At 62.9% G+C, this 91,399-nt stretch carries 92 protein-coding genes and 1 pseudogene (1 of these 93 only partly in view); 56 read left to right on the forward strand and 37 right to left on the reverse strand.

The annotated features are described in order from the left end of the window. A protein-coding gene (epsC, locus tag HAQ05_RS07220) for a serine O-acetyltransferase EpsC (RefSeq protein ID WP_338050143.1) crosses the window boundary here: on the forward strand, positions 1-173 show its final stretch. 772 nt of this gene lie to the left of the window's left edge; 173 of the gene's 945 nt are visible here — the last part of the coding sequence; the start codon falls outside the window, past its left edge; it ends in the stop codon at positions 171-173. A 147-nt stretch (positions 174-320) separates the two neighbouring features. Here the strand turns inward: epsC and HAQ05_RS07225 are convergent, their stop codons facing one another. Continuing rightward, positions 321-1,265, reverse strand: a complete 945-nt coding sequence (locus HAQ05_RS07225; protein ID WP_190418892.1) for an aliphatic sulfonate ABC transporter substrate-binding protein — start codon at positions 1,263-1,265, stop codon at positions 321-323. A gap of 379 nt (positions 1,266-1,644) precedes the next feature. On the opposite strand from HAQ05_RS07225, the gene HAQ05_RS07230 reads away from it, so the two are divergent. From HAQ05_RS07230 to HAQ05_RS07265, 8 genes are all read left to right on the forward strand, one after another. Beyond that, a complete protein-coding gene (locus HAQ05_RS07230) occupies positions 1,645-2,961 on the forward strand; it encodes an OprD family outer membrane porin (protein WP_190418894.1) in 1,317 nt (438 codons plus the stop codon). Between the two features lie 164 nt (positions 2,962-3,125). Beyond that, complete coding sequence (locus HAQ05_RS07235) at positions 3,126-3,764, forward strand: peroxiredoxin (protein ID WP_190418896.1); 639 nt, start codon at positions 3,126-3,128, stop codon at positions 3,762-3,764. 423 nt (positions 3,765-4,187) lie between these two features. After that, a complete protein-coding gene (gene ssuE, locus HAQ05_RS07240; protein ID WP_190419060.1) occupies positions 4,188-4,781 on the forward strand; it encodes an NADPH-dependent FMN reductase in 594 nt (197 codons plus the stop codon). 43 nt (positions 4,782-4,824) lie between these two features. Continuing rightward, positions 4,825-5,790, forward strand: coding sequence for a sulfonate ABC transporter substrate-binding protein (locus HAQ05_RS07245; RefSeq protein ID WP_190418898.1), 966 nt, complete (start codon positions 4,825-4,827; stop codon positions 5,788-5,790). Positions 5,791-5,836: 46 nt separating this feature from the next. After that, positions 5,837-6,985: an FMNH2-dependent alkanesulfonate monooxygenase gene (gene ssuD / locus HAQ05_RS07250; RefSeq protein WP_190418900.1), complete on the forward strand. Its 1,149-nt coding sequence runs from the start codon at positions 5,837-5,839 to the stop codon at positions 6,983-6,985. 10 nt (positions 6,986-6,995) lie between these two features. Further along, positions 6,996-7,790: an aliphatic sulfonate ABC transporter permease SsuC gene (gene ssuC / locus HAQ05_RS07255; protein ID WP_190418902.1), complete on the forward strand. Its 795-nt coding sequence runs from the start codon at positions 6,996-6,998 to the stop codon at positions 7,788-7,790. Next, the gene (gene ssuB / locus HAQ05_RS07260) at positions 7,787-8,596 is read left to right on the forward strand and encodes an aliphatic sulfonates ABC transporter ATP-binding protein (RefSeq protein ID WP_190418904.1); all 810 of its coding nucleotides are present in this window, start codon (positions 7,787-7,789) and stop codon (positions 8,594-8,596) included. The genes ssuC and ssuB overlap by 4 nt, the downstream gene beginning before the upstream one ends. Before the next feature lie 26 nt (positions 8,597-8,622). Beyond that, on the forward strand, positions 8,623-8,838 hold the full coding sequence (locus HAQ05_RS07265; RefSeq protein WP_190418906.1) for a TOBE domain-containing protein: 216 nt from the start codon (positions 8,623-8,625) through the stop codon (positions 8,836-8,838). 142 nt (positions 8,839-8,980) lie between these two features. Here HAQ05_RS07265 and HAQ05_RS28565 read toward each other — a convergent pair. Further along, positions 8,981-9,523 (reverse strand): annotated as a pseudogene (locus tag HAQ05_RS28565) (TetR/AcrR family transcriptional regulator). An 8-nt stretch (positions 9,524-9,531) separates the two neighbouring features. Further along, positions 9,532-10,908 (reverse strand): glutamine synthetase family protein, encoded by a 1,377-nt coding sequence (locus HAQ05_RS07270; RefSeq protein WP_190418908.1) that lies wholly within the window; start codon positions 10,906-10,908, stop codon positions 9,532-9,534. Between the two features lie 688 nt (positions 10,909-11,596). Here HAQ05_RS07270 and HAQ05_RS07275 point away from each other — a divergent pair. The 8 genes from HAQ05_RS07275 to bipL all read left to right on the forward strand — a co-directional run bounded on the left by HAQ05_RS07275 (position 11,597) and on the right by bipL (position 20,840). Continuing rightward, positions 11,597-12,955, forward strand: coding sequence for a glutamine synthetase family protein (locus HAQ05_RS07275; protein WP_190418910.1), 1,359 nt, complete (start codon positions 11,597-11,599; stop codon positions 12,953-12,955). Between the two features lie 42 nt (positions 12,956-12,997). Next, the gene (locus tag HAQ05_RS07280) at positions 12,998-14,362 is read left to right on the forward strand and encodes an aspartate aminotransferase family protein (protein ID WP_190418912.1); all 1,365 of its coding nucleotides are present in this window, start codon (positions 12,998-13,000) and stop codon (positions 14,360-14,362) included. A gap of 130 nt (positions 14,363-14,492) precedes the next feature. After that, positions 14,493-15,590: a polyamine ABC transporter substrate-binding protein gene (locus HAQ05_RS07285; RefSeq protein ID WP_190418914.1), complete on the forward strand. Its 1,098-nt coding sequence runs from the start codon at positions 14,493-14,495 to the stop codon at positions 15,588-15,590. A 208-nt stretch (positions 15,591-15,798) separates the two neighbouring features. Continuing rightward, positions 15,799-16,842, forward strand: coding sequence for a polyamine ABC transporter substrate-binding protein (locus HAQ05_RS07290; RefSeq protein WP_238936482.1), 1,044 nt, complete (start codon positions 15,799-15,801; stop codon positions 16,840-16,842). Between the two features lie 57 nt (positions 16,843-16,899). After that, entirely contained in the window at positions 16,900-18,042 is a 1,143-nt protein-coding gene (gene potA / locus HAQ05_RS07295) for a polyamine ABC transporter ATP-binding protein (RefSeq protein ID WP_190418918.1), read from the forward strand. A gap of 23 nt (positions 18,043-18,065) precedes the next feature. Then, a complete protein-coding gene (locus tag HAQ05_RS07300) occupies positions 18,066-18,947 on the forward strand; it encodes an ABC transporter permease subunit (RefSeq protein WP_190419061.1) in 882 nt (293 codons plus the stop codon). Then, positions 18,944-19,837, forward strand: coding sequence for an ABC transporter permease subunit (locus tag HAQ05_RS07305; protein WP_190418920.1), 894 nt, complete (start codon positions 18,944-18,946; stop codon positions 19,835-19,837). The genes HAQ05_RS07300 and HAQ05_RS07305 overlap by 4 nt, the downstream gene beginning before the upstream one ends. 67 nt (positions 19,838-19,904) lie before the next feature. Beyond that, positions 19,905-20,840: a phospholipase BipL gene (bipL, locus tag HAQ05_RS07310; RefSeq protein WP_190418922.1), complete on the forward strand. Its 936-nt coding sequence runs from the start codon at positions 19,905-19,907 to the stop codon at positions 20,838-20,840. Positions 20,841-20,859: 19 nt separating this feature from the next. Here the strand turns inward: bipL and HAQ05_RS07315 are convergent, their stop codons facing one another. After that, positions 20,860-21,600, reverse strand: a complete 741-nt coding sequence (locus HAQ05_RS07315; RefSeq protein WP_190418924.1) for a DUF2059 domain-containing protein — start codon at positions 21,598-21,600, stop codon at positions 20,860-20,862. Between the two features lie 123 nt (positions 21,601-21,723). On the opposite strand from HAQ05_RS07315, the gene HAQ05_RS07320 reads away from it, so the two are divergent. Both HAQ05_RS07320 and HAQ05_RS07325 read left to right on the forward strand, forming a co-directional pair. Continuing rightward, positions 21,724-22,359 (forward strand): 2OG-Fe(II) oxygenase, encoded by a 636-nt coding sequence (locus HAQ05_RS07320; RefSeq protein WP_190418926.1) that lies wholly within the window; start codon positions 21,724-21,726, stop codon positions 22,357-22,359. After that, positions 22,359-22,850 carry a 2-thiouracil desulfurase family protein gene (locus HAQ05_RS07325; RefSeq protein WP_190418928.1) on the forward strand — a complete coding sequence of 164 codons (492 nt, stop codon included), beginning with the start codon at positions 22,359-22,361 and terminating at the stop codon, positions 22,848-22,850. Before HAQ05_RS07320 ends, HAQ05_RS07325 begins: the two co-directional genes overlap by 1 nt. 79 nt (positions 22,851-22,929) lie before the next feature. Here the strand turns inward: HAQ05_RS07325 and serA are convergent, their stop codons facing one another. Further along, positions 22,930-24,159, reverse strand: a complete 1,230-nt coding sequence (gene serA, locus HAQ05_RS07330; protein ID WP_190418930.1) for a phosphoglycerate dehydrogenase — start codon at positions 24,157-24,159, stop codon at positions 22,930-22,932. A gap of 196 nt (positions 24,160-24,355) precedes the next feature. Here serA and HAQ05_RS07335 point away from each other — a divergent pair, with 196 nt between their 5' ends. The 3 genes from HAQ05_RS07335 to HAQ05_RS07345 all read left to right on the forward strand — a co-directional run bounded on the left by HAQ05_RS07335 (position 24,356) and on the right by HAQ05_RS07345 (position 27,007). Then, complete coding sequence (locus HAQ05_RS07335) at positions 24,356-25,027, forward strand: fumarylacetoacetate hydrolase family protein (protein ID WP_190418932.1); 672 nt, start codon at positions 24,356-24,358, stop codon at positions 25,025-25,027. A gap of 88 nt (positions 25,028-25,115) precedes the next feature. Further along, a complete protein-coding gene (locus HAQ05_RS07340; protein ID WP_190418934.1) occupies positions 25,116-26,036 on the forward strand; it encodes an SdiA-regulated domain-containing protein in 921 nt (306 codons plus the stop codon). Positions 26,037-26,104: 68 nt separating this feature from the next. Then, the gene (locus HAQ05_RS07345) at positions 26,105-27,007 is read left to right on the forward strand and encodes an SdiA-regulated domain-containing protein (RefSeq protein WP_190418936.1); all 903 of its coding nucleotides are present in this window, start codon (positions 26,105-26,107) and stop codon (positions 27,005-27,007) included. Here HAQ05_RS07345 and rpiA read toward each other — a convergent pair. Next, positions 26,985-27,659 carry a ribose-5-phosphate isomerase RpiA gene (gene rpiA / locus HAQ05_RS07350; protein ID WP_190418938.1) on the reverse strand — a complete coding sequence of 225 codons (675 nt, stop codon included), beginning with the start codon at positions 27,657-27,659 and terminating at the stop codon, positions 26,985-26,987. The two genes, HAQ05_RS07345 and rpiA, sit on opposite strands and share 23 nt — an antisense overlap. Positions 27,660-27,789: 130 nt before the next feature. On the opposite strand from rpiA, the gene ilvA reads away from it, so the two are divergent. The 4 genes from ilvA (at position 27,790) to ptsP (ending at position 32,698) form a co-directional block, all read left to right on the forward strand. Continuing rightward, the gene (ilvA, locus tag HAQ05_RS07355; protein WP_190418940.1) at positions 27,790-29,304 is read left to right on the forward strand and encodes a threonine ammonia-lyase, biosynthetic; all 1,515 of its coding nucleotides are present in this window, start codon (positions 27,790-27,792) and stop codon (positions 29,302-29,304) included. Between the two features lie 15 nt (positions 29,305-29,319). After that, positions 29,320-29,766, forward strand: coding sequence for a DUF2269 family protein (locus HAQ05_RS07360; RefSeq protein WP_190418942.1), 447 nt, complete (start codon positions 29,320-29,322; stop codon positions 29,764-29,766). A 147-nt stretch (positions 29,767-29,913) separates the two neighbouring features. Further along, positions 29,914-30,393 carry an RNA pyrophosphohydrolase gene (locus HAQ05_RS07365; protein WP_190418944.1) on the forward strand — a complete coding sequence of 160 codons (480 nt, stop codon included), beginning with the start codon at positions 29,914-29,916 and terminating at the stop codon, positions 30,391-30,393. A gap of 22 nt (positions 30,394-30,415) precedes the next feature. After that, entirely contained in the window at positions 30,416-32,698 is a 2,283-nt protein-coding gene (ptsP, locus tag HAQ05_RS07370; protein WP_190418946.1) for a phosphoenolpyruvate--protein phosphotransferase, read from the forward strand. Here the strand turns inward: ptsP and HAQ05_RS07375 are convergent. Continuing rightward, on the reverse strand, positions 32,670-33,431 hold the full coding sequence (locus HAQ05_RS07375) for an NRDE family protein (protein WP_190418948.1): 762 nt from the start codon (positions 33,429-33,431) through the stop codon (positions 32,670-32,672). The genes ptsP and HAQ05_RS07375 overlap by 29 nt on opposite strands. Positions 33,432-33,654: 223 nt before the next feature. On the opposite strand from HAQ05_RS07375, the gene lgt reads away from it, so the two are divergent. From lgt to HAQ05_RS29395, 3 genes are all read left to right on the forward strand, one after another. Next, entirely contained in the window at positions 33,655-34,464 is an 810-nt protein-coding gene (gene lgt / locus HAQ05_RS07380; RefSeq protein WP_190418950.1) for a prolipoprotein diacylglyceryl transferase, read from the forward strand. A 42-nt stretch (positions 34,465-34,506) separates the two neighbouring features. Next, positions 34,507-35,478: a thymidylate synthase gene (locus HAQ05_RS07385; protein WP_190418952.1), complete on the forward strand. Its 972-nt coding sequence runs from the start codon at positions 34,507-34,509 to the stop codon at positions 35,476-35,478. A 413-nt stretch (positions 35,479-35,891) separates the two neighbouring features. Then, a complete protein-coding gene (locus HAQ05_RS29395) occupies positions 35,892-36,083 on the forward strand; it encodes a DUF6124 family protein (protein WP_420825756.1) in 192 nt (63 codons plus the stop codon). Positions 36,084-36,176: 93 nt separating this feature from the next. Here HAQ05_RS29395 and cadR read toward each other — a convergent pair whose 3' ends face one another. Further along, entirely contained in the window at positions 36,177-36,626 is a 450-nt protein-coding gene (cadR, locus tag HAQ05_RS07390) for a Cd(II)/Pb(II)-responsive transcriptional regulator (protein WP_190418954.1), read from the reverse strand. 34 nt (positions 36,627-36,660) lie between these two features. Beyond that, positions 36,661-37,035 (reverse strand): hypothetical protein, encoded by a 375-nt coding sequence (locus HAQ05_RS28570; protein ID WP_238936480.1) that lies wholly within the window; start codon positions 37,033-37,035, stop codon positions 36,661-36,663. Here HAQ05_RS28570 and HAQ05_RS07395 point away from each other — a divergent pair. Then, on the forward strand, positions 37,012-39,108 hold the full coding sequence (locus HAQ05_RS07395) for a heavy metal translocating P-type ATPase (RefSeq protein WP_420825751.1): 2,097 nt from the start codon (positions 37,012-37,014) through the stop codon (positions 39,106-39,108). The genes HAQ05_RS28570 and HAQ05_RS07395 overlap by 24 nt on opposite strands. Here the strand turns inward: HAQ05_RS07395 and HAQ05_RS07400 are convergent. After that, the gene (locus tag HAQ05_RS07400; protein WP_190418958.1) at positions 39,105-40,478 is read right to left on the reverse strand and encodes a GTPase/DUF3482 domain-containing protein; all 1,374 of its coding nucleotides are present in this window, start codon (positions 40,476-40,478) and stop codon (positions 39,105-39,107) included. The two genes, HAQ05_RS07395 and HAQ05_RS07400, sit on opposite strands and share 4 nt — an antisense overlap. After that, on the reverse strand, positions 40,471-41,853 hold the full coding sequence (locus tag HAQ05_RS07405) for a DUF2868 domain-containing protein (protein WP_190418960.1): 1,383 nt from the start codon (positions 41,851-41,853) through the stop codon (positions 40,471-40,473). The genes HAQ05_RS07400 and HAQ05_RS07405 overlap by 8 nt, the downstream gene beginning before the upstream one ends. Positions 41,854-41,909: 56 nt before the next feature. Here HAQ05_RS07405 and HAQ05_RS07410 point away from each other — a divergent pair, with 56 nt between their 5' ends. Both HAQ05_RS07410 and HAQ05_RS07415 read left to right on the forward strand, forming a co-directional pair. Continuing rightward, positions 41,910-42,425: a dihydrofolate reductase gene (locus HAQ05_RS07410; protein WP_190418962.1), complete on the forward strand. Its 516-nt coding sequence runs from the start codon at positions 41,910-41,912 to the stop codon at positions 42,423-42,425. Between the two features lie 99 nt (positions 42,426-42,524). Beyond that, positions 42,525-43,580, forward strand: a complete 1,056-nt coding sequence (locus HAQ05_RS07415) for an HAD family hydrolase (protein ID WP_420825752.1) — start codon at positions 42,525-42,527, stop codon at positions 43,578-43,580. 43 nt (positions 43,581-43,623) lie between these two features. On the opposite strand, the gene ilvD is transcribed toward HAQ05_RS07415, so the two are convergent. Together ilvD and HAQ05_RS07425 are read right to left on the reverse strand one after the other, a co-directional pair. After that, complete coding sequence (gene ilvD / locus HAQ05_RS07420; protein WP_190418964.1) at positions 43,624-45,462, reverse strand: dihydroxy-acid dehydratase; 1,839 nt, start codon at positions 45,460-45,462, stop codon at positions 43,624-43,626. 211 nt (positions 45,463-45,673) lie between these two features. Further along, on the reverse strand, positions 45,674-46,828 hold the full coding sequence (locus HAQ05_RS07425) for an MFS transporter (protein ID WP_190418966.1): 1,155 nt from the start codon (positions 46,826-46,828) through the stop codon (positions 45,674-45,676). A gap of 372 nt (positions 46,829-47,200) precedes the next feature. Between HAQ05_RS07425 and mgtE the strand changes: the two genes are divergently transcribed. Beyond that, complete coding sequence (gene mgtE, locus HAQ05_RS07430) at positions 47,201-48,544, forward strand: magnesium transporter (RefSeq protein WP_238934986.1); 1,344 nt, start codon at positions 47,201-47,203, stop codon at positions 48,542-48,544. Here mgtE and HAQ05_RS07435 read toward each other — a convergent pair whose 3' ends face one another. Further along, entirely contained in the window at positions 48,545-49,741 is a 1,197-nt protein-coding gene (locus tag HAQ05_RS07435) for a class I SAM-dependent rRNA methyltransferase (RefSeq protein ID WP_190418968.1), read from the reverse strand. A gap of 192 nt (positions 49,742-49,933) precedes the next feature. On the opposite strand from HAQ05_RS07435, the gene HAQ05_RS07440 reads away from it, so the two are divergent. From HAQ05_RS07440 to HAQ05_RS07455, 4 genes are all read left to right on the forward strand, one after another. Beyond that, the gene (locus HAQ05_RS07440; protein WP_190418970.1) at positions 49,934-50,347 is read left to right on the forward strand and encodes a hypothetical protein; all 414 of its coding nucleotides are present in this window, start codon (positions 49,934-49,936) and stop codon (positions 50,345-50,347) included. Between the two features lie 169 nt (positions 50,348-50,516). Then, on the forward strand, positions 50,517-51,335 hold the full coding sequence (locus tag HAQ05_RS07445) for an HDOD domain-containing protein (RefSeq protein ID WP_420825757.1): 819 nt from the start codon (positions 50,517-50,519) through the stop codon (positions 51,333-51,335). 3 nt (positions 51,336-51,338) lie between these two features. Continuing rightward, positions 51,339-52,151 (forward strand): bifunctional DNA-formamidopyrimidine glycosylase/DNA-(apurinic or apyrimidinic site) lyase, encoded by an 813-nt coding sequence (gene mutM / locus HAQ05_RS07450; RefSeq protein WP_190418975.1) that lies wholly within the window; start codon positions 51,339-51,341, stop codon positions 52,149-52,151. Between the two features lie 98 nt (positions 52,152-52,249). Beyond that, positions 52,250-52,594, forward strand: a complete 345-nt coding sequence (locus tag HAQ05_RS07455; RefSeq protein WP_190418977.1) for a multidrug transporter — start codon at positions 52,250-52,252, stop codon at positions 52,592-52,594. 159 nt (positions 52,595-52,753) lie between these two features. Here the strand turns inward: HAQ05_RS07455 and HAQ05_RS07460 are convergent, their stop codons facing one another. Together HAQ05_RS07460 and coaD are read right to left on the reverse strand one after the other, a co-directional pair. Further along, the gene (locus HAQ05_RS07460; protein ID WP_190418979.1) at positions 52,754-53,005 is read right to left on the reverse strand and encodes a YfhL family 4Fe-4S dicluster ferredoxin; all 252 of its coding nucleotides are present in this window, start codon (positions 53,003-53,005) and stop codon (positions 52,754-52,756) included. A gap of 89 nt (positions 53,006-53,094) precedes the next feature. Then, positions 53,095-53,574, reverse strand: coding sequence for a pantetheine-phosphate adenylyltransferase (gene coaD, locus HAQ05_RS07465; RefSeq protein ID WP_190418981.1), 480 nt, complete (start codon positions 53,572-53,574; stop codon positions 53,095-53,097). A 153-nt stretch (positions 53,575-53,727) separates the two neighbouring features. On the opposite strand from coaD, the gene HAQ05_RS07470 reads away from it, so the two are divergent. Next, on the forward strand, positions 53,728-54,387 hold the full coding sequence (locus HAQ05_RS07470) for a TetR/AcrR family transcriptional regulator (protein WP_190418983.1): 660 nt from the start codon (positions 53,728-53,730) through the stop codon (positions 54,385-54,387). Between the two features lie 58 nt (positions 54,388-54,445). Continuing rightward, entirely contained in the window at positions 54,446-55,300 is an 855-nt protein-coding gene (locus HAQ05_RS07475; RefSeq protein WP_190418985.1) for a sulfurtransferase, read from the forward strand. Here HAQ05_RS07475 and HAQ05_RS07480 read toward each other — a convergent pair. The 4 genes from HAQ05_RS07480 to HAQ05_RS07495 are packed head-to-tail and all read right to left on the reverse strand — an operon-like array spanning position 55,273 to position 59,651. Next, on the reverse strand, positions 55,273-56,280 hold the full coding sequence (locus HAQ05_RS07480; protein ID WP_338050144.1) for a hydrolase: 1,008 nt from the start codon (positions 56,278-56,280) through the stop codon (positions 55,273-55,275). The two genes, HAQ05_RS07475 and HAQ05_RS07480, sit on opposite strands and share 28 nt — an antisense overlap. Before the next feature lie 5 nt (positions 56,281-56,285). Further along, positions 56,286-56,873: a 16S rRNA (guanine(966)-N(2))-methyltransferase RsmD gene (gene rsmD / locus HAQ05_RS07485; protein WP_190418988.1), complete on the reverse strand. Its 588-nt coding sequence runs from the start codon at positions 56,871-56,873 to the stop codon at positions 56,286-56,288. Beyond that, the gene (locus tag HAQ05_RS07490; protein ID WP_190418990.1) at positions 56,873-58,303 is read right to left on the reverse strand and encodes a M16 family metallopeptidase; all 1,431 of its coding nucleotides are present in this window, start codon (positions 58,301-58,303) and stop codon (positions 56,873-56,875) included. The genes rsmD and HAQ05_RS07490 overlap by 1 nt, the downstream gene beginning before the upstream one ends. Further along, entirely contained in the window at positions 58,296-59,651 is a 1,356-nt protein-coding gene (locus tag HAQ05_RS07495; protein ID WP_190418992.1) for a M16 family metallopeptidase, read from the reverse strand. The genes HAQ05_RS07490 and HAQ05_RS07495 overlap by 8 nt, the downstream gene beginning before the upstream one ends. Positions 59,652-59,872: 221 nt before the next feature. Between HAQ05_RS07495 and ftsY the strand changes: the two genes are divergently transcribed. The 4 genes from ftsY to rpoH all read left to right on the forward strand — a co-directional run bounded on the left by ftsY (position 59,873) and on the right by rpoH (position 63,846). Beyond that, a complete protein-coding gene (gene ftsY, locus HAQ05_RS07500; protein ID WP_190418994.1) occupies positions 59,873-61,183 on the forward strand; it encodes a signal recognition particle-docking protein FtsY in 1,311 nt (436 codons plus the stop codon). Next, a complete protein-coding gene (gene ftsE / locus HAQ05_RS07505; RefSeq protein ID WP_190418996.1) occupies positions 61,180-61,851 on the forward strand; it encodes a cell division ATP-binding protein FtsE in 672 nt (223 codons plus the stop codon). The genes ftsY and ftsE overlap by 4 nt, the downstream gene beginning before the upstream one ends. Continuing rightward, a complete protein-coding gene (gene ftsX, locus HAQ05_RS07510) occupies positions 61,848-62,879 on the forward strand; it encodes a permease-like cell division protein FtsX (RefSeq protein WP_190418998.1) in 1,032 nt (343 codons plus the stop codon). Before ftsE ends, ftsX begins: the two co-directional genes overlap by 4 nt. 112 nt (positions 62,880-62,991) lie before the next feature. After that, positions 62,992-63,846 (forward strand): RNA polymerase sigma factor RpoH, encoded by an 855-nt coding sequence (rpoH, locus tag HAQ05_RS07515; protein WP_190419000.1) that lies wholly within the window; start codon positions 62,992-62,994, stop codon positions 63,844-63,846. 76 nt (positions 63,847-63,922) lie between these two features. Here rpoH and mtgA read toward each other — a convergent pair whose 3' ends face one another. After that, a complete protein-coding gene (mtgA, locus tag HAQ05_RS07520) occupies positions 63,923-64,642 on the reverse strand; it encodes a monofunctional biosynthetic peptidoglycan transglycosylase (protein ID WP_190419002.1) in 720 nt (239 codons plus the stop codon). Positions 64,643-64,715: 73 nt separating this feature from the next. Here mtgA and HAQ05_RS07525 point away from each other — a divergent pair, with 73 nt between their 5' ends. From HAQ05_RS07525 to trmB, 4 genes are all read left to right on the forward strand, one after another. Continuing rightward, positions 64,716-65,090, forward strand: a complete 375-nt coding sequence (locus HAQ05_RS07525; protein WP_190419004.1) for a DUF423 domain-containing protein — start codon at positions 64,716-64,718, stop codon at positions 65,088-65,090. 115 nt (positions 65,091-65,205) lie between these two features. After that, positions 65,206-65,406: a sulfur carrier protein ThiS gene (gene thiS / locus HAQ05_RS07530; protein WP_190419066.1), complete on the forward strand. Its 201-nt coding sequence runs from the start codon at positions 65,206-65,208 to the stop codon at positions 65,404-65,406. A 56-nt stretch (positions 65,407-65,462) separates the two neighbouring features. Beyond that, on the forward strand, positions 65,463-66,257 hold the full coding sequence (locus HAQ05_RS07535; RefSeq protein WP_190419006.1) for a thiazole synthase: 795 nt from the start codon (positions 65,463-65,465) through the stop codon (positions 66,255-66,257). Positions 66,258-66,266: 9 nt separating this feature from the next. Beyond that, positions 66,267-66,992: a tRNA (guanosine(46)-N7)-methyltransferase TrmB gene (gene trmB / locus HAQ05_RS07540; protein ID WP_190419008.1), complete on the forward strand. Its 726-nt coding sequence runs from the start codon at positions 66,267-66,269 to the stop codon at positions 66,990-66,992. Positions 66,993-67,053: 61 nt separating this feature from the next. On the opposite strand, the gene HAQ05_RS07545 is transcribed toward trmB, so the two are convergent. The 8 genes from HAQ05_RS07545 to HAQ05_RS07580 form a co-directional block, all read right to left on the reverse strand. Then, positions 67,054-67,377 carry a DUF3392 family protein gene (locus HAQ05_RS07545; RefSeq protein ID WP_190419010.1) on the reverse strand — a complete coding sequence of 108 codons (324 nt, stop codon included), beginning with the start codon at positions 67,375-67,377 and terminating at the stop codon, positions 67,054-67,056. A gap of 9 nt (positions 67,378-67,386) precedes the next feature. Beyond that, positions 67,387-68,550, reverse strand: a complete 1,164-nt coding sequence (gene hemW / locus HAQ05_RS07550) for a radical SAM family heme chaperone HemW (RefSeq protein ID WP_190419012.1) — start codon at positions 68,548-68,550, stop codon at positions 67,387-67,389. Then, complete coding sequence (gene rdgB, locus HAQ05_RS07555; RefSeq protein ID WP_190419014.1) at positions 68,547-69,140, reverse strand: RdgB/HAM1 family non-canonical purine NTP pyrophosphatase; 594 nt, start codon at positions 69,138-69,140, stop codon at positions 68,547-68,549. Before rdgB ends, hemW begins: the two co-directional genes overlap by 4 nt. Positions 69,141-69,166: 26 nt before the next feature. Continuing rightward, positions 69,167-69,787 (reverse strand): methionine biosynthesis protein MetW, encoded by a 621-nt coding sequence (metW, locus tag HAQ05_RS07560; RefSeq protein WP_190419016.1) that lies wholly within the window; start codon positions 69,785-69,787, stop codon positions 69,167-69,169. Between the two features lie 7 nt (positions 69,788-69,794). Then, positions 69,795-70,934: a homoserine O-succinyltransferase MetX gene (gene metX / locus HAQ05_RS07565; protein WP_190419018.1), complete on the reverse strand. Its 1,140-nt coding sequence runs from the start codon at positions 70,932-70,934 to the stop codon at positions 69,795-69,797. Between the two features lie 248 nt (positions 70,935-71,182). Further along, positions 71,183-71,773 (reverse strand): YggT family protein, encoded by a 591-nt coding sequence (locus tag HAQ05_RS07570; RefSeq protein WP_190419020.1) that lies wholly within the window; start codon positions 71,771-71,773, stop codon positions 71,183-71,185. Between the two features lie 10 nt (positions 71,774-71,783). After that, positions 71,784-72,602 carry a pyrroline-5-carboxylate reductase gene (proC, locus tag HAQ05_RS07575; protein ID WP_190419022.1) on the reverse strand — a complete coding sequence of 273 codons (819 nt, stop codon included), beginning with the start codon at positions 72,600-72,602 and terminating at the stop codon, positions 71,784-71,786. A 31-nt stretch (positions 72,603-72,633) separates the two neighbouring features. After that, a complete protein-coding gene (locus HAQ05_RS07580; protein WP_190419024.1) occupies positions 72,634-73,323 on the reverse strand; it encodes a YggS family pyridoxal phosphate-dependent enzyme in 690 nt (229 codons plus the stop codon). A gap of 63 nt (positions 73,324-73,386) precedes the next feature. Between HAQ05_RS07580 and HAQ05_RS07585 the strand changes: the two genes are divergently transcribed. Then, complete coding sequence (locus tag HAQ05_RS07585; RefSeq protein WP_190419026.1) at positions 73,387-74,421, forward strand: type IV pilus twitching motility protein PilT; 1,035 nt, start codon at positions 73,387-73,389, stop codon at positions 74,419-74,421. Positions 74,422-74,463: 42 nt separating this feature from the next. On the opposite strand, the gene HAQ05_RS07590 is transcribed toward HAQ05_RS07585, so the two are convergent. Then, entirely contained in the window at positions 74,464-75,186 is a 723-nt protein-coding gene (locus HAQ05_RS07590) for a C40 family peptidase (protein WP_190419028.1), read from the reverse strand. Positions 75,187-75,435: 249 nt separating this feature from the next. On the opposite strand from HAQ05_RS07590, the gene HAQ05_RS07595 reads away from it, so the two are divergent. After that, on the forward strand, positions 75,436-75,852 hold the full coding sequence (locus tag HAQ05_RS07595) for an NINE protein (RefSeq protein WP_190419030.1): 417 nt from the start codon (positions 75,436-75,438) through the stop codon (positions 75,850-75,852). Between the two features lie 63 nt (positions 75,853-75,915). On the opposite strand, the gene HAQ05_RS07600 is transcribed toward HAQ05_RS07595, so the two are convergent. The 7 genes from HAQ05_RS07600 to gshB all read right to left on the reverse strand — a co-directional run bounded on the left by HAQ05_RS07600 (position 75,916) and on the right by gshB (position 81,856). Beyond that, a complete protein-coding gene (locus tag HAQ05_RS07600; protein WP_190419032.1) occupies positions 75,916-77,187 on the reverse strand; it encodes a dihydroorotase in 1,272 nt (423 codons plus the stop codon). Further along, the gene (locus HAQ05_RS07605) at positions 77,184-78,188 is read right to left on the reverse strand and encodes an aspartate carbamoyltransferase catalytic subunit (RefSeq protein ID WP_190419034.1); all 1,005 of its coding nucleotides are present in this window, start codon (positions 78,186-78,188) and stop codon (positions 77,184-77,186) included. The genes HAQ05_RS07600 and HAQ05_RS07605 overlap by 4 nt, the downstream gene beginning before the upstream one ends. A gap of 10 nt (positions 78,189-78,198) precedes the next feature. Further along, positions 78,199-78,711 (reverse strand): bifunctional pyr operon transcriptional regulator/uracil phosphoribosyltransferase PyrR, encoded by a 513-nt coding sequence (gene pyrR / locus HAQ05_RS07610; protein ID WP_190419036.1) that lies wholly within the window; start codon positions 78,709-78,711, stop codon positions 78,199-78,201. A gap of 39 nt (positions 78,712-78,750) precedes the next feature. Further along, complete coding sequence (gene ruvX / locus HAQ05_RS07615; protein ID WP_190419038.1) at positions 78,751-79,185, reverse strand: Holliday junction resolvase RuvX; 435 nt, start codon at positions 79,183-79,185, stop codon at positions 78,751-78,753. Continuing rightward, positions 79,185-79,754 (reverse strand): YqgE/AlgH family protein, encoded by a 570-nt coding sequence (locus HAQ05_RS07620; protein WP_190419040.1) that lies wholly within the window; start codon positions 79,752-79,754, stop codon positions 79,185-79,187. The genes ruvX and HAQ05_RS07620 overlap by 1 nt, the downstream gene beginning before the upstream one ends. 67 nt (positions 79,755-79,821) lie before the next feature. Further along, positions 79,822-80,724: an energy transducer TonB gene (locus tag HAQ05_RS07625; protein ID WP_190419042.1), complete on the reverse strand. Its 903-nt coding sequence runs from the start codon at positions 80,722-80,724 to the stop codon at positions 79,822-79,824. A 181-nt stretch (positions 80,725-80,905) separates the two neighbouring features. Continuing rightward, positions 80,906-81,856, reverse strand: coding sequence for a glutathione synthase (gene gshB, locus HAQ05_RS07630; RefSeq protein WP_190419044.1), 951 nt, complete (start codon positions 81,854-81,856; stop codon positions 80,906-80,908). 172 nt (positions 81,857-82,028) lie between these two features. On the opposite strand from gshB, the gene HAQ05_RS07635 reads away from it, so the two are divergent. The 7 genes from HAQ05_RS07635 to trhA form a co-directional block, all read left to right on the forward strand. After that, positions 82,029-82,475, forward strand: a complete 447-nt coding sequence (locus tag HAQ05_RS07635; RefSeq protein WP_190419045.1) for a response regulator — start codon at positions 82,029-82,031, stop codon at positions 82,473-82,475. Positions 82,476-82,514: 39 nt separating this feature from the next. Next, entirely contained in the window at positions 82,515-82,880 is a 366-nt protein-coding gene (pilH, locus tag HAQ05_RS07640; RefSeq protein ID WP_190419046.1) for a twitching motility response regulator PilH, read from the forward strand. Positions 82,881-82,890: 10 nt separating this feature from the next. Continuing rightward, the gene (locus tag HAQ05_RS07645; RefSeq protein WP_190419047.1) at positions 82,891-83,430 is read left to right on the forward strand and encodes a chemotaxis protein CheW; all 540 of its coding nucleotides are present in this window, start codon (positions 82,891-82,893) and stop codon (positions 83,428-83,430) included. Between the two features lie 27 nt (positions 83,431-83,457). After that, a complete protein-coding gene (locus HAQ05_RS07650; protein WP_190419048.1) occupies positions 83,458-85,521 on the forward strand; it encodes a methyl-accepting chemotaxis protein in 2,064 nt (687 codons plus the stop codon). Further along, positions 85,518-90,464: a hybrid sensor histidine kinase/response regulator gene (locus tag HAQ05_RS07655; protein WP_190419049.1), complete on the forward strand. Its 4,947-nt coding sequence runs from the start codon at positions 85,518-85,520 to the stop codon at positions 90,462-90,464. The genes HAQ05_RS07650 and HAQ05_RS07655 overlap by 4 nt, the downstream gene beginning before the upstream one ends. Further along, on the forward strand, positions 90,457-90,942 hold the full coding sequence (locus tag HAQ05_RS07660; RefSeq protein ID WP_190419050.1) for a chemotaxis protein CheW: 486 nt from the start codon (positions 90,457-90,459) through the stop codon (positions 90,940-90,942). Before HAQ05_RS07655 ends, HAQ05_RS07660 begins: the two co-directional genes overlap by 8 nt. A 134-nt stretch (positions 90,943-91,076) precedes the next feature. Beyond that, positions 91,077-91,399 (forward strand): PAQR family membrane homeostasis protein TrhA (gene trhA / locus HAQ05_RS07665; protein ID WP_190419051.1); only part of this gene is annotated, 323 nt, incomplete at its 3' end.

The following is a 91,399-nucleotide window of genomic DNA, read 5'->3' on the forward strand; positions in this document are numbered from 1 at the left end:
ACCCTATCGTTGAAGACGACGTGGTGATCTACGCCGGGGCGACGATTCTGGGGCGGGTCACCATCGGCCAGGGTTCGACGATTGGCGGCAATGTGTGGCTTACCCGCAGCGTACCGCCGGGGAGCAACATCACCCAAGCCAACCTGCAACTGGACGATGGTACCCAGAAATAGCCCCCAGCCTGCGGCGAGGCGCACCGGGCCGAAGGCCGCCAAGGCTACGGCCCGGTGGGATGCAGCAAGGCGCAGGTGATCAACCACATCCTTGGCCGGTATAGGCGGCCCATGCAGTGCTGGCGCTCACGCTGAACGTGCGCCGGGTCAAGGTTGCCAGGTCGCCACGGCTTTGGCATCCACCGGCTTGGGCAACAGCTTGGCGCTTACAAAGGCATCGGCAATGGCCTGCTGCTCGCCCAATTGGTCGAGCGTCACGGGCTGCACGTCGTAGGTACGGTGCGCGTTGGCCGCCTCTACCGTGGCCGGGGGCAAGTTGCCCCACAGCGGCCCAAGCACCTTGGCCGCATCCGCCGGGTTGGCCTTGGCCCAACGGCCAACCTTTTGCAGTTCGTTGAACACCACCTTCAACACGTCACCGTGGCTGTTGGCGTATTGCGTGCTGGTGAGGTAATAGCGTTTGTATTGCGCAAGGCCACGGGCCTCATCGAGGGTGCGCACGGGTAACTGTTGTTGCACGCTGGTCAAAAAGGGCTCCCAGGTTACCCAAGCGTCCACCTTGCCGTTCTCGAAGGCGGCGCGCCCGTCGGCCGGTGTAAGGTAAGCGGGGCTGACGTCATCGATGGTCAGGCCGCCTTTTTTCAGCGCCGCCAACAGCAGGTAGTGGCTGCCTGCCGCCTTGGTCACCGCGATCTTCTTGCCTTTCAGGTCCGCCAGCCGTTGGATGGCGGAATCTTCATGTACCACCACCGCCTGCGCGTCTGGCGAGGCCGATTCCTGAGCAAAATACGCCAGTTGCGCACCCGCAGCCTGGGCAAACAGCGGCACGGTGTCTGCCACGTCGGCCGACACATCGACGTTCCCCAGGTTCAAGGCTTCCAGCATCGGCAGCCCGCTGGCGAACTCATGCCAAGACACCGTGACCCCTTGCGGGGCAAGGGCTTTTTCCAACGTACCTTGGCTTTTGAGCAGGGTCGCGAGGGTTGAAGACTTTTGGTAGCCAATTCGTAAAGGCTCGCCGGCATAAGCCGATACAGCGGCGATACCGAACACCGCAGCCGCGGCGAGCAGGGTAAGCGAACGCAAGCGCATAGCATGACCTTAAAGGGGGTTGCCTGCCGGGCGGGCAGGTTGTCGAGGTTAAAAATTTAAACGATATAACCACGCTCCGGTAAAGAACTTATTGTAATAAGCTTAGCGCCCAGCGGTGGATGACAACGTTTTTAGGATATGGTTTCTTATGCGCAAATGTTCTTAACACAATTGCAACAAAGGTTTAGTAGTTTCTAAAGAATTCTTTACTCTCTGCCAGGCCCCGCACAGGTACGACAACCCAAGGGCGGCCCAGCGAAGATGAGCTTGACTAACCGGTCACGCTTTGGCGCTAATGGCGCCGAGCTATCACAGCAAACGGGCGTATAGACCCGGTCACCCGCAACACAAAAATTAGAAAGCAAGAGGAGCACTACCAGTGAACAAGTCTACCCTGGCACTCGCGGTTGCCATGGGCGTACTGGCCCAGCAAGCCAGCGCCGCCGGTTTCATCGAGGACAGCAAAGCGTCTATCAGTTCCCGTACTTTGTATTTCGATAACGATGCCCGCGAAGGCGGTGCTGACCAGCGCCAGACCGTTACCGGGCTGAAATTCGATTTCTTGTCCGGTTATACCCAAGGCACCGTAGGCTTCGGCCTCGATGTTCAAGGTATGGTAGGTATCAACTTGGGGGGTGGTATCGATAACCATTCGACCACTACCGCCAACACCGTCACCCCGGTTGACAGCGACGGCACACCGGTCAGTGATTGGAGCCGCCTGGGCGGCAATGCCAAGATCAAGTACTCCAAGACCGAGTTGAAAGTGGGTAATGCCCTGGCACCTAACCTGCCGATCCTGGTGTCCAACGATGGCCGCCTGCTCCCCGCGAGCTACCAGGGCGCGATCGTCACGTCCAAGGAAATCGACAACGTTACCTTTACTGCTGGGCAACTGAACCGTGAAATCGGCCGCGCCTCGAGCAACTGGGCAGGCATCGCGGCCGGTGGGCGTAAAGGCTCTAACGCGTTCCGTTTCGGCGGCGCCGACTGGAAAGTCACCAAAGACCTGACGCTGCAGTACTACTACGCCGAGTTGGAAGACTACTACCGGCAGAACTTCCTGGGTTTGGTGCACGTATTCCAGATCGCCCCGGACCAAGCCTTCAAGACCGACCTGCGTTACTTCAACAGCAAGTCCGATGGCAAGAACGGCGATGCCGACTACTCCTACAAGAATGGTTACTATAAAGACGGTGGCGAGGTAGACAATAACACCTGGTCGGCGGCGTTCACCTACACCCTCGGTGGTCACTCGTTGACTTTGGGCCACCAGCGTGTAAGCGACGACGGCGGTATGGCGTTCCTCAACAACGGCAGCGTTGTCGATGGTCGGGGCCGTGGCGAAGGTGAAGGCGGTACTAGCGTGTACCTGTACACCGATATCATGTACAACAACTTCACCAAGGCCGGGGAAAACTCGACCTTTGGTATCTACTCCTACGACTTCGCCAAACTGGGCGTTCCAGGGTTGAAGGCGACCTACACCTACGTCAGCGGCCGCGATGTTCGCAACACCAGCGGCAACGGCAGCTATGACGAATGGGAAGCCGACTACCGCGTGGACTACACCCTGCAGAGCGGCCCGCTCAAGGGGCTGGGCTTCTCGGCTCGCCACGCGACGTTCCGCAGCGAAGGCGTAGAGAACTTCGACCAGAACCGCTTCTACGTCAACTACACCTACGCCCTGTGGTAGTAGTGGGTTGAGCCATGGACGCCCCGCTTCGGCGGGGTTTCTTTTGCTTATGTTTTTATATTCCATATAGTTATTTAGGAATTGTTATTTATTCTTTTTAAACTTGGCTATTCTGAAGCAGAGTAAAACCCAACCACCGCGTTCCAACCAAAGGACATCGCACCATGGGACTCAAACTCGGCGATATAGCCCCGGACTTCGAGCAAGCTTCAAGCGAAGGCACCATTCGCTTCCACGAATGGCTCGGCGACAGCTGGGGTGTGCTGTTCTCTCACCCGGCGGATTTCACCCCGGTGTGCACCACCGAGCTGGGCTACACCGCCAAGCTCAAGGACGAGTTCGCCCAGCGCAACGTCAAGGCCATCGCGTTGTCAGTAGACCCGGTCGAATCCCATGTGAAATGGATCGAGGACATCAACGACACGCAAAATACCCAGGTGAACTTCCCGATCCTGGCCGACGCCGACCGCAAGGTGTCGGACCTTTACGACCTGATCCACCCCAATGCCAGCGACACCCTTACCGTGCGCTCGCTGTTCGTGATAGACCCGAACAAAAAAGTGCGCCTGACGATCACTTACCCGGCCAGCACCGGGCGTAACTTTAACGAGATTTTACGGGTGATCGATTCGCTGCAACTTACCGACAGCCATAAGGTGGCCACGCCGGCCAACTGGCAACAGGGTGACGACGTGGTGATCGTGCCATCGCTCAAAGACGAAGAGGAAATCCGCCAGCGCTTTCCCAAGGGCTACCGCGCCGTGCGCCCCTACCTTCGGCTGACCCCGCAGCCGAACCGCTGAACTGATTTGCAGGGACTTTTGGGCCGCACATGCGGCCCTTTTTTTTGCTGCGCTTGGGGCCTGCCTCAGTGGCCGCAAGGCCGACACCAGCGCGCTGCGCATTACCCAGACCACGCTCATCGGCCTGAGCATGCTCACGCGCGCAGTGCACCAGGTATCTGGGCGGGCAGGCGCATCACTGTGGGGCTCTCCCGGGTGCAGTTCTTGCGGCTGATCAACAGCGTGGTTCTGCTCAGCGGGGTGATGCTGATCATCCGGTTTTTTCGTAAGCCTTGCCGCCCAGGTGTGGCCCGCGCGCGCGCAGGGCAATAGCGCGCATAGATAATAAAAGAATAAATAAATGAACAAATATGATTTAAGGATATAAAAATCCACTGCTAAGGTAGGCGCCATTGCACAATGAATACACGCGAGGCGGTATCGATGTTGGTCGTAGCGTTGGGGGGCAGCCCCAGTACCCGTTCCCGTTCCGGGGTCTTGCTTGAGCGTGCGAAGCTTGCCTTGCAAGGGAAGGGGGTGGAGGTGGTCACCTTTCAGGTGCGTGACTTCGACCCGCAGGATTTGCTCCACGCCCGCTTCAACAGCCCGGCGGTGTGCCATTTCTTGGAAACCGTGGCCAATGCCGACGGCCTTGTGGTAGCCACCCCTGTCTATAAAGCAGCCTACAGCGGTGCGCTGAAAACGATGATCGACTTGCTGCCTGAACGTGCCCTGGCGCACAAGGTGGTGTTGCCCATCGCCACAGGCGGCAGTATCGCCCACATGCTCGCCGTGGACTACGCCCTCAAGCCGGTGCTGGCGGCGCTCAAGGCGCAGGAAATGCTTCAAGGCATCTTTGCCGACGACAGCCAGATCGCTTATGGCGAGGGCAGCGCCGCACCGCAGTTGGCGCCGTCGTTGGAACACCGCTTGGGCGCGGCGCTGGAAGAATTCCACAGCGCCTTGGCCCGCCGGCCACAGCCGGTGGAGCCGGGGCTGCTCACCGACCGCTTGCTCAGCGCACGTTGGAGTATCTGAGCATTACCCTAAACCCCCTTTAACCGGTTCAAGGAGAGCGCGTATGCGCACCCGTTTGTTACGTCGAGGCCTTGCTGCACTGCTTACCGCAGCGGTCACGTTTGGCGTTGCAAGCCTGGCCCAGGCCGAAACCCTGCGCATCGGCTATCAGAAATACGGCACATTGGTGTTGCTCAAGGCTCATGGCACGCTGGAAAAACGCCTGGCCGAGCAGGGCGTGCAGGTGCAATGGACTGAGTTCCCCGGTGGCCCGCAATTGCTTGAGGGGCTTAACGTAGGCTCGATCGACTTTGGCGTAACCGGTGAAACCCCGCCGGTGTTCGCCCAAGCGGCCGGCGCGGATTTGCTCTACGTGGCCGTCGAGCCGCCGGCGCCCACCAGTGAAGCCCTGCTGGTGCCTAAAGACTCCCCGATCAAGACCCTGGCGGACCTCAAGGGCAAAAAGATTGCCCTGAACAAAGGCTCTAACGTGCACTACTTGCTGGTACGGGCGCTGGAAAAAGCCGGCATCGCCTACAGCGACATCCAGCCCGTTTACCTGGCGCCGAGCGACGCCCGCGCCGCATTCGAGCGCGGCAGCGTCGACGCTTGGGCGATTTGGGACCCTTACCAAGCGGCCGCCGAGCAGCAACTGCAAGCTCGCACGTTGCAAGACGGCACCGGGCTGGTGGACAACAACCAGTTCTACTTGGCCACCCGCGGCTATGCCACCGCCCACCCGAAGGTGATCGACGCGGTGATCGACGAAGTGCGTTCAGTAGGCGATTGGGCCAAACAAAACCCGCAAAAGGTGGCGGATGAAGTCGCGCCATTGTTGGGCCTGCCCGCGCCGATCACCTTGACCTCGGTTAAGCGCCAAGGTTTCGGTGCGCAGTTGATTAGCCCGGCCGTGGTCGATGCGCAGCAAAAAATCGCCGATACCTTTTACCAACTGAAACTGATACCCAAGCCCTTGTCGATCAAGGATGTGATCTGGAACCCGCCGGCCAACCTGGCGGCCGCCCATTGACGGGCCGGGCTTGGGCCTGGCTGAGAACCTTTGAGGAGACTACTCCATGAGCCTGAATATGTTCTGGTTTTTGCCCACCCACGGTGATGGGCACTACCTCGGTACCGCCGAAGGCGCCCGTGCGGTCGACCACGGCTATTTGGCCCAAATCGCCCAAGCGGCGGATCGCCTTGGTTACGGCGGGGTGCTGATCCCGACCGGGCGTTCTTGCGAAGATTCGTGGCTGGTTGCCGCGTCGTTGATCCCGGTGACGCAACGGCTGAAGTTCCTGGTGGCGCTGCGCCCCGGGATCATTTCACCTACCGTGGCAGCCCGCCAAGCAGCTACCTTGGACCGGTTGTCCAACGGCCGTGCGCTGTTCAACCTGGTGACTGGCGGCGACCCGGCCGAGCTCGAAGGCGATGGCCTGTTCCTCACCCACGAAGAGCGCTATGAAGCTTCAGTAGAATTCACCCGCATCTGGCGCAGGGTGCTCGAAGGTAACGTGGTCGACTACGACGGTAAGCACATTCAGGTCAAAGGCGCCAAGTTGCTCTACCCGCCGATCCAGCAACCGCGCCCGCCGTTGTACTTCGGTGGCTCGTCCGAGGCCGCCCAGGACCTGGCCGCCGAACAGGTCGACCTGTACCTGACTTGGGGCGAGCCGCCCGCCGCGGTGGCGGAAAAGATCGCCCAAGTGCGCGAGAAGGCCGCCAAGCAAGGCCGCACGCTGCGCTTTGGCATTCGCCTGCACGTGATCGTGCGCGAAACCAACGAAGAAGCCTGGCGCGCCGCGGACCGGTTGATTGAAAACCTAGACGACGAAACCATTGCCCGCGCCCAGGCGTCGTTCGCCAAGTTCGATTCGGTAGGCCAGCAGCGCATGGCCGCGTTGCACAAGGGCAAGCGTGACAACCTGGAGGTGAGCCCGAACCTTTGGGCGGGTGTGGGCTTGGTGCGCGGCGGCGCAGGTACCGCGCTGGTAGGCGATGGCCCCACCGTAGCGGCGCGGGTCAAGGAATACGCGGATCTGGGCATCGATACTTTTGTGCTTTCCGGTTACCCGCATTTGGAAGAAGCTTACCGGGTCGCTGAATTGCTGTTCCCGCACCTGGATGTGGCCCTTCCACAACAGCCCCAGGGTGCCGGTTACATCAGCCCGTTCGGTGAAATCGTTGCCAATCACATCCTGCCCAAGGCGGCGTCACAAAGCTGAGGGGCCGCAGATGAACGCATCGAATAAATGGGCATGGGCTGAACGTTTGGCCCCGTGGCTATTGCCCGTGTTGTTGTTAGCCACCTGGCAGGGCGCGGTCAGCAGTGGGCTGCTCTCCACCCGCATCTTGCCCGCACCCAGCGCCGTGATCGAAGCCGGTGTGCAGTTGGTGCGCAGCGGTGAGATCTGGACGCACTTGGCAATCAGTGGCTGGCGAGCCGGTGTCGGCTTCGTGATCGGCGGCGGTATCGGCTTGGTACTCGGGTTGGTTTCGGGGTTGTCACGTTGGGGTGAGCGCCTGCTCGACAGCTCGGTGCAGATGATCCGCAACGTGCCACACTTGGCGTTGATCCCGTTGGTGATCCTGTGGTTCGGTATCGACGAGTCGGCGAAGATTTTCCTGGTCGCCCTCGGCACGTTGTTTCCGATTTATCTCAACACTTACCACGGTATCCGCAACGTCGACCCGGCCTTGGTGGAAATGGCCCGCAGCTATGGCCTGCGCGGCTTCTCATTGTTCTGGCAGGTGATCCTGCCCGGGGCGTTGCCGTCGATCCTGGTAGGGGTGCGCTTTGCCCTGGGCCTGATGTGGTTGACGCTGATCGTGGCCGAAACCATTTCGGCCAGTTCTGGGATTGGCTACCTGGCGATGAACGCCCGGGAGTTTTTGCAAACCGACGTCGTGGTACTGGCCATCGTGCTCTACGCCGTGCTCGGCAAACTGGCTGACCTGGCGGCGCGGGGCCTGGAGCGGGCGTGGTTGCGCTGGCACCCGGCTTACCAGCCTAAGCGAGGTGAGGCATGACCGTTTTCAAGGACCAACCGCATTTTTTGCGGGGGGTAGAAGTGGGGGTACAGCGCCTGAGCAAGGCGTTCGGCGCGCGTCAGGTACTGCACGGCATCGACCTGACCATCCCGGCCGGGCAGTTCGTGGCCATCGTGGGGCGCAGTGGTTGTGGCAAAAGCACCTTGCTGCGCCTGCTGGCAGGGCTCGACAAGCCCACCGAGGGCACGCTGAAGGCCGGCGAGCGTTCGCTGGATGCAGCGCGCGGTGATACCCGGCTGATGTTCCAAGACGCGCGCTTGCTGCCATGGAAGCGGGTGATCGACAACGTGGGCCTGGGCCTGAAAGGCGATTGGCGCCCCAAGGCGTTGCAGGCGCTGGAAGCCGTAGGCCTGGCCGAACGTGCCCATGAATGGCCGGCGGCGTTGTCGGGCGGGCAAAAGCAACGTGTGGCCCTGGCGCGGGCGCTGATCCATGAACCGCGGCTGCTGCTGCTCGATGAGCCGCTAGGGGCGCTGGATGCCCTGACCCGCATCGAGATGCAGCAGTTGATCGAGCGGCTGTGGCAACAGCATGGCTTTACCGTGTTGCTGGTGACCCACGATGTGGCTGAAGCCGTGGCCGTAGCAGACCGGGTCATCCTGATCGAAGAGGGCCACATCGGCCTGGACGTGCAGGTCGACCTGCCACGCCCGCGGGCTCGCGGTTCGCAACGCCTGGCCGAGCTGGAAACCGAAGTACTCAACCGCGTGCTGCAGTTGCCGCCAAGCGAGCAGGGCGCCGAACCCACAGAACCGTTACCGACCCAGTTGCGCTGGGCTTACTGATCGTCCATTCATTCGAGGAACACACCATGACCATTAAAGCTATCAACGTGCGTAACCAGTTCAAAGGCACCGTCAAGGAAATCATCGAAGGCCCGGTGCTGTCGGAAATCGACGTGCAAACCGCCTCTGGCATCGTCACTTCGGTGATCACTACCCGTTCGGTCAAGGAGCTCGAGCTGGTGGTGGGCAGCGAAGTCATCGCCTTCGTTAAGTCCACCGAAGTGTCGATCGCCAAGCTCTGACTTACCAGTGGGGTGTTCAACCAGCTTGCTGCACACTGTTGGCGGCGCCTTTTGCTGCCGTGCGGCGTTGCCGCGACGAGCCATAGCCCTGCTATGACCCGGCGCGGCGTTTTGCGCGGTAACGACATCCTCGCGCCAAAGCTCATGCGAACGGTTGGAATATCACCATCACCTTATGGCGACGCTTGCGGCCGCCCGGCCACGTAAGGGGCAGATACAGCCCCAGGTAGGCGTCGAACACACGCATGCCTTCTTTGGCCAGCCGCGGGCTGATTCACCGTGCAGTTGCATGGAACGGGCTGCACCGGTCGTTCAACTCCATCGCCAGGGCAAACACGCAACCTCTTGCGGCAAGCTAAGCCGTTCGAAAGGCCAGGCGGACAGTCGCTCATTGGCCAAGCTCAGTTCGATGTCAGGTTGGCGTGCGCCACTTCGCTCAGGCCATGTTGGGCTAGTATCAATTGCCTCGCGCCTGCAGGCACGCTCGAGAAGCGCCATGCACGTCGGCGGTAAGCCCATGTAGCAGCGCCGGCATGCTGGCGAACAGAGTGATAGACCGAGGGCAGCGGAAGGGGTGTGCGTTCAGCTACCGCAGAGATCGACAGCCCGCCCCCCAATGGCTGGCCGGCAGTTTTCGCGCTGCGGCGGGAATGTGCCGTAGCGGCCCCTGGGGCGGGGCCGCCATTGTGAACGCTACACGGTGTGCAAATACCAGTTGTACTCAAGGTCCGAAATCGAGTGCTCGAACTCTGCCAGCTCGCTTTCCTTGCAGGCTACGAAGATGTCGATGTACTTCGGGTCGATGTAACGGGCCATGATCTCGCTGTCATCCAGCGCACGCAGGGCGTCACGCAGGTTGTTCGGCAAGCTGGCCTCGGTTTGCTCGTAGGCGTTACCCTCCAGCGGCTCGCCCGGCTCGCGCTGGTTGGTGAGCCCATGATGGATGCCCGCCAATACCGAGGCCATGACCAGGTACGGGTTGGCGTCCGCGCCTGCCACGCGGTGCTCCAGCCGTACCGCATCGGCAGCGCCGGTTGGTACGCGCAGCGCCACGGTGCGGTTGTCCAAGCCCCAGGTGGGGGAGTTGGGCACGTAGAACTGCGCGCCGAACCGGCGGTAGGAGTTCACGTTAGGGCACAGGAAGGCCATCGAGGCTGGCAGGGTCTCGAGCACACCGCCGACCGCATGGCGCAATGCGGCGTTCTGCTCGGGATCCTCACTGGTGAAGATATTTTTGCCGTCTTTGTCAAGAATCGAAATGTGCACGTGAAGGCCATTGCCCGCCTGGCCTGGGTAAGGCTTGGCCATGAAGGTGGTGTCCATTTCATGGTCGTAGGCGATGTTTTTGATCAACCGCTTGAGCAGCACCGCATAGTCGCACGCTTTGAGCGCGTCCGGCACGTGGTGCAGGTTCACCTCGAATTGCGCCGGGGCGCTTTCCTTGACGATGGCATCGGCCGGAATGTGTTGTTCCTTGGCGCCTTCGAGGATGTCTTGCAGGCAGTCGACGTATTCGTCGAGGTCGTCGATCAGGTATACCTGGGTCGACTGTGGGCGTTTACCGGAAATCGGCGAGCGCGGCGGTTGTGGCCGGCCGTTTACGTTCTCCTGGTCGATCAGGTAGAACTCCAGCTCGAACGCGGCGCAGATGGTCAGGCCCATATCGTCGAACTTCTTCACGACCTGGCGCAGCACTTCGCGCGGGTCGGCGAAGAAGGGCGAGCCTTCGAGCTCGTGCATGGTCATCAGCAATTGCGCGGTGGGGCGCTTCTGCCATGGCTCGTTGCTCAGCGTGTTGGGGATGGGGTAGCAGATACGGTCGGCATCGCCGATGTCCAGCCCTAGGCCCGTGCTCTCGACGGTAGAACCGTTGATATCGAGGGCAAAGAGCGAGGCCGGCAGGTTGATGCCTTTCTCGTAAACCTTGTGCAGGCTGGTGCGCTCGATGCGCTTGCCACGCACCACGCCATTCATATCCGCTATCAGAAGGTCGACGTATAGAACCTCAGGGTGTTCCTTGAGGAAAGCGTTCGCTTCGTTGAGCTGAACGGCACGCGGGGGTACCGACATGATTCAACACCTTTGTTGTTAAAAATTTCAATCAGTGATTTACAGCAGGTTCAGTCAATCCGAAAGCCTCTGGGAAGTCAAGCGAGCCCAGTTGTGCCCGTTGGTGGGGCAAAAAAGCCATTTATGGATGTTTTTGGTGCATTTTTGCGCCGTTTATCTTCCGGGCGTTAAGCCGCCGGACCCCTCGTATAGAATTTTTTACGGCTGGTTGTATAAAAAAATGAACGGCGCTAAGCTCCGCGACAACCCAAAACATCAACAATTGCGGGGGATATCATGCCATGCCGATGTTCAGAAGGCGCTACCTGTAACGGTAAATTAAACGCCCTAGGTAAGCCGGCCGATATTCTTGACAGTACGCCTGCCCAGCCGGGCCCTGCCGCAGCCTACCCGGGCCAGCCAGGCGCCGCCGGCATGCCCCGCGCATTGCACCACGATCTTGATCAAGGCCTTGCCAGCCTACTGCCCAAAGCCGCCGCCGCGCGCTTCAATGCCTCTGCCGCGCCGCTTTGCCGTGCCTTACCGTCTACTGTAGCGCTGCTTTGCAGCCTTTGCCTGCTTGTGCGCGGGTATTGGCTATCGTTCACACAGTGGCAGGCCTTATACGGCGTGCCGCGACACATCGCGACGCACATGCGTCAAAAGCGCCGGGCCGGCTGCGGCCCGGTAACGACCGCCTGAGGTATTTATGAGCAGCAACCTCGACCAGCTCACGGATTGGTTGAAAAAACACAAGATCACCGAGGTGGAATGCCTGATCAGCGACCTGACCGGCATCACCCGCGGCAAGATCTCGCCCACCAACAAGTTCATTGCCGAAAAGGGCATGCGCCTGCCCGAGAGTGTGCTGTTGCAGACCGTGACCGGCGACTACGTTGAAGACGATATCTACTACGAATTGCTTGACCCGGCCGATATCGACATGTTCTGCCGCCCGGACGAAAGTGCCGTGTTCCTGGTGCCGTGGGCTATCGAGCCCACCGCTCAGGTGATTCACGACACCTACGACAAGCAGGGCAACCCCATCGAACTGTCGCCGCGCAACGTGCTCAAGCGCGTGCTCAAGTTGTACGCCGACCGTGGCTGGCAGCCGATCGTGGCGCCGGAGATGGAGTTCTATCTCACCAAGCGCAGCGACGACCCTGATTACCCATTGCAGCCACCGATCGGCCGCTCGGGGCGCCCGGAAACCGGCCGCCAGTCATTCTCCATCGAGGCGGCGAACGAGTTCGACCCGTTGTTCGAGGATGTGTACGACTGGTGCGAGGCGCAAAACCTCGACCTCGACACGTTGATTCACGAAGACGGCACGGCGCAGATGGAAATCAACTTCCGCCACGGCAGCGCCTTGCACTTGGCCGACCAGATCGTGGTGTTCAAACGCACCATGCGGGAGGCGGCGCTCAAGCACAACGTGGCCGCCACCTTTATGGCCAAGCCAATGACTGGCGAACCCGGCAGTGCCATGCACCTGCACCAGAGCATCGTCGACCTTGAAACCGGCAAGAACATCTTCTCCAGCGAAGACGGCACCATGAGCCAGCTGTTCCTCAACCATGTGGGCGGTCTGCAAAAGTTCATTCCCGAGGCGTTGCCGTTGTTCGCGCCCAATGTGAACTCGTTCCGCCGGTTTTTGCCCGACACCTCGGCGCCGGTGAATGTGGAATGGGGCGTGGAAAACCGCACCGTCGGCCTGCGTGTGCCAGACGCCACCCCGCAGAACCGGCGGGTGGAGAACCGCCTGCCGGGCGCCGATGCCAACCCTTACCTGGCCATCGCCGCCAGCCTGCTGTGTGGGTTCATCGGCATGGTCGAGGGTATCAACCCCAGTGCGCCGGTGCATGGGCGCGGCTATGAGCGGCGCAACCTGCGCCTGCCCCTGACCATCGAGGATGCGCTGGAGCGCATGGAAAACTGCCGCACCCTGGAGCAATACCTGGGCAAAAAATTCATCGTCGGTTACGTGGCGGTCAAGCGGGCCGAGCATGAAAACTTCAAGCGCGTGATCAGTTCGTGGGAACGAGAGTTCCTGCTGTTCGCGGTCTGATCGAGCCCGGCCCGGCGCGGGCCGGCAGAACAGGAGAGAGCAATGAGCAACAACAACCCGCAAACCCTGCAATGGCAAACTTTAAGCGGTGACCACCACCTGGCGCCTTTCAGCGACTACAAGCAGCTGAAGGAGCAAGGCCCACGGATCATCACCAAAGCCAAGGGCGTATACCTGTGGGATAGCGAAGGCCAGCAGATCCTCGACGGCATGGCCGGCCTGTGGTGCGTGGCGGTCGGCTATGGCCGTGAGGAATTGGTGCAGGCCGCCGCCCGGCAAATGCGCGAGCTGCCTTATTACAACCTGTTCTTCCAAACCGCCCACCCGCCCGCGCTGGAACTGGCCAAAGCGGTGGCCGATGTGGCGCCCGCCGGCATGAGCCATGTGTTCTTCACAGGCTCCGGCTCCGAAGGCAACGATACCGTGCTGCGCTTGGTCCGGCATTATTGGGCACTCAAAGGCAAGCCCGGGAAAAAGACCATCATCGGCCGTGTCAACGGCTACCACGGCTCTACCGTGGCCGCCGCCAGTATGGGTGGCATGGCGTTCATGCACGAGCAGGGCGGCCTGCCGATCCCCGGCATCGTACACATTGCGCAACCTTATTGGTTTGGCGAAGGGGGCGACATGGCCCCCGATGAATTCGGTGTGTGGGCTGCCGACCAACTCGAAAAGAAAATCCTTGAAGTCGGTGAAGACAACGTTGCTGCTTTCATTGCCGAACCCATTCAGGGCGCCGGTGGCGTGATCATCCCACCCGCCACCTACTGGCCCAGGATCAAACAGATCCTCGACCGCTACGACATCCTCTTCGTCGCCGACGAGGTGATCTGCGGTTTCGGCCGCACGGGCGAGTGGTTCGGTAGCGACTATTACGGCCTGGTGCCAGACCTGATGACCATCGCCAAAGGCTTGACCTCCGGGTACATCCCCATGGGCGGGGTAATAGTGCGCGACGAAATCGTCAACGTGATCAACGAAGGCGGCGATTTCAACCACGGGTTTACCTATTCCGGGCACCCGGTGGCGGCGGCGGTAGGGTTGGCAAACCTGCGCATTTTGCAGGAAGAAAAAATCCTCGAACGTGTGCGTAGCGAAACGGCACCGTATTTGCAAAAGCGTTTACGCGAACTGGCCGACCACCCGTTGGTGGGCGAAGTTCGAGGGTTGGGAATGCTCGGAGCGATAGAGCTGGTGAAAAACAAAGCCACCCGCGAGCGTTACGTGGGGCAGGGCGTGGGCATGGTCTGCCGGCAGTTCTGTTTCGACAATGGCCTGATCATGCGAGCCGTGGGCGACACCATGATCATTGCCCCACCCTTGGTGATCAGTGCCAGTGAAATCGACGAGTTGGTGAGCAAGGCACGCAAATGCCTGGACCTGACCCTTAATGCGCTCAATGGCTAATGCTAGGCTGTGCGGCGCTGCCGGCAAGGGGCATCGCCAGGCGGAACCCGGCGGTGCCCTTGAACCGCGCAGGTGCAAGGGAAAGCACGCCACAAGGCGAACGGATAAACATCATTTTGGAGCACTACGCATGAAGAAGTTGGGCAAGTCGCTGCTCGCCATGGGCTTGTTGGGCGCCATGGCAGGGGCCGTTCAGGCCGATGACAAGGTTTTGCACGTGTACAACTGGTCCGACTACATCGCCCCGGATACCGTGAAAAAGTTCGAAGACCAAACCGGCATCAAGGTTATCTACGACGTTTACGACAGCAACGAAACCCTTGAAGCCAAGATGCTCGCGGGTAAGTCGGGTTACGACATCGTAGTGCCGTCGAATAACTTCCTGGCTAAGCAGATCAAGGCCGGTGTTTACCTGGAACTGGACAAAACCAAGCTGCCGAACTGGAAAAACCTCGATCAAGGCCAACTCAAGGCGGTGGGTGACGCCAGCGACAAGGGCAATACCCATGCATTCCCCTACATGTGGGGCTCGATCGGCATCGGCTATAACCCTGACAAGGTCAAAGCCGCGCTGGGTATAGACAAGATCGACTCCTGGGACGTGCTGTTCAAGCCCGAGAACATCGCCAAGCTCAAGGGGTGCGGGGTAAGCTTCCTCGACTCGCCGACCGAGATGTTGCCGGTGGCGTTGCATTACCTGGGCCTGCCGACCGATACCCAGAAGAAGGAAGACATCGATAAGGCCGAGGCGCTATTCCTGAAAGTTCGCCCGAGCGTTACCTACTTCCACTCCTCCAAGTACATCTCGGACCTGGCCAACGGCAACATCTGCGTGGCCGTGGGTTATTCGGGCGACGTGTACCAAGCCAAGTCGCGCGCCGAAGAGGCTGGTGGCAAGGTCAAGGTTAATTACGTGATTCCGAAGGAAGGCGCCGGCAGCTTCTATGACATGGTGGCGATCCCGAAAGACGCCGACAACGTAGAAGGCGCCTACAAATGGATGAATTTCATCCTGCAACCGGAAATCATGGCCGAGATCACCAACGCGGTGCGCTTCCCGAACATCAATAACGAAGCCACGCCACTGGTAGACAAAGACATCACGTCCGACCCGGGCATTTACCCACCGGCCGAGGTGAAAGCCAAGCTGTACGCCATCGCCGACCTGCCGGCGCCTACCCTGCGGCTCATGACCCGCAGCTGGACCAAAATCAAGTCGGGTAAATAACGGCCTTGCGGGCCCCGGCCGCCGGCGTTCGCCGCGGCCGGTACGGCTGAAACACATTTTTTTTTGCACGGCCGGTCAACACAGGTAAGTTGCACGCCGGTTTCTGTTTTGCGGCCATGCCGCTGCCATCCTGGAAGAACACTGCGGGGGATTTCACTTGGCTAACTCTTTGTTTTTAAAAGCGGCCGTTCTAGGCGCAGGGCTGTTGATGGGCGCCGCTGCGCAGGCGGCCGGCACCGTACACATTTATAATTGGTCCGATTACATCGGCGAGAACACCCTGGCCGAGTTCGAAAAGGCCACCGGCATCAAGCCCGTGTACGATGTGTTCGATTCCAACGAAACCCTTGAAGGCAAGCTGCTGGCTGGCCGCACGGGCTACGATGTGGTGGTGCCGTCCAATCACTTTCTGGGCAAGCAGATCAAGGCCGGGGCTTTCCAGAAGCTTGATCGCGCGCAATTGCCGAACTGGCCCAACCTGGACCCCGACTTGATGAAGCGCCTACAGGTGAACGACCCGGGCAACCAATACGCCGTGCCGTACCTGTGGGGCACCAACGGCATCGGCTACAACGTCGAGAAGGTCAAAGGTGCGTTGGGTGTAGACAAAATCGACTCCTGGGCGGTTTTGTTCGAGCCTGAAAACATGAAAAAGCTTAGCCAGTGCGGTGTGGCGTTTCTCGACTCCCCGGATGAAATGATGCCGGCGGTGCTCAACTACCTGGGGCTGGACCCCAACAGCACCAACCCGGCCGACTATCAAAAAGCCGAGGCCCAATTGCTCAAGGTGCGGCCCTATGTAACGTACTTCCACTCTTCGAAGTACATCTCGGACCTCGCCAACGGCAATATCTGCGTGGCCGCCGGGTTCTCTGGCGACGTGTTCCAGGCCCGCAGCCGTGCCGAAGAGGCCAAAAACGGTAACCAGATTGCCTACGTGGTACCCAAGGAGGGTGGCAACCTCTGGTTCGACATGCTGGCGATTCCTAAGGATGCGGCAAATGTTAAGCAGGCCCATGCCTTCATCGACTTCATGCTGCAGCCTGAGGTGATCGCTGAAGTCAGCGATGCGGTGGGTTACGCCAACCCCAACCCCAAGGCCAAAGCCGATATGGACCAAGCCGTTGCCAACGACCCGGCGGTGTATCCCCCGCAAGAGGTGCTGGCCAAGGCCTACGTCAACCACGAGTTGCCGCCGAATATTCAACGCTTGATGACCCGGTCTTGGACCAGGATCAAATCGGGCAAATAAACACGCTGCGCCCACCGCTGGGGTGGGCGCGCTGAACCATTGTTGGGAGTTTCGTGAATGGCCGTTGCCTCCAGTGCCCATAAGAAAGCCCTCGAAGGCAGCCAGCAACCCAAGCAGGTGCTGGTGAAGATCGATCGGGTGACGAAAAAGTTCGACGAGACGATTGCGGTGGACGATGTGTCGCTGCAAATCAACAAAGGGGAAATCTTCGCCTTGCTCGGGGGCTCCGGATCGGGAAAATCCACCTTGTTGCGTATGCTGGCCGGCTTCGAACGGCCGACCGAAGGGCGGATTTTTCTCGATGGCGTAGACATTACCGACCTGCCGCCCTACGAGCGGCCGATCAACATGATGTTCCAATCCTACGCACTGTTCCCGCACATGACCGTGGCGCAGAACATCGCTTTCGGCCTGAAGCAAGACAAAATGCCCGGCGCCGAAATCGATGCCCGTGTGGCCGAAATGCTCAAACTGGTGCACATGAGCCAGTACGCCAAGCGAAAGCCGCACCAGCTCTCCGGCGGCCAGCGCCAGCGGGTGGCGCTGGCGCGCTCGCTGGCCAAGCGGCCCAAGTTGCTGCTGCTTGACGAGCCCATGGGCGCACTGGACAAGAAACTACGCTCGGAAATGCAACTGGAGTTGGTGCAAATTATCGAGCGCGTGGGCGTGACCTGCGTGATGGTGACCCACGACCAAGAAGAAGCCATGACCATGGCTCAGCGCATCGCCATCATGCACTTGGGGTGGATCGCCCAGATCGGCAGCCCCGTGGACATTTATGAAACACCCACCAGCCGCCTGGTGTGTGAGTTCATCGGTAACGTCAACCTGTTCGACGGGCAAGTGGTCGAGGACATGGAAGGCTATGCGCTGATCGCCACCCCTGAACTGGAGAGGCCGATCTACGTAGGCCATGGTGTGACCACCGCCGCCGAAGACAAGAACGTGACCTACGCGCTGCGCCCGGAAAAACTGCTGGTGACCACCGAGCAGCCAGCCGCCGAATATAACTGGGCGCGCGGCACCGTGCACGACATCGCCTACCTGGGCGGCCACTCGGTGTTCTACGTAAAGCTTACCGGTGGCAAGGTCGTACAATCGTTCGTAGCTAACGCCGAGCGCCGTGGCGCGCGGCCAACCTGGGACGACGAAGTCTTCGTGTGGTGGGAAGACGACAGCGGGGTGGTACTGCGCTCATGAAAACCAGCAAACTCAAGCGCTACTTGCCCGGCGGCCGGCAGGCGGTGATCGGCATCCCGTTCCTGTGGTTGTTCCTGTTCTTCATGCTGCCGTTCTTCATCGTGCTGAAAATCAGCTTCGCTGAAGCGGACGTGGCCATCCCCCCGTACACCGACCTGGTTCAATTCGCCGAGGACAAGATCGACATTGCCTTGAACCTCGCCAACTACCTGCTGCTGGGCGACGACGACCTGTATTTCGCCGCCTATTTCGGCTCGGTGAAGATGGCCTTCATCAGCACCTTGCTATGCCTGTTGATTGGCTACCCGATGGCCTACGCGATTTCCGTGGCCAAAAAGGAAACCCAGACCGTGCTGTTGTTGCTGATCATGATGCCGACCTGGACGGCGATCCTGATCCGTGTGTATGCGTGGATGGGCATCCTCAGCAACAACGGTTTGCTCAACGGCTTCTTGCAGTTCATTGGCGTGATCGACCAACCGCTGCAGATTCTTAACACTAACCTGGCGGTGTACATCGGTATCGTCTATTCCTACCTGCCGTTCATGATCCTGCCGCTGTTCGCCAACTTGGTCAAACATGACCAAAGCCTGTTGGAGGCCTCGTCTGACCTCGGCTCCAGCCGCTTCAACAGCTTCTGGAAAATCACCGTGCCGCTGTCTAAAAACGGCATCATCGCCGGTTGCATGTTGGTGTTCATCCCGGTGGTGGGCGAGTTCGTGATCCCTGAACTGCTCGGCGGGCCGGAAACCTTGATGATTGGTAAGGTGCTCTGGCAAGAGTTCTTCAATAACCGTGACTGGCCAGTGGCCTCTGCCCTGGCGGTGGTGATGCTGGCGATCTTGATTGTGCCGATCGTGCTGTTCAACCGTAGCCAGGCCAAGGAATTGGAGGGCAGGGCATGAAGACCGGCTTTCGTTTTTCGACCTTCATGCTGTGGGCGGGGTTGATCTTCATCTACGCGCCAATGGTCATCCTGGTGATCTACTCGTTCAACGCCTCGCGCTTGGTGACGGTATGGGGCGGCTGGTCGGTGAACTGGTACATCGCCCTGCTCGACAACAATCAGCTGATTTCGGCGGTGTTCCGCTCGCTGGAAATCGCCCTTTATACCGCCGTTGCGGCGGTGGTGCTGGGCACCCTGGCGGCGTTCGTGCTTACCCGCATCACCCGCTTCAAGGGGCGCACGTTGTTCGGCGGGCTGGTCACCGCGCCGTTGGTCATGCCCGAGGTGATCACCGGCCTATCGCTGTTGTTGTTGTTCGTGGCCATGGCGCAATTGCTGGGCTGGCCAGCGGAGCGGGGCATCGTCACGATCTGGATCGCCCATACCACGTTCTGCTCGTCATACGTGGCGGTGGTGGTTTCGGCGCGCCTGCGTGAGTTGGACATGTCGATCGAAGAAGCCGCCATGGACCTGGGCGCCCGGCCGTGGAAGGTATTTTTGCTGATCACCATCCCGATGATCGCCCCGTCGCTGGCGGCCGGCGGCATGATGTCGTTCGCGCTGTCGCTGGATGACCTGGTGCTCGCCAGTTTCGTGTCGGGGCCAGGCTCCACCACGCTACCGATGGAAGTGTTCTCCCAAGTACGCTTGGGGGTAAAACCCGAGATCAACGCCATCGCCAGCTTGATTCTGCTGGTGGTGTCGTTGTTTACCTTCTTGGTCTGGTTCTTCACCCGCCGCGCTGAAGTGCGCCGCCGCCGCGCAGTCCAGGCCGCGATCGAGGATGCCGCTGCCAACTCGGGCCAGCCGGACCCACGCCGTGCCGGTTCGCCAGCTACCGTGGCCTAATTCTGGCCTTGCCAGCCGGGCCCGTGTCACAGAACATCTACCTACGTTCTGTAATGCGGGCCTTTTTATGCCAGCCGAATTCCAACACGATGCCCTGCGTGCCAGCCTGCCGGTGTTGGCGGCCGGGCAGCCGTTGCCGCGCCAGGCGCAGGCGTACCAGCGCTTTTATGGGTTGGACCTGCCGCGCAGTGGCATGGCTTTCGAAAGCGGCCTTGGGCTGTACCAAGCGGCCGGCTTCGACCTGGTTGCCCAATACTGGCTGCCGCCTCGGCCACGCGCCACGCTGGTGCTGCTGCACGGGTTCTACGACCACATGGGGCTGTACCGGCATGTGATCGAATGGGCGCTGGGCCGGGGGTTGGCGGTGCTTTCCTGTGACCTGCCGGGGCATGGGCTGTCCAGCGGTGCGCGGGCCAGCATTGCGGACTTCGCCCATTACCAAGCCACGCTTCAGGGCCTGCTGGCACAAGCCAGCCGCCTGGGCCTGCCGCACCCTTGGCATGTGCTGGGGCAGAGCACCGGAGCCGCCATCGCCATCGACCACGTGCTATACCAAGCCGACAGCCCGTTGGACGGCGAAACCATATTGCTGGCGCCCTTGGTGCGGCCACGAGCGTGGGGCTGGTCGCAAGTAAGCTATCACGCGCTACGGCCATTCGTGAAAGGCATCGCCCGGCGCTTCAGCGAAAACAGCAACGACCCGGGCTTTTTGCCGTTTTTACAGGCCGACCCACTGCAACCGCTGCAGTTACCCACTGCCTGGGTGGGTGCATTGGTGAAATGGGTACGCTACATCGAAGCCGCGCCACGTTCGGCACGCAGCCCGCTGATTGTGCAGGGCGAGCAGGACCGAACGGTAGATTGGCGGCACAACCTCAAGGTGCTCGACGGCAAGTTCGCTGCGCCGCGCCTGTTGCGCCTGCCGCAGGCCCGGCACCATTTGGCCAATGAGCTGCCGGCACTGCGCAGCGAGTATTTCAGCTTTTTAGAGCAGTACCTGTAACCGCCCTGGGCGGCGTGTTTCAGGGGTTCGCTTGCCCCACTGCCAACCCTGCCTTTACCGCCGCCAGCGCGGCTTGGTAGTACGCCTGCCCTGGCGGTGATTCGGCGAACGTCACGAAGGCATCGAGCTCTGCATCCGACAGGTCGCGGTACACGTACAGCAAGGTGTTATTCAGGTCGGTGCCAATTTGCTGCATCAGCCGGGCGCGTTGGTTATCCAGCAGGCTCTGGGTGGAGGCACCGCCTAACAGGCCGGGGATCATCGAGCTCAAACTGTCGGCGGCCACACCGGCAATGGCCAGGCTTACCTCGGCACCAGCCTCGCGTGCCGGCAGCGCACGGGCGAGGTGGCCGATGAGCAACTGGCGGGTATCGGACGCTTGCACATGGGGCAGGCCGCCGGCGTTCTTCGCCAATTGATCGGGGCGGGTGGCCAGCAGTTCGGCCGCCACCACCTTACGGCCCAGCGGTGACTGAAAAAACGCCAAGGCCGGCTGTGGGTCCGCCAGGCTCTGCCGCAGCCGGGCTTCGGCGCGTTGGTCGATCGCTTGGGGGGCGAAACGCTGGTTGCTGTTATTCACCAGGGCCTGGAACACGGCCGGCGGCAGGCTATTTTGGTAGCGTTGCTGGGCGGCTTTGAGGGCGTCGTTGAAATGCGCTCGCTGGTCGGGCCAGCCCGCAGCCTTATACAACTGATCGTGAATGTCTGCCCAAGCCGGCATGGCGCAGCACATCAGCAGTAGAAAAAAAAAGCGACGCATGTAGGACTCCTGTCGGCAGGGCGCTATTGTCCGGGCGCTGAGCGGCCTTTGTCGAGAGACGAACGCGCACGCCAGGCATTTGCAGCCAAATGGCGCTGTTGGTTTCGGTGGCGGCTGGATACTATGCGCGCCATGGCTATCTCCCCCGAGCACCCCCTGCTGCTTCGCATCGTCGATGACCTCGCCGAACGCGGCTGGTCACAGCAGAACGTCTTTCTCACGCAGGCTCTGACCGTTGCGCTGGCGCAGGAGTGCCGCCGGCGTTCGCGTGCCGGCGAACTGGTGCCGGCGGCGGTGGGCCGGGGCTTGGAGCCGCAGGTGCGCCAGGGTATCCGCGGTGACCTCACCCAGTGGGTCGACCCCGGCGGGGCCGAGTGCTGCGACCACTACCTGGCGCTGATGGAAAGCCTGCGCGAGGCGCTCAACCGTGGGCTGTTCCTGGGCTTGGAAGATTTCGAGTGCCACTTTGCGCTGTACCCGCCGGGGGCCTTCTACACCCGCCACCTCGATCGCTTTCGCGACAACGACCGGCGCATGGTGTCGGTGGTGGTTTACCTGAACCCGGCATGGCTGCCCGGCGACGGCGGGCAACTTCGCCTGTACCTGGGTGCACAGGGCACCCCCTACGACGTGACCCCCACCGGCGGTTGCCTGGTGGTGTTTCTCGCCGGTGAAGTGCCCCACGAGGTGCTGCCGGCGCAGCGAGAACGGCTATCGCTCACCGGCTGGTTCCGCCGCCGTGGCAGCGAGCCGTTCTGATGGAGCGCGTGCTGGTAAGCCGCTGCCTGCTCGGCCATAAGGTGCGCTACGACGGCGGCGCCAGCGGCCCCCACGGGTTGCTGGCGCAATGGCAGGCCGAAGGCCGGGTAGTGCCGGTGTGCCCGGAAGTGGCCGGTGGCTTGCCGACCCCGCGGGCGCCGGCGGAAATCCCCGGCGGCCAAGGCAGCGAGGTGCTCGCCGGGCAGGCGCGGGTCATCGCCCGCGACGGCGCAGACGTTACCGTGCCGTTCGTGGCTGGCGCCCGGCTTGCGCTGGAGCTGGTACGCCGCTACGCCATTCGGATTGCGGTGCTCAAGGCCAATAGCCCATCCTGCGGTAACGAGCACACCTATGACGGTACCTTCAGTGGTACCCGGGTGGCTGGCGAAGGGGTGGCGGCCGCGCTGCTACGACGCGAAGGGGTGCTGGTGTTCAACGAGCACCAGCTTGAGCAGGCGCTGCAGGCGTTGAAGCGCCTGCAGCAGGGCTAGCGTGAACGCCTAGCGGCAAGCCCACTGGGTTTGCCGCGTGAGGCTTACAGCCCGCGCCCGGCCGGCGGCCAGGCGCCGGTTAGAACAACACGCGGCAACGAATGGTGCCGTTGATCTGCTGCAGCTTAGCCTGGGCGAGGTCGGAGTATTCGGCGTCGATGTCGATCACCACATAGCCCACGGTTTCGTTGGTTTGCAGGAACTGCCCGGAGATGTTGATGCCGTTTTCGGCGAACACCTTGTTGATCTCGCTGAGCACGCCCGGGATGTTCTGATGGATGTGCAGCAGGCGGTGCTTGCCTGGGTGCGCCGGCAGTGCCACTTCGGGGAAGTTCACCGACGATACCGAGGTGCCGTTATCGCTGTACTTGACCAGTTTTTCAGCCACTTCCAGGCCGATGTTGGCCTGTGCTTCAGCGGTGGAGCCACCGATGTGCGGGGTCAGGATCACGTTGTCCAGGCCGCGCAGCGGGCTTTCGAACACGTCATCGTTGGAGCGCGGCTCGACCGGGAACACGTCGATGGCCGCGCCGAGCACGTGCTTGTCTTTGATTGCCTGGGCCAGGGCTTCCAAGCGCACCACCGTGCCGCGGGCAGCGTTGATGAGGATACTGCCCTTTTTCATCGAGCGGATTTCTTCCTCGCCGATTATCCATTGGGTCGACGGTAACTCGGGCACATGCAGCGAAACGATATCGGCCAGGCCCAACAGCTCATTGAGTGTCGGCACTTGGGTGGCGTTGCCCAGCGGCAGCTTGGTCAGCGGGTCGTAGAAGTACACCTGCATGCCGAGGCTTTCGGCAAGTACCGACAACTGCGTACCAATCGAGCCATAGCCGACGATGCCAAGCTTCTTGCCACGGATCTCGAACGAGTTGGCCGCGCTCTTGATCCAACCGCCGCGATGGCACGCCGCGTTTTTCTCAGGGATACCCCGCAGCAACAGGATGGCTTCGCCCAGCACCAGCTCGGCGACCGAGCGGGTGTTCGAATAAGGCGCATTGAACACGGCGATGCCGCGCACGCGGGCGGCGTTCAGGTCGACCTGGTTGGTGCCAATGCAGAAGCAACCCACGGCGATCAGCTTTTTCGCGCAATCGAACACGTCGGCCGTCAGTTGGGTGCGCGAGCGAATACCGATGAAGTGTGCGTCGGCGATTTTTTCCTTGAGCTGCGCTTCCGGCAGTGAGCCGGTCAGGTACTCGATGTTGGAGTAACCGGCCGCCTTGAGGGTGTCCACGGCGTTTTGGTGAACCCCTTCGAGAAGAAGGAACTTGATCTTGCTCTTGTCGAGAGAAGTCTTGCTCATCTGCTTAAACCTGTGCTCCGGAGAGAAAATGGCAGTAGAAACGGGGCCGCCAAGGGTGCTGTAGCAAGCCAGGCGGGCGCGTATGCTAGCATAGCCGCCGAGGCCAGCGGCCACCTCACCACATGAAGGCTGCTCAGCCGGACTATGAATAGTTCGCAAGAACGCGCTAGCCCGCTTCACCTATCAGGAGTCGTTCATGAGTTACCAGCATCAATATGCCGATGGTACGCGTATCCACTTTCCCCTCGGCAAGGTTGTGTGCATTGGCCGTAACTATGCCGAGCATGCCAAGGAACTGAATAACCCCGTTCCCAGCGAGCCGCTGCTGTTCATCAAGCCGGGCAGTTGCGTGGTGCCGGCCGAAGGCGGCTTCAGCGTGCCGGCCGACCGCGGCTCGGTGCATTATGAAACCGAAATTGCCGTGTTGCTGGGCAAACCGTTGTCAACGCGCCCGACCGAGGAGGAAGTGGTCGATGCCATTTCCGGTTTCGCCCCGGCCCTGGACCTGACCTTGCGCGATGTGCAGTCACGCCTGAAGGAAAAAGGCCTGCCGTGGGAGCTGGCCAAGGCATTCGATGGCGCGTGTGTGTTGGCGCCGTTCGTACCGGCAAGCACCTTTGCCGACTTTACCGACATCCCCGTGCGCTTGACCCTTAATGGTACGGTTCGCCAGGACGGTAACAGCGCCATGATGTTGAACCCGATCGTGCCGATGATCCAGTACATGGCGGCGCAGTTCTCGCTGCAGGCCGGCGATGTGATCCTCACCGGGACCCCGGCCGGGGTGGGGCCATTGGCCGCTGGCGATGAGTTGGTGATCGAGTTGCCGGGCGCCGTGCGCGCCGAAACTCGGGTGCTGGCACCCTGAGCCTTTTGGCGGCACGGGCTTAGCGTTTTTTTCACATCACGTCTGGATAATGGCGCGCTTCTCGCGCGCTTGAATTTGGACGTGCCATATGCCCCGCTCTCGTTTCTCCTCCCCTGCCACGCATTGGCCGCGCCGCCTTTGGGCGTTCGCCGGTTTGCTGGTACTGCTGGTGCTGTATATCGTCGCGCACCTGCTGCATTGGGATGACCGCCTGCGTTGGTCGCTCCAGGAGTGGCATGAAACACCTGCCGAGCAGGCCCAGGCGGTATGGCTGCCCGGTTACCGCGTAGACATCGACGCCAAACGGCTGCCGGGGTTGGAGGACGACGAAGCGTCGGACCTCGCCTACGACCCTGACAGCAAAACGCTTTACAGCGTGATGGGCAAGCACCCCTTCCTGGTGCAACTGGGCCTGGACGGCGAAGTGCTGCGCAAGATCGCCCTGAACGGCTGGACCAACCCTGAAGGGGTGGCAGTGCTCGAAGGTGGCCACATCGCGATCACCGACGAACGCAGCCAACTACTGACCATCGTCACCGCGCCCGCCGGCGTCACGGCGCTCAATATCGCCGATTTCCCCCAGTTCCCGTTGGGCGATGCCGAGCAAAAGAACAAGGGCACCGAGGCGGTGGCCTGGGACCCGCGCCACCATCGGGTGCTATTTGGCCAAGAGCGGCCGATCAAACTGGCCAGTTGGAACGGCGATGGTAGTACGTTGCTGGCGCAGCCCCAGCCGATACAAGGCCGGCCGTTCGGCCTGCGTAACTTGTCTGCGATGACCGTGGACCCGCGCACCGGGCATGTGTTGTTGCTGTCAGCGGATTCGCACCTGTTGGTGGAACTTGACGATAACGCCCAGCCGCTCAGCTACATCGCCTTGCTGGCACATTTCCATGGCCTCGGCGCGACGATCCCGCAGGCCGAGGGTGTGGCGCTGGACGAGCAAGGCACGCTGTACATGGTCAGCGAGCCCAACTTGTTCTATCGCTTCAAGAAGGTTCCGAAATAGCAGCACCGTTAAGCCATGCTTCAGCCATTCATGATTAGATGTGGCCGTCTCCCTTTCAGGTTCGCGCCATGCTCGTTCGGTTCAGGCACTTTGCATGGGTTGTTCTGCCGGTATTGGCCGTGGCCCTGTTGGTCGCGGCCGCACAGCGCCAACGCCTGTTCGAACTGGCCTGGTTCGAGCTTCAAAGCGGGTGGTTTACCTCCAAGAGCGCGCTGGGTTTGGCCTATTACCGGGCAGAGGTGCAGGGCTTGGCCATCGATGGGCTGGCCGCCGATGTGTCGGCTCTCACCTACGATACCCAACGCAACACGTTATGGACCGTGACCAACAAGCATGCCGAACTGGTTGAACTGTCGCTGCAGGGTGAGGTGTCGCGGCGCATCGCCCTGCGAGGTTTTGGCGACCCGGAGGCGGTGGAGTACATCAGCCCAGGGGTGCTGGTCATCAGCGATGAGCGCCAGCAGCGCTTGGTGCGGGTGACCTTCGACGACGAAACCCAGGTGCTGGACGCCGGCGATGGCCAGCAATTGGGCCTGGGGTTGGCGGTTAACGGCAACAAGGGTTTCGAAGGCCTGGCCTACGACAGCCAGGGCAAGCGCCTGTACGTGGCCAAGGAGCGGGACCCGATGCGCATCTATGAAATAGACGGATTCGCCGAGCCGAACAGTGACGGCCTGCACATCGTCGAAAACCCTCAGCGCGATGCCCGGTTGTTCGTGCGCGACCTCTCCAGCCTGCTGTTCGACGAGGCGACCGGCCATTTGCTGGCGCTGTCTGAGGAGTCGCTACGGTTGGTGGAGCTGAATGCAGAGGGCCGGGTAGTTGGCACTTTGTCGCTGCGCAAAGGCTCAGCCGGGCTGGCACACAGCGTGCCCCAGCCCGAAGGGATGGCGATGGACGCGCGCGGCACGCTGTACATGGTCAGCGAGCCTAACCTGTTCTACGTGTTCAGGAAGCCTTCAATGCCTTGACGCCATGCTCGGTACCGAGCAACAGCAGGTCGGCCGGGCGCGCGGCGAACAGGCCGTTGGTGACTACGCCAACGATGGCATTGATGTCGCGTTCCAGCGCCACGGGGTCGATGATGTGCAGGTTGTGAACGTCGAGGATGATGTTGCCGTTATCGGTTTTCACCCCCTCGCGGTACACCGGGTCGCCGCCGAGCTTCACCAGTTGGCGGGCCACATGGCTGCGGGCCATCGGGATGACTTCCACCGGCAGCGGGAAGGTGCCGAGCACCGGCACCAGCTTGCTGGCATCGGCAATGCAAATGAACGTGCGGGCCACGGCCGCGACGATTTTTTCGCGGGTCAACGCGGCGCCGCCGCCCTTGATCAGGTGAAGCCGCTCATCGCTCTGGTCGGCGCCGTCGACGTAGAATTCCAGGTCGCCCACCGTGTTGAGCTCGTACACCGCAATGCCATGGCTTTTCAGGCGTGCCGCGGTGGCTTCGGAACTGGCCACTGCGCCGTCGAAGGCGCCTTTGTGCCGGGCCAGGGCATCGATGAAGCAGTTCGCGGTGGAGCCGGTACCCACACCAACGATGCTTTTGTCGCTGAGCTTGGGCAGGATAAAGTCCACGGCGGCCTGGGCCACGGCCTGTTTGAGTTGGTCTTGGGTCATGGTGCGGGCGCTCCGAAAGCGTCACGGGATAACAAAACGGGCGCGCATTATAGCAGCGTGCGGCGCTGCAAGCTTTCGCCTCGGCTGGTAGACTCGCGGCCTTGCCTTTCGCCAGCGGTGACGTGCCCCGATGCTTGAACAGTACGTAAAAAAGATCCTCAACTCGCGCGTGTACGACGTTGCCGTGGAAACGCCCCTTCAGCTTGCCGGGCAACTGACCGCGCGTTTGGGCAACCGCATTCTGCTCAAGCGCGAAGACCTCCAGCCGGTGTTCTCCTTCAAGGTGCGCGGTGCCTATAACAAGCTGGCGCAGTTGCCCGAAGCCCAACGTGCTCGTGGCGTCGTCACCGCCTCAGCGGGCAACCACGCCCAGGGGTTGGCATTGGCCGCCCGCGAGATGGGCGTCAAGGCGACCATCGTGATGCCCAAGACCACGCCCGAGATCAAGGTCGAGGGTGTGCGATCGCGTGGTGCCAAGGTGGTGTTGCATGGCGATTCGTTTCCTGAAGCGCTGGCTTACTCGCTCAAGCTGGTCGCCGAAAAGGGCTACGTGTACGTGCACCCCTACGATGATCCCGACACCATTGCCGGGCAAGGCACCGTGGCGATGGAGATCCTGCGCCAGCACCAGGGCCCGCTGGACGCGATTTTCGTCCCGGTGGGCGGCGGCGGGCTGGTGGCGGGCATCGCCGCTTACGTGAAGTACCTGCGCCCGGAGGTGAAAGTGATCGGGGTCGAGCCCGACGACTCAAACTGCCTGCAGGCCGCCTTGGCGGCGGGCGAGCGGGTGATTCTGCCGCAGGTGGGCTTGTTCGCCGATGGCGTTGCGGTGGCGCAGGTGGGCGAGCATACCTTTGATATCTGCAAACATTACGTAGACGAAGTCATCACCGTGAGCACCGATGAAATCTGCGCCGCGATCAAGGACATCTACGACGACACCCGCTCGATCACCGAACCGGCCGGTGCGCTGGGCGTGGCCGGGATCAAGAAGTACGTGGAGTCGCGCGGCGTAACCGGGCAAACGCTGGTGGCGATCGACTCCGGCGCCAACGTGAACTTCGACCGCCTGCGCCATGTAGCGGAGCGTGCCGAACTGGGCGAGGGCCGTGAAGCGATCATCGCTGTAACCATCCCCGAGCGGCCCGGCAGCTTCAAGGCCTTCTGCGAAGCGGTGGGCAAGCGGCAGATCACCGAATTCAACTACCGCTACCATACTGGCCACGAGGCGCACATCTTCGTGGGGGTGCAAACCCACCCAGACACCGACCCGCGCAGCGCCTTGGTTGCCAGCCTGCGCAGCCAGGGCTTCCCGGTACAAGACCTCACCGACAATGAACTGGCCAAGTTGCATATTCGCCACATGGTGGGGGGGCACGCGGTCAAGGTCAGCCACGAGCGGGTGCTGCGCTTCGAATTCCCCGAACGCCCCGGCGCGTTGTTCAACTTCCTCAACAAGCTTGGTGGGCGCTGGAACATCTCGATGTTCCACTACCGCAACCACGGCGCCGCCGATGGCCGGGTGGTCGCCGGGTTGCAAGTGCCGCCGCAGGAGCGTGAGCAGGTGCTGGCGGCGCTCGAGGAAATTGGCTATCCCTTCTGGGACGAAACCGATAACCCGGCCTACCAGTTGTTCCTGGGTTGAGCCGCAGGAGGCACCATGGATACCCTCACTACCCTCAAAGCGGTTCACCTGTTGGCCACCGCGTTGCTGCTGGGCAGCGTGGGCACGGTGCTTTGGCGCGCGGCAAGCAGTTGGCGCGCAGGCGACCACCGGCTGTTCGCCAGCACCCTGGACCGCCCGTGGTGGGCGGCCTGGGCCGTGATGGGTGTGGCGCTGGCGAGTTTTCCGATCAGTGGCTGGTGGTTGGTGCACACCGTAGGCTGGCCGTTGAGCCAGGCATGGCTATTGGCCGGCTCGGCGCTTTACATCATCGGCGCCTTGGCTTGGCTGGTGCTGCTACAGCGCGTGCGCCGGCTACGTACCAGTACGCCCGTGGCCACGCCTGCGCTGGGTGCCCAAGGCCGTTGGGTGTTGGGCTTGGCCGGGGTGGCGGTGGCGATCTTGCTGGCGCTTTTAGTGCTGATGCTGGCCAAGCCCGCCTGAGGCTTCGTTGCGCGCGGTCACACATTGGCGTGGCGGCGGGCAACTACTAGGGCTTTTCAGAAACCACCATATAAGGTAGGCCGCTCGTTGCCGCTTTGCCGGGCTTTATGGAACAATGCCCGAACATGCGTTTGCGAGGTTGCTGCCGTGATCGACCCCGATGGTTTTCGCCCCAATGTTGGCATCATTTTGACTAATGATGCTGGCCAGGTGCTGTGGGCGCGACGCATCAACCAGGATGCCTGGCAGTTTCCCCAAGGGGGTATCAACCCCAACGAAACCCCGGAACAGGCGCTGTACCGCGAACTGACCGAAGAAGTGGGGTTGGAGCGCCAGGATGTTCAAGTACTGGCGTGCACCCGGGGTTGGCTGCGCTACCGTTTGCCCCAGCGCTTGGTGCGAACCCACAGCCAGCCGCTGTGCATTGGCCAAAAGCAAAAATGGTTCTTACTGCGCCTGCTGTCGAACGAACAGCGGGTGCGCATGGACCTGACCGGAAAGCCCGAATTCGATGGTTGGCGTTGGGTCAGCTATTGGTACCCATTGGGGCAGGTGGTCACATTCAAGCGCGAGGTTTACCGCCGTGCGCTCAAAGAGCTAGCCCCGCGCCTTTTGGCACGCGACTGACGACGGAGTCCGACCCCGAGCCATGCTCAATACGCTGCGCAAGATCGTCCAGGAAGTTAACTCCGCCAAGGATCTCAAGGCGGCATTGGGCATTATTGTCTTGCGCGTCAAGGAGGCCATGGGCAGCCAGGTGTGCTCGGTGTACCTGCTCGATCCACAGGCCAATCGTTTCGTGTTGATGGCCAGCGAGGGTTTGAACAAACGCTCGATTGGCCGCGTCAGCATGGCACCCAACGAAGGCCTGGTCGGTTTGGTTGGCACCCGTGAAGAGCCGCTGAACCTGGAAGACGCCGCGGCCCACCCGCGTTATCGTTACTTTGCCGAAACCGGCGAGGAGCGCTTTGCTTCCTTCCTCGGTGCGCCAATCATCCACCACCGCCGCGTGGTGGGGGTATTGGTGGTGCAGCAAAAGGAGCGCCGCCAGTTCGATGAAGGCGAAGAAGCCTTCCTGGTAACGATGAGCGCGCAACTGGCCGGGGTGATCGCCCATGCCGAGGCCACCGGCTCCATCCGCGGGCTGGACCGCGCCGGCAAGGCCAGGCACCAGGAAGCCAAGTTCGTCGGCGTACCCGGCTCGCCGGGGGCAGCGGTGGGTACCGCGCTGGTGGTGCTGCCACCAGCTGACCTGGAAGTGGTCCCCGACAAAACCGTGGCCGATATCGGCTCGGAGCTGCAACTGTTCCAGCACGCGCTGGAAGGCGTGCGCAGTGACATGCGCACATTGTCGGCCAAGCTCGCCACGCAACTACGCCCCGAAGAGCGCGCATTGTTCGACGTGTACCTGATGATGCTCGACGATGCCTCGCTGGGCAGTGAGGTCACCCAGGTTATCAAAACCGGCCAGTGGGCCCAGGGTGCCCTGCGCCAGGTAGTGGGAGAGCACGTCAGCCGTTTCGAACTGATGGACGATGCCTACCTGCGCGAACGTGCCTCAGACGTGAAAGACCTCGGCCGCCGGCTGTTGGCCTACTTGCAGCAGGCCCGCCAGCAGACCTTGGTTTACCCGGACAACACCATTCTGGTCAGCGAAGAGCTGACCCCGGCCATGCTCGGCGAAGTGCCTGAAGGCAAGCTGGTGGGCTTGGTATCGGTCATGGGCTCGGGGAACTCCCATGTGGCGATCCTCGCCCGTGCCATGGGTATCCCTACCGTCATGGGCCTGGTAGACCTGCCCTATTCGAAGGTCGACGGCATCGAGATGATCGTCGATGGCTACCACGGCGAAGTGTTCACCAACCCCAGTGAGATCCTGCGCAAGCAGTACTCGGCGGTGGTCGCCGACGAGCGCGAGCTGGCCAAGGGCCTGGATGCCCTGCGCGAGCTGCCCTGCGTGACCACAGACGGCCACCGCATCCCGTTGTGGGTCAACACCGGGCTGTTGGCCGACGTGGCCCGCGCTCAACAGCGCGGCGCCGAGGGCGTGGGGCTGTACCGCACCGAAGTGCCGTTCATGATCAACCAGCGCTTCCCAAGCGAGAAAGAACAGCTGGCCATCTACCGCGAGCAACTGGTGGCGTTCCATCCCTTGCCGGTGACCATGCGCAGCCTGGACATCGGCGGCGACAAATCGCTGTCGTATTTCCCGATCCATGAGGAAAACCCCTTCTTGGGTTGGCGCGGGATCCGCGTGACCCTCGACCACCCGGAGATTTTCCTGGTGCAGGCACGGGCCATGCTCAAGGCCAGTGAAGGGTTGAACAACCTGCGCATCCTGCTGCCGATGATTTCCGGCACCCACGAGGTGGAAGAGGCGATGCATTTGATCCACCGCGCCTGGGGCGAGGTGCGCGATGAAGGCACCGACGTGCCGATGCCGCCGGTGGGGGTCATGGTCGAGATTCCCGCGGCGGTGTACCTCACGCGGGAGCTGTCGCGGCAGGTCGACTTTCTCTCGGTGGGCTCCAACGACCTGACCCAGTACCTGTTGGCGGTCGACCGTAATAACCCGCGCGTGGCCGACCTCTACGACTACCTGCACCCCGCCGTGCTGCAGGCGCTGCAACACGTGGTCACCGAAGCCCATGCCGAAGGCAAGCCGGTGAGCATCTGCGGCGAGATGGCGGGTGACCCGGCGGCGGCGGTTTTGCTGATGGCCATGGGTTTCGACAGCCTGTCGATGAATGCCACCAACCTGCCCAAGGTGAAGTGGATGCTGCGCCAAGTCAGCTACGCGAAGTCCCGCGAACTGCTGGCCCAACTGATGAAGATCGACAACCCGCAGGTGATCCACAGTTCCCTGCAACTGGCGCTGAAGAACCAAGGGTTGGGCCGGATGATCAACCCGCAGGCTCCGAAAACGCTCTGATCCGCACCTCGCCGGCGGCCTCGCCGAATGGGCCGAAGCTGCGCTCCAGCAGCACGCGTTCGCCGTTGGCATAGGCGTACAGCAGCGTGCTGGCACGGGTGCCGTAGTCGGCGCTCTTGATAAAGGCCGTGGCCAGCAAACGCTCAGTGGCCAAGCCCACGCCGGTGTCTGGCAAGGCGTCGTCGGGGGGCGGTTGGTCGTCGGCCAACAGTTCGAACAGCGCAGGCGGCTGGGCATCAGGCAACGCCGCTTGCAGGGCCGAGCGGGCGCGCAGCACTTTCGGCCAGGGCGTGTCCAGCCCGGCATTACTCAAGCCATATACCCCTTCGGGCAGCAACCGCGGCGCACTGTGGCTGGCCAAGTGGCAAAGCTGCTGGCCATCGCCGAGCAGCAGGTTGAAGCCTGCGTACTCCGCTGCCCGTTGCATCACCTGCTGCGCGTAAGCGGCCAATGGCTGGCTGGCGGTGAGAAACCCGGCTACCAGTTCGCCACGCGAGCGCGGCGCCCGCGGTTGCCCCGCTGCGCGGATGTTGGTCACCGCGGCGAAACGCCCATGTGGGCCGATGCCCAGCCAGGTACCACCAGCCTCCAAGTCGCGCCCGGCATATACGCCGGCCACCTGCGGCCAGGCCGCCAACGCGGCGCTGGGGCGCCCATAGAACTCATCGCGGTTGCCCGCCACCAGCAATGGAAGGTGGTGGCCAGGGCGCCAGGCGAATACGATCAGGCACATACGGTAATCATTCCCTAATGTCACACGCTTAGGCTCGACTTTACGTGAATACCCAGCCGGTGCGTTCACGAAGTCGCGGGCTGTTTGTTCTGTGCCCATCGGTTAACATGCACACCCCATGCAGGCGTTCATGCAATAAATTTCATCACTGCGTGGCTAGTGTGCGTTTGCCGCGCAGCGCATAGTGCCCGGCTACCTGACGCCTTGATCTCGAGGACCCGCAATGCTGCCTTACCCGCAGATCGACCCCGTCGCCGTCGCGATAGGGCCCCTGAAAATCCATTGGTACGGCCTGATGTACCTGATCGGCATCGGCAGTGCCTGGCTATTGGCCTCGCGCCGGCTGCCGCGCTTCGACCCTACCTGGAACCGTGAAAAGCTGTCGGACCTGGTGTTCTGGTGCGCCATGGGCGTGATCGTTGGCGGGCGCTTGGGCTACGTGCTGTTCTATGACCTGCCCGCCTATATCGCCCAGCCCACGCTGATTTTCGAAGTCTGGAAGGGCGGCATGTCGTTTCACGGCGGCTTCATCGGGGTGATGCTGGCGGCGTGGTGGTTTGGCAAGCGTAACAACAAGGGGTTCTTCGAGCTGATGGACTTCATCGCGCCCTTCGTGCCCATCGGCTTGGGCGCCGGCCGGCTGGGCAACTTCATCAATGCCGAGCTGTGGGGCAAACCTACCGACCTGCCCTGGGCGATGGTCTTCCCGCCGTTCAGCGACCCGGCGCAGTTGCCGCGCCACCCGTCGCAGCTTTACCAGTTCGCCCTCGAAGGCGTGGCATTGTTCGTTATCCTGTGGCTGTTTTCACGCAAGCCGCGGCCGACCATGGCGGTGTCCGGCCTGTTCGCATTGTTTTACGGTATCTTCCGTTTCGCCGTCGAGTTCGTGCGCATGCCCGATGCGCAGTTGGGCTACCTGGCGTTCGGCTGGCTCACCATGGGCCAGGTGCTGTGCCTGCCGATGATCGTCGCAGGGTTGCTGCTGCTGTGGCTGGCTTACCGCCGCCAGGGGCGCGTAGCCAGCGCGCATTAATTCGTATAGCGGCGGGGCGTGCCCCGCCTTTGTGGACAAAACATGAAGCAATACCTCGACCTCGTCGCCCACGTGATCCAGCACGGTAGCCGGCAAAGCAACCGCACCGGCACTGACACCTTGAGCTTTCCCGGTGCGATGCTGCGTTTCGACCTCGCCGAGGGCTTCCCGGCGATCACGACCCGCAAGCTGGCGTTCAAGGCGGCCATCGGTGAAATGTGCGGCTTTTTGCGTGGTGTGAACAACGCCGCTGAGTTTCGCGCGCTGGGCTGCAAGGTTTGGGACCAGAACGCCAATGAGAACGCGCAATGGCTGAACAACCCGTTCCGCCAGGGCACTGACGACCTGGGTGAAATCTACGGCGTGCAGTGGCGCCAATGGCCAGCCTACAAGCGCATCGCCGTGAACGACCAAGCCGCCATCGACTTCAGCCAGGCCCAAGGGTTTGCCCCCATCGCCGAGGGCGTGGAGCATGGCGAGCGCTTCGTGGTGCTGTACAAGGCCATCGACCAAGTGCGCCAGTGCCTGGACACCATCGTCAACAACCCCGGCAGCCGGCGCATCCTCTTCCACGGCTGGAACTGCGCCCAGCTCGACGAAATGGCGCTGCCGCCTTGCCATTTGCTGTACCAGTTCCACCCCAACGCAAGCACCCGTGAGCTGTCGCTGACGCTGTACATCCGCTCCAACGACTTGGGCCTGGGCACCCCGTTCAACCTCGCCGAAGGCGCGGCCCTGCTTTCGTTGTTCGCTCGGCTGACCGGCTATACCCCTCGCTGGTTCACCTACTTCATCGGCGATGCGCACGTCTACGAAAACCACTTGGACATGCTGCGCGAACAACTGCGTCGCGAACCGCTGGCCCCGCCCCGGCTGGTGATTGCCGAGCGTGTACCGGCATTCGCAGCCACCGGCGTGTACCAACCCGAGTGGTTGGCGCAGGTGGAGCCGGGGGATTTCAGCCTGGAAGGCTACGAGCACCATGCGCCGATGACGGCGCCGATGGCCGTTTAAATCAGGAAACCCTGCGTTAGTGGAGTGTGGGGTACCCAACGCTCGTTTCGAAAGCCGAGCGAGCTCGCCAGCTTGCGGCTAGCCTCGCAAGGTGAATGAGCCGGATGCTTCCACCCGCAGGTCATACCTCGCTACCCTTGCGCCTGTCGCAGCCCATTCAGCGACTTGGGCGTAGGAACCTAGAACTATCTAGGCGCGCACGTGCCGACCGTTCGACTGTAAGGCAGTTCGCTTGCAGCGCGTTATGGCGGCTGTGCGCGGGCACGCTTTTGCGTGGCCGGGTGCCTAGCGTTCCGGTATTCCTACCCCGCGTACAGCTGCCACCCAAAGCCCGTAGGAAGACCTCTGGCAGCTCCATAACGCTAGGAGCAAGACCATGTTGACAACTTCAAACGCGTACCCTCGAACATCTGATCTGCGACGCCGAAGAGCTGCTTCGTTGCGCCCAAGCGACTGCTTATGAAAGTGCCGACAACCTGCTCGGTAACCCACGGGACCATGCCGTCGCGGTCGTGCACTTGATTGAATTGGCTCGCAGGAAACTAGACGATGCGCTGCAGGCTCAAGCACAACATCCGTCGCCGCAGGCCTTTGTGGGGGGGTAGCGCAGGGTAAGCCAACCCTCAGCGGAGCGTTGAAGCGTTTTAGATCCCATAGCCCGGCCGGTGGCGCTACTGTTCTAGCGCCTATGGGTTAACTCAATGCCCGTGTGACCGCCCCACGTGCGAATGTTCCACATCCGGCGCCATCACGGCGCCGTTTTCTTCCAGCCGCTGCAGGATCGAACAGTGCTCGGTGGCCGATGGCCCGGCGCAGCGCTGGCGCAGTTCTACGAGCTGCGCTTCCAGCGCCCGCAGGCCGTCAATGCGCGCCCGTACATGGTCGATGTGCTCGTCGACCAGGGCGTTGACCTGCTCGCACGGGTCGATACGGCTGTCACGCAGGTTCAGCAGGCTGCGGATTTCGTCGAGGGTCATGTCCAGCACCCGGCAGTTGCGGATGAACGTGAGCCGCTCGGCATGGGCTTGGGTGTATTGCCGGTAGTTGCCGTCGCTGCGGGCGGGGGCGGGCAATAGCTGCTCGCGCTCGTAGTAGCGGATGGTTTCGACCGGGCAACCGGTGGCGTTGGCCAGTTCGCCGATTTTCATGGCAACCTCCTTGAAGGGCTTGACCCTATAGTGGCTACAGGGTGTGTACTTGGCAACCATAACCCGCTGCCAGGAGCTCACCACCATGAGTGAACCCATTTTCACCCGCGTTGCCCCGCCTGCCGGCCAAGCCCCGCTTGCCCCAGCGCGCCCGGCACCTGAAGGTGCGCATGGGCACGCCCACGGGGGATCTTGTGCCCACGCCCACGATCACGCCCACGATCACGATCACGATCACGATCACGCCCACGATCACGATCACGATCACGATCACGATCACGATCACGATCACGATCACGATCACGATCACGATCACGATCACGATCACGGCGACGCTGGCCCGACCACCGTCACGCTGCAGGCGGGCGGCGATGAAACGGGCACCTTGAGCCAGTTTCGCATCGAGCAAATGGACTGCCCCACCGAGCAAACGCTTATCCAGAGCAGCCTGGGCAAGTTGGCCGGTGTGCAGCAATTGGAGTTCAACCTGCTCAGCCGCACCTTGGGGGTGCGCCATACGCTGGCTTCCACCGAGCCGATCATGCAGGCCATCGCGTCTCTGGGTATGAGCGCGCAGCCATTGGAAGGGCAAGGCGAAGACGAAGGCCCCGCGCCAGCCGTGCGCACGCCATGGTGGTCGCTCGGCGTGGCGGGGGTGGCCGCGCTGGCGGCCGAGGCGGTGCATTTGGCCGGCGGAGCACCGCTGTGGTTAACCGGCGCGTTGGCGTTGGTGTCTATCCTGGCCTGTGGCCTGGGCACTTACCGCAAAGGGTGGATCGCCCTGAAGCACTTGAACTTGAACATCAATGCGCTGATGAGCATTGCGGTGACCGGCGCGGTGTTGATCGGGCAGTTCCCGGAAGCGGCGATGGTGATGTTCCTGTTCACGGTGGCCGAGTGGATCGAGGCACGCTCGTTGGCGCGTGCGCGCAATGCCATCGGCAGCTTGATGCAGTTGGCCCCCACCATGGCCACCATTCGCCAGCCAGGCGGGCAATGGTTGGAGGTCGACGCCAAGGCCGTGGCGGTAGGGGCTACCGTGCGTGTGCGGCCAGGGGAGCGGATTGCGCTGGACGGCGAGGTCAGCGCTGGGCAGTCGACCGTCGACCAAGCGCCGATCACCGGCGAAAGCCTGCCGGTGGAGAAAGCGACGGGCGACAAGGTGTTCGCCGGTACCATCAACCAGTCGGGTTCGCTGGAATACCGGGCTACCGCCGCCGCCGGCGATTCCACCCTCAGCCGCATCATCCATGCGGTGGAGCAGGCGCAAAGCGCCAAAGCGCCCACGCAGCGCTTCGTCGATCGGTTTTCGCGCATTTATACCCCCGCCGTGTTCGCGATGGCCGTGCTGGCCGCCGTATTGCCGCCATTGCTGCTGGGCGGGGCTTGGCTCGACTGGATCTACCGGGCCCTGGTGTTGTTGGTGGTGGCCTGCCCCTGCGCGCTGGTGATCTCGACACCGGTGTCGATCGTCAGCGGCCTGGCCGCGGCGGCCCGGCGGGGTATCTTGATCAAGGGTGGGGTGTTTTTGGAGAACGGCCACCGGCTGAAGGTGCTGGCGCTGGACAAAACCGGCACCTTGACCTTCGGCCGGCCAACCCAAACCGATTGGCTGGCACTGGATACGCGCATCGCTAGCGCACGCCTGCAGCAACTGGCGGCGAGCCTAGCGCTGCGCTCGGACCACCCGGTGTCACGGGCGGTGGGCCAGGCGGCGCCGGCTGGCGAGCGGGCCGAGGTAGAAGGCTTTGAGGCGTTGCCCGGGCGCGGCGTGAAGGGGCGGATGGACGGTGAGCTGTATCACCTGGGCAACCATCGGTTGGTCCACGAGATGGGGCTGTGCAGCGCCGAGCTTGAAGCGCACCTGGAAGGCTACGAGTCCCAGGGCAAAACCGCGGTATTGTTGTGCGGCCCAGGCGGCGCGCTGGCGTTGTTCGCAGTGGCCGACACCGTACGCCCGGCCAGCCGCGAAGCGATCACCCAGTTGCATGAGCTGGGGGTGAAGACCTTGATGCTGACCGGCGATAACGCCCACACAGCCAAGGCCATTGCCGCGCAAGTGGGCATCGACGAAGCACGCGGCGACCTACTGCCTGAAGACAAGCTGGCCGCGATCGAGGCGCTGGTGGACCGTGGGCAGCAGGTCGGCATGGTGGGTGACGGTATCAACGACGCCCCAGCGCTGGCGCGGGCAGACCTCGGCTTCGCCATGGGCGCGGCGGGCACCGACTCGGCCATCGAAACGGCGGACGTGGCCCTGATGGACGACGACTTGCGCAAGATCCCGGCCTTTATTCGCCTGTCACGGCGCACGCGTAACGTACTGGTGCAGAACATCGTATTGGCCCTGGCCATCAAAGCGGTGTTCCTCGGGTTTACCTTCGCCGGCATGGCCACCCTGTGGATGGCGGTGTTCGCCGACATGGGCGTGAGCCTGCTGGTGGTGTTCAACGGCCTGCGGCTACTGCGCGCCGCTCGCTAATCACCCTCCAGCAGCACCTGCGCGGCGAGGCTTTGCAGCGTGCGCAGGCGCTCTTCATCCGCTGGCCGGGCGCCTGGGTTGAGGGTGGACCACGCCGGGTGGGCGCGGGCCTTGGCCAGTGCTGCCGGCAATTTGCCCTGGCGCCAGCGGTCGGCCTGCGGGCTTTGCACGGTGATCGCCGCCACGGCCGCATGGCCGCGGGCTTCCAGGGCCTGGACCAACTGCCCTTGGCGTAACGCCAGCAGGCGCAGCACGGCATCGTCTACCGTCAGTTCGCGTTGGCCTTTGAGCTTGCCCAGCAGGCGCCCGCCATAGCCGCGCGCCGTTTGCACGGCACCGCCGGCCAGGGCGCCAGCCAAGGCTGCCAGGCCCAGGGTGAGCCCGCCCACCATCAGGTCGATCCCGGCCCCCGCGGCGGCACCGGCCGCCAGGCCGCCACCCACCTTCACGCCCAGTTGGCGCAGGGTTTCCGGGTTGAATAAGTCATCGCCCCATCGACCGTCGAGCAGCGGCAAGTCACTGGTGCTGGCGTCGTTATGGCGGAAGGCATAAAGCCCTAGCAACGCCTCGACGCATCGTTGCTCGCGGGCGCGAATGGCTTGGCGCAGCGCTTGCACCGCCGGGCCTTGCTGGCCGCTGCTGACGCCCCGGCGGCAGGCGGCGCAGTCGAGCAGCAGTTCGGCGACCAATTGCTGCGCGGCGGCGCGGCGGCGCAGCCGTTGCTGCTGGTGGTCTTGCACCAGCCGCTCCAGGGTTTGGCGGGCAGGTTCCAGTAACAGAGCAAGGCTTTGGTACAGCCGCTGCTCGCCGTCGTGCGGCGGCGCCACGCTGTCGAAGCGTACCAGCGCATGCAAGCCCAGGCGCGCCAGCGCCTCGCGCCACTGCGGCTCACGGTGGTTGTCGCTGGCAACAAAATTGAGCACCGGCAACAGCGGCTTGCCGCAGGCGGCCAACACCTCGAGTTCGTCGCGGTACTTGGCCAACACCGGCTCACGGGCGTCGATCACATACAGGCCGGCGTCGCTGGCCATCAATTGGCGCAGCACCTTGGCCTCTTGCTCGAAGCGCTGACGCGCTTCGCTACCTTGCAGAAAGCGCGCGATGCGCGCGGGGCCGTCGAGGCGTTCGCCGGGTTCATCGAGGCGGTCCAGGTGCGCCAGCAGGGCGATGGCATCTTCCAGGCCAGGGGTATCGTACAGTTCCACCAGTGCTTGGCCGCCCACCGACAGCCGTGCCCCTTCGACATGGCGCGTGGTGCTCGGCCGGTGAGACACTTCACCGAAGCCCACGTCGCGGGTCAGCGTGCGCAGCAAGGAGGTTTTGCCGACGTTGGTGTGGCCTACCACGGCCAGTTTCAGCGGCTCATTCATTACGGCCCTCCAGCCATCGGGTAGGCAGCTCAGGCTCGGTGCCGTGGGGCAAGCCCAGCCGGTCGAGCGCCGCCTGCCAGTCGGCCAGGCGCTGTGGATCTGGCGCGGTGCCTTGGGCCGCCTTCGGTAGCAACCATACCCGGGTGGCGCCGGCGCAGCGGCTCAGTTCAGCCAGCAGCGCCAGGGTGCCACGGTCTGCCGAGCGTTGCGGGTCGCAGGCCAGCAATAACCTGGCCGGTGGTTGGGCGGTGAGGGTTTCGAGCAGGTGCTGGCGCGAGGCGTGGTCATCCACCACGCCGGCATCGTGGGTGCCCGCCGGCAGCGGCGGTGGCCATGGCCGCTGATCGTCTAGCTCGATGCCCGCCAGCACGGCATCGCTGTTGCTGGGTTCGGTGTGCCGGGCAGCTTCGCCGAGGGTGAAGCGTGGCGCCGGGTCGGTGACCCCCAAGCGTTCGCTGCTGGGCATCAGGCGCTCGCGCAACGCTTCGCTCGCCGAGTGCCCAGGCGCGGCCAGCAGCCGCGCGCGGCCTCGGCGCCAGTTGTACCAGCAGAGCAGCGCCAGCACGGCGCGTGGCAGCACGCCATAGCACACCAGTACGCCGAGCAACCAACTGGCCCAAGGCTGGCGAGCGCTGGCCAAGGCCGCGTCACCACTGGCGCGGATGGCGTCGCTATCGGGCACGTTGAAGCCCAGCGCGGCTGGCAGCGCCCCCAGCGCGTGGGTGAGGCTCACGAATGTATCGCTGCCTAGCAAGGTGGTTTCCCACACAAAGCCGTAGCGCCGGGTGGCGAGCATCAGCAAAAGGGTGGCCAGCGTACTGAGGGCGCTGAGCAACCACAGCCCATGGGCTGCGCTGCCCAACAGCCAGCGTGCCAGGTGGTGGCGCTGCAATAGCAGCCACAGCGCCGGGGCGAGGTGGGCGGCTTGGGCGTCGCGTGCCAGGCGGGCGCTCAGCCACAGCCATAGGCGGCCCAGCGCCGCACCATGGCGGCTGGCCACGGCGCTGGCGCACCAACCCGCCAGCATCAGCAGGTTCAAACCCAACAAGCTACCCAGGGCCCAGAACACATTGACCGGCCGGCTGCCGTCGCCCAACGCGGCCAAGGCCATGCCCACCCCGCTGGCCAGTGCCAGCAGCAGCAACAGGCCCAGCGCTAGCTGCGCGCCCTGGCGCCAACGGCGCAGGGCCAACAGCAGGCCGTCACGCTCGGCCAGCAGGTGCGCGCGGTATTGCAGGCGCTCGCCCAAGGTGCCCCCCTGGCGGCGCGCCAGGCGCACGGCCTCGCTGTCTTCGAGTGGGCCGGCGTGCGTTTCGCGCCAATGAATGGCTTCGGTCAGCCAGAGTTTTTCCAGTGCAGTCACACGGCAGTCCATCGTTTACGTAGGGTGCAGCATAACCTGAGCGGCCAGGCCTCTGTTATGATCTGGGCATGAACAAGCCCCCTACACTCAGCCTGATCGCTGCCCATGGCGAGAATGGCGTGATCGGCGTGGATAACGCCATGCCCTGGCATTTGCCGGGTGATTTTCAGTATTTCAAGGCCACTACCCTGGGTAAGCCCATCATCATGGGCCGCAAAACCTGGGATTCACTTGGCCGGCCGCTGCCTGGGCGGCTCAACCTGGTGGTCAGCCGCCAGCCTGGGCTGGTGCTGGCCGGTGCCGAGGTGTACCCGTCGCTGCGCGCCGCCGTGGCGCGGGCGCAAGCCTGGGCGCGCGAACAGGGGGTGAACGAGATCATGCTGATCGGCGGCGCGCAGTTGTACGAGTTGGGCCTTCCCCATGCCGACCGCCTGTACCTCACCCGCGTCGAGCTTAGCCCACAAGGCGATGCCTGGTTCCCAGCGTTCGACCAGCAGGTATGGCACAAGGTGTCTGATATCCCCAACCCGCCTACCGATGGCAAGCCGGCTTACCATTTTGAAGTGTGGGAACGTCGCGCATAGGCATGTATTGCCGCCCCGGCTTAACTGCAGGTCGCACTGAACCGCCGCGTTTCATGAACCTTTGCTAGCTTTCCAGGACTATTCCGGGGGAGGCTTTCCATGAAACTCGCGTTCAAACCGTTCGCCGCTGCGATGTGCCTGGCGATGGCCAGCACCGTCCATGCCGCCACCGAGCTTAAGCATTGGCCCGCCGCGGCGGCCAAGCAGCTCGACGCCATGATTGCCGCCAATGCCCACAAGGGCAATTACGCGGTGTTCGACATGGACAACACCAGCTACCGCTACGACCTTGAAGAGTCGCTGTTGCCGTTTCTCGAAAACAAAGGCGTGCTGACCCGCGACACGTTGGACCCTTCGCTTAAGCTGATGCCTTTCAAAGACACGGCCGAACACAAAGAGAGCCTGTTCAGCTACTACTACCGGCTGTGCGAAATCGACGACATGGTGTGCTACCCCTGGGTGGCCCAGGTGTTCGCAGGTTTTACCCTCACACAGCTCAAGGGCTATGTGGATGAGCTAATGGCCTACGGCAAGCCCATTCCTAGCACCTACTTCGATGGCGACAAGGTAACCGCCATCGATGTGCAGCCGCCCAAAGTGTTCACCGGCCAAGCCGAGCTTTTCAACAAACTCATGGAAAACGGCATCGAGGTGTACGTGATAAGCGCCGCCTCGGAGGAGTTGGTGCGCATGGTCGCCGCCGACCCCCGATACGGCTATAACGTGAAACCGCAGAACGTGATTGGGGTGACCACGCTGCTCAAAAACCCGCAAACCGGTGAACTGACCACGGCCCGCAAGCAGATCAGCGCTGGGCACTACGACCCCAATGCCAACAAGGCCATGGTGCTTACACCGTACCTCTGGACCCCCGCCACGTGGATGGCCGGTAAGCAGGCGGCCATCGTCACGTACATCGACCGGTGGAAGAAACCGGTGCTGGCCGGCGGCGATACGCCTACCAGTGACGGTTACATGCTGTTTGATGTGGATACCGCCAAGGGCGGCATTCACCTATGGGTGAACCGCAAGGCCAAGTACATGGACGAACTTAACGCAATGATCAAGCAGAACGCCGAAGCGCAGAAAGCCGAGGGCCTTCCGGTCACCGTGGACAAGAACTGGGTGGTGGTCAAGCCGGAGGATATTCAGTAAGCAAAGGTAAGGGCGGCTGGGCCGCCCTCCTAGGCTCGGGCGCTCAGCCGTCGAGCAGCGCCTTGTCGCGCACCGCGCCCTTGTCGGCACTGGTGGCCAGCAATGCGTAGGCTTTGAGCGCGGTGGTCACGCGGCGCGCGCGTGGCTCGGCCGGCTTCCAGCCTTTTTTATCCTGCTCGGCGCGGCGCGACGCCAGTTCCGCATCATCGACCAGCAGGTTGATGCCACGGTTCGGGATGTCGATCAGGATCTTGTCGCCATCGCGTACCAAGCCGATGGCGCCGCCGGCGGCGGCTTCCGGGGAGGCGTGGCCGATCGACAGCCCCGAGGTGCCGCCGGAGAAGCGGCCATCGGTGAGCAGCGCGCAGACTTTGCCCAGCCCCTTGGACTTCAGGTAAGAGGTGGGGTAGAGCATTTCCTGCATGCCGGGGCCGCCCTTGGGGCCCTCATAGCGGATGATCACCACGTCACCGGCTTTCACTTCATCGCCCAAAATGCCGCGTACCGCGCCGTCCTGGCTCTCAAATACCTTGGCGGTACCTTCGAACACGTGGATGGACTCATCCACGCCGGCCGTCTTGACCACGCAGCCGTCTACCGCGATGTTGCCATACAGCACGGCCAGGCCGCCCTCGCGGGAGTAGGCATGTTCCAGGCTACGGATGCAGCCGTCGGCACGGTCGCTGTCGAGGCTATCCCAGCGGGTGGCCTGGCTGAAGGCAACCTGGGTCGGGATGCCCGCGGGGCCGGCACGGTAGAACTCATGCACGGCCTGGTCATCACTGACCTTGATGTCCCACTGGGCGATGCCTTCGGCCATGGTTGGGGCATGCACGGTGCTCACGTCGGTGTGCAACAGGCCGCCACGGGCCAATTCGCCGAGAATGCCGAAAATGCCGCCGGCCCGGTGTACGTCCTCCATGTGGTACTTCGGCGTGTTCGGTGCCACCTTGCACAACTGCGGGACCGAACGGCTCAGCCGGTCGATGTCGCGCAGGTCGAACGGGATCTCGCCCTCCTGGGCCGCGGCCAGCAAGTGCAGGATGGTATTGGTCGACCCGCCCATGGCGATGTCCATGGTCATGGCGTTCTCGAACGCCTTGAAGTTGGCGATGTTGCGCGGCAATACCGATTCGTCGTTGCCTTGGTAGTAGCGCCGGCACAACTCCACCGCGGTACGGCCGGCGCGCAGGAACAACTGTTCGCGGTCGGCGTGGGTGGCCACGATCGAGCCATTGCCTGGCAAGGCCAGGCCCAGGGCTTCGGTCAGGCAGTTCATGGAGTTGGCGGTGAACATGCCAGAGCACGAACCGCAGGTGGGGCAGGCGCTGCGCTCGTATTCGGCGACTTTTTCGTCGGAGGCGCTGGAGTCGGCGGCGATCACCATGGCATCGACCAGGTCAAGGCCGTGGCTGGCCAGCTTGGTCTTGCCCGCTTCCATCGGCCCGCCAGACACGAACACCACCGGGATGTTCAAGCGCAAGGCGGCCATCAACATGCCGGGGGTGATTTTGTCGCAGTTGGAGATGCATACGATGGCGTCTGCGCAGTGGGCATTGACCATGTACTCCACCGAGTCGGCGATGATTTCACGGCTGGGCAGCGAATAGAGCATGCCATCGTGGCCCATGGCGATGCCGTCGTCCACGGCGATGGTATTGAATTCCTTGGCTACGCCACCGGCGCGTTCGATCTCGCGGGCAACCAGTTGCCCGAGGTCTTTGAGGTGCACATGGCCCGGTACGAACTGGGTGAAGGAGTTGGCGATGGCGATGATCGGTTTTTTGAAATCGTCATCTTTCATGCCGGTGGCGCGCCACAAGGCGCGCGCACCGGCCATGTTGCGGCCATGGGTAGATGTTTTCGAGCGGTAATCGGGCATGAAGCACTCCGGACGGCTAATCAGGTTTCTGTAAGAGTCGAGCTTTCTTGGCCTGTGCCCAATTGGCAGATAGCCGCTTGGCATGGGTGTGGCCTGCACCGGCGCGGGATCACCGTGCGGTCAGGCCGAGCTCATAAACCCGCCGGGGGATGACTGGCGATGAATCCGCCGATTCTACACCGCCAGCCGATGGAGTGAACGCCGTTGGAGATTAAAGGTTCACCGCGTTGCGCTCGGCCACCTGGGTTTCGGTGACGCAGGCCAACACCAGGGACGCAACAAGGGTAACGGCCACATAGAGCACCAGCAGCCCGAGCCGGGTATCGCTCTCGACCTGTAGCGCCAGCAGGCTGAGCAGGCCGGCGCAGGCGAAGGTGAGGCTGTTGCCCAGCACTTTGGCCCCCGCGGTGGCGTTTGCGCGTTCCAGCGCTTGTATGGTGGCACCGGTACGCACCAGCGCGGTGCCCAGCGTGGTGGCCAGCAACGGGCCAAGAAACCAGCCCAGGGCGCCCTCGCGAAGCGACATCGCCAGCGCCGCGGTGGCCAGGGCATTGAGGGCCAGCCCCAGGCGGATCTGGTTGTTCGGGCTTAGGGCCTGCCCCAACCCACCGGCCGCGGCTTCGCTGGCCAGGGCCGCGATGCCATAACCCAACAAGGCCAGGGCAATGGCCCATGGCTGTAGGCTGAACACCAGCGTGCCGGCCACGGGCAGGGCGACCAGCGCCATGAAGTGGCAAGCGAATGCCAGTGCGGCCAGCGAAGAGTAACCCACCACGCCCGGCCGGCGGGCCTCTTGGTAGTATGCCGCCCAATGGCTGCGCCAGCTTGCGTGGCCTTCGGCAGGCTCTTCGTCGAGCACGCCGATCATCAAGCCCACCGCGAACAGCACTAGAAACTCATAGGCCAGGAATACCGCCTGCCAGCCATAATCATGTTGCAACCAGGCGCCCAGCAACGGCGCCAGGGCGATGAATACCGCGCCGAGCAATGCCGCCACCGCCCGCACGCGCTGGCCACCGGCGTGCCGCCCGGCCAGCAAGGCGTGCACCAGCACCAGGCTGCCGCAGCCGAACCCCTGCAATGCGCGCAGCGCCAGCAAGGCCCAGCCCTGCTCGACCAACACCACACCCGCCGCGGCGATGCCCGACAGCGCCAGCCCGGCGACCAGCACCGCCTTGCGCCCCCAACGGCCGGCGAGCGGGCCGACACACGGTTGTGCGGCGGCGACGCCAAGGGCATACAGGCTGGTGGCCAGGGCGACGTCTTCCAATGGCAGGGCGAAATGCGCCGCCATCGCCGGCAGCGCGGGCAGCAGCAGGTCGATGGGCAGCGCGCCCAGCAAGACCAAGGTGAGGATCAGGAACATGGTGGCGTTTCGGTTGTGCGGCTTCATGGGGGCGACGGGCTTGGCTATGAGAGGGGGCAGGATAGAAAACCGTGGCACATTTTCGCTAGCAGCCGATTCCTAGAGAAGTGTAGGAAACTTTACCAAAAAGCCCCGGCAACGGGGGCTTGGCGGCGATCGTTGGCCCAAATATAGGTAAACCTGTGTAGGACCATTCTGAAAGCCTCTGCGGGGGATGGCGCCGAGCCCGCCACTTTCCTAGTATCTGCGCGCCGCATGTGCGGTAGCCAGGATTCTCCAAATGGACCTTCCCAGTCCCTGCCCACCCTTGAATTTTTCCGCCCGGTAGGCTGGTACCGTTCCGCAGCCCGGGTGGCCCTGCCCGGAGTATGCATGATGCAAACCCTCGATGCTTCTCGCGCACCCGCCGCCCTGGCAGCGGTGAGCGAAGGAGCCCGCCTGCAAGCCAACAACCTGCTGGCTGCGGACATAGCCCGCTATCTGGAAACTGTTGGCACGCCCCACTATCGCTTGGAAGTACTCGACGGCCTCGAACTGCGCAAGCGCGCACAGGTGTTCGGTTACTTGCCCTTGGAGCGCCAGGCTGAACTGGTCGCTATCATGCCGGTGCCTTGCCTGGGGCAACTGCTCGGTGCAATGTCGGCCGACGAACGTGCTGACCTGGTCAACCACCTCGACGCCTTGCCGCGCGGCCGGCTATTACCCGCGTTGGCACGGGCCGAACGGGAAGATGTGCTCAAACTGTGCAGCTACGATGAAGGCACTGCCGGTGCGCTGATGACCAGTGACTACTCGTGGCTGCCCGCGCAACTGACCGCTGCCCAGGCCATCGATGCCTTGCGCGCGCAAGCGGGCGATGCCGAAACGATCTACCAGAACTACATTCTCGATGAGAACCGCCGGCTGCTGGGCACCCTTTCGCTGCGCCAGTTGATTGTCGCGCCCGCCGACCAGCCGCTGGCGGCGCTGATGGTCAGCCCGGTGGTGCATGCCCACGTCGATACCCCCGCCGAGCGCATCGCCCGGCTGATCAACGATTATGATTTGCTGGCGCTGCCGATCCTCGATGCCCAGCAGCGGCTGGTCGGTATCGTGACCTGTGACGATGCGATGGACGTGGTGGTCAGCGAAGCCACTGAAGATTTCCACAAAGGCGCCAGCATTGCCCAACATATTGGCAACCTGAAGGATGCCACCGTTGGCCTGCTGTATCGCAAGCGGGTGTTCTGGCTGGTGCTGCTGGTGTTTGGCAACTTGTTCTCCGGCGCCGGTATCGCGGCTTTCGAGGATGTGATCGCAGCGAACATCGCACTGGTGTTCTTCCTACCGCTGTTGGTAGACAGCGGCGGCAATGCCGGTGCCCAATCGGCCACGCTGATGGTGCGGGCATTGGCCACCGGCGAGGTGGTGCTGCGTGACTGGGTTCGTTTACTGGGCCGTGAATGCCTGGTGGCGCTGGCGTTGGGCTGCACGATGGCGGTTGCGGTGTCTACCCTCGGTGTATTGCGCGGCGGCTGGGACATCGCTTTGATCGTGGCCAGCAGCATGCTGATCATCGTATTGTTCGGCAGCGTGATCGGCATGAGCCTGCCGTTCGCCTTCAACCGCCTGCGCATGGACCCGGCCACCGCCAGCGGCCCGTTGATCACCTCGATTGCCGATGCCGCCGGGGTGCTGGTCTACTTTGGCATAGCCAGCGCGGTGCTTAACCTGTGATCAACTGTTGGGCAGCAAGCGCACTGTCAGGCTTTTGATGTAGCGGGTTTCGACGATGGCCGGGTGCACCGGATGGTCCGGGCCCTGGCCGCCCCGTTCCAGCAACTGGATGTTGCGGTCCAGGTGCCGGGCACTGGTCAGCAGGATGTTCTGCAGGTCGTCTTCGGGCAGGTGCATCGAGCAGGAGGCGCTGACCAGGATGCCGTCGCGTGCCAGTAGCCGCATGGCCTGTTCGTTCAGGCGCCGGTACGCGCCCTCACCGTTTTTGAGGTCTTTCTTGCGTTTGATGAATGCCGGCGGGTCGGCAATGATCACGTCGAAGCGCTCCTCTGCCGCTTTCAGCCCCCGGAGGGCCTCGAAGGCGTCGCCCTCAACGCAGGTGACTTTTTCACCAATGCCATTGAGGGCGGCGTTGCGCTCTACGCCATCGAGCGCGAAGCCCGAAGCGTCGACGCAAAAAACCTCGCTAGCGCCGAAAGCGCCGGCCTGCACGCCCCAACCGCCAATGTAACTGAACAAATCCAGTACCCGCTTGCCCTTGACGTAGGGTGCCAGGCGCGCACGGTTCATACGGTGGTCGTAGAACCAGCCGGTTTTCTGGCCTTCGATCACTGGGGCTTGGAATTGTACGCCGTTCTCTTCCAGCCGAACCCATTCGGGGACTGCCCCAAAGGCGGTTTCGACATACCGCTGCAGGCCTTCGGCATCGCGCGCCGAGGAGTCGTTCTTGAACAGGATGCCGCGTGGCTGCAACACCTGCACCAGTGCGGCCTGAACGTCGGCCTTGAGCGCCTCCATGGTCGCCGAGGCCAACTGCACCACCAAGTGGTCACCGAAACGATCGACCACCAGCCCTGGTAGCAAGTCGGAGTCGCCATAGACCAGGCGATAGAAGGGTTTGTCGAACAGCCGTTCGCGCAGCGACAAGGCCACGTTCAAGCGGTGCACCAACAGTGATTTGTCTAGCGCAAGCTTAGGGTCGCGAGACACCAACCGCGCACAAATCAAGTTGTTTGGGCTCATGGCTACGATGCCGAGCGGCTTGCCCCCAGCGGCTTCCAGCAGCGCCTGGGCGCCGGCGGCGAAACCCTGCAACGGCGTGACCGCCACATCCACTTCGTTACTGTAAACCCACAAGTGGCCAGCGCGCAGGCGGCGATCGGCATTGGCTTTGAGGCGAAGGCTGGGCAAGGGCATCAGGGGCTTCCGAGAAAAAAGGGGCAATTATAGCGGGAAAAGCGCTTAAGCGCTTTTATACCTGAGCGCGTTCATATTGGATTGAAAGCCAAGGTTGCATTGGCCCCTAAGTTGAAAATATACACCCAGTTATTGCTTAGTGATAAGCCTGTTCTATAGTCAATGGAAAGCGATAACGAAGGGAGTTAAATAATGAGCGATATCCTGCCGCGCCTATGGGTCGCGTCGCTGAATAAAACGCTTCAAAGTGAAATCGATAAATGCATAGCCGATGGCGAGGTGAATGCATTGGAGTTGGCCAAGTTCAGGAAAAGCGCCGATGCCCAGGTCGCAACCGCAATCACCACCGGGGCCTCGGCTGCAGTCAAAGAGGCCTTGGAAAAGCTGGCTAAAGCGGCGGACGACACGCATCTTGCCATCGTTGATCTGGACAAAATCTACAGGCCTTTGGAGGAAGATCTAAAAGCGGCGATAGAAGTCGCTGTTCAATATCAGTTGGTGCAAACCGTATTGTCGTATAACTTTAGTTTGGATAAGCAATTGGTTTACTACCCAGAGGGCAAACAAGGCCTGGCCGATTGGCTTAAGCATAGGCAACAACCTTAGTTTGGCGTGGGGAACATAAGGGTTACTTTCTACGGGCGCCGGGCAAGGTTCACGCCGGCGGCTGTAAAACGGCGGTAGGGCAGGTACAATGCCGGCAGCAGCCGGAGCCGCAGCCATGTCCCCAGAGTTATCCCCCGAGCAAATCGAGCAGGCGCTGCAAGGCATCAGTGTGCCGCCGCAGCCGCAGATTCTGGTCGATTTGCAGATGGAGCAATATCAGCCCGATCCCGACCTGGCGACCATCGCCCGCCTGGTATCCCAAGATCCCGGGCTGTCCGGGTCGCTGCTGAAGATCATCAATTCCCCACATTACGGGCTATCGAATCGCATCACCTCGATCAAGCGGGCGGTCAATTTGCTGGGTGGCCGGTCGGTGATCAACTTGATCAATGCACAATCGATCAAGGGCCAGATGAGCGATGAAACCATCGTGACCCTCAACCGCTTTTGGGACACGGCCCAGGATGTGGCCAATGCCTGCGCTACCTTGGCCAAGCGCCTGGGCTCACAGGCGGTGGACGAAGCCTACGCCCTGGGGTTGTTCCACGACTGTGGCGTGCCGCTGATGCTCAAGCGGTTCCCCGATTACATGGCCGTGCTCGAGCTTGCCTATGCCCAGGCCAAGCCAGGCACCCGCGTGGTCGACACCGAGAACCAGCGCTTCAACACCAACCACGCCGTGGTGGGCTACTACACCGCGCGTTCCTGGCGCCTGCCGGGGCATGTGTGCGATGCCATTGCCAACCATCACAATGCCTTGGCGGTTTTCAGCGACGAGTCCAGCAAACAAGCGCCGCTGAAGAACCTGTTGTCGATCCTTAAAATGGCCGAGCACATCGGTGCCTCGTATCGGGTGATCGGTAACCAGGCGGTGGATCACGAATGGCAGGCGGTCGCGCCCTTGGTGCTGGACTACGTTGGCCTTAGCGAATATGACTTCGACAACCTGGCCGAAACGGTCCGCGAACTGGGCGCCCGCGGAGAGTGACCCATGCCGGAATTGCCTGAAGTCGAAACCACCCGCCGCGGCATCGCGCCATACCTGGAAGGCCAACGCGTAAGCCAGGTGATCGTGCGTGACCGGCGCTTGCGCTGGCCCATTCCCGAAGACCTGGACGCGCGGCTGTCGGGCCAACGCATCGTCAGCGTGCAGCGGCGGGCCAAATACCTGCTGATCAACGCCGAAGTGGGTACATTGATCGCCCACTTGGGGATGTCTGGCAATTTGCGGCTGGTGGCGGCGGGGTTGGCGGCGCTCAAGCACGAGCATGTCGACATCGAGCTGGAGTCGGGCATGGCGCTGCGCTATACCGACCCGCGGCGGTTCGGCGCGATGCTGTGGAGCACCGACCCGCACGCCCATGAGCTGCTGGCCAGCCTCGGCCCGGAGCCATTGACCGACCTGTTCGACGGCGAGCGGCTGTTCCAGTTGTCCCGTGGCCGCATCATGGCGGTCAAGCCGTTCATCATGGACAACGCCATCGTGGTGGGCGTGGGCAACATCTACGCCACGGAAGCATTGTTCGCCGCCGGTATCGACCCGCGCCGCGAAGCGGGTGGGATTTCTCGCGCGCGTTATTTGCGCCTGGCCATTGAGATCAAGCGAGTCCTCGCTCATGCCATCGAGCGGGGCGGCACTACGCTACGCGACTTTATCGGCGGAGATGGCCAACCCGGTTATTTCCAGCAGGAGCTATTCGCTTATGGCCGCGCCGGCTTGCCGTGCAAGGTATGCGGCAAGCCCCTGCGTGAAACCCGCCTGGGGCAGCGGGCCAGTGTGTACTGTGGCGCTTGTCAAAAATGATACAGCTTGGCGCCCGGCCTGTTCCTGACAAGTTGGGCTGCGCTGTTATAGTTGAACCCACGATTATCGACGTATCTGCCCAGTAGAGGGAGCGTGCCATGAAGCCGTTTCGCATATTAACCCTGACGCTGGCCCTTAGCCTGGGCGCCCAAGCCGTGCCCGCCTGGGCCGAGCTCAGTGGCCAGGGTGGCGGCAGCGGTGACCCGACCTACCAGATCCAGAACCCGCCGGCCTATGCGATGATCGGCGACCTTTTGGTGGCCCGGCCATTTTTGATTGTCGCCACGGTGGTGGGTGCCGGCTTGTTCGTGGTTTCGCTGCCTTTCACCGCAGCGGGCGGTAACATTGGCGCAGCCGGTAAGGCGCTGGTGGTGGACCCGGGCAAGGCCGCTTTCGTGCGGTGCTTGGGCTGTACGGAAAGCGGTTACGCGAATGACCGTTAGTGTGGTGTTTCAGCAGTTCGCGCCAGCAGCGGCGTGCGAACGTTGCCGTCGGGCAAGGCGCCGTGCCGAGTCATAGCAGGCTATGGCAAGGAGGGGTAACGGGGGCCGGCAGGCTAAGGCACCGTCAAACAAAGGCCAGCCAATGTCTGAAACACCCTACTAGGCTTTGCCGGTGATGCGCCGATATTTCTCCATCAACTGCTCTTCGGTTTCCGGGTGGGTGTCATCCAGCGGAATGCAGTCTACGGGGCACACCTGTTGGCACTGGGGCTCGTTGTAGTGGCCCACGCATTGGGTGCACAGGTTAGGGTCTATCACGTAAATTTCTTCACCCTGAGAGATCGCCGCATTCGGGCACTCGGGTTCGCAGACGTCGCAGTTGATGCAATCGTCGGTGATGATAAGGGACATGGAAGCTCCGGCCCGGGGCATCTGGCCCGGGCATCAACAAACAATGCCTGCCATTTTGCCCCATTGCGGCGTGCCATGCACGCCATTGCTCAGCCTTTGAAGCGTTCCCTCAGGGCTTCGGCTACCGCCGGATGAACGAATTTGGAAATATCACCACCCAGCGCCGCGATCTCCCGGACCAAGGTCGACGAAATGAACGAATAGCGTTCCGACGGGGTGAGGAACAAACTCTCAAGGTCGGGCGCGAGTTGCCGGTTCATGTTCGCCAGCTGAAATTCGTATTCGAAATCGGACACCGCGCGCAAGCCGCGCAGCAGTACGTTGGCCCCTTGTTCGTGGGCGAATTGCGCCAACAGTGTGGAAAAACCGACCACTTCGACATTGGGCAGATGCTGGGTGACTTCGCGGGCCAGCCCAACCCGTTGTTCGAGGGTGAACAGCGGGTTTTTCTTCGGGCTGGCGGCAACGGCAATGACCACCGAGTCGAACAGCCGCGAAGCGCGTTCGACCAGATCGCCATGGCCCTTGGTTATCGGGTCGAAGGTGCCTGGATACAACACTCGGTTCATCGCGTCGTCCTGGTGTGAGCCGTTTGGGAATCGCATGGTAGCGTAGCAGTTGGCACCGGCCAAGGGTGCGTGGGAATAGGCGGTGCTTTCTCAGGAGGGCACGACCTCGCTAAGATAGCCATCACAAAAACATCACGAGGGTCGCGGCGCCGCATGAAAACCCCAGAACGTATCGTCCATGCAAGCCTGCGGCTGTTCAACGACTTGGGCGAGCGCGCCGTCAGCACCAATCACATTGCCGCCTACCTTGAGATGTCGCCCGGTAACCTGTACTACCACTATGCCAACAAGCGGGAGATTGTCGCGGTGCTGTTCGGCCGTTACGAGCAGCAGGTGCGCCAGGCGTTGGCAATACCCGCTACGGGTGCGCCCACGGTGGATGAGCTGCGCGGCCACCTCACCGAGTTGCTGGGGCGTATGTGGCACTTTCGCTTTTTTTACCGAGATTTGGAGCACCTGTTGGAAGCTGACCCAGCGTTGGCCAGCCGTTATCGGGCGTTTTCCGGTGAATGCCAGGCGCTGGGGCGGCGGTTGATCCAGCGTTTTGTAGACCACGGCATCCTCGCGCTCGATGCCCGCCAAGCAGAGGCGTTGACCCTGAACGTGTGGATCGTGCTCACCGGCTGGGTGCGCTATTGCTGTACCCACGATGTTCAGCCACAACACGAAGCCGAGGTGATCCACCGCGGTTGCTATCAAGTGTTGAGCCTGGCCAGTGGGTTCGTCCAAGCGCGTTGGCTCTCGAGCATCGAAAGCCTACTGAGCGAGTTCGGCGCGCCGCTTATGATGCAAAGCGATCAAGGACCGGGCTGAGGCGGAACTTCCGCCGGGGCCGTCGATCAACCCAGCATTTCATGGAAACCTACCTGCCATGCCCATCGCCCAACTGATCAACCCAGCGCAATTGGCCGAGCGCCTGGGGCAACGCAACCTGGTGCTGCTCGATTGTCGTTTTGCCCTGGATGACCCGGATTATGGCCGGCGCAGCTACAACCAAGGGCACATCGAGGGCGCCCATTTCGCAGACCTGGAACGCGACCTGTCCGGCAAAGTGATCAAGGGCGTTACCGGGCGCCACCCCTTGCCGGCGCCGGGGCAGTTGCTTGAACGCTTGCAGGCGTGCGGCCTGAATGCCGACAGCGAGGTGGTACTCTACGACGATGGCCCGGGGGCCTACGCGGCACGGGCGTGGTGGTTGCTGGCCTGGCTTGGTAAGCGCAGCGCTGTATCGTTGCTCGACGGCGGCCTGAAGGCTTGGCATGGCGCTGGCTTGCCATTGAGCCTTGACGCGCCGCGCAGCGCCCATGGGCATTTTTCAGGCAAGCCCGACAACCGCTTGGTGGTGACCGCGCAGCAACTGAGCGATAGCCTTCAGGCGCCGGGCTTGACCTTGATCGACGCGCGGGCCGAGGCACGCTTTCGTGGCGAGGAGGAACCAATAGACCCGGTCGCGGGGCATATACCGGGCGCACAATGCGCTGTATTCAACGATAACTTGGGGCCGGATGGCTGTTTTCTGCCACCGGAACAACTGCGCGCGCGCTTCGAGCGGCTGCTGCAGGCACGCCCGGCACAGCAGTTGGTGGCCTATTGCGGCTCTGGCGTAACGGCCTGCCACAATTTGTTTGCCCTTTGCCTGGCAGGCTACCCCTTGGCGAAGCTGTATGCAGGTTCGTGGAGCGAATGGATCACCGACCCTCAGCGCCCGCGGGCCACCGGGGGCTGAGTCAGCAGCCATTGCGGAATGCGGCGTTCCAGGTAATACCCCGGGCGGCACAAGCTGCCCTCTACGAAGCCGACATGGCCGCCCTGGGCATGCCGTTCGAAGGCCACGCAGGTTGGCAGCTCCCCGGCGGCGGGTAAGCTGTGGGGAAACACGAAGGGGTCGTCTTCGGCTTGGATCATCAAGGTGGGCCGGGTGATGCTGCCAAGGTAATAACGGCTGGAAGCGCGCCGGTAGTAGTCTTCTGCGCTGGTGAAGCCATGCAGGGGCGCGGTGACGGCACCGTCGAATTGCCAGAAATCCCGGATGCCCGCCAGCGAGCCCAGCGCCTGCAGCTTGGCCGAATGTTCGTTGCGCCCTTGCTGGGTCAGGCGCTTCTGCTTTTGCTTCACATAAGCGACCATTTCGCGCATGAAATGCCGTTGGTAAATACGTGAAAAGCCCAGGCCGATGCGGTCGGCGCACTGGTCTAGGCGAAACGGCACCGATACTGCCACGGCGCCTTGTAATGGGCAGCGTTCGGCCGTTTCACCCAGGTACTTGAGCAGGATGTTGCCACCCAATGAATAGCCGACGGCATACAACGGCGCCGTGGGCCGTTTCGCGGCCAACAGGGCGATCACCTCGGCCAGGTCGTCGCTGGCACCGGAATGGTAACTGCGGGCGAGCAGGTTTGGCTCGCCCGAGCAGCCGCGCCAGTTGACCGCGACGCTGGCCCAGCCTACCAGGCCCAAGGCGCGTTGCAGGCCGGCCACATAAGGGGAATTGGAGGAGCCGGTCAAGCCATGCAGCACCAGCACCAGGGGCGCCCCTGGTGTGTGCGGGCCATGCCAATCGACGTCCAGAAAGTCGCCATCGGCCAACCATAGCCGTTCGCGCTGGCGTGCCAACGGAGGCAGCTTGCGCCACAAGGGCCCCCATAGCGTTTGCAGATGTGGGTTGGCCAAGCCACGGGCAGGCTGGAACGCAGCCTCCGCTTCCACAGCGGTTACTCGCCGTGTTGCCAGAGCGCGTAGTGCACCTGGCCTGCCTGTTTTTCCCGATGCAGCCGCCATTGAGGTGGCAGCCCCAGGCTTGAAGGGGCGCTTTCGCTTTCGGTATAAACCCATGCCGCCGGCGCCAACCACCCACGGCTTTCGAGCAGGTCGCAGGTGGCCTTGAGCAGGGCCTGGTGGAACGGCGGGTCGAGAAAAACCAGGTCGAACGGCTGCGCCGGTTGATGTTCGAGGTAGCGCAGGGCGTCGCTTTGCAGCAATTGGCCATTGCCGCACTTGAGCAGATCGAGGTTGTGCCGCAGGCTCGCAATGGCCTCGCTGTTGGCGTCCAGCGCCAGGCCCATGGCCGCGCCGCGCGACAGCGCCTCCAGGTATAAGGCGCCACTGCCGGCGAAGGCGTCCAGCACCCGGGCACCCTCGACATAGGGCGCCAGCCAGTTGAACAAGGTTTCCCGCACGCGGTCAGGCGTCGGCCGCAGCCCTGGTGCCTGGGGGAAGCTTAACCGGCGGCTGCGCCATTGGCCGCCAATGATGCGCAGTTGCCCGGCGCCGGGAGAGGACTTGCCTGCAAACATGGCCATCAATGCTCCGGTACACCGAGCGGCGGCTCGGCGGGGTTGTCGGTGGGCGCTGGCAGCGGCTGTTGGGGCACCGTGGGGCCCACCGTGACCACAACCATTTTCGACGCGTCCAGGTGTGCGTTCATCGCCTCGCGTACCTGCGCGGTGGTCAACGCCTGCGATTGCTGCATGAAGTCTTCGAGAAAACTCAGTGGCAGGTTATAGAAGCCCATCGCCCCCAGTTGGCCGGCGATGGCGGCGTTGCTGGCATTGGACAGCGGGAAGCTACCGGCCAGTTCCCGCTTGGCGTCGTCGAGTTCTTGCTGGGTCGGGCCGCTTTGCAGGTAGTCGCGCACAATTTGTTGCACCAATTCCAAGGTGCCTTGGCTCTGTTCGGCGCGGGTTTGCAGGCTGATAGTGAACGGCCCCTGGGCTTGCATGGCCGTGAAACCGGCATACACGCCGTACGTCAACCCGCGTTTTTCCCTGACTTCGCTCATCAACCGGGTGCCGAAGCTGCCACCGCCGAGAATATCGGCGCCCATGCTCAGGGCCGCGAAATCGGGGGCGTCGCGCTGGATACCCAGTGCGCCGATCAACAGGTGGGTTTGCTTGGACGGGAATTCGATGTGGGTCACCCCCGGGGCGGGCACCGCGGGTTCGCCCACCGGGGGCAAGGCTGGGCCTTGGGGCAAGGCGTTGGACACCTGTTCGGCGATGGCGTGTGCCTGCTCGGCGGTAAGGTCGCCGACCAGGGCAATCACTGCGTTACCCGCCGCATAGGCGCGTTTATGAAACGCCTTTAGTTGTTGCAAGTCGATGCCCTGCAGGCTCTTGGCATCGCCATCGCTGGGGTGGGCATAAGGGTGGTCGCCGTAAAGCTTTTGGGCGAAGGCCTGGCTGGCGAGAAAGCCTGGGTTCTGGGTGCGGAATTCGAAACTCGCCAGCAACTGGTTTTTGATCCTCGCCAAGGAACTGGCCGGGAATGTCGGGCGGCCGACCACTTCGCTGAACAATTGTACCGCCGGCTCGCGCTTGGCAGGGGCCGACAGGCTGCGCAGGGTGGCGACGGCCATATCCTTGTAGGCGCCGTTGCCGAAGTCTGCCCCCAGCCCCTCGAAACCCTGGGCGATGGCCTGTACATCTTTGCCGGCCACGCCTTCGTTGAGCATGGCGTTGGTCACCAGCCCGAGCCCTGGCACCTTGCCGTCCTGGCTGCTGCCGGCGGCGAAGGTCAGGCGCAGGTCGAACATCGGCAACTCATGGGCCTGTACGAACAGCACGCGGGCCCCGGCCGCGGTGGTCCAGCGCTGGATGTCGAGGGCCCGGTGGGCGGGTGCTGCCTGGCTGACCTGGGCCAGGGTTTCGAGCTGGGGCGCCTCGGCCATGGCGCTGGTGCTCAAGGCCAGGGCGAGCCCGCCCACCATTGCGCGCAGGGTTGGCTTATTCATGGCTAGCCTCTTCGGGCAATACGTGGGCGGTTGTCAGGCGGTCGCGGGTGAAATAGGTGCGTGCAGCTTGCTGGATGTCCAGGGGGGTCACCTGCTGCAGGTCGTCCACTTCGCTGTCGATCAGTTTCCAGGACAACCCCACGGTTTCGAGCCGGCCGATGCTGATCGCCTGGCTGCTGATGGAGTCGCGCTGGTACACCAGCCCCGCGATCAGTTGGGCGCGTACCCGCTCCAGCTCTTGCTCCGTGGGTGGCTTGGCCTTGAGCTCGTCGAGCAGTTGCCAGATGCCTTTTTCCACATCGGCCAACGACTTGTGCTTTTGCCCGTTGGGCGTAGCGCTCAGGGTGAAAAGGCTGTCACCGCGGTTGAACGCATCGTAGTTGGCTGAGGCGCCGGCAACCAGTTCCTGGCCGCGCTCCAGGCGGGTGGACAAGCGTGCGCTGTAGCCACCGTCGAGCAGGGCGACGATCAAGCGCAGGGCCTGGGCGGTGCGCGGGTTTTGCGCGGTGGCAAGGCTCGGCACGTTGAAGCCCATCAGCAGGCTTGGCAATTGTGTGCGCACATGCAAGGTGAGCAGGCGTTCGCCCGGTTGGGCGAGTTCCAGTGGCAGTTTGGCCGGGGGCGTGTCGCGCCGGGGGATGGCGCCGAACCACCGCTCGGCCAGGGCTTTCACCTCGCTGGGCTGTACGTCGCCGACCACCACCAGGGTGGCGTTGTTGGGGGTGTACCAAGCTTGGTACCAGTGGCGCAGTTCGTCGATGTTCATGCGATCGAGATCGGCCATCCAACCGATCGTCGGGGTGTGATAACCGCTGGCCGGGTAGGCGGCGGCCTTGAAGGCTTCATAGGCCTTCTGTGAGGGTTTGTCGTCGGTGCGCAGGCGGCGCTCTTCCTTGATTACCTCGATTTCGCGCTTGAATTCGCCCTCCGGCAGGGCCAGGGTGGCCATGCGGTCGGCTTCCAGCTCGAAGGCGACGGGCAGGCGGTCTTTGGCCAATACTTGGTAATAGGCGGTGTAGTCGTCGCTGGTGAAGGCGTTTTCTTCGGCGCCCAGGTCGCGCAGCACACGCGATGCCTCGCCGGGGCCCAGTTTGCTGCTGCCCTTGAACATCATGTGTTCCAGCGCGTGGGAAAGGCCGGTTTGCCCGGGCGCCTCGTAGCTGGAGCCCACCTTGTACCAGATTTGCGAAACGGCGATCGGGGCACGGTGGTCTTCGCGCACAACCACTTTGAGGCCGTTGGCCAGGGTGAACTCGGTGGTGGGCTGGGGTTCTGCGGCGAATACAGCCAAAGGCAGGCAAACCGCGCCGGCCAGCAGGCCAGCGAAGCGGCGTGCTAAAGCAGTCATTATCGATCCAAACCTGTTGGGAGGCCTGCCGGCCTTAGCGCGGCAGGGCGATGAGGTGCTAGGATACTGGTCCGCCGCGCCTGCGTCAGCGGATATCCCTCGAACACCTGCACAAAATATTGCGCGTGAACAAGCGGGATGAATTGCAGTCTGTTCTGCGATGTTGAGAATTCCTCGAAGCGCTTCACTGGCGTTTCGCTACCGTGAGATAGCCGTCTTCCATGTTTGGTTCCAACGACGACAAAAAAGCCTCGGCCGTGGCCGCTGAAAAAAAGGGCCTTTTCGGCTGGTGGCGCAAAAAGCCCCAGGAGCAGGCTGCCCAGCCCGAACCTGAACCAGCCCCCGAGGCTACGGATGCCCAGCCCCCCGCGCCGGAGCCCTCTGCCGCAGAGGTGCCGGCCGAGCGCGCCATAGCGCTGGCGCCGGAGCCGGTACTGGCCGCCCAGCCCCCCGCGGCCACTGAGCCTGCGCCGCCAGCGGTGGAGCCGGTATTGGCGCCGGAGCCTGCTCTGTTGCCTTTGCCGGTCGCCGAAGAGCCGGTATCCCTCCAGCCGGAGCCTGATCCAGCGCCGTTGCACGCCCCTACTACGGAAGCGGCCAAGGCGGGCTTCTTCGCCCGCTTGAAGCAGGGCCTGAGCAAAACCAGCGCCAGTATCGGCGAGGGCATGGCCAGCCTGTTCCTGGGCAAAAAGGTGATCGACGACGACCTGCTGGACGAGATCGAAACCCGGCTGCTGACCGCCGACGTCGGTGTGGAGGCCACCTCGGTGATCATCCGCAACCTCACCCAGAAGGTGGCCCGCAAGCAACTGACCGACGCCCAGGCGCTGTACCAGTCGCTGCAGGCCGAGCTTGCACAGATGCTCGAGCCGGTTGAGCAGCCGCTGGTGATCGGTGCCCGCGCTACGCCCTTTGTGATCCTGGTGGTCGGCGTGAACGGCGCCGGTAAAACCACCACCATCGGCAAGCTGGCGCGGCGTTTCCAGGGCGAAGGCAAAAAGGTGATGCTGGCGGCGGGCGATACCTTCCGCGCCGCGGCGGTGGAACAACTGCAGGTGTGGGGCGAGCGCAACCAGATCCCGGTGATTGCCCAGCACACCGGCGCGGATTCGGCCTCGGTGATTTTCGATGCCTTGCAGGCGGCGAAGGCCCGTGGCGTCGATGTGCTGATCGCCGACACCGCCGGGCGCCTGCACACCAAGGACAACCTCATGGAAGAGCTGAAGAAGGTGCGTCGGGTGATGGGCAAGCTCGATGAACAGGCGCCCCATGAGGTGTTGTTGGTGCTCGATGCGGGCACCGGGCAGAACGCCATTAACCAAGCCAAGCACTTCAACCAGTCGGTCGCCCTGACCGGCTTGGCGCTGACCAAGCTCGACGGCACCGCCAAAGGGGGGGTGATTTTCGCCTTGGCCAAGCAGTTTGGCCTGCCGATTCGCTATATCGGCGTGGGCGAAGGCATCGACGATTTGCGCACGTTCCAGGCGCAGCCATTCGTGCAGGCGCTTTTCGCTGAGCGGGAACGGGCATGATTCGCTTCGAGCAGGTCGGCAAACGCTACCCCAACGGCCATATAGGTGTGCACGAACTCAGCTTTCGGGTGCGCCGCGGCGAATTCCTGTTCGTCACCGGCCACTCCGGCGCTGGCAAAAGTACCTTGCTGCGGCTGTTGTTGGCCATGGAGCGCCCTACCAGCGGTAAGCTGCTGTTGGCCGGCCAAGACCTGGGCCAGATCAGCAATGCGCAGATCCCTTTCTTGCGCCGGCAAATCGGCGTGGTGTTCCAGAACCACCAGTTGCTGTTCGACCGCACGGTGTTCAACAACGTCGCCTTGCCGCTGCAGATTCTCGGGTTGGACAAAGGCGAAATCGCCAAGCGAGTCGATTCGGCCCTCGACCGGGTGGCGCTGGGGGACAAAGGCGACCTCTACCCTGGGGACTTGTCGACCGGGCAGCAACAGCGGGTCGGCATTGCCCGTGCCATCGTCCATCGGCCCGCATTGTTGCTGGCCGATGAGCCCACCGGTAACCTCGACCCGCGCCTGGCGGCGGAGATCATGGGTGTGTTCGAAGACATCAATCGTTTAGGTACCAGTGTGCTGATCGCCAGCCATGACCTGGCCCTGATCGCGCGCATGCGCCACCGCATGCTGACACTGCAACGTGGCCGCCTGATCGGCGACGGGGAGGCTGCCCAATGAGCGCCACCCGCAGCCCAAAGGTTTCGGACCGGGTGGCGCCGCGCGCCGCCGAGCCGCAGCCACCGAAGAAAAAACCGCGGCGCCAGGATGACGACGACGGGCCCGATTTCGGTACGCTGTTCCACGCGTGGCTCGAGAGCCACCGGGCCAGCCTGGCCGACAGCCTGAAGCGCCTGGGCCGGCACCCTTTCGGTAGTTTGTTCACCTGCCTGGTGATGGCGGTGGCGCTGAGCATGCCGATGGGTTTGTCGTTGCTGCTGAAGAACGTCGAACGCCTTGGCGGCTCATGGCAACGGGCCGCGCAGATTTCCCTGTACATGGACCTCGGCGCCAGCGATGCGGATGGCCAGGCATTGGTGGCCAAGGCCAAGGGGCTGGGTGGGGTGGCCGACGCCGAATACGTAAGCCGGGCCCAGGCGCTCGAAGAGTTCCAGCAGCAGTCTGGCCTGGGGCAAGCGCTCAAGGAACTGCCAGACAACCCATTGCCTGGCACGGTGGTGGTCACCCCGCTGGAGGTCGACAAGCCCACCCTGGAAGCGCTGCGCGAACAGTTGGCGGCGTTGCCCAATGTGCAACAGGCGCAATTGGACCTGGTTTGGGTCGAGCGCTTGGCGGCCATTCTCAAATTGGGGGACCGCTTTATCTTTGGTTTGGCGGTGCTGTTGATATCCGCCCTGTTACTGGTGATCGGTAACACCATAAGGTTACACATTGAAAACCGCCGGGTAGAAATCGAGGTGATCAAGCTGGTAGGGGGAACTGACGCCTACGTGCGGCGTCCGTTTCTTTATATGGGCGCCCTCTACGGCCTCGGTGCGGGTTTGCTGGCCTGGGCCGTGCTGGTTTTTGGCCTTAACTGGCTAAATAAGTCGGTGGTGGGGTTGTCCGAGCTGTATGGTAGCGACTTCGCGTTGGGCGGGGTGCCGCTCTCCGACGCGGTTTCCCTCTTGCTTGGTGCGGTACTGTTGGGGTATATCGGTGCGTGGATCGCGGTGGCGAGGCACCTACGGGAGCTGGCGCCGCGGTGATCCAACATTTTCTTGACGTCAAAGACCGTTCTTCATCGGAACTAGGTAAAAGGTTCCCGGTCTTATGTTCAGCGCCCGACGGCGCGAGTCTGTATTTTGGAGGTCCATTCGTATGACCCAATCCTTGCAACCTGCTTATGCGCTGGTCCCAGGTGCGAACCTGGAAGCCTATGTGCACACGGTTAACAGCATCCCGCTGCTTACGCCGGAGCGGGAGCGCGAGCTGGCCGACAGCCTTTACTATGAGCAAGATCTGAACGCCGCGCGCGAACTGGTGATGGCCCACCTGCGTTTCGTGGTGCATATCGCGCGTAGCTATTCGGGCTACGGGCTGGCCCAGGCAGACCTGATTCAAGAGGGCAATGTTGGCCTGATGAAGGCGGTCAAGCGTTTCAACCCGGAAATGAACGTGCGCCTGGTATCGTTCGCCGTTCACTGGATCAAGGCCGAGATCCACGAGTTCATCCTGCGCAACTGGCGGATCGTCAAGGTTGCCACCACCAAGGCCCAGCGCAAGCTGTTTTTCAACCTGCGCAGCCAGAAAAAACGCCTGGCCTGGCTGAACAACGACGAAGTGCACCGGGTGGCGGAAAGCCTGGGTGTAGAGCCGCGCGAAGTGCGTGAGATGGAAAGCCGCCTCACTGGCCAAGACATGGCATTCGACCCAGCGGCCGAGGCCGATGATGACAGCGCGTTCCAGTCGCCTGCCCATTACCTCGAAGACCACCGCTACGACCCGGCTCGCCAATTGGAAGATGCCGATTGGAGCGACAGCGCCAACAACAGCTTGCACGAAGCCCTGCAAGTGTTGGATGCGCGCAGCCGCGATATTCTCTACCAGCGCTGGTTGGCCGAGGAAAAGGCCACGTTGCATGAGTTGGCAGAGAAGTACAACGTTTCGGCTGAGCGTATCCGCCAGTTGGAGAAAAACGCGATGAACAAGCTCAAGGGCTCCATCGCGGCCTGAGGTCCATACCCAGGGCGGCCCTGCCGCCTGATGTGGCCCGGCATAGCCTGCCGGGCCCTCCCTGCGGGTATCCGGCTCACTGCCACGGCAGCGGCCTGGCGTGGTTCAGGTTGCTCAAGTATTCGCTACCCCCCAATTGGCCCATTTGCTGGCGTATCCATGCCGCCCGGCGCAGCACGTACGGGCTGGGATGGCTGGCGCTCCAATGGCGAGGGTTTGGTAGCACCGCGGCTAGCAAACTGGCCTGCTGGCGCGAGAGTGCGCTGGCGTTGACGCCAAAGTGGTGTTGCGCCGCCGCCTGGGCCCCGAACACGCCAACGTCCCATTCCGCACTGTTCAAATACACCTCGAGGATTCGCTGCTTAGGCCAGAGCACCTCGATCAGCACGGTGAACCAAGCTTCCAGGGCCTTGCGAAAATAGCTGCGCCCCGACCACAGGAACAGGTTCTTGGCCACCTGTTGGCTCAACGTGCTGGCCCCGCGAAGCGCCCCGCCACTCTCGTTATGCAGGAACGCGGCGCGAATGGCGGGAACGTCAAACCCCCAATGTGACGAAAAGCGTTGGTCTTCGCCGGCAATGGCAGCGATTTTCAGGTCATCGGAAATGTATTCCCAACTTCGCCAACTGCGCTGCAAGTCGACGGGCTCGCCGTTGGCCCAGGATTGCACCTTGCGCTCGACCATCAGCGCCGACCCCGGTGGCGGCACCCAGCGCAGCACCAGTACCAGCAAAAAGCTGCCAATGGCGAACCATTTCAGAAACTTGAACACGCGTTGCAAAATGACATGCAGCATAAGTGTGCTTGGCCTGGGCCGGGAGAGCGGGCCATTATACAGGTCCACACCTATGCACAACGGAGCCGTACCCATGTTAAGAACCTTCCTGCTGCTGGCCGCGTTTTTCGGGTTCACCGGCGTGGGGTTAGGGGCATTCGCCGCGCATGGGCTCAAGGGCCGCCTGAGCGCCGATTACCTGGCGATCTTTCAGACCGGGGTGCACTACCAGTTGGTGCATGCCTTGGCGTTGCTGGCGGTGGCGGTGCTGGCCAATACGCTGCCCGGCCGCTTGGTAGGCTGGGCAGGTGGATGTTTTGCGCTGGGTATCGTTTTATTCAGCGGCAGCCTGTACCTGCTCACGCTTACCGGGGTCGGCAAGCTGGGCATCATTACGCCCTTCGGTGGCCTGGCGTTTTTGGCCGGTTGGCTGTGCCTGGGCCTGCTGGCTTGGCGGCTGGCGCCCTGAGCCATAAGTGCCGGTACGGCCACGGCGGTGGGGACGAACGGCCGCTGGGCGCCTTGGTCGCCACGCTCGATCTGTTAGAATGCCACCCCCCAAATCATCCGATGGCGGCGAGCACATGCGCATCCAACTGAACGGCGAACCCTTCGAACTGCCCGACGCAGCAACCGTCGAGGCACTGCTCAGCCGCCTTGACTTGGGCGGCCGGCGCGTGGCGGTGGAGCTGAACCTGGACATCGTGCCGCGCAGCCAGCATGCCGGCACCGCGCTCAAAGAGGGCGACCAGGTCGAAGTGGTCCATGCGATCGGTGGTGGCTAACCGGGCAACGATCGGCCCTGCCACTTTAATTGCGAATTCAATTCGAGGAATGTCCCATGAGCATTGCTGAACGCGACAAGCCTTTCACCGTTGCCGGCCGTACCTTTCAGTCGCGCTTGCTGGTGGGCACCGGCAAATACCGTGACTTGGAAGAAACCCGCCTGGCCATCGAAGCTTCCGGTGCGCAAATCGTAACCGTTGCCGTGCGCCGCACCAACATCGGCCAGAACCCTGGCGAGCCCAACCTGCTGGATGTACTACCGCCCAGCCGTTACACCATTCTGCCTAACACCGCCGGTTGCTACGATGCAGTAGAGGCGGTGCGTACCTGCCGCTTGGCGCGCGAGATGCTCGATGGCCACAACCTGGTCAAGCTCGAAGTGCTGGCCGACCAGAAAACCCTGTTCCCCAATGTGATCGAAACCCTCAAGGCCGCCGAGGTGCTGGTCAAGGATGGCTTCGACGTGATGGTGTACACCAGCGATGACCCGGTCATCGCCCGGCAGTTGGCCGAGATCGGCTGCTGCGCGGTGATGCCGCTGGCCGGGTTGATCGGTACTGGCCTGGGTATCTGCAACCCCTACAATTTGCAGATTATCCTTGAGGAAGCCAAGGTCCCGGTGCTGGTCGACGCCGGTGTGGGCACGGCCTCCGATGCCACCATCGCCATGGAGCTGGGCTGCACGGCCGTGCTGATGAACTCGGCGATCGCCCATGCACAGCACCCGGTGCAAATGGCCGAGGCCATGAAGCATGCGATTATCGCCGGGCGCTTGGCCTGGTTGGCCGGGCGCATGCCGAAAAAACTCTATGCCAGCGCTTCTTCGCCGCTGGATGGCCTGATCAAGTAAGAGCATTCAATGATCGATTCGCAACCACTGCCGCAAGCGAGCGCCGGCGAACACTCGCCACGGCGTGCCATCAAAAGCTTCGTGATGCGTGCCGGGCGCATGACCGAGGGCCAACAACGCGGCCTGGATATCGGCGGCCCGCGGTTCATCCTGCCGCTGGCCGAGGCGCCGGTGGATTTCAACCAGGTTTTCGGGCGCCAAGCTCCGCGGACGTTGGAGATCGGCTTCGGCATGGGCCATTCGTTGCTGGAAATGGCCGCTGCGGTGCCTGAGCACGATTTTATCGGGGTGGAAGTCCACCGCCCCGGTGTGGGGGCGCTGCTCAACGGCTTGCTGACCCAACAGTTGGCGAATGTCCGTGTTTACGATTGCGATGCCATCGAAGTGCTCAAGCGCTGCGTGGCCGATGAGAGCCTCGACCGCTTACTGTTGTTCTTCCCCGACCCCTGGCACAAAAGCCGCCACCACAAGCGGCGCATCGTACAGCCGGCCTTTGCCGAGCTGGTGCGCAGCAAGCTCAAGGTGGGCGGTGTGCTGCACATGGCAACCGACTGGGAGCATTACGCCGAGCATATGCTTGAAGTGATGAACGCAGCCCCGGGGTATCGCAACCTTGCCGCCGATGGCCGTTGGGTACCGCGCCCACCCGAGCGCCCCGTGACCAAGTTCGAACGCCGTGGCGAACGGCTGGGGCATGGCGTATGGGACCTTAAGTTCGAGAAGCTTGCGCCATAAGCGAAAGCGCCAACGCAGGTAGACGCAAGGCACACGCTTTTGCAACAGCGGGGCGTGCCGGCTATTTGCGATCCGCCACCACACCCAGCAGCACCAGCACCACCAACAACACCGGCGCGAGGCTATAGTTGTTGAACTGCGACAGCCCACGCACCACCCAAGGCGTGGCATAGATCAGCGCCGCGCCGCTACCCACCAGGCACACCAGGGCCAGGGCGGGCACGCGCAGGGCGCCGGCCAAGTTGCCCAGGCGGCTTTCTATCCAGCCCTTGAATTGCGCGCCGAACAGCAGCAGCGCACAGCCTACCAAGGCCAGGGAAATCTCCGACAGGTTACTGCGGCTCCAGCGCGAAACCGTGGCGAGCAGGTCCAGTATCAGGTCCATCACGTGTCCTTAGTTCAAGAAGTACTGCAACAGGTCGTTAAGAAACAACTGCCCTTGTGGGGTAGCCACCAGCCGCGCCGGTTCGACCTCCAATAGCCCCTTTTGTTCGGCTTGGCGCCGCGCCGCGCCCAGGCTGGCCAACGGCAGGCCGGTGCGTGCCGGGAACAATGCCGCCTCTACGCCTTCGGTGAGCCGCAGCGCGTTCATCAGGAATTCAAACGGCAGTTCCTCGGCCGGTAGCACCTTGTCGCCGGCCTTGAAGGGCTTGGCCAGGTTCAAGTAGTCCTTGGGCAGGCGGGTTTTCCAGGTACGGCGGACAGTGCCATCCGGGTGGGTGAGTTTGCCATGGGCGCCGGCACCAATCCCGATGAAGTCGCCAAACGACCAGTAATTCAGGTTATGCCTCGCCTGGTGCCCTGCGCGGGCATAAGCGGAGACTTCATACTGGATAAAGCCGTGCTCATTCAGCAAAGCTTGGCCGGCTTCCTGGATGTCCCATAGGGTGTCATCTTCGGGCAGCGGCGGTGGCTGGTTCCAGAACACCGTATTGGGCTCGAGCGTGAGTTGGTACCACGACAGGTGCGTGGGGGCCAGGGCAATGGCTTGGCGCAAGTCGTCCAGCGCTTGTTCCAGGGTTTGCTCCGGCAGCCCGTGCATCAGGTCGAGGTTGAAGTTGTCGAAGCCTGCCCGGCGCGCCATTTCGGCGGCGCGCAGTGCTTCATCGCCGCTGTGGATACGCCCCAACCGCTTCAACTTGGCTGCCTCGAAGCTCTGCACGCCTATGGATAGCCGGTTGATGCCGAGCTTGCGGTAGGCTACGAACTTGGCTTGCTCGAAGGTGCCCGGGTTGGCCTCCAAAGTGATTTCGATGCCTTGGGCGAACGGGATGCGCGCGGCCACACCCTCAAGCAGCCGGCCCAACGCCACGGCGCTAAATAGGCTGGGCGTGCCGCCGCCGAAGAATATCGAGGCCAGTTGCCGCCCCTGGACATAGGGCAAGTCTTGGTCAAGGTCGCTCAGCAGCGCGCTGACGTAGGCGTCTTCCGGTAGCTCCGGGCTCGCGGCGTGGGAATTGAAGTCGCAGTAAGGGCATTTGCGTACGCACCATGGGATGTGCACGTAAAGGGCGAGCGGGGGTAGCTGCAGGGTGCTGCCGGCGAGAACGGCGGTCATGCCAGGCCCAGGCGCTCACGCAGCAACGCCATGGCGCGGGCGCGATGGCTGAGCTGGTTCTTTTCGGCAGGGCTCAGTTCGGCGCTGGAGCATTCACGTTCAGGCACCCAGAACAGCGGGTCGTAACCGAAGCCGTGGTCACCCCTGGCCACCTCGAGAATGCGGCCCTGCCAAAGCCCCTCGCAGAGAATCGGCAGCGGGTCGCTGGCATGGCGCACCAAGGCCAGTACGCACACGAACTGGGCGCCGCGCTGGGCGCTGGGCACGCCGCGCAAGGCATCGAGCAGCTTGGCATTGTTCGCCGAATCGCCTTGGCCGCCGGCATAGCGCGCCGAGTAGATACCCGGGGCGCCGCCCAGGTAGTCCACCGCCAAGCCCGAATCGTCCGCCAGGGCTGGCAGGCCGGAAAGCCGCGCCGCGTTACGCGCCTTGAGAATGGCGTTCTCGACGAACGACAGCCCGGTTTCTTCCGGTTCGGCCGAACTGAACTCGCCGACCGAGCGCAGCGTTATGCCGCCGCCCAGCATGGCCTGCAGTTCCTTGAGTTTGCCGGTGTTATGGCTGGCCAGCACCAGTTGCTGAATGTTCATTGCGGTGTACCCCTGTTGTGCGCCGGTTAAACCGCCACCTTGTGTTGCGCAAACCCTGGGCTGCTGACCCGGTAGATACCGATTTCGCCGAGCAGGTTGGGCCATAGCTTACTCGCCCAGTTGTGGCGGTGTTGGTGGTCCACCGCCAAACGGTCGAGCACCTGCGCCTGGCGCTCGTGGCACAGTGCCTCGAAATCCTTGAACGTACAGAAGTGGATGTTCGGTGTGTTGTACCAGGTATAGGGCAGGAACTCCGAAACCGGCATTTTGCCTTTGCTCGCCAGGTACCAGCGGCAGCGCCAGTGGCCGAAGTTGGGGAAGGTAATGATGCATTGGCGGCCAACCCGCAGCATTTCGTCGAGAATGCGGTCGGGGTAGGTCACCGCCTGCAGCGCCTGGGTCATGACGACCACGTCGAAACTGTTGCTGGCGAAGTTGCCCAGGCCCTTGTTCAGGTCCTGCTCGATCACGTTGATGCCTTTGCGCACGCACTCGGTGAGGTTGTCAGGGTCGATCTCCAGGCCATAACCGCTGACGCGCTTATGGTCGCGCAGCCAGGCTAATAGTTCGCCATTGCCGCAGCCCAGGTCGAGCACACGGCTGCCGGCGGGGATCCACTCCTGGATGATGTCCAAATCGGCTCTCATGGGGCCCTCAAATCTCGATGCGGTTCATGTAGCTGGAGAAGCCTTGCAGGTAACGGGGTACCGGAATCAGGAAGGCGTCGTGGCCTTGCGGGGCGTCGATTTCCAGGTAGCACACATTCTTGCGCGCGGCCATCAGGGCATTGACCAGCTCGCGCGAGCGGGCAGGGGAGAAGCGCCAATCGGTGGTGAACGACATGATGCAAAAGTTCGCCTTCACGTTTTCGAAGGTCTTGGCCAGGTCATCGCCATAGGCTGCGGCCGGGTCGAAGTAGTCCAGGGCCTTGGTCATCAGCAGGTAGGTATTGGCATCGAACCGGCCAGAGAACTCTTCGCCCTGGTAGCGCAGGTAGCTTTCGACCTGAAATTCCACGCTGTGGAAGTCATAGTTGAGCTTTTCGCTTTTGAGGCCTCGGCCGAATTTCTCGCCCATCGAGTCATCAGATAAATACGTGATGTGCCCGACCATGCGCGCCAGCATCAGCCCGCGCTTGGGGATCACCCCTTCGGCCTGGAAGTTGCCGCCGTGAAACTCCGGGTCGGACAGGATCGCTTGGCGCGCGACCTCGTTGAAGGCGATGTTCTGCGCCGAAAGCTTCGGTGCCGAGGCAATCGCCACGCAGTGGCGAACGCGCTCCGGGTAGGTTAATGCCCACTGCAACGCTTGCATGCCACCCAAGCTGCCACCGACCACGGCCGCCCATACCGGGATGCCCAAGTGGTCGGCCAATAACGCCTGGCTGTGTACCCAGTCTTCTACGGTCAACACCGGGAACTGGGCGCCGAACGGCTGGCCGGTGTCGGGGTCGATACTGCTTGGGCCGGTGGAACCATTGCAACCACCAAGGTTGTTCAGCGACACCACGAAGAAACGGCGGGTGTCGATGGGCTTGCCCGGGCCGATGCAGCTGTCCCACCAGCCAGGCTTGCGGTCGGTTTCGCTATGGTAACCGGCGGCATGATGGTGCCCGGACAGGGCGTGGCAGATCAGCACGGCGTTACTGGCCGAGGCATTGAGCGTGCCATAGGTCTCGTATACGAGGTCGTACTCGGCAATGGCGCGGCCGCAGGCCAGGGCCAGCGGTTCGCTGAAATGAGCGATTTGTGGGGTGACGATACCGACGGAATCTTCGGCGAAGACCTTGGACATCTGGCCTGCTCTCGGATAAATGAGGCGTAAGTCTACGGCAGGTGGTGGTGGGCCGGCTATAAAGGGTTGAGCGGTAAGCCGAAAGCGCCAAGCGCGCGGCGAAACCCTACCGCTTGAAGCGTGCCGCGAATGGGCTGTTTCAGACGCTGGGCGCACAACATTGGCGGCGCCTTTGCTGGCGGGCTGCGTCGCCGCGCCCGCCAGCAAACTCGCGCTTCAATGCACGTGCAAACTTTTAAAACACCCTACTAGATAAGCCTTGAAATCACCGCTGGCATCAGCGTCATCTGCGCCAGGTAGCCGATCACGAAGGTGTCGAGCAGTTGGATAATCACGAATGCCACGATAGGCGACAGGTCCAGGCCGCCCATGGTCGGGATGATGCGGCGAAGTGGAGCCAGCATCGGCTCGCAGAGCTGGTTGGCCAATTCCGCCGCCGGGTTGTGGCTGTTGGGGGCGACCCAACTCACGATCACCATGAGAATCATGGCGAAGAAAAACACTTTCAGAAACAGCGCAGCCACCCCGATGACGGCCCAGATCAGCATTTGCAGCGGGTTGCCGACCACGCCGTAAGTGAGCAGCAGTGTGAGCGACATCACGATCAACTGCACCACGATCGCCAACAGCAGCGAGGCGGTGTCGATGCCGCCCACGCTCGGGATCACCTTGCGCAAAGGCCGCAGTAGCGGCTGGGTGGCGCGCACGGCTACCTGGCAAAGCGGGTTGTAGAAATCTGCGCGTACCAGTTGCAGGATGAACCGCAGCACTACCAACAGCAGATACAAGCCGCCGAACACCTGGATGACGAATACGGCAGCCCCATTCAATCCCATCATATGTCGCTCCTTATTTGCCTAACTGTTCGGCCAGTTCCACCGAGCGCGCCGCAGCCGCGCCCAGCGCCTTGCTTGCCAAGGCTTCGAAGCCCCCGGCCTGAAACGCCCTGATTGCCGCTTCGGTGGTGCCGCCTGGGGAGGTCACGCGCCGGCGCAGTTCTGCGGCATCGACATCGCTGCCCAGCGCCATGCGTGCCGCGCCCAGCGCCGTTTGCAGGGTCAGGCGTGCGGCGGTTTCGCGCGGTAGGCCCAATTGTTCGCCCGCGGCGGTCATGGCCTCCATCAGCAAAAAGAAATACGCAGGGCCACTGCCCGATACAGCGGTGACGGCGTCGAGTTGGGGTTCTTCATCGAGCCACAGGGCCACACCGACTGCTTCAAGCAGTTGTGTAGCCTGCTGCCGTTGCCCTGGCGACACCTGGGCGGTCGCATAGAGGCCGCTGGCACCCTCACGCACCAACGCCGGGGTGTTCGGCATGCAGCGCACGATGGGGCGCTCGCCCAGCCACTGGGCCAAGCTGTGGCAGGTGATGCCGGCGGCCACCGAGACCACCAGCTGCTGCGGCTGCAGCGCCGGTTTCAGGGCTTCGCACACGGCTTTCATCATTTGCGGCTTGACCGCCAATACCACCACCTCGGCGCCCGCGGCGGCCTCGGCGTTATCGGCGAACATGGCGATGCCGTATTCGGCGGCCAATTGCACACGTTTATCCGCCCCGGGGTCGCTGGCGCGAATGCGCGAGGCATCGACGCCTTGGGCGCGCAGGCCGCCGATCAAGCTCGCGGCCATGTTTCCTGAGCCGATGAAGGCAATGTGGGTGTCGCTCATGGAGGGTCCTTATACGTTGGGGGGCGTGCGCTCAGGCGGGTGTGCCGTAGTCGCGTGCGCCGAACAGGGCCGTGCCGATTCGCACCCAGGTAGCGCCATGGGCAATGGCGGCTTCCAGGTCGTGGCTCATGCCCATCGAGAGAGTGTCCAGTGGCAGGTCAAGCTGTTGTTGCAGGGCTTGTACCTGCGCAAAGGCTGCGTCTTGTGCGGCGCGGTCCTCGGTGGGTTGCGGAATCGCCATCAACCCACGCAGGCGCACGTTGGGCAACGCCGCCACCGCTGTGGCCAACGCGGGAAGCTCGGCCGGCGAACAACCGGCCTTGCTCGCCTCGCCGCTGATGTTCACCTGCAGGCAGATGTTCAGCGCCGGCAGCCCTGGCGGGCGTTGCTCGGCCAAGCGTTCGGCGATCTTTAGGCGGTCTACGGAATGTACCCAATCGAAATGCTCGGCAATGGCCTTGGTCTTGTTCGATTGGATGGGGCCGATGAAATGCCAACTCAGGGGCAGGTCGGCCAGTTCGGCCTGCTTGGCCAGGGCCTCTTGCAGGTAGTTTTCACCCACGGCGCGCACCCCGGCCGCATAGGCTTCGCGGACCGCGGCGGCAGGTTTGGTCTTGCTCACCGCCAACAGGCCGATGGCCGCTTCGCTGCGACCTGCAGCCAGGGCCGCGGCCCTGATACGGGCGCTTACCGAGGAAACGTTGTCTGCTATCGTGGACATAACTTGCGCCAGCGGCTTTGGGTCTGCGGCATTCTACCTGCTTGTCCGTATTTGGGGAGCCTCATGGACATTACCGAACTGCTTGCCTTCAGCGCGAAACAGGGGGCTTCGGACCTGCACTTGTCTGCCGGGCTGCCACCGATGATTCGCGTAGACGGCGATGTACGCCGGATCAACCTGCCACCGCTGGAAGACAAACAAGTGCAGGAACTGATCTACGACATCATGAACGATAAGCAACGCCAAGACTTCGAAGAGTTCCTGGAAACCGACTTTTCGTTCGAAGTGCCTGGTGTGGCGCGTTTTCGCGCCAACGCGTTCAACCAGAACCGCGGCGCCGGCGCGGTGTTTCGCACCATTCCGTCCACGGTACTGACGATGGCCGACCTTGGCATGGGGGATGTGTTTCGGCGTATTGCAGAGGTGCCCCGTGGCCTGGTGCTCGTCACCGGCCCGACCGGTTCGGGTAAGTCCACCACCCTGGCGGCGCTGATCGACTACCTCAATAGCAACAAGCATCAGCATATTCTTACCATCGAAGACCCGATCGAATTCGTTCACGAGTCGAAAAAGTGCCTGGTGAACCAGCGTGAGATCCACCGTGACACCTTGGGCTTCGCCCCCGCGCTGCGCTCGGCGTTGCGTGAAGACCCCGACGTGATTCTGGTGGGCGAGATGCGCGACCTGGAAACCATTCGCCTGGCGTTGACCGCGGCTGAAACCGGCCACTTGGTATTCGGCACCTTGCACACCACCTCGGCGGCCAAGACCATCGACCGGGTGGTCGACGTGTTCCCGGCCGAGGAAAAGTCCATGGTGCGTTCGATGTTGTCGGAGTCGTTGCAGGCGGTGATCTCGCAAACCTTGTTGCGCAAGATCGGCGGCGGCCGGGTGGCCGCTCACGAGATCATGATCGGCACGTCGGCCATCCGTAACTTAATCCGCGAAGACAAAGTGGCGCAGATGTATTCGGCCATCCAGACCGGCGGCCAGATCGGCATGCAAACACTCGACATGTGCTTGAAGGACCTGCTCGCCAAGGGCCTGATCAACCGTGATAGTGCGCGGGAAAAAGCCAAGATCCCCGACAATTTCTAACCCCCATCGCCCTACCGAGCGGCCTGCCATGGGGGATGTGGGTCAGCGCGTGCGGGTGTGCTGCTCATCACCCACACTGGCCAGGCGAATGGGCTGCTGCTGCGGCTTGAGCACACGCTTGGCCACCACATAACGCTCGTTCCAGTAGGGCTTGTCGAGCGTGTCGATGGTCACGGCCTTGCCGCGGCTAGGGGCATGGATGAAGCGATCATCGCCCAGGTAAATGGCCACATGGTTGACCTGCCGCCCGCGGGTATTGAAGAACAGCAAATCGCCAGGCTTGAGGTCGCTGCGCTCGACCTTTACGCCGTGGCCGGCGGCCATGTCGCGCGAGGTGCGTGGCAGGTTTACGCTATTGACGTCGTTGAAGGCGTACTTCACCAAGCCGCTGCAATCGAACCCTTTGCTCGGGCTGGTACCGCCCCAGCGGTAGGGGGTACCCAATGCGTTGACCGCACGGGCTACCACGATGCTGCTTTGCTTGGTCGTGGCTTGTGCCAGGGCGGGTTCGATGCTGCCGCCCTTGCCACGCTTACTATGGTCTACCGTGCGGCCGGAGCGTTTTTTGCGGGGCTCTAGCGTGGCAACGGTAGTTTGTTGCCGGGCGTTGCTCGGCGTATGGCTTTGCGGGTTGGCTTGCGCGCTCTCGGTGCGGGCGGTCTGGCCCGAGAAACCGCTGGGAAGACGTTGCTCACGGGTGGTGGCGTGGGCGGCCAGTGGTAACAAAAGGCAAAGGGTCAGCCATGTCTTGGTAATTGGACGCATTAGGCAAGGCTCGGTGGGTTGACGCGCAACTTTATAACAGCTTTTTTTGCCGTTTTCCCCCCGTTTGTCGATCCGGGCCCTGCGCATGAAGAACCTCTGGTAGCGGAAATTGTCGTAAAAAACCACTCGAACCCCCCTATTCTCGGGCGTTACGCTTACCAGGGTGGGTGGTGACCACTTGTCGGGGCATCGGCAAAAAGTCACATACCTGCCTAAAAAATTTAATTATCAGAGGGGAGCGAAGCGCTCATGAATGGCTATCAACCTGCCACGCGGCAGGACACACACAGCAAGGTGTTAGGTTACCTGCTGTGGATTTTCGGCTTTACCGGCGCCCATCGGTTCTACTATGGCAAGCCGGTGACCGGTACCCTGTGGTTCTTCACGTTGGGGCTTTTGGGGGTGGGTTGGCTGGTCGACCTCTTCCTGATCCCGGCCATGGACCGCGAAGCGGACCTTCGCTTTCATGGCGGTGGCCTGGATTACAATCTGGCGTGGCTGCTGCTGACCTTTCTAGGCGTGTTCGGTGTGCATCGCATGTACCAGGGCAAGTGGATCTCCGGGATTATTTACTTGCTCACCGGCGGGTTGTTCCTACTGGGCGTGCTGTATGATTTTTGGACGCTCAACGAGCAGTTGTCGGTACGGAATGCACAGCGCCGATGAGCCCGGCGCGCCGCAGGCCGCATGGGATAGCGTGCAGCCTGTGGCGTAGGCCCTCGGGGGCTTTTATCCGCTGAAGGTGACCCTGCCATCGACGAGTGTGTAGCGCACCGCGCCCGGCAAACAGTGCCCGATAAACGGGCTGTTTTCACCCTTCGACAGCCAGCGCTCGCCGGCCACCGTCGAGGCATCGAGGTCAAACAGTACCAAATCGGCGGCGGTGCCCACGGCCAACCGCCCGCCAGGCAGGCCCAATGCCCTGGCGGGGCCCGCGCTCAGGCGATCGAGCAGGGTCGGCAGGTCGAGCAGGCCGTCTTCGAGCAGGGTCAAAGCCAGCGGCAGCAACAGTTCCACGCTGCTGATCCCCGGCTCGGTCTGGCCGAATGGCGCGTTCTTCGCATCCCGTTCATGAGGCTGGTGGTGGCTGGCGATCGCGCTGACCACCCCGGCCTTGAGCGCGCTGCGCAGCGCCTCCCGGTCGCTGCGGGTGCGCAGCGGGGGTTGTACGTGGTAAAGGCTGGAGAACCCAGCCAGCGCTTCGTCCGTGAGTATCAGCTGGTACAACGCCACGTCGGCGGTGACCGGCAGGCCACGGGCTTGCGCTTGGGCGATCATCTCAACGCCCCGGGCGCTGGTGAGTTGGCTGAAGTGCGCCCTTACGCCGCTTTGCTCCACCAGCAGCAGGTTGCGCGCCAGGGCTACGGTTTCGGCCGTTTCGGGGATGCCTGGCAGGCCGAGGAAGCTGGCCGTCGGGCCTTCGTGGGCAAGCCCGCCCAGGGCCAGGTCGCGGTCCTGCGAGTGAAACACCACGGTCAGGCCGAAGGTGGCCGCATACTCCAGTGCGCGGCACAGCGTGCGGTTGTTCGGGAACGGGTTCAGGCCATTGCCGAACGCCACGCAGCCCACGTCACGCAGGGCGACCAGTTCGGCCAACTGTTCGCCCTCCAGGCCCCTGGTGAGCGCACCGATGGGGTAGACCTTGCAGTGAGCGGCCTCCCGCGCGCGGTCGAGAATCAATTCGGCCACCGCGGGCGTGTCGAGTATCGGGCGGGTGAGCGGTGGGCAGCACAGGCTGGTGACACCGCCGGCAGCCGCCGCGCGGGTTTCGCTGGCAATCGAGCCTTTGCGGCTATAGCCGGGCTCACGCAACGCCACCGAGAGGTCGACCAGCCCAGGGCTTGCGACCAGCCCGCCGGCGTCGAGGGTGCTGGCGGCGTGGAAGCCAACCGGTGCCTGGCCAATGCCCACCACCTTGCCAGCTTCGATGTGCAGGTCCGCGGTCTGGTCCAGGCCGTCGTGTGGGCTGACCAGGCGCGCGCCAAGAATACTGAAGGTCACTGGGCGTTCTCCTGCTCGATCTGGCGCTGCGCGGCTTGGCCGCTCATGGCCATGGACAATACGGCCATGCGCACGGCGATGCCGTAGGTGACTTGGTTGAGGATCACCGAATGGGCGCCGTCGGCGACGGCTGATTCGATTTCCACGCCACGGTTGATCGGCCCCGGGTGCATCACGATGGCGTCGGGTTTAGCCAGTGCCAGGCGCTGGGTGGTCAGGCCGAACAGGCGATAGAACTCGCCTTCGCTGGGCAGCAAGCCGCCTGCCATGCGCTCACGTTGCAGGCGCAGCATGATGACCACGTCTACATCCTTCAGGCCTTGAGCCAGGTCGGTATGAACCGTTACCCCGTATTGTTCCACGCCCACCGGCAGCAGCGTTTTCGGGGCGATCACGCGGATGTCCGGGCAGCCCAGCGCGCGCAGCGCGAGCATGTTGGAGCGGGCGACGCGCGAATGCAGGATGTCACCCACGATCGCTACCGAGAGGTTCTCGAAGCCGCCCTTGTGGCGGCGGATAGTGAGCATGTCGAGCATGCCCTGGGTGGGGTGGGCATGGCGGCCATCGCCGCCGTTGATGACCGCGACCTGTGGGCACACCTGTTCGGCGATGAAGTGCGCGGCGCCGGACTCCCCGTGGCGTACCACGAACATGTCGGCGGCCATCGCTTCGAGGTTGCGCAACGTATCGAACAGGGTTTCGCCTTTGCTGGTCGAGGAGGTCGATACGTTCAGGCTGATCACGTCGGCCGACAGCCGCTGCGCCGCCAGCTCGAAGGTGGTGCGCGTGCGCGTGGAGTTTTCGAAGAACACGTTGCACACGGTTTTGCCGCGCAGCAGCGGGACTTTTTTCACCGCGCGGGCACCGACCTCAAGAAACGAGTCGGCCGTGTCGAGGATTTCGGTGAGCAGTTCGCGGGGCAACCCGTCGAGCGAGAGAAAATGGCGCAGTTGGCCCTGATCGTTGAGCTGTAGCGGGCGCTTAGCGTCGAGTGGCGTCATCGCGGGACTCTTATAGGCTGGTGGCGAGGGCCTGGCGTTCCAGCAGCAACGGGCTGGGGCCGAGCAATTTTACCCGTTCATCAGGGGCGAGGGACAGCGTGGCGCCCACCACATCGGGGCGGATGGGCAGTTCCGCGGCGTTGAGGTCCAGCAGGCACACGAGGGTAACGCTGGCCGGGCGGCCGTAGTCGAACAGCTCGTTGAGGGCGGCACGGATCGTGCGGCCGCTCATCAGCACGTCGTCGACCAGCACCAAATGCTGGCCTTCGACTTCGAACGGCAGGGCCGAGGGCCGAACCTGCGGGTGCAGGCCGTTTTGGCTGAAGTCATCGCGGTAGAACGAAACGTCCAGGGTACCGAAGCCTTCGTGGCGGCCAAGTTCGGCCAGCAGGGCCTCAGTCACCCAGACACCGCCGGTACGGATACCGATGAAGCGAGGCGCCTGGATGTGCCGCTGGGCCAAATGCTGGGTAAGGCGGCCGGCCATTTGGCGGATGAGTTCTGCAGGGTTGGGTAAGGTCATCGTCTTCCTCGCAGGCCCACCCGCGTGGGCCGTTCGGTATCAGGGGGCCGGCTGCCCGGCGTTGGCCTCCAGCCAGCCCTGCAGCAGCAGGCGGGCGGCGATGGCGTCGACCGGGTTGTCCCGGTAACTGCCACGCTGCCCGCCGTGGGCGAGGCGCTCGCCCTTGGCTTCGAAGGTGGTCAGGCGTTCATCGTGGGTATGCACGGGCAGGTTGAACCGGCCGTGCAGCCGGCGCGCGAATTTTACGGCACGCTCGCTCATCTCGCTGGTGCTGCCGTCCATGTTCAGGGGCAAGCCGACCACCAGCGCGTCGGGTTGCCACTCTTTGACCAATGCTTCGAGCCGTGACCAGTCGGGCACGCCGTTTTGCGCCTTGAGCGTGCACAATTCCCGCGCTTGGCCGGTAATCGATTGGCCGACCGCCACGCCGATCTGTTTGCTGCCGTAATCGAAGCCCAGGAGCAGGCGCGGCATCAGGCGTGGCCCGCCTGGCTGGTGAGCAGGCGCAAGTCGACACCCAGGCGGCTTGCCGCGGCATTAAGGCGCAGGTCGCTTTCGACGTTGAACAGCACGGTTGCATCGAAAGGGCAGGTAAGCCAAGCGTTGTTGGCCATTTCCGCTTCCAACTGCCCCGCCTCCCAGCCTGCGTAACCCAGGGTGATCAGGCTATGGGCCGGGCCGGCGCCGTCGGCGATGGCAAACAGCACGTCTTGGGAGGTAGACAACGATACCCCGCCCAGCTCCACCGTGGCCTGATACACCGGGCCGCTGGTGTGCAGCACGAAACCACGGTCGGTTTGTACCGGCCCGCCGGCGTAGATGGGCACTAACTGCGCGCTGAGTGGCGGCTCGATATCGGGCTGGAGCTGTTCGAGGATGTCGGCCAGGTTCAGGTCTTGTGGCCGGTTGACTACCAGGCCCATGGCACCATTGGCCGTATGCTCGACGACGTAGGTCAAGGTGTGGGCGAAGTTCGGGTCGGCCATGTGTGGCATGGCGATCAGAAACTGATGCTTGAGGTAGCTGGTTTGAAGATTCTTCATGGGGTTGTAGTGTGGCGCCGCCCCGGCCGACATACAAGCCGGCATTGCTTACGAAAATGTGACCCGATCAATTGCTCGAAAGCCGGTCACCCTTGCCAAAACGCCAGGTACGGATGATTTCCAGCCGGTCGATGTCGGCCAAGTCGCCGGTGAAGGGCGCGAACGGCGCGGCCAGCCGCACGATGCGCATGGCGGCGTCGTCCAGTACCGGCGTGCCGGAAGACTCCAGCAATTGCACCTCGTACAGCGACCCGTCGCGGTTAAGCGACACCAGCATGCGCAAGCTGCCATAGATTTTTTCACGGCGTGCCTGCTCGGGGTAATTCAGGTTACCGATGCGTTCGATCTTCTTACGCCATTCTTCCTTGTACCAGGCGCCCTTATCGCGAAGGGTAGAGGCGGCCGTGAGGCGGTAGATACGGGGGCGCTTGGCGTAGGCTTGCTGCTCGCGCGCCAGCTCTGCCTCGAGGCTGGCGATCTGGTTGGACAACTGCGGGCTGTCCAGGTCAGGTGTGGCGTCTTGCGCCTGTTCGCGGGGCTTGCTCGGTTCCGGGGCGGCTTCGGTCTTTTGTTTTTGCTGGGCACGCGTGGCCACGGCCTTTTGCGCCTGGGGCGCCTGCACCGGCTGCACCTTGCGTGCCGGTGGTGGGGTGACCGGGTTGATGTCGGTATCGTCGAACGGCGCCACTTCAGTGCTTTTGGGCAGTGCTTTTTTTTCGAGCGTGCCGCTGCCTTGCTGGTTGGCCTGGGCCAGAAAGTCGGCGTTTTCCGGTGCTTTGTCGCTGCTGAACGTCGCCAGGGTGATTTCCAGGGTTTGGCGGATGGCCGGCGGCGGTTCGGGGCTGAAGCCGATACCCAGGATCAGCGCCAGGTGCAGCAGCGCGCCTATGACCAACGCCAGCCCCAAGCGGTCGGCCGGGCGCTGGGCAGCGCGAGACAACTGGGCGGGAAGGTGGGTGAAGCTGGTCATGGCGGCCCCGTGAGCGATCGGGCGAAATCATAACAGATGGGGGGCCGTTGCACGCGCCAAGCGGCCAGCAGGCCGCTGTCGATGGGCTATTTGCCGCTGCCGGTGTGGCGCCCCAGCAATGGCTTGCACAGTGTTGGTGCGTGAAACCTTATGGGAATGCCTGAAACACCCCGCCCGTGCGCTATACCCCTAACTTCCCGGCAATGGCGTCCATCAGCTTGCCGCCGATATCGGTGCCGTAAGCGGCGTCTATCTCGCGGATACAGGTGGGGCTGGTCACGTTGATTTCGGTGAGGTAATCGCCGATCACATCCAAGCCTACGAACAGCAGGCCCTTTTCGCGTAAGGCTGGGCCTACCTGGGCGGCAATCCAGCGGTCGCGGTCGGTGAGCGGGCGCGCCTCACCGCGGCCGCCGGCGGCCAGGTTGCCGCGGGTTTCGCCTTTGGCGGGAATGCGCGCCAGGCAGTAATCCACAGGCTGGCCGTCGATCATCAGGATGCGTTTATCGCCGTCTACGATCTGCGGCACATAAGCCTGCGCCATGATTTGGTGGGCCCCCCGGTGGGTCAGTGTTTCAAGGATCACCGAAAGGTTCGGGTCACCGTCGCGGTGGCGGAAAATCGAAGCACCGCCCATTTCGTCGAGGGGCTTGAGGATTACATCGCCGTGCTCGCGTGCAAATTCACGCAGCAAGTCTTGGCGGCGGCTGACCAGCGTGGGTGGGTTGCACTGTGGGAATTGCGTGGCGAAGAGCTTTTCGTTGCAGTCGCGCAAGCTTTGCGGCTTGTTCACGATCAGCACACCGGCACGCTCAGCGGCTTCGAGCAGGTAGGTGCTGTAGATGTACTCGATGTCGAACGGCGGGTCTTTGCGCATTAGCACCGCGTCCAGTTCGGCCAGGGCAATGTCTTGCTCCTCGCCCAGTTCGTACCAGTGTGCCGGGTCTGCGAATACCTTCAGCGCGCGGCTGCGCGCCCGCGGCTGGCCCAACGCCTGGTAGAGGTCGGCCTGCTCCATGTACACCAGCTCCCAGCCGCGTTGTTGGGCGGCGAGCAGCATGGCCAGCGAACTGTCCTTTTTGTAGGAAATGCCAGCGATAGGGTCCATGACAATTCCGAGGCGTACGCTCATGGGGGAATCCTCTTTGGGGCGGGGCGATGAAAAAGGGCAATCAGGGTGATGCCAGGCGCGCCCCGGGTCAAGGTATCGGCCATGGAATGCGCCCGGCAAGTGTGCTAAAAAGCCCAGAGGATCATTCGGGGCCCGCACTTTCCATTCGCACCCATAGCCTGATAGAGCAAACATGGAGCAGCATTCCAAGGCCCTCAAGGTCATGGTCGTCGATGATTCGAAGACCATTCGCCGCACGGCCCAAGCGCTTTTGCAGGAGGCGGGTTGCGAAGTCATCACGGCAATCGATGGCTTCGATGCCCTGGCCCGGATCGTCGACCAGCATCCGCGAATCATCTTCGTCGATGTGATGATGCCGCGCCTCGACGGCTATCAAACCTGCGCGCTGATCAAGCACAACAGCTATTTCCGGGCGACGCCGGTGGTGATGCTGTCATCGCGCGATGGCCTGTTCGACAAGGCCAAGGGGCGCGTGGTGGGTGCCGACCAGTTCCTGACCAAGCCTTTCAGCAAAGAACAGCTACTGGGTGCGATCCAGGCGTTGGTCCCGGGTTTTGCCGCCGCACAAGGGCAAGGCCCAGAGGCGCACCTGGCAGAGCGGCAACCCCCGCAGGGTTAGCCATAACAGCGGCCTGGCCGCAGACGCACGAGGCAGAACATGGCGCGTATCCTGATCGTCGACGATTCGCCGACTGAAATGTACAAACTGACCGGCATTCTGGAAAAACACGGCCATGAGGTGCTCAAGGCTGAAAACGGTGCCGACGGCGTGGCGCTGGCGCGCCAGGAAAAACCCGACGCGGTGTTGATGGACATCGTGATGCCTGGGCTCAACGGCTTCCAGGCCACCCGGCAACTGGCCAAGGACCCTGACACCAGCGCTATTCCAGTGATCATCGTGACCACCAAGGACCAAGATACCGATAAGGTATGGGGCACGCGCCAAGGGGCGCGGGATTACCTCACCAAGCCGCTGGAGGAAGACGCGCTGTTGCGCACCCTCGACGCTGTGTTGGCGAGGTGACGGGGCGTTGATGAACCCCACTAGCACGGCCTTCGAGCTATTGCTGGATATCGACCGCCGCTGCCGCGCCCAGGCGTCGGCGCTGCCCTCGCAAGACGCGCGCCTGCAAAGCTGGAGCGGGATTGGTTTTCGCTTGGCCAGCCACTGGTTCGTGGCACCGATGGCCGAGGTGGTCGAAGTGCTGCCCGAGCCCCGCCTGGCCCAGGTGCCCGGCGTGCATCATTGGGTGCGCGGCGTGGCTAACCTGCGCGGCCGCCTGTTGCCGGTGATGGACTTATGCGGTTTTTTTGGGCAGGAGCGCAGCTCGGTTCGCAAGCAGCGGCGGGTGTTGGTCATTGACCACGAAGAATTATTCACCGGCCTGCTGGTCGACGAGGTGCCCGGCTTGCAGCACTTTCCCCTGCTGCGCCTAGACCCCGGGCGGCCGCCGGGCTTGCCAGAAAACCTGCAACCCTTTGTGCAAGGGCATTTTCAACGTGAGCGCGATTGGGCCGTGTTCAGCCCGCTGGCGCTGACGACCATAGCGGAGTTCATGAATGTGGCGCTTTGAACCAGGCAACGCGCGCCGGTGGCCGGCATGATCAAACTCGCCCCAGGGGCCCAGGGTTCGCGCAGCACGGCGCAGATCGCCGGGCTTTTCGTTGCGCTGATCATCTTCATCATGCTGTTGTTCGCCAATTTCGCCTACCTCAACACCCGGGCCAACTACGACAAAGAGTACATTGGCCATGCTGGCGAATTGCGCGTGGTGTCGCAGCGCATCGCCAAGAACGCCACCGAGGCGGCCGCCGGCAAGGCCGAAGCGTTCCGCCAGCTCAGTGAGGCGCGTAACGACTTCGAGCGGCGTTGGCGCTACCTGCTCGAAGGCGACAAGCACACCGGTTTACCACCGGCGCCCCATGAGGTCGCCGATGAGATGCGCGCGGTACAGGACGATTGGGACCACCTGCGGATGAACGCCGACACCATTTTAGCCAGCGAACAGACGGTGCTGTCGTTGCACCAGGTGGCCGCCACGCTGAGCGAAACCGTGCCACAGTTGCAGGGGGAATCGGAGAAGGTCGTCGACATTCTGTTGCGCCGCGGCGCGCCGGCCAGCCAAGTGGCCATGGCCCAACGCCAATCGTTGTTGGCTGAGCGCATCCTGGGCTCGGTGAACACCGTGCTGGCGGGCGATGAAAACGCCGCCCAGGCGGCCGAGGCCTTTGGCCGCGACGCCAACCGCTTTGGCGTCGTGCTCAATGGCATGCTCAACGGCAACCCGGGCCAGCAGATCAGCCAGGTCGAAGACCCGCAAGCCCGCGCTCGGCTGGCGGACATCGCCGAGTTGTTCGAGTTCGTGTCAGGCTCGGTGGACGAAATCCTCGAAACCTCACCGGCCTTGTTCAAGGTGCGTGAGGCTACCACCGCTATCTTCAACCTGTCGCAAACTCTGCTCGACGAAGCCTCGCGCCTGGCCACCGGCTTCGAGCACCTGGCCGGGGGGCGTTCGGTCGATACCATTGGCGGCTACGTACTGGGCTTGCTGGCGCTGGCCTCGATCATCCTGATCGGCCAGGTGATGGTGCGCGAAACCAACCTGCGGCTGCGCGAAACCGCCGAGAAAAACGACCGTAACCAGGCAGCCATCATGCGCCTGCTCGACGAGATCGAAGATCTTGCCTCGGGTGATTTGACCGTGACCGCCTCGGTGACCGAGGAATTCACCGGCACCATCGCCGACTCGATCAACAATGCCGTAGACCAACTGCGTGAACTGGTGGCGACCATCAACCAAGCCGCCGAGCGCGTCGCCTCGTCGGTGTTGCAAACCGAAGGCAGCGCCTACCACTTGGTCAAGGCCTCCGAGCACCAAGCCCAACAAATCAGCGAGGCATCGTTGGCCATCAGCGACATGGCCCAGTCCATCGACCATGTATCAAGCAATGCCTACCAGTCGGCGAAGGTGGCCGAACGGTCGGTTGCCATCGCCAACAAGGGCAGTGAAAGGGTGCACAACACCATCCGCGGCATGGAGACCATCCGCGAACAGATCCAGGACACTTCACGCCGGATCAAACGCCTGGGGGAATCGTCCCAGGAGATCGGCGATATCGTTAGCTTGATCGACGACATTGCCGACCAAACCAATATCCTCGCGCTCAATGCCGCGATCCAGGCTTCCATGGCCGGCGAAGCGGGGCGGGGCTTTGCCGTGGTGGCCGATGAGGTGCAGCGCCTGGCCGAACGCTCGTCGTCGGCGTTGCGCCAGATCGAGCTACTGGTGCGGGCGATCCAGGCTGATACCAACGAAGCGGTAATGTCGATGGAACAAACCACCTATGAAGTGGTGCGCGGTGCACGCCTGGCCGAAGATGCCGGTGTGGCGCTGGAAGAGATCGAAGGTGTGTCGCAAGACCTGGCCGCGTTGATCCAGCGCATCTCTAACGCCGCCCAACAGCAAACTTCTTCGGCAGGGCAGATTTCCCACACCATGGCGGTGATCCAGGAAATCACCACGCAAACCTCGGCCGACTCCATCGCCACGGCCGACAGCATGGCAACCCTGGCGCAGATGGCCAGCGAAATGCGCCGGTCGGTGTCTGGCTTCACCTTGCCCGCCCAACAGGGCACTGAGCCCCACGGCGCCCAACGGCCATGAGCACTGCGCTGGATTTTGTCGCCCTGCAGTGGCTGGGCCCTGAGTTGCAAGACACCCTGGGGCAGGCACGCCAGGCATTGGATAGCCCCGGAGATGGCCCGGCGCTTTGCCAAGCCCTGCTACACCAGGCCCAGGGTGCCCTGCAGTTGCTCGACGTGCCGGGCGCTGCCTGGCTGGTGGCGGAGATGGAGCGCCTGGCACAAACGCTGGCGAGCGGCAAGGCCGCCACCGCGCAGGCCGCGCCACTGCTCAAACGCGCAGCCTTGCAAGTGCCGGTGTACCTGCAACGGGTGCATTTGGCCCGCCGCGACCTGCCGCTGGTACTGCTGCCATTGATCAATGAATTGCGTGCGGCCCGGGGGGCGCAACCGTTGGCCGACACGCAACTGGTGCACCATGCCTTGCAGGTACCAGCGGCGCTGAGCGCCCAGCAGTTGGCCGAGCGCGATGGCCCAGGGCTGGCGACACAGCTACAGCATTGGAACCAGGCCCTGCAGGATGCCTTGGCTGGCTTGTTGCGCGAGCCCGACGAGCCCGTGCACCTGGAGCAGTTGGGGCAGGTATACGCCCAGCTTGAGCACTTTGCCCAGGACGCGCCGCTACAGCCGCTGTGGCAAGTGGCGGCGGCGGTGGCCGAGGCGGTGGCGCTCGGCCTGCTCGCCGACAGCCGGTCGCTGTATGAATTGCTCTGCGATACCGCGCCGGTGCTGGCGCGGCTGGCCGAAGAGGGCGCGGCCGGCTTGAACCGCCCGGCCGACCCCGAGCTGCTGCGCGGCTTGCGCGAGCATTTGGGCAAGGCCCGTGGCCCCGCCCCGCGCTTACAGGCCATTGCCCGCCACCACGGGCTGGGCGAGGCGCCGCTGGACATTGCCTGGGTGGCGCGCGAGCGCGAATACCTCAACGGGCCGGACCGTGACGCACTGCGGTCGGTGGTCGCCGCGTTGTGCGATGACTTGGTGCGGCACAAAGAGCGGCTGGAGGCATTCGTGCGCAGTGACCGGCAACACCCGGCACAGCTTGCTGAACTGCTGCCGCCGTTGCGCCAAGTTGCCGATACCCTGGCGGTACTGGGCTTTGAGCAACCGCGCCGGGTGATCATCGACCAACTGGGGGTTATCCAAAGCCTCGCCCAGGGCCAAACGCCTGCGCGAGACGCCGAGCTGATGGACGCTGCCAGTGCGCTGGTCTACGTCGAAAACACCTTGGCAGGCATGGCCGGGCCGGTCGAAGGCGGTGCGAGTACCGCCCAGCCCACCACCGACATCCAGCAAATTCACCTGTTGGTGTTTCATGAGGTGCTGGTGGGCTTGGAGCACGTCAAGGCCTGTATCAACGATGGCCAGCTCAGCGGCTGGTCGGCGCCGCGGTTCCAGGCGTTGTTCGAGTTGATCGACCCCCTGCGCGGCGCCTTGGCAATCATTCCGTTGCCGCGCGCAAGCCAGCTGTTGGCGCTGGCCAACCGCTGGGTGGCTGAGCGTGTGCACGGCGAACCGCCGGCTACACACGCGTTGGAGCACTTCGCCGAGGCGTTGAGTGCCCTTGAATACTACCTGCAGCGCTTGCTGCTCGACCCTGCCGCGGGTGATGTGGCGAGCCTGGACCAAGCCCGCGATGCGCTGGCCGCGCTGGGGCTCGAACCGGCTGAACAGGCCGTGCCCGCGCTAGACGAGCGGCCCGGCGCCGCCGGGGCGCTGGGCCTTGCAGACCTTGCGCCGCTGGCCAGCCCGCCCGGGGCCGAGCCGTTGGCGGTGCTGCCGGCCGGCGATGCCGGCGACGATGAGCCACTGTTGGCGATTTTCCAGGCCGAGGCGCTGGGCCACGTCACGGTGCTGGGGCATTTTATCGAGCGCGTGCGGCGCGATGGGCCCGCCGTGCCGGAAGACGACCTGCACCGTGCCTTGCATACGCTCAAAGGCAGTGCCTATATGGCCGGGGTCGCCAGCGTAGCGGAACTGGCGGCAGGCCTAGACCTGCTCAGCCGGGAGTACAAGGCCCACCAACTGCCCGTAGAGCCTGCCGATACCGTGCTGTTGGAAGCGGCGCTGGTGCTGCTGCGCCGGCTGTTGAGGGCGTTGCCTGGCGAACGGTTGGCGGCCCCTGCCGCCGTCGTGAGCCTGGTGGGCCAACTGCGTGAGCGTTGCGCCGAGCGCCTGGCGCAGTGGGCACACGTGCCGGCTACTGGGCAGCCTGCGCGGCGGGCGCCGCCGGTGATGGCTGAATTTCTCGCCCAAGGCCTGGACACCCTGCTGGATGCCGACACACTCTTGCGTGAATGGCGCCAGCAGCCCCAGGCGCGGCACCAGCTCGCTGCCCTGCTCGACGCATTGACCACCCTCACCCATGGCGCCCACGCCGCAGATTTGCACGCGGTGGATGAACTGTGTGAAGCGTTGTTGGATGTATACGGGGCTGTGGAAGACGCCAGCCTCGGCGTGGGCCCGGTTTTTTTCGACCAGGCCGAGCAGGCCCATGAAGCGTTGATCGACATGTTCGACCAGTTAGCCGCTGGCCAGGGGGTGGCGCCGGCACCGGAGCGTGTGGCGGCGTTGCGCAACCTGCATGAGCAGGCCCTGGCGCCTAGGGCCATGGGCCTCGTTGAAGCGGCCAGTGGCCAGCCCCACGATTGGCCAACCGACCTTGGGCCGGGCGGCGCATCGGAACAGGCTGACACCGACCAGGAGTTGCTGCAGGTATTTCTCGACGAAGGCTTCGACATCGTCGAGAGCGCGGGCGCGGCGCTGCTGCGTTGGCAGGCCGAGCCTGGCAATACGCTGGAAGTGGAAAACCTGCTGCGTGACCTGCACACCCTCAAGGGTGGCGCGCGGATGGTCGAAATCGCGCCGCTCGGCGATTTGGCCCATGAGCTTGAAACGCTCTACGAGCGGCTTTCGACCGGCATGCTGCAGGCCAGCGCCGAGCTGTTCAAGCTGTTGCAAAAAGGCCACGATCGCCTGGGCCAGATGCTCGATGCGGTACGCTCTGGCCAGCCGGTGCTGGCCGACCAAGTGCTGCTGGCGCGGGTGCATGGTTTCGGGCTTGCCGCCCACACCGCGCCAGGCGACGCCGCCGGGCAGCGGCCGGTCGCCACTGAGCCGGCACCGGCGTTGCTCGAACGCGGGCCCACCGACATGGTCAAGGTGACCGCCCAGGTACTGGAAGACCTCGGCAACCTGGCCGGTGAGGCCGCCATCGCCAGGGGCCGGGTAGAGCAGCAGGTCAATGACACGCGCAATACGTTGCGCGAGGTCGATATGACCCTGCAACGCATGCGCGACCAACTGTTGCGGCTAGACAGCGAAACCGATGCTGGCCAGCGGGAGCAAACCTTCGAGCGCGCCGGCTACGAAGATTTCGACCCGCTCGAAATGGACCGCCATTCCCAATTGCAGCAACTGACGCGGGCATTGTTCGAGTCCGTGTCGGACTTGCTTGACCTGAAGGACACCCTCGACGACCGTACTCACGAGGCCCAGGCGCTGCTGGCGCACCAGGCGCGGGTAAGCTCGCAGTTGCAAGAAGGCTTGATGCGCACCCGCATGGTGCCCTTCGAGCGTGTGGTGCCGCGCTTGCAACGTATTGTGCGCCAGGTCGCCGAAGAGCTGGGTAAACAGGTGAACTTCGAAACCGGCCATGCCGAGGCGGAAATCGACCGTACCGTGCTTGAACGGATGATCGCGCCGCTGGAGCACATGCTGCGCAACGCCGTCGACCACGGCTTGGAGGCGGCCGAGGTGCGCCGCGCGATGGGCAAGCCCGAAGCGGGGTTGATCACCCTGGAAGTCACCCATGAAGGTGCCGAAGTGGTCATCGAACTGGCCGATGATGGCGCCGGTGTGCCGCTCGATGCCGTCCGCAGCAAGGCTGTCAAACGTGGCCTGTTGGGCGCCGACAGCGACATGAGCGACCACGACGTGATGCAGTTCATTCTCCAACCAGGGTTTTCCACGGCGCAGAAGATCACCCAGATATCTGGCCGTGGCCTCGGTATGGACGTGGTCCATGAAGAGGTCAAGCAACTGGGCGGGTCAATGACCATCGATTCGCGCCGGGGTGTGGGCGCGCGTTTTCAGATTCGCCTGCCGTTGGCGGTGTCGATCAACCGGGCCTTGTTGGTGCAATGCGGTGAGCAGTTGTATGCAGTGCCGCTTAACAGCATCGAGGGCATCGTGCGGGTGAAGCCGGCTGAACTTGACGCCCATTACCGGCACCACCCGCCGCGTTATCGCTACGGCGGTATCACCCATGACCTGCGTTACCTTGGGCAACTGCTGCACAGCGCCCCGCGGCCTGAGTTGCTGGGCGAGGAGCAGGCCCTGCCGGTACTGCTGGTGCGCTCGCACGATCACCAGGTAGCGGTGCAGGTCGATGCGATCAATGGCTCGCGCGAAATCGTGGTCAAGAGCCTGGGGCCGCAGTTCAGCGCCGTGCCGGGCCTTAATGGAGCCACTATCCTGGGCGATGGCCGCGTGGTATTGATCCTTGACCTGCTCGGGCAAATCCGCGCCCAGCACTTGCGCCCGGGCCACAACGCCGGGCCCTTGGAGGCACGCAACGACACGCTGCCGGCCAGGCCCCGGCTGGTGTTAGTGGTGGACGACTCGGTGACCGTGCGCAAGGTGACCAGCCGGCTGCTTGAGCGCCATGGTATGCGCGTGCTGACTGCCCGCGACGGTGTCGAGGCCATGGCGATCCTGCAGGAGCACCGCCCCGACGTGCTCCTGCTGGACATCGAAATGCCGCGTATGGACGGCTTCGAAGTGGCGAGCAAAGTGCGTAATAACCCCCACCTCAGCACCCTGCCGATCATCATGATTACCTCGCGCACCGGCGAGAAGCACCGGGAACGGGCCATGGCCATCGGCGTGAACGAATACCTGGGCAAGCCATTCCAAGAAGCCCAGTTGCTGTCGAGCATTGCCAAATGGAGCCGCCTGCATGCCTGAACGCCCGCTCGAGCGGCGCCAGACGCTGACCGCGTTGCTGCTACCATTGGCCGACCGCCAATTGGTGCTACCCAATGTGGCGGTGGCCGAATTGATCGAATATCGCAGCGGCACCGCCGTGCCCGGGGCGCCCTCCTGGCACCTGGGCAATATCGCCTGGCGCCGCCGCGAGTTGCCGCTGGTGTGCTTCGAGGCGGCCTGCGGCAGTGCCCCGGCGCAGGGCGAGCGCAGCCATATCATCGTGCTTAACGCCATCGGCGGTGGCCCTTTGGCCTTCTATGCCATGCTGGTGCAGGGCATCCCCCGCTCGGTGAAAGTCGACAGCCAACTCAGTTATGTCGATGTGCCGCTGGCGCGCTTCGAACTGGCCGCGGTGCAGTTGGCTGAGGTGGTGGCCAAAGTGCCAGACCTCGATGGCCTCGAGCGCTTGCTGCAACAGGCTTGGCAGCACCCGGGCGAGCCGACTTCACGGAGCTGAAAGGCTTTTCTGTGTAGCATGGCGTTGGTGTTGTCTCAGCAGTTAACTGCATGATCTTGACGCGCCGTTTGCCGCCGGGCGGCCTGAACGGCCAAAACGATCACACCAGAACCGTGACAGGAGTGGATCGACGTATGTATCACGGAGAACGGCTCAACGCCTGGACCCACCTAGTCGGCGCCTTGCTGGCCGCCACCGGCGCCGCCTGGCTGACCATCGACGCCAGCGTGCAAGGTAACCCTTGGAAAATCGTCAGTTCAACGGTATATGGCATCACCCTGATGGCGCTGTATGGGATTTCCACCGTTTACCACAGCGTACGCGGGCGGGCCAAAGTGGTCATGCGCAAGCTCGACCACCTGGCCATCTACCTGCTGATCGCCGGCAGCTACACGCCCTTTTGTTTGGTATCGCTTCGCGGGCCATGGGGCTGGGGCCTGTTCGGGGTGGTCTGGGG

This window comes from Pseudomonas typographi, assembly GCF_014694385.1.
GTDB classification, from domain to species: Bacteria; Pseudomonadota; Gammaproteobacteria; order Pseudomonadales; family Pseudomonadaceae; genus Aquipseudomonas; species Aquipseudomonas typographi.

Bases quoted from the DNA above. Each gene is read 5' to 3' on its own strand.
- HAQ05_RS07225 (WP_190418892.1), bottom strand. From the start codon at position 1,265: ATGCGCTTGCGTTCGCTTACCCTGCTCGCCGCGGCTGCGGTGTTCGGT.
- HAQ05_RS07235 (WP_190418896.1), top strand. From the start codon at position 3,126: ATGGGACTCAAACTCGGCGATATAGCCCCGGACTTCGAGCAAGCTTCA.
- ssuE (WP_190419060.1), top strand. From the start codon at position 4,188: ATGTTGGTCGTAGCGTTGGGGGGCAGCCCCAGTACCCGTTCCCGTTCC.
- HAQ05_RS07245 (WP_190418898.1), top strand. From the start codon at position 4,825: ATGCGCACCCGTTTGTTACGTCGAGGCCTTGCTGCACTGCTTACCGCA.
- ssuD (WP_190418900.1), top strand. From the start codon at position 5,837: ATGAGCCTGAATATGTTCTGGTTTTTGCCCACCCACGGTGATGGGCAC.
- ssuC (WP_190418902.1), top strand. From the start codon at position 6,996: ATGAACGCATCGAATAAATGGGCATGGGCTGAACGTTTGGCCCCGTGG.
- ssuB (WP_190418904.1), top strand. From the start codon at position 7,787: ATGACCGTTTTCAAGGACCAACCGCATTTTTTGCGGGGGGTAGAAGTG.
- HAQ05_RS07265 (WP_190418906.1), top strand. From the start codon at position 8,623: ATGACCATTAAAGCTATCAACGTGCGTAACCAGTTCAAAGGCACCGTC.
- HAQ05_RS07270 (WP_190418908.1), bottom strand. From the start codon at position 10,908: ATGTCGGTACCCCCGCGTGCCGTTCAGCTCAACGAAGCGAACGCTTTC.
- HAQ05_RS07275 (WP_190418910.1), top strand. From the start codon at position 11,597: ATGAGCAGCAACCTCGACCAGCTCACGGATTGGTTGAAAAAACACAAG.
- HAQ05_RS07280 (WP_190418912.1), top strand. From the start codon at position 12,998: ATGAGCAACAACAACCCGCAAACCCTGCAATGGCAAACTTTAAGCGGT.
- HAQ05_RS07285 (WP_190418914.1), top strand. From the start codon at position 14,493: ATGAAGAAGTTGGGCAAGTCGCTGCTCGCCATGGGCTTGTTGGGCGCC.
- HAQ05_RS07290 (WP_238936482.1), top strand. From the start codon at position 15,799: ATGGGCGCCGCTGCGCAGGCGGCCGGCACCGTACACATTTATAATTGG.
- potA (WP_190418918.1), top strand. From the start codon at position 16,900: ATGGCCGTTGCCTCCAGTGCCCATAAGAAAGCCCTCGAAGGCAGCCAG.
- HAQ05_RS07305 (WP_190418920.1), top strand. From the start codon at position 18,944: ATGAAGACCGGCTTTCGTTTTTCGACCTTCATGCTGTGGGCGGGGTTG.
- bipL (WP_190418922.1), top strand. From the start codon at position 19,905: ATGCCAGCCGAATTCCAACACGATGCCCTGCGTGCCAGCCTGCCGGTG.
- HAQ05_RS07315 (WP_190418924.1), bottom strand. From the start codon at position 21,600: ATGCGTCGCTTTTTTTTTCTACTGCTGATGTGCTGCGCCATGCCGGCT.
- HAQ05_RS07320 (WP_190418926.1), top strand. From the start codon at position 21,724: ATGCGCGCCATGGCTATCTCCCCCGAGCACCCCCTGCTGCTTCGCATC.
- HAQ05_RS07325 (WP_190418928.1), top strand. From the start codon at position 22,359: ATGGAGCGCGTGCTGGTAAGCCGCTGCCTGCTCGGCCATAAGGTGCGC.
- serA (WP_190418930.1), bottom strand. From the start codon at position 24,159: ATGAGCAAGACTTCTCTCGACAAGAGCAAGATCAAGTTCCTTCTTCTC.
- HAQ05_RS07335 (WP_190418932.1), top strand. From the start codon at position 24,356: ATGAGTTACCAGCATCAATATGCCGATGGTACGCGTATCCACTTTCCC.
- HAQ05_RS07340 (WP_190418934.1), top strand. From the start codon at position 25,116: ATGCCCCGCTCTCGTTTCTCCTCCCCTGCCACGCATTGGCCGCGCCGC.
- HAQ05_RS07345 (WP_190418936.1), top strand. From the start codon at position 26,105: ATGCTCGTTCGGTTCAGGCACTTTGCATGGGTTGTTCTGCCGGTATTG.
- rpiA (WP_190418938.1), bottom strand. From the start codon at position 27,659: ATGACCCAAGACCAACTCAAACAGGCCGTGGCCCAGGCCGCCGTGGAC.
- ilvA (WP_190418940.1), top strand. From the start codon at position 27,790: ATGCTTGAACAGTACGTAAAAAAGATCCTCAACTCGCGCGTGTACGAC.
- HAQ05_RS07360 (WP_190418942.1), top strand. From the start codon at position 29,320: ATGGATACCCTCACTACCCTCAAAGCGGTTCACCTGTTGGCCACCGCG.
- ptsP (WP_190418946.1), top strand. From the start codon at position 30,416: ATGCTCAATACGCTGCGCAAGATCGTCCAGGAAGTTAACTCCGCCAAG.
- HAQ05_RS07375 (WP_190418948.1), bottom strand. From the start codon at position 33,431: ATGTGCCTGATCGTATTCGCCTGGCGCCCTGGCCACCACCTTCCATTG.
- lgt (WP_190418950.1), top strand. From the start codon at position 33,655: ATGCTGCCTTACCCGCAGATCGACCCCGTCGCCGTCGCGATAGGGCCC.
- HAQ05_RS07385 (WP_190418952.1), top strand. From the start codon at position 34,507: ATGAAGCAATACCTCGACCTCGTCGCCCACGTGATCCAGCACGGTAGC.
- cadR (WP_190418954.1), bottom strand. From the start codon at position 36,626: ATGAAAATCGGCGAACTGGCCAACGCCACCGGTTGCCCGGTCGAAACC.
- HAQ05_RS07400 (WP_190418958.1), bottom strand. From the start codon at position 40,478: ATGAATGAGCCGCTGAAACTGGCCGTGGTAGGCCACACCAACGTCGGC.
- HAQ05_RS07405 (WP_190418960.1), bottom strand. From the start codon at position 41,853: ATGGACTGCCGTGTGACTGCACTGGAAAAACTCTGGCTGACCGAAGCC.
- HAQ05_RS07410 (WP_190418962.1), top strand. From the start codon at position 41,910: ATGAACAAGCCCCCTACACTCAGCCTGATCGCTGCCCATGGCGAGAAT.
- HAQ05_RS07415 (WP_420825752.1), top strand. From the start codon at position 42,525: ATGAAACTCGCGTTCAAACCGTTCGCCGCTGCGATGTGCCTGGCGATG.
- ilvD (WP_190418964.1), bottom strand. From the start codon at position 45,462: ATGCCCGATTACCGCTCGAAAACATCTACCCATGGCCGCAACATGGCC.
- HAQ05_RS07425 (WP_190418966.1), bottom strand. From the start codon at position 46,828: ATGTTCCTGATCCTCACCTTGGTCTTGCTGGGCGCGCTGCCCATCGAC.
- mgtE (WP_238934986.1), top strand. From the start codon at position 47,201: ATGATGCAAACCCTCGATGCTTCTCGCGCACCCGCCGCCCTGGCAGCG.
- HAQ05_RS07435 (WP_190418968.1), bottom strand. From the start codon at position 49,741: ATGCCCTTGCCCAGCCTTCGCCTCAAAGCCAATGCCGATCGCCGCCTG.
- HAQ05_RS07440 (WP_190418970.1), top strand. From the start codon at position 49,934: ATGAGCGATATCCTGCCGCGCCTATGGGTCGCGTCGCTGAATAAAACG.
- mutM (WP_190418975.1), top strand. From the start codon at position 51,339: ATGCCGGAATTGCCTGAAGTCGAAACCACCCGCCGCGGCATCGCGCCA.
- HAQ05_RS07455 (WP_190418977.1), top strand. From the start codon at position 52,250: ATGAAGCCGTTTCGCATATTAACCCTGACGCTGGCCCTTAGCCTGGGC.
- HAQ05_RS07460 (WP_190418979.1), bottom strand. From the start codon at position 53,005: ATGTCCCTTATCATCACCGACGATTGCATCAACTGCGACGTCTGCGAA.
- coaD (WP_190418981.1), bottom strand. From the start codon at position 53,574: ATGAACCGAGTGTTGTATCCAGGCACCTTCGACCCGATAACCAAGGGC.
- HAQ05_RS07470 (WP_190418983.1), top strand. From the start codon at position 53,728: ATGAAAACCCCAGAACGTATCGTCCATGCAAGCCTGCGGCTGTTCAAC.
- HAQ05_RS07475 (WP_190418985.1), top strand. From the start codon at position 54,446: ATGCCCATCGCCCAACTGATCAACCCAGCGCAATTGGCCGAGCGCCTG.
- rsmD (WP_190418988.1), bottom strand. From the start codon at position 56,873: ATGGCCATGTTTGCAGGCAAGTCCTCTCCCGGCGCCGGGCAACTGCGC.
- HAQ05_RS07490 (WP_190418990.1), bottom strand. From the start codon at position 58,303: ATGAATAAGCCAACCCTGCGCGCAATGGTGGGCGGGCTCGCCCTGGCC.
- HAQ05_RS07495 (WP_190418992.1), bottom strand. From the start codon at position 59,651: ATGACTGCTTTAGCACGCCGCTTCGCTGGCCTGCTGGCCGGCGCGGTT.
- ftsY (WP_190418994.1), top strand. From the start codon at position 59,873: ATGTTTGGTTCCAACGACGACAAAAAAGCCTCGGCCGTGGCCGCTGAA.
- ftsE (WP_190418996.1), top strand. From the start codon at position 61,180: ATGATTCGCTTCGAGCAGGTCGGCAAACGCTACCCCAACGGCCATATA.
- ftsX (WP_190418998.1), top strand. From the start codon at position 61,848: ATGAGCGCCACCCGCAGCCCAAAGGTTTCGGACCGGGTGGCGCCGCGC.
- rpoH (WP_190419000.1), top strand. From the start codon at position 62,992: ATGACCCAATCCTTGCAACCTGCTTATGCGCTGGTCCCAGGTGCGAAC.
- mtgA (WP_190419002.1), bottom strand. From the start codon at position 64,642: ATGCTGCATGTCATTTTGCAACGCGTGTTCAAGTTTCTGAAATGGTTC.
- HAQ05_RS07525 (WP_190419004.1), top strand. From the start codon at position 64,716: ATGTTAAGAACCTTCCTGCTGCTGGCCGCGTTTTTCGGGTTCACCGGC.
- thiS (WP_190419066.1), top strand. From the start codon at position 65,206: ATGCGCATCCAACTGAACGGCGAACCCTTCGAACTGCCCGACGCAGCA.
- HAQ05_RS07535 (WP_190419006.1), top strand. From the start codon at position 65,463: ATGAGCATTGCTGAACGCGACAAGCCTTTCACCGTTGCCGGCCGTACC.
- trmB (WP_190419008.1), top strand. From the start codon at position 66,267: ATGATCGATTCGCAACCACTGCCGCAAGCGAGCGCCGGCGAACACTCG.
- HAQ05_RS07545 (WP_190419010.1), bottom strand. From the start codon at position 67,377: ATGGACCTGATACTGGACCTGCTCGCCACGGTTTCGCGCTGGAGCCGC.
- hemW (WP_190419012.1), bottom strand. From the start codon at position 68,550: ATGACCGCCGTTCTCGCCGGCAGCACCCTGCAGCTACCCCCGCTCGCC.
- rdgB (WP_190419014.1), bottom strand. From the start codon at position 69,140: ATGAACATTCAGCAACTGGTGCTGGCCAGCCATAACACCGGCAAACTC.
- metW (WP_190419016.1), bottom strand. From the start codon at position 69,787: ATGAGAGCCGATTTGGACATCATCCAGGAGTGGATCCCCGCCGGCAGC.
- metX (WP_190419018.1), bottom strand. From the start codon at position 70,934: ATGTCCAAGGTCTTCGCCGAAGATTCCGTCGGTATCGTCACCCCACAA.
- HAQ05_RS07570 (WP_190419020.1), bottom strand. From the start codon at position 71,773: ATGATGGGATTGAATGGGGCTGCCGTATTCGTCATCCAGGTGTTCGGC.
- proC (WP_190419022.1), bottom strand. From the start codon at position 72,602: ATGAGCGACACCCACATTGCCTTCATCGGCTCAGGAAACATGGCCGCG.
- HAQ05_RS07580 (WP_190419024.1), bottom strand. From the start codon at position 73,323: ATGTCCACGATAGCAGACAACGTTTCCTCGGTAAGCGCCCGTATCAGG.
- HAQ05_RS07585 (WP_190419026.1), top strand. From the start codon at position 73,387: ATGGACATTACCGAACTGCTTGCCTTCAGCGCGAAACAGGGGGCTTCG.
- HAQ05_RS07590 (WP_190419028.1), bottom strand. From the start codon at position 75,186: ATGCGTCCAATTACCAAGACATGGCTGACCCTTTGCCTTTTGTTACCA.
- HAQ05_RS07595 (WP_190419030.1), top strand. From the start codon at position 75,436: ATGAATGGCTATCAACCTGCCACGCGGCAGGACACACACAGCAAGGTG.
- HAQ05_RS07605 (WP_190419034.1), bottom strand. From the start codon at position 78,188: ATGACGCCACTCGACGCTAAGCGCCCGCTACAGCTCAACGATCAGGGC.
- pyrR (WP_190419036.1), bottom strand. From the start codon at position 78,711: ATGACCTTACCCAACCCTGCAGAACTCATCCGCCAAATGGCCGGCCGC.
- ruvX (WP_190419038.1), bottom strand. From the start codon at position 79,185: ATGCCGCGCCTGCTCCTGGGCTTCGATTACGGCAGCAAACAGATCGGC.
- HAQ05_RS07620 (WP_190419040.1), bottom strand. From the start codon at position 79,754: ATGAAGAATCTTCAAACCAGCTACCTCAAGCATCAGTTTCTGATCGCC.
- HAQ05_RS07625 (WP_190419042.1), bottom strand. From the start codon at position 80,724: ATGACCAGCTTCACCCACCTTCCCGCCCAGTTGTCTCGCGCTGCCCAG.
- gshB (WP_190419044.1), bottom strand. From the start codon at position 81,856: ATGAGCGTACGCCTCGGAATTGTCATGGACCCTATCGCTGGCATTTCC.
- HAQ05_RS07635 (WP_190419045.1), top strand. From the start codon at position 82,029: ATGGAGCAGCATTCCAAGGCCCTCAAGGTCATGGTCGTCGATGATTCG.
- pilH (WP_190419046.1), top strand. From the start codon at position 82,515: ATGGCGCGTATCCTGATCGTCGACGATTCGCCGACTGAAATGTACAAA.
- HAQ05_RS07645 (WP_190419047.1), top strand. From the start codon at position 82,891: ATGAACCCCACTAGCACGGCCTTCGAGCTATTGCTGGATATCGACCGC.
- HAQ05_RS07650 (WP_190419048.1), top strand. From the start codon at position 83,458: ATGATCAAACTCGCCCCAGGGGCCCAGGGTTCGCGCAGCACGGCGCAG.
- HAQ05_RS07655 (WP_190419049.1), top strand. From the start codon at position 85,518: ATGAGCACTGCGCTGGATTTTGTCGCCCTGCAGTGGCTGGGCCCTGAG.
- HAQ05_RS07660 (WP_190419050.1), top strand. From the start codon at position 90,457: ATGCCTGAACGCCCGCTCGAGCGGCGCCAGACGCTGACCGCGTTGCTG.